This window comes from Leclercia sp., from assembly GCF_036780805.1.
GTDB lineage: Bacteria > Pseudomonadota > Gammaproteobacteria > Enterobacterales > Enterobacteriaceae > Enterobacter.
The window spans coordinates 1-93417 of sequence record NZ_DAIQCE010000011.1 but is presented as its reverse complement, the minus strand read 5'-3'; the positions used below and the strand labels follow the sequence as shown (position 1 = coordinate 93417).

The 93417-nt window shown below is 57.7% G+C and carries 85 protein-coding genes and 2 tRNA genes; 34 read left to right on the top strand and 53 right to left on the bottom strand.

The features are described from left to right. Positions 1-114: 114 nt before the first annotated feature. The 8 genes from V7Q49_RS19585 to mltB all read right to left on the bottom strand — a co-directional run bounded on the left by V7Q49_RS19585 (position 115) and on the right by mltB (position 7296). Positions 115-191: transfer RNA gene (locus V7Q49_RS19585), tRNA-Arg, on the bottom strand. A gap of 4 nt (positions 192-195) precedes the next feature. After that, positions 196-288 (bottom strand) — tRNA-Ser (locus V7Q49_RS19580). A 342-nt stretch (positions 289-630) separates the two neighbouring features. Further along, positions 631-816, bottom strand: a complete 186-nt coding sequence (csrA, locus tag V7Q49_RS19575) for a carbon storage regulator CsrA (RefSeq protein ID WP_000906486.1) — start codon at positions 814-816, stop codon at positions 631-633. A 241-nt stretch (positions 817-1057) separates the two neighbouring features. Beyond that, a complete protein-coding gene (gene alaS / locus V7Q49_RS19570) occupies positions 1058-3685 on the bottom strand; it encodes an alanine--tRNA ligase (protein WP_333854572.1) in 2628 nt (875 codons plus the stop codon). 131 nt (positions 3686-3816) lie between these two features. Next, positions 3817-4317, bottom strand: coding sequence for a recombination regulator RecX (gene recX, locus V7Q49_RS19565; RefSeq protein ID WP_333854570.1), 501 nt, complete (start codon positions 4315-4317; stop codon positions 3817-3819). Positions 4318-4393: 76 nt separating this feature from the next. Beyond that, positions 4394-5452, bottom strand: a complete 1059-nt coding sequence (recA, locus tag V7Q49_RS19560) for a recombinase RecA (protein WP_333854568.1) — start codon at positions 5450-5452, stop codon at positions 4394-4396. Positions 5453-5539: 87 nt separating this feature from the next. After that, complete coding sequence (pncC, locus tag V7Q49_RS19555; RefSeq protein WP_333854566.1) at positions 5540-6037, bottom strand: nicotinamide-nucleotide amidase; 498 nt, start codon at positions 6035-6037, stop codon at positions 5540-5542. Positions 6038-6204: 167 nt separating this feature from the next. Next, on the bottom strand, positions 6205-7296 hold the full coding sequence (mltB, locus tag V7Q49_RS19550; protein WP_333854564.1) for a lytic murein transglycosylase B: 1092 nt from the start codon (positions 7294-7296) through the stop codon (positions 6205-6207). 268 nt (positions 7297-7564) lie between these two features. Between mltB and srlA the strand changes: the two genes are divergently transcribed. The 7 genes from srlA to gutQ all read left to right on the top strand — a co-directional run bounded on the left by srlA (position 7565) and on the right by gutQ (position 12501). After that, positions 7565-8128: a PTS glucitol/sorbitol transporter subunit IIC gene (srlA, locus tag V7Q49_RS19545; RefSeq protein ID WP_333854562.1), complete on the top strand. Its 564-nt coding sequence runs from the start codon at positions 7565-7567 to the stop codon at positions 8126-8128. Continuing rightward, the gene (srlE, locus tag V7Q49_RS19540) at positions 8125-9084 is read left to right on the top strand and encodes a PTS glucitol/sorbitol transporter subunit IIB (protein WP_333854560.1); all 960 of its coding nucleotides are present in this window, start codon (positions 8125-8127) and stop codon (positions 9082-9084) included. Before srlA ends, srlE begins: the two co-directional genes overlap by 4 nt. Before the next feature lie 12 nt (positions 9085-9096). Then, positions 9097-9459: a PTS glucitol/sorbitol transporter subunit IIA gene (gene srlB / locus V7Q49_RS19535; RefSeq protein ID WP_333854558.1), complete on the top strand. Its 363-nt coding sequence runs from the start codon at positions 9097-9099 to the stop codon at positions 9457-9459. 15 nt (positions 9460-9474) lie between these two features. Continuing rightward, positions 9475-10254 (top strand): sorbitol-6-phosphate dehydrogenase, encoded by a 780-nt coding sequence (gene srlD, locus V7Q49_RS19530; RefSeq protein ID WP_333854556.1) that lies wholly within the window; start codon positions 9475-9477, stop codon positions 10252-10254. A 92-nt stretch (positions 10255-10346) separates the two neighbouring features. After that, a complete protein-coding gene (gutM, locus tag V7Q49_RS19525; RefSeq protein WP_333854554.1) occupies positions 10347-10706 on the top strand; it encodes a transcriptional regulator GutM in 360 nt (119 codons plus the stop codon). A gap of 63 nt (positions 10707-10769) precedes the next feature. Continuing rightward, entirely contained in the window at positions 10770-11543 is a 774-nt protein-coding gene (srlR, locus tag V7Q49_RS19520) for a glucitol operon DNA-binding transcriptional repressor SrlR (RefSeq protein WP_333854552.1), read from the top strand. Further along, a complete protein-coding gene (gutQ, locus tag V7Q49_RS19515) occupies positions 11536-12501 on the top strand; it encodes an arabinose-5-phosphate isomerase GutQ (RefSeq protein WP_333854550.1) in 966 nt (321 codons plus the stop codon). The genes srlR and gutQ overlap by 8 nt, the downstream gene beginning before the upstream one ends. Here gutQ and norR read toward each other — a convergent pair. After that, positions 12498-14012 (bottom strand): nitric oxide reductase transcriptional regulator NorR, encoded by a 1515-nt coding sequence (norR, locus tag V7Q49_RS19510; protein ID WP_333854548.1) that lies wholly within the window; start codon positions 14010-14012, stop codon positions 12498-12500. The two genes, gutQ and norR, sit on opposite strands and share 4 nt — an antisense overlap. A 189-nt stretch (positions 14013-14201) precedes the next feature. On the opposite strand from norR, the gene norV reads away from it, so the two are divergent. The 4 genes from norV (at position 14202) to V7Q49_RS19490 (ending at position 18892) form a co-directional block, all read left to right on the top strand. Continuing rightward, positions 14202-15644, top strand: a complete 1443-nt coding sequence (norV, locus tag V7Q49_RS19505) for an anaerobic nitric oxide reductase flavorubredoxin (RefSeq protein ID WP_333854546.1) — start codon at positions 14202-14204, stop codon at positions 15642-15644. Beyond that, positions 15641-16774 (top strand): NADH:flavorubredoxin reductase NorW, encoded by a 1134-nt coding sequence (gene norW / locus V7Q49_RS19500; protein ID WP_333854544.1) that lies wholly within the window; start codon positions 15641-15643, stop codon positions 16772-16774. The genes norV and norW overlap by 4 nt, the downstream gene beginning before the upstream one ends. 165 nt (positions 16775-16939) lie before the next feature. Then, positions 16940-17092, top strand: coding sequence for a hypothetical protein (locus V7Q49_RS19495; RefSeq protein ID WP_333854542.1), 153 nt, complete (start codon positions 16940-16942; stop codon positions 17090-17092). Between the two features lie 147 nt (positions 17093-17239). Then, positions 17240-18892, top strand: coding sequence for an SgrR family transcriptional regulator (locus V7Q49_RS19490; RefSeq protein WP_333854540.1), 1653 nt, complete (start codon positions 17240-17242; stop codon positions 18890-18892). Here V7Q49_RS19490 and V7Q49_RS19485 read toward each other — a convergent pair whose 3' ends face one another. Next, complete coding sequence (locus tag V7Q49_RS19485; RefSeq protein WP_333854538.1) at positions 18893-19906, bottom strand: LacI family DNA-binding transcriptional regulator; 1014 nt, start codon at positions 19904-19906, stop codon at positions 18893-18895. Between the two features lie 244 nt (positions 19907-20150). On the opposite strand from V7Q49_RS19485, the gene ascF reads away from it, so the two are divergent. The 6 genes from ascF (at position 20151) to V7Q49_RS19455 (ending at position 27279) form a co-directional block, all read left to right on the top strand. Next, positions 20151-21602 (top strand): PTS cellobiose/arbutin/salicin transporter subunit IIBC, encoded by a 1452-nt coding sequence (gene ascF, locus V7Q49_RS19480; protein ID WP_333854536.1) that lies wholly within the window; start codon positions 20151-20153, stop codon positions 21600-21602. An 18-nt stretch (positions 21603-21620) separates the two neighbouring features. Continuing rightward, positions 21621-23045, top strand: a complete 1425-nt coding sequence (locus tag V7Q49_RS19475; RefSeq protein ID WP_333854534.1) for a 6-phospho-beta-glucosidase — start codon at positions 21621-21623, stop codon at positions 23043-23045. Positions 23046-23239: 194 nt separating this feature from the next. Further along, entirely contained in the window at positions 23240-24238 is a 999-nt protein-coding gene (locus V7Q49_RS19470) for an ABC transporter substrate-binding protein (protein ID WP_333854532.1), read from the top strand. Then, a complete protein-coding gene (locus tag V7Q49_RS19465; protein WP_333854530.1) occupies positions 24238-25275 on the top strand; it encodes a FecCD family ABC transporter permease in 1038 nt (345 codons plus the stop codon). Before V7Q49_RS19470 ends, V7Q49_RS19465 begins: the two co-directional genes overlap by 1 nt. Continuing rightward, a complete protein-coding gene (locus tag V7Q49_RS19460; protein ID WP_333854528.1) occupies positions 25275-26036 on the top strand; it encodes an ABC transporter ATP-binding protein in 762 nt (253 codons plus the stop codon). The genes V7Q49_RS19465 and V7Q49_RS19460 overlap by 1 nt, the downstream gene beginning before the upstream one ends. 13 nt (positions 26037-26049) lie before the next feature. Beyond that, positions 26050-27279 (top strand): MFS transporter, encoded by a 1230-nt coding sequence (locus V7Q49_RS19455; RefSeq protein ID WP_333854526.1) that lies wholly within the window; start codon positions 26050-26052, stop codon positions 27277-27279. 3 nt (positions 27280-27282) lie between these two features. On the opposite strand, the gene V7Q49_RS19450 is transcribed toward V7Q49_RS19455, so the two are convergent. Next, positions 27283-27627 (bottom strand): nitrous oxide-stimulated promoter family protein, encoded by a 345-nt coding sequence (locus V7Q49_RS19450; RefSeq protein WP_333854644.1) that lies wholly within the window; start codon positions 27625-27627, stop codon positions 27283-27285. Positions 27628-27816: 189 nt separating this feature from the next. Between V7Q49_RS19450 and V7Q49_RS19445 the strand changes: the two genes are divergently transcribed. Beyond that, entirely contained in the window at positions 27817-28047 is a 231-nt protein-coding gene (locus V7Q49_RS19445) for a SymE family type I addiction module toxin (protein ID WP_333854524.1), read from the top strand. 112 nt (positions 28048-28159) lie between these two features. Then, complete coding sequence (mutS, locus tag V7Q49_RS19440) at positions 28160-30727, top strand: DNA mismatch repair protein MutS (protein WP_333854522.1); 2568 nt, start codon at positions 28160-28162, stop codon at positions 30725-30727. A 132-nt stretch (positions 30728-30859) separates the two neighbouring features. On the opposite strand, the gene V7Q49_RS19435 is transcribed toward mutS, so the two are convergent. From V7Q49_RS19435 to V7Q49_RS19425, 3 genes are read right to left on the bottom strand one after another with little or no spacing between them, the layout of a single operon-like run. Beyond that, a complete protein-coding gene (locus V7Q49_RS19435) occupies positions 30860-31096 on the bottom strand; it encodes a non-oxidative hydroxyarylic acid decarboxylases subunit D (RefSeq protein WP_262672634.1) in 237 nt (78 codons plus the stop codon). A 10-nt stretch (positions 31097-31106) separates the two neighbouring features. Continuing rightward, positions 31107-32534, bottom strand: coding sequence for a non-oxidative hydroxyarylic acid decarboxylases subunit C (locus V7Q49_RS19430; protein WP_333854520.1), 1428 nt, complete (start codon positions 32532-32534; stop codon positions 31107-31109). Then, positions 32524-33126, bottom strand: coding sequence for a non-oxidative hydroxyarylic acid decarboxylases subunit B (locus tag V7Q49_RS19425; protein WP_333854518.1), 603 nt, complete (start codon positions 33124-33126; stop codon positions 32524-32526). Before V7Q49_RS19425 ends, V7Q49_RS19430 begins: the two co-directional genes overlap by 11 nt. A gap of 172 nt (positions 33127-33298) precedes the next feature. Here V7Q49_RS19425 and V7Q49_RS19420 point away from each other — a divergent pair, with 172 nt between their 5' ends. Beyond that, positions 33299-33715: a MarR family winged helix-turn-helix transcriptional regulator gene (locus V7Q49_RS19420; protein WP_333854516.1), complete on the top strand. Its 417-nt coding sequence runs from the start codon at positions 33299-33301 to the stop codon at positions 33713-33715. Beyond that, positions 33712-34089 carry a DUF4440 domain-containing protein gene (locus V7Q49_RS19415; RefSeq protein WP_333854514.1) on the top strand — a complete coding sequence of 126 codons (378 nt, stop codon included), beginning with the start codon at positions 33712-33714 and terminating at the stop codon, positions 34087-34089. The genes V7Q49_RS19420 and V7Q49_RS19415 overlap by 4 nt, the downstream gene beginning before the upstream one ends. Before the next feature lie 52 nt (positions 34090-34141). Here the strand turns inward: V7Q49_RS19415 and rpoS are convergent, their stop codons facing one another. The 13 genes from rpoS to cysG form a co-directional block, all read right to left on the bottom strand. After that, a complete protein-coding gene (rpoS, locus tag V7Q49_RS19410; protein ID WP_032613624.1) occupies positions 34142-35134 on the bottom strand; it encodes an RNA polymerase sigma factor RpoS in 993 nt (330 codons plus the stop codon). 60 nt (positions 35135-35194) lie between these two features. Continuing rightward, entirely contained in the window at positions 35195-36322 is a 1128-nt protein-coding gene (gene nlpD / locus V7Q49_RS19405; protein WP_333854511.1) for a murein hydrolase activator NlpD, read from the bottom strand. A gap of 116 nt (positions 36323-36438) precedes the next feature. After that, positions 36439-37065: a protein-L-isoaspartate(D-aspartate) O-methyltransferase gene (locus tag V7Q49_RS19400; RefSeq protein ID WP_333854509.1), complete on the bottom strand. Its 627-nt coding sequence runs from the start codon at positions 37063-37065 to the stop codon at positions 36439-36441. Next, positions 37059-37820, bottom strand: a complete 762-nt coding sequence (gene surE / locus V7Q49_RS19395) for a 5'/3'-nucleotidase SurE (RefSeq protein WP_333854507.1) — start codon at positions 37818-37820, stop codon at positions 37059-37061. Before surE ends, V7Q49_RS19400 begins: the two co-directional genes overlap by 7 nt. Beyond that, complete coding sequence (truD, locus tag V7Q49_RS19390) at positions 37801-38850, bottom strand: tRNA pseudouridine(13) synthase TruD (protein WP_333854505.1); 1050 nt, start codon at positions 38848-38850, stop codon at positions 37801-37803. Before truD ends, surE begins: the two co-directional genes overlap by 20 nt. Continuing rightward, on the bottom strand, positions 38847-39326 hold the full coding sequence (gene ispF / locus V7Q49_RS19385) for a 2-C-methyl-D-erythritol 2,4-cyclodiphosphate synthase (RefSeq protein ID WP_333124436.1): 480 nt from the start codon (positions 39324-39326) through the stop codon (positions 38847-38849). The genes truD and ispF overlap by 4 nt, the downstream gene beginning before the upstream one ends. After that, positions 39326-40036: a 2-C-methyl-D-erythritol 4-phosphate cytidylyltransferase gene (ispD, locus tag V7Q49_RS19380; protein ID WP_333854503.1), complete on the bottom strand. Its 711-nt coding sequence runs from the start codon at positions 40034-40036 to the stop codon at positions 39326-39328. The genes ispF and ispD overlap by 1 nt, the downstream gene beginning before the upstream one ends. A gap of 21 nt (positions 40037-40057) precedes the next feature. Next, the gene (gene ftsB / locus V7Q49_RS19375; protein WP_039029953.1) at positions 40058-40369 is read right to left on the bottom strand and encodes a cell division protein FtsB; all 312 of its coding nucleotides are present in this window, start codon (positions 40367-40369) and stop codon (positions 40058-40060) included. Positions 40370-40535: 166 nt separating this feature from the next. Next, on the bottom strand, positions 40536-40859 hold the full coding sequence (locus V7Q49_RS19370) for a DUF3561 family protein (RefSeq protein ID WP_333854500.1): 324 nt from the start codon (positions 40857-40859) through the stop codon (positions 40536-40538). Positions 40860-40915: 56 nt separating this feature from the next. Continuing rightward, positions 40916-41521, bottom strand: a complete 606-nt coding sequence (cysC, locus tag V7Q49_RS19365; protein ID WP_333854498.1) for an adenylyl-sulfate kinase — start codon at positions 41519-41521, stop codon at positions 40916-40918. Then, positions 41521-42948, bottom strand: a complete 1428-nt coding sequence (cysN, locus tag V7Q49_RS19360; RefSeq protein WP_333854496.1) for a sulfate adenylyltransferase subunit CysN — start codon at positions 42946-42948, stop codon at positions 41521-41523. The genes cysC and cysN overlap by 1 nt, the downstream gene beginning before the upstream one ends. A gap of 9 nt (positions 42949-42957) precedes the next feature. Then, positions 42958-43866, bottom strand: a complete 909-nt coding sequence (gene cysD, locus V7Q49_RS19355) for a sulfate adenylyltransferase subunit CysD (protein WP_333854494.1) — start codon at positions 43864-43866, stop codon at positions 42958-42960. Between the two features lie 9 nt (positions 43867-43875). Further along, entirely contained in the window at positions 43876-45234 is a 1359-nt protein-coding gene (gene cysG, locus V7Q49_RS19350) for a siroheme synthase CysG (protein ID WP_333854492.1), read from the bottom strand. Positions 45235-45473: 239 nt separating this feature from the next. On the opposite strand from cysG, the gene V7Q49_RS19345 reads away from it, so the two are divergent. Next, entirely contained in the window at positions 45474-46517 is a 1044-nt protein-coding gene (locus V7Q49_RS19345; protein ID WP_333854490.1) for an aminopeptidase, read from the top strand. 90 nt (positions 46518-46607) lie between these two features. On the opposite strand, the gene cysH is transcribed toward V7Q49_RS19345, so the two are convergent. The 3 genes from cysH to cysJ form a co-directional block, all read right to left on the bottom strand. After that, positions 46608-47342, bottom strand: coding sequence for a phosphoadenosine phosphosulfate reductase (gene cysH / locus V7Q49_RS19340; RefSeq protein WP_333854488.1), 735 nt, complete (start codon positions 47340-47342; stop codon positions 46608-46610). Positions 47343-47432: 90 nt separating this feature from the next. Further along, complete coding sequence (gene cysI, locus V7Q49_RS19335; protein WP_333854486.1) at positions 47433-49145, bottom strand: assimilatory sulfite reductase (NADPH) hemoprotein subunit; 1713 nt, start codon at positions 49143-49145, stop codon at positions 47433-47435. Then, positions 49145-50950, bottom strand: coding sequence for an NADPH-dependent assimilatory sulfite reductase flavoprotein subunit (gene cysJ / locus V7Q49_RS19330; RefSeq protein ID WP_333854484.1), 1806 nt, complete (start codon positions 50948-50950; stop codon positions 49145-49147). Before cysJ ends, cysI begins: the two co-directional genes overlap by 1 nt. 304 nt (positions 50951-51254) lie before the next feature. Here cysJ and queD point away from each other — a divergent pair, with 304 nt between their 5' ends. After that, complete coding sequence (gene queD / locus V7Q49_RS19325; RefSeq protein WP_333854482.1) at positions 51255-51620, top strand: 6-carboxytetrahydropterin synthase QueD; 366 nt, start codon at positions 51255-51257, stop codon at positions 51618-51620. Between the two features lie 4 nt (positions 51621-51624). Here queD and V7Q49_RS19320 read toward each other — a convergent pair whose 3' ends face one another. Then, positions 51625-53952: a helix-turn-helix domain-containing protein gene (locus V7Q49_RS19320; RefSeq protein WP_333854480.1), complete on the bottom strand. Its 2328-nt coding sequence runs from the start codon at positions 53950-53952 to the stop codon at positions 51625-51627. Positions 53953-54122: 170 nt separating this feature from the next. Here V7Q49_RS19320 and V7Q49_RS19315 point away from each other — a divergent pair, with 170 nt between their 5' ends. Together V7Q49_RS19315 and V7Q49_RS19310 are read left to right on the top strand one after the other, a co-directional pair. Then, positions 54123-55292, top strand: a complete 1170-nt coding sequence (locus V7Q49_RS19315) for a M20 aminoacylase family protein (protein ID WP_333854477.1) — start codon at positions 54123-54125, stop codon at positions 55290-55292. Positions 55293-55317: 25 nt separating this feature from the next. Further along, positions 55318-56715: an MFS transporter gene (locus V7Q49_RS19310; RefSeq protein WP_333854475.1), complete on the top strand. Its 1398-nt coding sequence runs from the start codon at positions 55318-55320 to the stop codon at positions 56713-56715. A gap of 17 nt (positions 56716-56732) precedes the next feature. Here the strand turns inward: V7Q49_RS19310 and queE are convergent, their stop codons facing one another. Genes queE through V7Q49_RS19295 form a run of 3 tightly spaced genes read right to left on the bottom strand, consistent with a single transcriptional unit; the run spans position 56733 to position 59722 of the window. Beyond that, entirely contained in the window at positions 56733-57404 is a 672-nt protein-coding gene (gene queE, locus V7Q49_RS19305; protein ID WP_333854473.1) for a 7-carboxy-7-deazaguanine synthase QueE, read from the bottom strand. 54 nt (positions 57405-57458) lie between these two features. Then, positions 57459-58166 (bottom strand): N-acetylmannosamine-6-phosphate 2-epimerase, encoded by a 708-nt coding sequence (locus V7Q49_RS19300; RefSeq protein ID WP_333854471.1) that lies wholly within the window; start codon positions 58164-58166, stop codon positions 57459-57461. Then, the gene (locus V7Q49_RS19295) at positions 58166-59722 is read right to left on the bottom strand and encodes a maltose/glucose-specific PTS transporter subunit IIC (RefSeq protein WP_333854469.1); all 1557 of its coding nucleotides are present in this window, start codon (positions 59720-59722) and stop codon (positions 58166-58168) included. Before V7Q49_RS19295 ends, V7Q49_RS19300 begins: the two co-directional genes overlap by 1 nt. Positions 59723-59888: 166 nt before the next feature. Here V7Q49_RS19295 and V7Q49_RS19290 point away from each other — a divergent pair, with 166 nt between their 5' ends. Then, positions 59889-60713 (top strand): MurR/RpiR family transcriptional regulator, encoded by an 825-nt coding sequence (locus tag V7Q49_RS19290; RefSeq protein ID WP_333854467.1) that lies wholly within the window; start codon positions 59889-59891, stop codon positions 60711-60713. Positions 60714-60770: 57 nt separating this feature from the next. On the opposite strand, the gene eno is transcribed toward V7Q49_RS19290, so the two are convergent. From eno to rlmD, 5 genes are all read right to left on the bottom strand, one after another. Beyond that, the gene (eno, locus tag V7Q49_RS19285) at positions 60771-62066 is read right to left on the bottom strand and encodes a phosphopyruvate hydratase (protein WP_106994461.1); all 1296 of its coding nucleotides are present in this window, start codon (positions 62064-62066) and stop codon (positions 60771-60773) included. An 82-nt stretch (positions 62067-62148) separates the two neighbouring features. Next, a complete protein-coding gene (gene pyrG / locus V7Q49_RS19280; RefSeq protein ID WP_333854464.1) occupies positions 62149-63786 on the bottom strand; it encodes a glutamine hydrolyzing CTP synthase in 1638 nt (545 codons plus the stop codon). 224 nt (positions 63787-64010) lie between these two features. Next, the gene (gene mazG, locus V7Q49_RS19275) at positions 64011-64802 is read right to left on the bottom strand and encodes a nucleoside triphosphate pyrophosphohydrolase (protein ID WP_333854462.1); all 792 of its coding nucleotides are present in this window, start codon (positions 64800-64802) and stop codon (positions 64011-64013) included. 70 nt (positions 64803-64872) lie between these two features. After that, entirely contained in the window at positions 64873-67110 is a 2238-nt protein-coding gene (gene relA, locus V7Q49_RS19270; protein WP_333854460.1) for a GTP diphosphokinase, read from the bottom strand. 52 nt (positions 67111-67162) lie between these two features. Beyond that, complete coding sequence (gene rlmD / locus V7Q49_RS19265) at positions 67163-68461, bottom strand: 23S rRNA (uracil(1939)-C(5))-methyltransferase RlmD (RefSeq protein WP_333854458.1); 1299 nt, start codon at positions 68459-68461, stop codon at positions 67163-67165. Positions 68462-68518: 57 nt separating this feature from the next. Between rlmD and barA the strand changes: the two genes are divergently transcribed. Next, on the top strand, positions 68519-71278 hold the full coding sequence (gene barA / locus V7Q49_RS19260; RefSeq protein WP_333854456.1) for a two-component sensor histidine kinase BarA: 2760 nt from the start codon (positions 68519-68521) through the stop codon (positions 71276-71278). 59 nt (positions 71279-71337) lie between these two features. Here the strand turns inward: barA and V7Q49_RS19255 are convergent, their stop codons facing one another. From V7Q49_RS19255 to syd, 8 genes are all read right to left on the bottom strand, one after another. Further along, positions 71338-72477 (bottom strand): glycerate kinase, encoded by a 1140-nt coding sequence (locus V7Q49_RS19255; protein WP_333854453.1) that lies wholly within the window; start codon positions 72475-72477, stop codon positions 71338-71340. An 87-nt stretch (positions 72478-72564) separates the two neighbouring features. After that, on the bottom strand, positions 72565-73905 hold the full coding sequence (gene gudD, locus V7Q49_RS19250) for a glucarate dehydratase (protein ID WP_333854642.1): 1341 nt from the start codon (positions 73903-73905) through the stop codon (positions 72565-72567). A 12-nt stretch (positions 73906-73917) separates the two neighbouring features. Next, positions 73918-75258: an enolase C-terminal domain-like protein gene (locus V7Q49_RS19245; RefSeq protein WP_333854640.1), complete on the bottom strand. Its 1341-nt coding sequence runs from the start codon at positions 75256-75258 to the stop codon at positions 73918-73920. A gap of 2 nt (positions 75259-75260) precedes the next feature. Continuing rightward, positions 75261-76613, bottom strand: a complete 1353-nt coding sequence (locus V7Q49_RS19240; protein ID WP_333854451.1) for an MFS transporter — start codon at positions 76611-76613, stop codon at positions 75261-75263. A 361-nt stretch (positions 76614-76974) separates the two neighbouring features. After that, entirely contained in the window at positions 76975-77424 is a 450-nt protein-coding gene (locus V7Q49_RS19235; RefSeq protein ID WP_333854448.1) for a flavodoxin, read from the bottom strand. Positions 77425-77448: 24 nt separating this feature from the next. Then, positions 77449-78222, bottom strand: a complete 774-nt coding sequence (truC, locus tag V7Q49_RS19230) for a tRNA pseudouridine(65) synthase TruC (RefSeq protein ID WP_333854446.1) — start codon at positions 78220-78222, stop codon at positions 77449-77451. Continuing rightward, positions 78219-78545, bottom strand: a complete 327-nt coding sequence (locus tag V7Q49_RS19225; protein ID WP_333854444.1) for a YqcC family protein — start codon at positions 78543-78545, stop codon at positions 78219-78221. Before V7Q49_RS19225 ends, truC begins: the two co-directional genes overlap by 4 nt. A gap of 631 nt (positions 78546-79176) precedes the next feature. Continuing rightward, on the bottom strand, positions 79177-79722 hold the full coding sequence (gene syd / locus V7Q49_RS19220) for a SecY-interacting protein (protein WP_333854441.1): 546 nt from the start codon (positions 79720-79722) through the stop codon (positions 79177-79179). Between the two features lie 69 nt (positions 79723-79791). Here syd and queF point away from each other — a divergent pair, with 69 nt between their 5' ends. From queF to xni, 5 genes are all read left to right on the top strand, one after another. Next, a complete protein-coding gene (gene queF, locus V7Q49_RS19215) occupies positions 79792-80634 on the top strand; it encodes an NADPH-dependent 7-cyano-7-deazaguanine reductase QueF (protein WP_333854439.1) in 843 nt (280 codons plus the stop codon). A gap of 116 nt (positions 80635-80750) precedes the next feature. Continuing rightward, positions 80751-82115, top strand: coding sequence for a nucleotide 5'-monophosphate nucleosidase PpnN (ppnN, locus tag V7Q49_RS19210; protein ID WP_333854436.1), 1365 nt, complete (start codon positions 80751-80753; stop codon positions 82113-82115). A 541-nt stretch (positions 82116-82656) separates the two neighbouring features. Further along, positions 82657-83946, top strand: a complete 1290-nt coding sequence (locus V7Q49_RS19205; protein WP_333854434.1) for an HAAAP family serine/threonine permease — start codon at positions 82657-82659, stop codon at positions 83944-83946. A 62-nt stretch (positions 83947-84008) separates the two neighbouring features. After that, positions 84009-85376, top strand: a complete 1368-nt coding sequence (locus tag V7Q49_RS19200; protein ID WP_333854432.1) for an L-serine ammonia-lyase — start codon at positions 84009-84011, stop codon at positions 85374-85376. 112 nt (positions 85377-85488) lie between these two features. Further along, a complete protein-coding gene (gene xni, locus V7Q49_RS19195) occupies positions 85489-86247 on the top strand; it encodes a flap endonuclease Xni (RefSeq protein WP_333854430.1) in 759 nt (252 codons plus the stop codon). A gap of 83 nt (positions 86248-86330) precedes the next feature. Here xni and rlmM read toward each other — a convergent pair whose 3' ends face one another. The 4 genes from rlmM to V7Q49_RS19175 all read right to left on the bottom strand — a co-directional run bounded on the left by rlmM (position 86331) and on the right by V7Q49_RS19175 (position 89356). Continuing rightward, a complete protein-coding gene (rlmM, locus tag V7Q49_RS19190) occupies positions 86331-87431 on the bottom strand; it encodes a 23S rRNA (cytidine(2498)-2'-O)-methyltransferase RlmM (RefSeq protein ID WP_333854428.1) in 1101 nt (366 codons plus the stop codon). After that, entirely contained in the window at positions 87424-87819 is a 396-nt protein-coding gene (locus V7Q49_RS19185; RefSeq protein WP_039029918.1) for a DUF423 domain-containing protein, read from the bottom strand. Before V7Q49_RS19185 ends, rlmM begins: the two co-directional genes overlap by 8 nt. 45 nt (positions 87820-87864) lie before the next feature. Continuing rightward, on the bottom strand, positions 87865-88779 hold the full coding sequence (gcvA, locus tag V7Q49_RS19180; RefSeq protein ID WP_039029917.1) for a glycine cleavage system transcriptional regulator GcvA: 915 nt from the start codon (positions 88777-88779) through the stop codon (positions 87865-87867). A gap of 349 nt (positions 88780-89128) precedes the next feature. Next, positions 89129-89356 (bottom strand): YgdI/YgdR family lipoprotein, encoded by a 228-nt coding sequence (locus tag V7Q49_RS19175; RefSeq protein ID WP_333854425.1) that lies wholly within the window; start codon positions 89354-89356, stop codon positions 89129-89131. 193 nt (positions 89357-89549) lie between these two features. On the opposite strand from V7Q49_RS19175, the gene csdA reads away from it, so the two are divergent. Continuing rightward, a complete protein-coding gene (csdA, locus tag V7Q49_RS19170; RefSeq protein WP_333854423.1) occupies positions 89550-90758 on the top strand; it encodes a cysteine desulfurase CsdA in 1209 nt (402 codons plus the stop codon). Next, positions 90755-91195 carry a cysteine desulfurase sulfur acceptor subunit CsdE gene (csdE, locus tag V7Q49_RS19165; RefSeq protein WP_333854421.1) on the top strand — a complete coding sequence of 147 codons (441 nt, stop codon included), beginning with the start codon at positions 90755-90757 and terminating at the stop codon, positions 91193-91195. The genes csdA and csdE overlap by 4 nt, the downstream gene beginning before the upstream one ends. Here csdE and tcdA read toward each other — a convergent pair. Beyond that, complete coding sequence (tcdA, locus tag V7Q49_RS19160) at positions 91186-91992, bottom strand: tRNA cyclic N6-threonylcarbamoyladenosine(37) synthase TcdA (RefSeq protein ID WP_166183801.1); 807 nt, start codon at positions 91990-91992, stop codon at positions 91186-91188. The genes csdE and tcdA overlap by 10 nt on opposite strands. 70 nt (positions 91993-92062) lie before the next feature. Beyond that, complete coding sequence (gene mltA, locus V7Q49_RS19155; protein WP_333854419.1) at positions 92063-93160, bottom strand: murein transglycosylase A; 1098 nt, start codon at positions 93158-93160, stop codon at positions 92063-92065. Between the last annotated feature and the right edge of the window lie 257 nt (positions 93161-93417).

Below are 93417 nucleotides of genomic sequence, written 5' to 3'. Positions count from 1 at the left end.
GACCGCTCGGTTCGTAGCCGAGTACTCTATCCAGCTGAGCTACGGATGCATCGGGATTTACTGCTGTTACTGCTGATACTCGGTATTGCTTCGTAAGCAACACAAAGTAAAAGATGGTGCATCCGGGAGGATTCGAACCTCCGACCGCTCGGTTCGTAGCCGAGTACTCTATCCAGCTGAGCTACGGATGCAAAATGGCGGTGAGGCGGGGATTCGAACCCCGGATGCAGCTTTTGACCGCATACTCCCTTAGCAGGGGAGCGCCTTCAGCCTCTCGGCCACCTCACCACACAACGCCTCTTTCGAGTGCTTCGAGTAACTCGTTAAGAGCTTCTCGTCGCTGCGTGGCGCATATATTACTTTCTGGGACTTATAAGTCAAACAATTTTCCACAAGCTTTTATCGTTTGCACAAATCACAGGCAATTCGCATGTAAAACCCGCAAAGAGGGTGTTTTATAAACGGATTTTGCAGGCCCGCTGGCAGTTATGTGTGGGTATATAAGGGATGTTGGACAGAGAAAGGGTGTGACAGAAGGTTAAAAAGAGAGCAGTTGAAATCGAACGGTAACTTTTGACAAGGAATATATCGGGAGGGTTGCGTCTCGCCAGACAGCGAGACGCGATAATATCAGTAACTGGACTGCTGGGATTTTTCAGCCTGGATACGCTGGTAGATCTCTTCACGATGAACAGAGACTTCTTTAGGGGCGTTCACACCAATACGTACCTGGTTGCCCTTTACCCCTAAAACTGTCACGGTGACCTCATCCCCAATCATGAGGGTCTCACCAACTCGACGAGTCAGAATCAGCATTCTTTGCTCCTTGAAAGATTAAAAGAGTCGGGTCTCTTGTATCCCGGCATTATCCATCATATAACGCCAAAAAGTAAGCGATGACAAACACGTAATGTGTAGGTAGTCACGGCATCACAATCTGTTAAACGTAAGTTTAGCCGATATACACAAACTCAACCTGACTTTATCATTATCGATAGCGTAGAGCGCAGTACGCCATAACGTTGTCGTTATGGCGTCTGTGTACGCATTGTAATTATTACAGTTTAGAACTTACCCAGCTTTGAACACTGGCCAGCGCCGCTGGAAGGGCTGCTGCGTCTGTACCACCGGCTTGCGCCATGTCCGGACGACCACCGCCTTTGCCGCCCACTTGCTGAGCGACCATACCAATCAGTTCCCCTGCTTTTACACGGTCGATCACGTCCTTAGATACGCCCGCAATCAGAGAAACCTTACCTTCCGCTACCGTTGCCAGAACGATGATGGTTGAACCAAGCTGGTTCTTCAGATCGTCGACCATGGTACGAAGCATTTTCGGCTCAACGCCTGCCAGTTCGCTGACCAGCAGTTTGACACCGTTAATCTCAACCGCTTTGCTGGAGAGGTTTGCGCTCTCGGCAACCGCGGCCTGCTCTTTCAGCTGCTGCAGCTCTTTTTCCAGCTGGCGGGTACGTTCCATCACGCTGCGCACTTTCTCGCCCAGGTTCTGGCTGTCGCCCTTCAGCAGCTGCGCGATGTCGTGCAGCTGATCGCTCTGTGCATGCAGAAGCGCAATCGCGCCTTCGCCGGTAACCGCTTCGATACGACGCACACCTGCCGCCGTACCGGATTCAGAAACAATGCGGAACAGACCAATGTCGCCCGTACGGCTTGCGTGCGTACCGCCACACAGTTCGGTGGAGAAATCGCCCATGCTCAGCACGCGTACGCGTTCGTCATACTTCTCGCCGAACAGCGCCATTGCGCCTTTGTTCTTCGCCGCGTCGAGATCCATGATATTGGTTTCGATCGGCAGGTTACGACGGATCTGGGCATTCACCAGATCTTCCACCGCACGGATTTCTGCCGGTTTCATCGCTTCAAAATGCGAGAAGTCAAAGCGCAGCACTTTGTCGTTTACCAGCGAGCCTTTCTGCGCAACGTGCGTGCCCAGAACCTGGCGCAGCGCGGCGTGCATCAGGTGCGTCGCGGAGTGATTCAGACGGATACGTGCGCGGCGCGCTTCGTCAACGATAGCCTGAACGCCCTCGCCTACCTTCAGCGTGCCGGATGCCAGCGTACCCTGATGACCAATCGCCTGACCGTATTTCTGCGTGTCGTTAACCGCAAAGCTGAAATCACTGCCCTTCAGCTCGCCTTTATCGCCAACCTGGCCGCCCGATTCTGCATAGAACGGGGTTTTGTCCAGAACAACGACCGCAGCCTGGCCCGCGCTGATGCTCTCCACGGCTTTGCCGTCAACAAACAGGGCGGTGACTTTGCCGTTGGTTTCGAGATGTTCGTAACCTTCGAATTCGCTGCTGCCATCAACGCGGATCATCGCGTTGTAGTCGGCACCAAAACCGCTGGACTCACGCGCGCGACGGCGCTGTTCTTCCATGGCGGCTTCGAAGCCTGCTTCATCAACTTTAATGTTGCGCTCACGGCAAACGTCAGCCGTCAGGTCAACCGGGAAGCCATAGGTATCGTACAGACGGAAGGCGGTTTCGCCATCCAGCGTATCGCCTTTCAGCTTCGACAGTTCATCGTCCAGCAGGGCCAGACCACGTTCCAGCGTACGGGCGAACTGCTCTTCTTCGGTTTTGAGAACCTGCTCAACCTGCGCCTGCTGGCGTTTCAGTTCGTCGCCGGCTGCGCCCATCACGCTCACCAGTGGACCCACCAGCTTGTAGAAGAAGGTGTCCTTCGCGCCCAGCATGTTGCCGTGACGGATAGCGCGACGAATGATACGACGCAGCACATAGCCACGGTTTTCATTCGACGGGATCACGCCGTCAGCAATCAGGAAGGCGCAGGAGCGGATGTGGTCGGCAATTACGCGCAGGGATTTGTTGCTCAGATCGGTTGCGCCAGTCACGTCGGCAACAGACTTAATCAGGGTGCTGAACAGATCGATGTCGTAGTTGGAGTTAACGTGCTGCAGTACCGCGGCAATACGCTCCAGACCCATACCGGTATCCACGGATGGCTTCGGCAGCGGTTCCATGGTGCCGTCGACCTGACGGTTGAACTGCATGAAGACGATGTTCCAGATTTCAATGTAACGGTCGCCGTCTTCTTCTGCGCTGCCCGGAGGGCCGCCCCAGATATGATCGCCATGATCGTAGAAGATTTCGGTGCACGGACCGCATGGGCCGGTATCACCCATCTGCCAGAAGTTGTCGGACGCGTACGGTGCGCCTTTGTTATCGCCGATGCGAATAATGCGTTCGCGCGGGATACCCACTTCTTTTTCCCAGATTTCATAGGCTTCGTCATCGGTTTCGTAGACGGTCACCCACAGACGCTCTTTCGGCAGGTTGAACCAGTTTTCACCGGTCAGCAGTTCCCATGCGTACTGGATAGCGTCATGTTTGAAATAGTCGCCGAAGCTGAAGTTACCCAGCATTTCGAAGAAGGTGTGGTGACGTGCGGTGTAACCGACGTTTTCCAGATCGTTATGTTTACCGCCCGCACGCACGCAGCGCTGCGAGGTGGTTGCGCGAGAATAATTACGCTTGTCGAGACCCAGGAAAACATCCTTGAACTGGTTCATCCCGGCGTTGGTAAACAGTAAAGTTGGATCGTTGTTCGGTACCAGGGAGCTGCTGGCAACAACCTGGTGTCCCTTACTATGGAAAAAATCGAGAAACGCCTGACGGATCTCAGCGGTGCTCTTGCTCATAATTATCCTGAAATCAAGCTAACGAAATGTCACAGCCGGTCACTACACAACCTTTGTCGGACGGACCAGCTACTGAAAAAAGTGGGAATAAGATAAGTTTTCTTTAGAGGGAAGTAAAATCCCGCATGCGTTCAATCGGTAAAATTACGCCAGATATCCTGAATATCCTCCATCAGGAAGCCGCGATAAAGCAAAAAGCGCTGGATTTTAACTTTTTCTGAAAACTCACGCGGCAGAGGTTCACCGTACTTGCGCACGGCCTGATCCCGCGCCAGCTCGCACCAGTCAATTTCGCATTCGCGCATCGCCTTTTCGCTGGTTTCGCGCGGGATACCTTTTTGATTCAACTCCTGGCGGATACGCGCCGGACCGTAGCCTTTACGGCTGCGGCTGGCGATAAAGCGTGAGACAAAACGGGTATCGTCCAGATAGCTGTGCTCATAGCACCAGGCAACTACCCGATCGTAATCTTCTGCCGTGGCATCGATGGCTTCTGGCCCGTTTTTGCTCATCACCGGCGCAGCCAGTTTGCGGCGAAGCTCTTGTTCGCTGTGGTCACGCACCGCAAGGATGCGCACGGCGCGATCCAGCAGACGGTTATAAGCAGGACGACGTGCTGTGGATTCATTCATAGATAAACCTGCTGCAGTCAAAAACAAAAAGCAAAAAGGGCCGCACTAAGCGACCCTTGTTTATTACATCCGATTATCAGAAATCTTCGTTGGTTTCTTCAGCGTCTGCGCCATCAACAGCGAACTGCGGTTTAGAATCCTGGTTGCTGAGCAGAAGCTCACGCACCTTCTTCTCGATCTCTTTAGCTGCCGCCGGGTTCTCTTTCAGCCAGGAGATAGCATTCGCTTTACCTTGACCGATCTTGTCGCCGTTGTAGCTGTACCAGGCGCCCGCTTTCTCAATCAGCTTCTCTTTCACGCCCAGGTCAACCAGCTCGCCGTAGAAGTTGATGCCTTCGCCGTAGAGGATCTGGAATTCAGCCTGTTTAAACGGTGCAGCAATCTTGTTCTTCACCACCTTCACGCGGGTTTCGCTACCCACCACGTTCTCACCGTCTTTCACGGCACCGATACGGCGGATATCCAGACGCACGGAGGCGTAGAATTTCAGCGCGTTACCACCGGTGGTGGTTTCCGGGTTACCAAACATCACACCGATTTTCATACGGATCTGGTTGATGAAGATCAGCAGCGTGTTGGACTGCTTCAGGTTACCGGCCAGCTTACGCATCGCCTGGCTCATCATACGTGCCGCGAGGCCCATGTGAGAGTCACCGATCTCACCTTCGATTTCTGCTTTCGGCGTCAGGGCCGCAACGGAGTCGACGATGATGACGTCTACTGCGCCAGAGCGCGCCAGCGCGTCACAGATTTCGAGTGCCTGCTCACCGGTATCCGGCTGGGAGCAGAGCAGGTTGTCGATATCAACACCCAGTTTACGTGCGTAGACCGGATCCAGCGCGTGCTCAGCATCGATAAAGGCACAGGTTTTGCCTTCGCGCTGTGCAGCCGCCACAACCTGTAAAGTCAGGGTGGTTTTACCGGAGGATTCTGGCCCGTAGATCTCTACGATACGGCCCATAGGCAGGCCGCCAGCACCCAGTGCAATATCCAGAGAAAGCGAACCGGTGGAGATAGTTTCTACATCCATGGAACGATCTTCACCCAGGCGCATGATGGAACCTTTACCGAATTGCTTTTCGATCTGGCCCAGTGCTGCCGCCAACGCTTTCTGTTTGTTTTCGTCGATAGCCATTTTTTCCTCTCATGCCGGGTGAAACAACTGCGCTTCACCTTGGATTTCTGTTCTGTTGCAGCAATTATACTGTATGCTCATACAGTATCAAGTGTTTTGTAGAAATTGTTGCCAGAGCGTTTTTAACGCATAAACGGTGGCCTGACGACGCACGCTTTCCCGGTCGCCGCTGAAGCATTCCCGGCGGGTAATCCCCTCGCCTTGCGCCGTCGCAAAGCCAAACCACACCGTCCCGACAGGCTTTTCAGCGCTGCCGCCGTCCGGCCCGGCGATGCCACTAATAGAGACAGCATAATCTGCCCGGGCGGCACGCAGGGCGCCAATCGCCATCTCGATCACCACCGGCTCGCTGACCGCGCCATGCTCGATAAGCGTGGGTTCACGGACGCCGATCATCTGCGCTTTCGCTTCATTACTGTAGGTGACAAACCCGCGTTCAAACCAGGCGGAACTGCCGGCAATATCGGTAATGACTTTCGCCACCCAGCCGCCGGTACAGGACTCTGCCGTGGTGATCGTCGCACCGCGCTGTTTCAGCGCCTGCCCTACTCTCTCACTGAGCTGCATCAATTCATGGTCAGTCATCGTGTTTTGACTCCTTAAAAACATGCAGCACAAGATAGCACTTTAGTCGGTAGATATGAGGATGAGGTGGAGGTTTTACGAGGGGGCTTCAGAAAAATTAACCTGGCCGGGCTCATTAAAAGTGAGTGGAGCGGTTCCACTCACTTTTTTGGCGGGAAACGACAATCTTAACTGAACGGCGATGCCACGCGTGCCTGCGCCACGGCCAGCCCCAGCTGCCAGACCGCCATCGCATAGTGCGTACTGTGGTTGTAGCGGGTGATGGTGTAGAAGTTCGGCAGACCGTACCAGTACTGATAGCCGGTGCCGATATCCAGACGCAACAGGCTGACCTTTTGGTTGTCGCTCAGCGGCTGCTGCGGCGTTAATCCTACGGCCGTCAGCTGTGCCGGGGTATAGCTGGTTTTAAAGCCGTTCTCCAGCCCTGGCGCCTGGCCGTTAGCCATTACAGCCACCGGCTGGCCTGGCGTCCAGCCATGCTCTTTGAAGTAGTTGGCGACGCTGCCAATCGCATCTTCCGGATCCCACAGGTTGATGTGCCCGTCGCCATTGAAATCGACCGCATACTGCTTATAGGAGGACGGCATAAACTGGCCGTATCCCATGGCACCGGCAAAGGAGCCCTTCAGATCCAGCGGGTCGTCCTGCTCGTCGCGGGCCATCAGCAGGAAAGTTTCCAGCTCGGAGGAGAAGTACTCCGCCCGGCGCGGATAGTTAAAGGAGAGGGTCGCCAGCGCATCCAGAATGCGGGTTTTCCCCATCACGCGGCCCCAGCGGGTTTCCACCCCGATAATCCCGATGATGATCTCCGGCGGCACGCCGTAAACCTGCTGGGCGCGGGTCAGCGCATCCTGATACTGATTCCAGAACGCCACGCCGTTCTGCACGTTGTCCGGGGTAATAAACTGGTTGCGATAGCGTAGCCATGCCCCGTTCGGCCCAGCCGGTGGCTGGGTGGTCGGTGCCTGACGATCCATCAGTCGCAGTACGTAATCCAGACGCTTCGCCTGGGAGAGGATCTCCTGCAGCTGGGCTTTATTAAAGCCGTGCTTGCTCACCATTTTATCGATGAACTGTTCCGCCGCGGGGTTGTTGGCAAAGTCGCCCCCCATCTGCATCACATTATGCTGGGGTTCCAGCAGGAAGCCGCCGGACGGGGCCCCCGCCGTTTGCTGGACCTCTTCGGTCTTCGGTTTGCTGCTGCAGGCAGAGAGCAGGATAAGCGCAGGCAGTAAGGCTGCGTAACGACGCTTGAGCATGAGACATCCATTCAACGAATTCGATAAGTGGCAAGTATGGTAAAGCATCCGGGACACCTCAAGGAAGAGGTGCGAACCGGCACGGCAAAATCTTTACGCGTCTAAAGACAAATTCGTCCTCTTCTCAACCACGCCGACCTCTCCTCGCTCATTATCTTTCAAAATAATCCATTTTTCTTTCATTGTGAGATCTGTTTAACACTTTAAAACCTTTCAAAGTGATTATTATTAGCCCGTCAGAGATGAACTCACCCTACAGGAGAAAACAATGATAGAAACCATCACCCACGGCGCCGAGTGGTTTATCGGGCTGTTTCAGAAAGGTGGCGAGGTCTTTACCAGCATGGTCACCGGGATCCTGCCGCTGCTGATCAGCCTGCTGGTGATCATGAATGCATTGATCAACTTTATTGGTCAGCATCGGATCGAAAAGCTGGCCCAGCGCTGCGCCGGTAACCCCATTTCCCGCTATCTGCTGCTGCCCTGCATCGGTACCTTCGTATTCTGTAACCCGATGACCCTGAGCCTCGGGCGCTTTATGCCCGAGCGCTACAAGCCGAGCTACTACGCCGCGGCATCCTACAGTTGCCACTCGATGAACGGTCTGTTTCCGCACATTAACCCCGGCGAACTGTTCGTCTATCTGGGCATCGCCAGCGGCCTGACTACCCTCGGCCTGCCGCTCGGCCCGCTGGCGGTGAGTTACCTGCTGGTCGGCCTGGTGACCAACTTCTTCCGCGGCTGGGTGACCGATCTCACTACCGCCATTTTCGAAAAGAAAATGGGCATCCAGCTTGAACAGAAAGTCCAGCTTGCAGGAGCCACAGCATGACCCGTATCCGGATTGAAAAAGGCGTGGGCGGCTGGGGCGGCCCGCTGGAACTCGACGCCACCACAGAAAAGAAGATCGTCTATATCACCGCGGGCACCCGCCCGGCGATTGTCGACAAACTGCGCGAACTCACCGGCTGGGACGCGGTGGATGGCTTTAAGGAGGGCGAGCCGCCGGAAGCGGAGATCGGCGTGGCGGTGATCGACTGCGGCGGCACCCTGCGCTGCGGCATTTACCCGAAACGGCGCATACCCACCGTCAATATCCATTCGACGGGCAAATCCGGCCCGCTGGCGCAGTACATCCTGGAGGACATCTACGTCTCCGGGGTGAAAGTGGAGAACATCAGCCTCGCAGAGGGTGCCGCCCCGGCGAAGAAGAGCGCGCCGCGTGAATACGACACCAGCAAGAAGATCACCGAACAGAGCGACGGCCTGCTGGCGAAAGTCGGGATGGGGATGGGCTCCGCGGTGGCGGTGCTGTTCCAGTCCGGGCGCGACACCATCGACACGGTGCTGAAAACCATTCTGCCGTTTATGGCCTTCGTCTCGGCGCTGATCGGCATCATCATGGCGTCCGGTCTTGGCGACTGGATCGCCCACGGCCTCGCCCCGCTGGCCAGCCATCCGCTCGGGTTGGTGACCCTGGCGCTGATCTGCTCCTTCCCGCTGCTGTCGCCGTTCCTCGGCCCCGGGGCGGTGATCGCCCAGGTGATCGGCGTGCTGATTGGCGTGCAGATTGGGCTCGGCAATATTCCCCCGCACCTCGCCCTGCCCGCGCTGTTTGCCATTAATGCCCAGGCCGCCTGCGACTTTATCCCGGTGGGGCTATCGCTGGCCGAAGCACGCCAGGACACCGTGCGCGTCGGCGTCCCTTCCGTACTGGTGAGCCGCTTCCTGACCGGCGCGCCCACCGTACTGATTGCCTGGTTCGTCTCTGGCTTTATCTATCAATAAGAGGACTTCGTGATGACCGTGATTTACCAGACCACCATTACCCGCATCGGCCAGAGCGCCGCGGATGCCCTGAGCGACCAGATGCTGATCACCTTCCGTGAAGGGGCTCCGGCGGATATCGAAGAGTTCTGCTTTATCCACTGCCACGGCGAGCTGAGCGGCGCGCTGCGGCCCGGCAGCCAGCTCACGCTGGGCGACGCACGCTATCCGGTGACGGCAGTGGGCGATGTCGCGGAGCAGAACCTGCGCGAGCTGGGGCATATCACCCTGCGTTTTGATGGCCAGACCGCGGCGGAATACCCGGGCACCGTGCACGTTGCCGGGCCGGTTCCGCAGGCGGTGATGGCCGGTTGTGTACTGAAATTTGTGGCGTAATTAAAGGAGAGAAACATGGAACAGGTTGCAGTTGTCATTGGCGGGGGACAAACCTTAGGGGAATTTCTCTGCCGCGGGCTGGCCGCAGAAGGGTATCGCGTGGCGGTGGTGGACATTCAGAGCGAAAAAGCCGCCCGGGTCGCCAGCGAGATCAACCAGCAGTTTGGTGAAGGCAAGGCGTATGGCTTTGGTGCCGACGCCACCAGCGAGCAGAGCGTGATGGCGCTGTCGCACGGGGTGAATGAGATCTTTGGCCGCGTCGATCTGCTGGTCTACAGCGCCGGGATCGCCAAAGCGGCGTTTATCAGCGACGTGGCGCTGGGAGATTTCGACCGCTCATTGCAGGTGAACCTGGTGGGCTATTTCCTCTGCGCCCGGGAGTTCTCGCGCCTGATGATCCGCGACGGCATTGCCGGGCGCATCATTCAGATCAACTCCAAATCCGGCAAGGTGGGCAGCAAGCACAACTCCGGCTACAGCGCGGCCAAGTTCGGCGGCGTGGGGCTGACCCAGTCTCTGGCGCTGGATCTGGCCGAGTACGGCATTACCGTGCATTCACTGATGCTCGGCAACCTGCTGAAATCGCCGATGTTCCAGTCCCTGCTGCCGCAGTATGCCACCAAGCTGGGCATCGAGGCGGATCAAGTGGAGCAGTATTACATCGATAAAGTACCCCTGAAGCGCGGATGCGACTATCAGGACGTGCTGAATATGCTGCTGTTTTATGCCAGCCCGAAAGCCTCCTACTGCACCGGGCAGTCGATCAATATCACCGGCGGGCAGGTGATGTTCTGATTATGCAGGCTGAGGCCCTCTCCCGCAGGGAGAGGGAAATTATTCGTAGGCCGGGTAAGGTGCAGTCGCCACCCGGCAATTAAGGAGCTGATATGGTCACCACTCTCATCACCGTCGCCGTTATCGCCTGGCTGTGCCAGCTGGCGCTCGGCGGCTGGCAAATCCACCGCTTTAACCGCGCTTTCGACGCCCTCTGCCAGCAAGGTCGGGTGGGCGTGGGCCGCTCCGGTGGGCGCTTTAAGCCGCGGGTGATTGTCGCCATTGCGCTGGACGATAATCACCGGGTCTGCGACTCCTTGATGATGCGCGGCCTGACGGTCTTTGCCCGACCGGTGAAAATTGCAGCGATTAACGGCACCGCGTTGCAGGAATTAGAGCCTGATGTGATCTTTCCCAATGATTCGCTCTGTCAGGATGCACTATCATTAGCGCTTAAATTGAAACATGGATAATTTCGATGTGAACGTTATAAGCTTGCGAAATTATCATTTCGCAACCTGAGGAACTCAACGCCTATGAAACCCCGTCAGCGGCAGGCGGCCATACTCGACCATCTGCAAAAGCAGGGAAAATGTTCGGTGGAGGATCTGGCCCACTACTTTGACACCACCGGCACCACGATCCGTAAGGATCTGGTGATCCTGGAGAACGCCGGGGCGGTGATCCGCACCTACGGCGGCGTGGTGCTGAATAAGGACGAGGCCGATCCGCCCATCGATCACAAAACGCTGATCAATACCCACCAGAAGGCGTTAATTGCTGACGCGGCGGTAAAGTATATCCATGACGGCGACTCCATCATCCTCGACGCGGGCAGTACGGTGCTGCAGATGGTGCCGATGCTGAGCCGCTTTAATAACATCACGGTGATGACCAACAGCCTGCATATCGTCAACGCCCTGTCCGAATTCGACAACGAACAAACCATTCTGATGCCCGGCGGCACCTTCCGTAAAAAATCCGCCTCGTTTCACGGCCAGCTGGCGGAGAACGCCTTCGACCATTTCAGCTTTGACCGGCTGTTTATGGGCACCGACGGTATCGACCTCAACGCGGGCGTCACTACCTTCAACGAGGTGTTCAGCGTCAGCAAAGCGATGTGCAACGCCGCACGGGAAGTGATCCTGATGGCCGACTCGTCGAAGTTTGGCCGTAAAAGCCCGAATATTGTCTGTAGCCTTGAGAGCGTCGATAAGCTGATCACTGACGCGGGTATCGATCCGGCGTTCAAAAAAGCGCTGGAAGAGAAAGGAATCGAAGTGATCGTAACCGGAGAGAGAGATGAGTGATTTTCTGTTAAATGCGGGTCGTCAAACCCTGATGCTCGAACTACAGGAGGCCAGCCGCCTGCCGGACCGTCTGGGAGAGGATTTCGTTCGGGCGGCAAACACCATTATTCAGTGCGAAGGAAAAGTGATCGTCGCGGGCATTGGCAAATCCGGGCATATCGGCAAAAAGATTGCCGCGACCCTGGCCAGCACCGGCACCCCGGCCTTTTTTGTCCATCCGGCGGAAGCCCTGCACGGCGACCTGGGGATGATCGAAAGCCGCGACGTGCTGCTGTTTATCTCCTACTCCGGCTCGGCGAAAGAGCTGGATCTGATCCTGCCTCGCCTGCAGGAAAAATCGGTCGCGCTGCTGGCAATGACCGGTAAACCGCGTTCGCCGCTGGCGCTGGCCGCCAAAGCCACGCTGGACATTTCGGTGGAGCGCGAAGCCTGCCCGATGCACCTGGCCCCGACCTCCAGCACCGTCAATACCCTGATGATGGGCGATGCGCTGGCGATGGCGGTGATGCAGGCCCGCGGCTTTAATGAAGAAGATTTTGCCCGCTCTCACCCCGCAGGGGCGCTGGGCGCGCGCCTGCTGAATAAGGTGCATCATCTGATGCGCAGCGGTGACGCCACCCCGCAGGTGAGGCTGAACACCAGCGTGATGGACGCGATGCTGGAGCTGAGCCGCACCGGCCTGGGTCTGGTGGCGGTGTGCGATGACGACAGCCAGGTAAAAGGTGTCTTCACCGACGGCGACCTGCGTCGCTGGCTGGTGGCCGGCGGCAAACTGGAAGTGAGCGTCAGCAGCGCCATGACCTCCGGCGGCCTGACGCTGAATGCCGAAAGCCGCGCCATTGAAGCCAAAGAGCTGCTGCTGAAGCGCAAAATCACCGCCGCTCCGGTGGTGGACGACGCTGGCCGCCTGTGCGGTGCCATCAACCTGCAGGATTTCTACCAGGCAGGCATTATCTAGCTCTTGAGACCCAGACGTTTCGCCAGCCGGTGCAGGTTGGCGACGTCGGTCTCCAGCGCCCTCGCGCTCGCCGCCCAGCTGCGGCTGTTCTGCTCCAGCGCCCGGGTAATCATCTGGCGTTGAAACGCTTCCGTCGCCTCACGCAGATTCTGATTCGCCACTACCGGGGTTTCCGGCGTTACCGCAGGCGCGCTCTCATCATGCAGGGCAAAATGCCGGGCGTGGATCACCACGTCATCCCCCAGCCGTGCCGCCCGGGCCAGCACCACCGCCCGATGGATGGCATGTTCCAGCTCGCGCACGTTGCCCGGCCAGCCGTAGCTCAGCAGGTGCGCCCGCGCACCGGGGCTGAGCACCACCCGGGATAACCCCATCCGTAAACGGCACTGCTCGCAGAAATAGCCCGCCAGCAGCACCACGTCCTCACCCCGCTCGCGCAGCGGCGGCACCGAAAGCGGGAAAACGCTCAGACGATGGAACAGGTCGGCGCGGAAGTTCCCGGCCAGCACCTCTTCGCGCAGATCGCGGTTGGTGGCCGCCAGCACCCGCACGTCAACCCGCAGGCTGCGGTCGTCGCCCACCCGCTGGATATCACCGTACTGCAACACCCGCAGCAGCTTGGCCTGCAGCGCCAGCGACAGCTCGCCAATCTCATCGAGGAACAGGGTGCCGTTATCGGCCATCTCAAACTTGCCGCTGCGGTTGCTGATGGCCCCGGTAAAGGCCCCTTTCACGTGGCCGAACAGCTCGCTCTCCGCCACGCTCTCCGGCAGGGCGGCGCAGTTGAGATAGACCAGCGGATTGACCGCCCGCGGTGAGGCCTCGTGGATGGCTTTCGCCACCAGCTCTTTGCCGGTGCCGGTTTCGCCCTCGATCAGCACGTTCAGGTCGGAGGCGGCGACAATCTCAATCTCTTTTTTCAGGCTCATCATGCCCGGCGACAGGCCGATCATCTCGGTGTTTTTCACCTGCTCAAACACTGCCGGGCCCGTGGGCAGGCTGTTCTGGCTCTCGAGCTGCTCAATCAGCAGGGCATTGTTCAGCGCCCCGGCGGCGAGGGCGGCAATCAGCCTCAGCTCCTCGTCGCTGAAGGTATCGAACTGATCCGGCGACATGCCGTCGAGCGTCAGGGCGCCAATCAGGTTCTGCCCGGCAAACAGCGGCAGGCCGATACAGGCGTGCACCTTCAGGCTCTCCTGGCCGGGGATTAACCCGTCGTAAGGATCGGGCAGGTCGCTGTCGGCCGGGAAGCGCACGACATCCCCGGCGCGGGCGATGGTCTCCAGCCGCGGATGCCCCTCCAGGGTAAAACGTCGCCCCAGCACGTCCTGGGCAAGGCCGTCGATCGCCAGCGGGATAAACTGCCGTCCTTCATAGCGCAGCAGCGCCGAGGCATCGCAATCCAGCACGTGACGCAGGGTGGAGATCAGCCGCTGAAAACGATCCTGATGGCCGATACCGCTCTGCAATTCAATGGCGATTTTCGCCAGCACCTCTACAGAAAAACTCATTGTCGCCTCGCTGTCATTTTGACAATGCATATTGTCATATTGACTATATCAATAACAGTCAAATTGACTACCTCTCAGGAGGTATTATTTATAAATTCCATAAAAATCAAGCAATTAAAAAGTTGGCACGCAACCTGCAATTACCATTACATCTTTCGTTTAATTTCGCTGTATTAAGTTGAGGTTGCTATGTCTATTCTGGTTAAAAACAATATTCATTGGGTTGGTCAACGTGACTGGGAAGTGCGTGATTTTCACGGGACGGAGTACAAAACGCTGCGCGGCAGCAGCTACAACAGCTATCTCATCCGGGAAGAAAAAAACGTCCTGATCGATACCGTCGATCATAAGTTCAGCCGTGAGTTCGTGCAAAACCTGCGCAGTGAAATTGACCTCGCCGATATCGACTACATCATCATTAACCATGCTGAAGAAGATCACGCCGGGGCGCTAACCGAGCTGATGTCCTGCATCCCGGACACGCCGATTTACTGCACCAATAACGCCATCGACTCCATCAATGGTCATCACCACCATCCAGAGTGGAATTTCAACGTCGTGAAAACCGGTGACTCACTGGATATCGGCAACGGCAAACAGCTGATCTTCGTTGAAACCCCAATGCTGCACTGGCCGGACAGCATGATGACCTACATGACCGGCGACGCCGTGCTGTTCAGTAATGACGCCTTCGGCCAGCACTACTGCGACGAACGTCTGTTCAATGACGAAGTGGATCAGGCCGAGCTGTATGAGCAGTGCCAGCGCTACTACGCGAATATCCTAACCCCGTTCAGCCGTCTGGTGACGCCAAAAATTACCGAAATCCTCGGCTTCAACCTGCCGGTGGATATGATTGCGACCTCTCACGGGGTGGTATGGCGTGAGAACCCAACCCAGATCGTCGAGCAGTACCTGAAATGGGCGGCAGACTATCAGGAAGATCGCATCACCATTTTCTACGACACCATGTCCAACAACACCCGCATGATGGCCGACGCGATTGCCCAGGGCATCAACGAAGTGGATCCGAACGTGGCGGTGAAAATCTTTAACGTGGCGCGCAGCGACAAGAACGACATTCTGACCAACGTCTTCCGCTCCAAAGGCGTGCTGGTGGGGACCTCCACCATGAACAACGTGATGATGCCGAAAATTGCCGGCCTGGTGGAAGAGATGACCGGCCTGCGCTTCCGCAACAAACGCGCCAGCGCCTTCGGCTCCCACGGCTGGAGCGGCGGCGCGGTTGACCGCCTCTCCACGCGTCTGCAGGATGCGGGCTTTGAAATGTCGATGAGCCTGAAGGCGAAATGGCGTCCGGATCTGGATGCGCTGGAAATCTGCCGTCAGCACGGTCGTGACATTGCACGTCAGTGGGCGCTCGCTCCGCTGCCAGACGCGACCCCAAAAGCCGCACCTGAACAGGAAACCGCTGCCGCCGCTGCCGCAGCCGACCTCGGGCCTTGCATGCAGTGCAGCGTCTGCCAGTGGATTTACGATCCCGCCCTCGGCGAACCGCTGCAGGATGTCGCTCCAGGCACACCGTGGAGCGACGTGCCGGATAACTTCCTGTGCCCGGAATGTTCCCTCGGTAAAGACGTCTTTGACGAACTGGCATCGGAGGCAAAATGAGCCACGGCATTGTGATTATCGGCTCGGGCTTCGCCGCCCGCCAGCTGGTGAAAAATATCCGTAAACAGGATGCGAACGTCCCGCTGACGCTGATCGCCGCGGACAGCATGGATGAGTACAACAAGCCAGACTTAAGCCACGTTATCAGCCAGAGTCAGCACGCCGACGACCTCACCCGCCAGACGGCGGGGGAGTTTGCCGAACAGTTTAACCTGCGTCTGTTCCCTTACAGCTGGGTCACCGACATTGATGCCGCCGCGCACGTGGTGAAAGCGAAAGACCAGCAGTGGTCGTATGACAAACTGGTTCTGGCCACCGGGGCTTCGGCCTTTGTGCCGCCGGTTGCGGGCCGCGAACTGATGCTGACCCTGAACAGCCAGATGGAGTACCGGGCCTGCGAAACCACGCTGCGTGACGCGAAGCGGGTGATGATTGTCGGCGCGGGGCTTATCGGCAGCGAACTGGCGATGGATTTTTGCCGGGCCGGGAAAGCGGTCACCCTGGTTGACCATTCCGCCAGCATTCTGTCGGCGCTGATGCCAGCCGAAGTAAGTAGTCGCTTACAGCATCGGCTGACCGATATGGGCGTGCATTTGCAGCTGAAATCCCAGCTGCAAAGCCTGAGCAAAACCGATACCGGGATCTGCGCCCTGCTGGACAGAGACCGCTGCATTGAGGTGGATGTCGTCATTGCCGCCACCGGCCTGCGTCCGGAAATCGGGCTGGCCCAGCGTGCGGGTGCGGAAACCAACCGCGGCGTGAAGGTCGACAGCTATCTGCAAACCACCCAGCCGGACATCTATGCCCTGGGCGACTGCGCCGAAATCAACGGCCAGGTGCTGCCGTTCCTGCAGCCGATCCAGTTAAGCGCCATGTATCTGGCGAAGAACCTGCTCGGGGGCAACACCCCGTTGAAACTGCCTGCCATGCTGGTGAAGGTCAAAACGCCGGAACTGCCGCTGCATCTGGCAGGTGAAACCCAGCGCCAGGATCTGCACTGGCAGATCGCCATCGAACCTCAGGGGATGGTGGCGAAAGGGGCCGACAGCGAAGGCCATTTGCGCGCCTTCGTGGTCAGTGAAGATCGGATGAAGGAGGCCTTTGCCCTGCTGAAATCATTATCTGTTTAACCCTCAAACTCTCGCACTGACTCGTTGTATGCTTGTCCGATTTTGCCTTTCGCAGCCCCGGTGCCCCGGGGCTTTTTTAATGCGGAACAGCTGCTAAACCCCGTCCTGTTTTAATCCCTTTTTGCGGCCTACTCTGTTGCGGTATTCATCAGCCGGAGACCGCCAATGAACAACTTCGCCCAGGAACTTAACTATCTTGCTGCCTGGTTCAGACAGGCAAAGAAACATGAACGTATTTTATTCCGCTGGCTGTATCTCAGCCCGGAAGCGCGCATCGAGCGCCTGCGCGAGCTTATGATGCCTGTCAGTAAGCGCTGATTGCCCGGCGGCGCTCACGCTTGCACGGGCCTACGGTTTTTGTAGGCCGGGTAAGGCGTAGCCGCCACCCGGCAAAACAAACCGCACCGTTTATTATCGCGCAAAAACCCCTACACTCTTCACAACGCCTTTGTCAGGGATGCCGCCATGCGCCAGATCCAGAAAATCCGCCAGTACCAGCGGCTCGCCGTGCATTATGGTTTCAGCGCCAGACTCACCACCATCGCCGAAGTCGCGGAGGTAGCGCTGTGCAGCGAACGTCACGCCCGGACGCTGTTACGCCAGCTGGCGGAAAGCGGCTGGTTAAGCTGGAAGGCGCAGCCGGGGCGCGGGCATCGCGCTACCCTGCACTGCCTGGTGACCACCAGCGAACTCAGCGCCCCGCTGATGCATGCCTGCCTGGAAAAAGGCGATTATCAGAGCGCGCTGCAGCTGGCGGATGGCGATCCGGCCAGCCTGCATCACATCATCACCCCGTTTCTTGGCGGCAAATGGCTGAAGCATCAGCCGACGCTGCGCATCCCCTGGTATCGCCCGCTCACCTCCCTGCACCCAGCGCTGCATCGTCGGCGCGCCGAGCAGCATATTATCTGCGCGGTCCACGCCGGGTTAACCCGGTATGAGCCGGGCCAGGCGCAGCCGGTGGCGGATCTGGCGCACCACTGGGCCTGCTCTGGCGACGGACTGCGCTGGCATTTTTATCTGCGCAGCGGCGCACACTGGCATAACGGCCAGCCGCTGAACGATGACGATATTCTGAGTGCGATGCAGCAGCTGCTGGCCGATCCGGCGCGCAACAGCGGGCTGTTGCATATCGACGCGGTCACCCTCGTCGCCCCCTGGTGTCTGGCGGTGTATCTGCATGCCCCGGATGCGCTGCTGGCCCATCGCCTTGCGCATCCGGTCTGCCGCCTGCCGCATCCCCGACAGCCGGAGATCGGCGCCGGGCCGTTCGCCATTGCCCGTCACCATTCGCATTTTCTGCGTCTCGAGCGCCAGCCCTGGTACTTTGCCGCCCATCCGCTGCTGCACGCGATTGAGTTCTGGCGCACCGGCACGGTCGCCGATAAACCGGCATGGATCACGGTAGGGAAAGGCAGCGCCCCGCAGGAAGCGGTGACCTCAACCAGCGGCGGTTTTGCCTGGCTGATGGTCAATGCAAAATTGCCCAAAGCGCTGGCCGCGTATTTGCGCCAGACCGCCCTGACCCTCAATCAGCAGTGCTTTGGCCGCCGCGAAGATCTGCAGATCCACACCGAAATCCTTCCCGGCCTGCGGGTGCCCACCCTGCCCGCGCCGTCTGATATCGACCTGCCCCCCCGGCTGAAACTGGTGTGCTATAACACCCCTGAGCTGCGCGAGCTGGCTGAAATCTGGCGGCACCAGCTGCAGCCGCATGGCTGTGAGCTGCACACCGAGTGGAAAGATCGCGATGGCTGGTATGCCCCCGATACGCTGGCGGATGCCGATCTGCTGCTGGGGGATCATCTGGCGACCGGAATGGCCGCCTTTGCGCTGGCGGAGTGGTTTATCTATGAACCCGCCTGGGCCACGGCGCTGGGCGAGGCAGGCTGGGAAGCCGCCAAACAGCAGCTGATGCAAAACAGCAACAGCGAAGCGCATTTTCAGGCCCATCTGATGCCCTTTTTCCAGCGCCTGCTGGCGGAGGGCCGTTGCACGCCGCTGTTCCACTATCGCTACCGGATCAACGCTCTGGAAAACGTGCAGGATATGGTCCTGACCGCGGGCGGTTGGCTCGATTTTACCCGCGCCTGGCTGCCCCCGGCCGCCGAATTGTAATCAGCGGTGCGGGCCGGGGATCACCGAATCACGCAGGATCAGCTCTCCGGCAAAGGTCTGCTGGAAGGTGAATTCCCCGCCGTCGAGCATAAAGATCAGGCGGCTGATGGTCTCTTTTACCATCTCGGTCACCGGCACGCGCACGCTGGAGAGCGCGGGCACCACGTACGGGGCCATCGCAATATCATCGAAACCGACCACCGAAACCGCTCCCGGCGCGGCAATCCCGCTGTCGTGGAGCTGCTTAATGGCGCCAATCGCCATATCGTCGTTGCTCGCCACCAGCGCGGTAAAACGTTCGCCGCGCGCCAGCAGCGTCGCCACCCCTGAAGCCCCGCTGGCCGGGGTCCATTTGCCCTCGACAATCAGCGATTCGCGCAGCGGAATGCGGTGCGCAGCCAGCGCGTCCTTGTAGCCGGAAAGACGCTCAATTCCGGTGGGGGAGTCCAGCGATCCGGTGATAAACGCGATGTCGCGATGGCCCTGCTCGATAAGGGTCGACACCGCGGCCTGGCTGGAGGCTTTATGATCCGACCAGACGCAGTGACTGCTGTTTTTGCGCAGACGTCGGTTGAGCACCATCACCGGCTGCTCGTGCTTCTGGATGATCTCGTCCATCTCATCGACGCTGAGAAAACGCGGATAGATGATGATCGCATCACAGCGCATATCGAGCAGATACTGAATCGCTTCGCGCTCTTCATCGGCGCTGTGCTTGCCATCGGCGAGGATTAGCTGACGCCCTTTCTCCTCGGTCATTCTGGCGGCGTGGAACAGCAGCTCGCTGAAATAGACCCCGTGATAGAGGGTGTTGGTCACCACCAGCCCGAGGGTTTGCGTACGCTTTGTTGCCAGGTTGCGCGCCAGTAAATTGGGGCGATAGCCGCTCTCTTCAATGGCCTGAAATACCCGGTCTTTTGTCTCCTGGCTCACGTAGCCATTGCCCGAAAGCACCCGGGAAACCGTCGCCTTCGAGACCCCTGCCCGCTTCGCCACTTCCAGCATCGTGGTCATCAATCTGTTCCGTCTGAATCTGATGAGCGGCAGTGTACTGCACCGCGTAAAAATTGTCGCAGCGTGGATCGCAGGCTTTTTTACGCCTTTAGTGATCGCCTTCACGAATCTAAAAAATGAGCAAAACGCGATCTTGTTTGATCCCAGGAAACTCTTCATGATTTTGTGGAACCGGTTTCCTATATAAGTTTCATCGTTGCAGACGGTGAAGACGTACCTTACTGATAAAACAGGATACAACCCGATGGCCAAAAATTATGCTGCGCTGGCGAATGCCGTTGTCAGCGCGCTCGGCGGCAAAGATAACATCGTCGCCGTCACCCACTGCATGACCCGACTGCGCTTTGTGGCGAAAGACGAGAGCCTGATCGACAGCGCCACGCTTAAAAGCATCAGCGGCGTGCTGGGGGTAGTGCGCAACGACAACCAGTGCCAGGTGATCATCGGCAATACCGTTTCCCAGGCCTACCGCGAGGTGGTCAACCTGCTGCCTGCCGATATGCAGCCAGCCGTGCCCCAGGGGCCGCAAAAGCTGACCCTGAAGCGCATCGGCGCGGGGATCCTCGACGCGCTGATCGGCACTATGTCCCCGCTGATCCCGGCGATCATCGGCGGGTCGATGGTCAAACTGCTGGCGATGATCCTCGAGATGACCGGCGTGCTCACCAAAGGCGAGCCGACGCTGACCATTCTGACGGTGATCGGCGATGGCGCATTCTTCTTCCTGCCGCTGATGGTGGCTGCCTCCGCCGCGGTGAAATTCAAAACCAACATGTCGCTGGCGATTGCCATTGCGGGCGTGCTGGTGCACCCGAGCTTTATCGAGCTGATGGCCAAAGCGGCGCAGGGCGAGCACGTTGAGTTCGCCTTTATTCCGGTTACCGCTGTGAAATACACCTACACGGTGATCCCGGCGCTGGTGATGACCTGGTGCCTGTCGTATATCGAACGTTGGGTGGATCGCATCACGCCAGCGGTGACCAAAAACTTCCTGAAGCCGATGCTGATCGTACTGATTGCCGCCCCGCTCGCCATCGTCCTGATTGGGCCGCTGGGGATCTGGATCGGTAGCGCCATCTCCGCGCTGGTCTACACCATTCACGGCTATCTGGGCTGGCTCTCCGTCGCCATCATGGGCGCGCTGTGGCCGCTGCTGGTGATGACCGGGATGCACCGCGTCTTTACGCCAACCATCATTCAGACCATTGCTGAAACCGGCAAAGAGGGGATGGTGATGCCGTCTGAAATCGGCGCCAACCTGTCGCTCGGCGGTTCGTCGCTGGCGGTAGCGTGGAAAACCAAAAACCCGGAACTGCGCCAGACGGCGCTGGCGGCGGCGGCCTCTGCCATCATGGCGGGGATCTCTGAACCGGCGCTGTACGGCGTGGCGGTTCGCCTGAAACGTCCGTTGATTGCGAGCCTGATCAGCGGCTTTATCTGCGGCGCGGTTGCCGGGATTGCCGGACTGGCCAGCCACTCGATGGCGGCACCGGGCCTGTTTACCAGCGTCCAGTTCTTCGACCCGGCTAACCCGATGTCCATCGTCTGGGTATTCGGGGTAATGGCCCTGGCCGTGGTGCTCTCTTTCGTGCTGACCCTGATCCTGGGCTTTGAAGATATCCCGGTAGAAGAGGAAGCGGAAAAAGCGCGCGCGCTGCAAACCGCACCGGTTCAGGCCAAAGCAGCACAAGCATAAATATTTAGCGAGGTAACAATGTCAGTTTTTCCACAAGGATTTTTATGGGGCGGCGCACTGGCCGCTAACCAGAGCGAAGGCGCATACCGCGAAGGCGGCAAGGGCCTGACCACCGTCGATATGATCCCCCACGGCGCCAACCGCCTGGCGGTAAAAGTCGGTAAGGAAAAACGTTTTTCGTTGCGTGACGACGAGTTTTACCCGAGCCACGAGGCGATTGATTTTTACCATCGCTATAAAGAAGACATCGCCCTGATGGCGGAGATGGGCTTCACGGTATTTCGCACCTCGATTGCCTGGAGCCGTCTCTATCCGAATGGCGACGAGCCGCTGCCTAATAAAGAGGGGATTGCCTTTTACCGGGCGGTGTTTGAGGAGTGCAAAAAGTACAACATCGAGCCGCTGGTGACCCTGTGCCACTTCGACGTGCCGATGCATCTGGTGACCGAGTACGGCTCCTGGCGCAACCGCAAGATGGTCGACTTCTTCGCCCGCTACGCCCGCACCTGCTTTGAGGAATTTAACGGGCTGGTGAAATACTGGCTGACCTTCAACGAGATCAACATCATGCTGCACAGCCCGTTCTCCGGTGCCGGGCTGGTGTTTGAGGAAGGTGAAAACGAAGATCAGGTCAAGTACCAGGCGGCGCACCACGAGCTGGTCGCCAGCGCGCTGGCGACCAAAATCGCCCACGAGGTGAACCCGGAAAACCAGGTGGGCTGCATGCTGGCGGGCGGTAACTTCTACCCTTACTCCTGCAAACCGGAAGACGTGTGGATGGCGCTGGAGAAAGACCGCGAGAACCTGTTCTTTATCGACGTGCAGGCGCGCGGCAGCTACCCGGCCTACTCTGCCCGGGTGTTCCGTGAAAAGGGCGTGGTGATTGTCAAAGATCCCGGCGACGACGAACTGCTGAAGAACACCGTCGATTTTGTGTCGTTCAGCTATTACGCCTCGCGCTGCGCCTCGGCGGACATGAACGCGGGGAACACCAGCGCGGCCAACATCGTTAAATCCCTGCGCAACCCGCATATCGAGGTAAGCGAATGGGGATGGGGCATCGACCCGCTGGGCCTGCGCATCACCATGAACATGATGTATGACCGCTACCAGAAGCCGCTGTTCCTGGTGGAGAACGGGCTGGGGGCGAAAGATGAAATTGACGCTAACGGCGAGATCAACGACGACTACCGCATCAGCTACCTGCGGGAGCATATCCGCGCCATGGGCGATGCGATTGAAGACGGCATCCCGCTGATGGGCTACACCAGCTGGGGCTGTATCGATCTGGTGGCCGCCTCGACGGGCGAGATGAGCAAGCGCTACGGCTTTATCTATGTCGATCGCGATGACGCCGGGAACGGCACCCTCGATCGCAAACGCAAAAAATCGTTCTGGTGGTACAAGAAAGTGATCGCCAGCAACGGTGCAGATTTAGATTAATTCCCCCCTCTTCGCCGGGCGGCGCTGCGCTTGCCCGGCCTACAAACGGCCTCATAAACCCAATAGTTTCATGACGTTATTATCGTTCATTGACACTACGAATATATCATTGTATAAAACTCCGCCGTAATAATGATATTCATTCTCAGCCAGTCCCGGGCTGTCATAAATAAATTAATGAAGGATAGCGTTTCATGAAAAAGGTCATCAGCGCATTAGGATTGCTGATCGCGACAGCCGGTTCCGCTTTTGCGACCACGTATCCTCTGACGATTGAGAATTGCGGATATAAAGAAACCTTCACCAAAGCGCCGGAGCGCGTCGTGGCGCTGGGACAAAACACCGTTGAAATTCTGCTGCTGTTAGGCCTTGAAGATAAGGTGGCCGCCAGCGCCTTCTGGCCAACCAAAGTGCTGCCGCAGCTGGCTGAACAGAATAAAAAAGTGAAAACGCTGACCGTCGAGATCCCGACCCTGGAATCCATTCTGGCGCAAAACCCGGACTTCGTTCCGGCGCAGCTGCCGCTGCTGCTCGGGCCAGAGAGTAAAGTCGCCAAACGCGAAGATCTGGCCACCGTAGGCGTGAACAGCTATATGTCGCCGGGCATGTGCGCCACCAAAAAAGGCGTTGGCGATATGTACGGCAGCCGCCAGAAGCTGTGGGACATGTCCTTCCTGTATAAAGAGATCGAAGATTTCGCCAAAATCTTCAACGTAGAAGATCGTGGTCAGGCGCTGATCGCCGACTTCAAAAAGCGCGAAACCGACCTGCGCAGCGAATTCAGCAAAAACAAAAAAGACCTGTCGTTCGTCTTCTGGTTCTCCAGCTCCTCCCCCTCTTCTGACGCCTACGTCGGCGGGAAAAACAGCGCCTCCGGCTTTATCGCCAACGTGCTGGGCGGCCACAACGCCATCACCTCCGAAACCGAATGGCCGACCGTGGGCTGGGAGAGCATTATTGCCGCCAACCCGGACGTGATCGTGGTCTCCAGCCTCGACCGTAATCGCTGGGCGCTGGACGATGCCCAGGAGAAAATCAAATTCCTGAAGAGCGATCCGGCGGTCAGCCAGCTCGATGCCGTTAAAAAAGGTCACATTGTGATCATGGACGGCCAGGCGATGAACCCGACCATCCGCACTATTTACGGTGCAGAGCAGATTGCTGACCAGCTCAGAAAGATGGGGCTCAATTAATGACCGCAGTGGTACAACAGACCCGACTGAGCTGGCTGCTGCCGGCGTCGGGTTTTCTGGCGATAGTGGCGTTGCTGCTGGTTATTGCCATCGGCGTCAGCGTGGGGGAGCTGTCGATCCCCCTGCAGAGCGTGTTCTATGCCATTACCAATAAAATCGGCTTAACCGAGGTCCCGCTCAACCGCATCTACGAGAGCGTGATCTGGGACTTCCGTCTGAGCCGGGCGCTGGTGGCCGCCTGCTGCGGCGCGGGCCTGGCGATATGCGGCGCGGTGCTGCAAAGCCTGCTGAAAAACGCCCTTGCTGAACCCTATGTGCTGGGCGTCTCAGCCGGGGCCTCCACGGGCGCAGTCTCGGTGGTGGTGCTGGGCATTGGCAGCGGCACCGTCACCCTTTCCGCTGGCGCTTTTGCCGGGGCCTTTGCCGCCTTTGCGTTTGTCGCCCTGCTGACCAACGGCGCGCGCGGCGGCAGCGAACGCACTATCCTTGCCGGGGTCGCCGCCTCGCAGCTGTTTAACGCCATCACCGCCTGGACCGTCAGCACCTCGGCCAGCGCCCAACAGGCGCGCGACGTGATGTTCTGGCTGCTGGGCAGCTTTAGCGGCGTGAGATGGCCCGAGTTTCAGCTGGTGCTCGTGGTAGTGCTGATTGGCCTGGCGATCTGTCTGTATTACGCCCGCGCGCTGGACGCCTTCACCTTTGGCGACGATGCCGCCGCCTCGCTGGGGATCGCCGTGCCCTGGGTGCGCCTGATGCTGTTTATCGTCACCGCGCTCATGACCGCGACCATCGTCAGCATGGCGGGCTCGATTGGCTTTGTCGGCCTGGTCGTACCGCACGTGATGCGCTTCTTGTTTGGCCCGCTGCACCGCACGCTGCTTATCGCCAGCGCGCTGGCCGGAGCGATCCTGATGGTGCTGGCGGATATCGCCTCCCGCCTGCTGATCGCTCCGCAAAGCCTGCCGGTTGGCGTGGTCACCGCGCTGGTGGGCGTTCCGTTCTTTGCCATGATTATCTACCGTTCAAGGAATAAGTGATGAGCATCACTGCGGAAAATGTCACCTGGAAGGTGGGTAAAAAGGTCATTGTCGACAATGTCTCTCTGGCGGTTTCCCGGGGGCAGACCGTCGGCCTGCTGGGGCCAAACGGCTCCGGCAAATCGTCGCTGCTGCGGATCCTTGCCGGGTTACGTCGCCCGCATAGCGGCACCGTCGCGCTGGATGGTAAAAGCATTAATGGGATCCCGAAAAAGCAGCTCGCCCGTCGGGTGGCCTTTGTGGAACAACACGGCATGACCGATGCCAACATGCGCGTGCGGGACGTGGTGAAGCTGGGGCGCATTCCGCATCACTCTCCGTTCTCCGGCTGGAAGGCGCAGGATGACGAAACCGTCAATTCGGCGCTGAAGACGGTGGATATGCTGCACAACAGCGATCAGGGCTGGCAAAGCCTCTCCGGCGGAGAACGCCAGCGCGTACACATTGCCCGGGCGCTGGCGCAGATGCCGACCGAAATCCTGCTGGATGAACCCACCAACCACCTGGATATTCACCATCAGATGCAGCTGATGCAGTTGATCAGCCAGCTGCCGGTCACCAGCATTGTCGCCATTCACGATCTTAACCACGCCGCGATGTTCTGCGATGCGCTGATTGTGATGCAGAAAGGGCGCATCGTTGCCTCGGGTACGCCGCAGGATATCCTTACCGAAGAGCTGCTGTGGGAGGTGTTCCGGGTGAAAACCCGCATTGAGCTGTCGCCTTACCACGGCAAAAAACATATCCACTACCTCGTCTGAGGCGAGGTACGCCGTGCTCCCGATCCGTCCTGCCACGCAACTCTGGCCGCCCGTCTTACTGGGCAGCCAGTTTATTTTTAATATCGGTTTTTATGCCGTTGTCCCCTTCCTGGCGATCTTTTTACGTGACGATATGCTGCTCTCCGGCGGGCTTATCGGGCTGGTGCTCGGGCTGCGAACCTTCTCCCAGCAGGGGATGTTTATCGTCGGCGGCGCCCTCTCCGACCGCTACGGCGCGCGCGTTATTATTCTCTGCGGCTGCGTGGTGCGGGTGGTGGGCTACCTGCTGCTGGCCTTTGGCTACAGCCTGCCCGTCATCATCGCCGGGGCATGCCTGACCGGGATCGGCGGCGCGCTCTTCTCCCCCTCCATCGAAGCCTTACTGGCAAAAGCCGGAACCCGCAGCGAGGCGCAGGGCAAACGCAGCCGCGCCGAGTGGTTCGCGCTATTTGCGGTGTGCGGTGAGCTGGGGGCGGTGCTTGGCCCGGTGGCGGGCGCTCTGCTCACCGGCCTGGGTTTTCGCCAGGTGGCACTGGCGGGGGCCGCAGTCTTCGTGGTGGCGCTGATTGTGCTGTTTTTCTGCCTGCCGGCCGGGTCGGCAAAAAACCAACCACTGCAAATCACCCCCTGGTGGACCACCTTTCGCCAGCCGCGGTTCGTGGCATTCATCATCGCCTGGAGCAGCTGGCTGTTAAGCTATAACCAGCTCTATCTGGCGCTGCCGGTGGAGATCCAGCGTGTCGGGGGGAGTGAAAAAGATCTTGGCCCGCTGTTTATGCTGGCCTCGGGGCTGGTGATCCTCTTTCAGCTGCCGCTGGCGCGCTTTGCCCGTCGGGTGGGGGTGCGGATCCTGCCGGTGGGCTTTCTTCTGATTGCCGCGTCCTTCCTCAGCGTCGCGCTCTTTGCTCCCTCAGAGCCGGCAACCGGCTGGCTGCGACTGCTGCCTGCGGCCTGCTTTGTCACGCTGCTGACCACCGGGCAGATGCTGCTGGTGCCGGCGGGTAAAGACGTGGTGCCGTGGTTTGCGAGTGAATCGACCCTGGGCGCGCATTATGGCGCGCTGGCCACCGCAGGCGGCTGCGCGGTGCTGGCGGGGAATTTATTGCTGGGCGATCTGCTCGATCGGGCGCTGACGCCCTCGGTCGGGGCGAGCTATCCATGGCTGGTGCTGGCGGTATTCCCGCTGTGCAGCGCCCTGGCCATGGTGGTTATCTGCCGCCCGATGCGCGGGCCGCGCACCTGAGCGTTACTTTTTCGGGCGGTACTTTTCCGGCAGCGCCGGGACCGGGCGACGATCGTCGATCAGATGGCGAATCGTCAGAATCGGGTGGCGCCAGAGCATCCGCGGCCCCGCCCAACGCATCACCTGCTTCATCTCTTCCCTTTTAGCTGGCTGATAGCAGTGAACCGGACACTGCTTGCAGGCCGGTTTCTCCTCGCCAAATACGCATTTATCCAGCCGCTTGTCGGCGTATGCATTCAGCGCCGGATAGTGCCCCGCGGCTTTCGATGCCTCCGGGCACTGCGTTTGATACAGCGCGATCATCTTGCGGATGGTCTCTTTTTCGCGCGCGATCCGTTTTCCTGACATGATCTGATACCCACTGATAAGTTGCATTAATAATACATTTTTCAGGCGGGATGTTCAGCCCGATTTCATCTTTTACATTGCGTTTCCTGAAGGCGCTTCGCAGTTCTGCGTTTGTCTCTGACTCATTTTACTGGCATTTTATACAGGTATTTATTTCACCGGATCCTTCCCTGAGAAAAAGGAGTTTCTATGTCGGATATGTGTATTTCCAGACCCCGCCGCCATCTCACCGTCGGCTATTACAGAAAGCGTCACGAGGATCGCAAGACCAAGATCCCAACGCGCTACAGCGTGCATGCCGCGCTGAGTTTAAAAGGCGACTGGCTCGAAGAGGCCGGTTTTAAAACCCATTCCCGGGTGCGGGTGCTGGTCGAACAGGGGAAATTAGTGATTGAGCTGGAAGTGGAAGAGGCCGCGTAAATCGCGACATTTTGCTGCGCCGGGTCTTTTTTTCATGCGACAATAGCGGCAATACACGACGCTAACGTCGCCTGAACAGCACTATTTTCAAAGAAATGGACATCATCACTCCATGACCACTACTGACAATTTCGACGCGCACACCCCCATGATGCAGCAGTACCTGAAGCTGAAAGCTCAGCATCCGGAGATCCTGCTGTTTTACCGGATGGGTGACTTTTACGAGCTGTTTTATGACGATGCAAAACGCGCGTCACAGCTGCTCGACATCTCGCTGACCAAACGCGGCGCCTCGGCCGGGGAACCGATCCCGATGGCCGGGATCCCGCATCACGCGGTAGAGAACTACCTGGCGAAGTTGGTCAATCAGGGAGAGTCGGTCGCCATCTGCGAGCAAATCGGCGATCCGGCCACCTCGAAAGGCCCGGTCGAGCGCAAAGTGGTACGTATCGTCACGCCCGGCACCATCAGCGATGAAGCGCTGCTGCAGGAGCGCCAGGATAACCTGCTCGCCGCCATCTGGCAGGACAGCAAAGGTTTTGGTTTTGGCTATGCCACCCTGGATATCAGCTCCGGGCGTTTTCGCCTGAGCGAACCGGCCGACCGGGAAACCATGGCCGCCGAGCTGCAGCGCACCAATCCGGCGGAGTTACTGTACGCCGAAGATTTTGCCGAGATGGGTCTGCTCGAAGGCCGTCGCGGCCTGCGTCGCCGCCCGCTGTGGGAATTTGAGATCGACACCGCGCGCCAGCAGCTCAATCTGCAGTTTGGCACCCGGGATCTGACCGGCTTTGGCGTTGAAAATGCCCCGCGCGGCCTGTGCGCTGCCGGCTGTCTGTTACAGTACGTGAAAGATACACAGCGCACCTCTCTGCCGCACATCCGCTCCATTACCATTGAGCGCCAGCAGGACAGCATCATCATGGATGCCGCCACCCGCCGCAATCTGGAGATCACCCAGAACCTGGCCGGCGGCGTGGAAAACACCCTCGCCTCGGTGCTCGACAGCACCGTCACCCCAATGGGCAGCCGCATGTTGAAACGCTGGCTGCATATGCCGGTTCGCGACATCGCCACCCTCACCGGCCGCCAGCAGACCATTGGCGCCCTGCAGGACAGATACAGCGACCTGCAGCCGGTGTTACGCCAGGTGGGCGATCTGGAGCGTATTCTGGCACGCCTCGCCCTGCGCACCGCGCGCCCGCGCGATTTAGCCCGGATGCGTCACGCCTTCCAGCAGCTGCCTGAACTGCGCAGCCAGCTGGCAGAGATCGACAGCGCGCCGGTGCAGAAGCTGCGCGAAGCGATGGGCGAATTCAGCGAACTGCGCGAGCTGCTGGAAAAGGCCATCATTGAAGCCCCACCGGTGCTGGTACGTGACGGCGGCGTGATCGCCCCGGGCTACAACGAAGAGCTGGACGAGTGGCGCGCGCTGGCCGATGGCGCAACGGACTATCTCGATAAGCTGGAGATCCGCGAACGCGAGCGGCTCGGGCTGGACACCCTGAAGGTCGGTTACAACGCCGTACACGGCTACTTTATTCAGATTAGCCGCGGACAGAGCCACCTGGCACCGATCCACTACGTGCGCCGCCAGACGCTGAAAAACGCCGAGCGTTACATTATTCCAGAGCTGAAAGAGTACGAAGACAAGGTCCTCACCTCAAAAGGCAAAGCCCTGGCGCTGGAAAAACAGCTGTATGACGCCCTGTTCGATATGCTGATGCCGCACCTGGCGGATCTGCAGCAGAGCGCCACCGCGCTGGCCGAACTGGATGTGCTGGTCAACCTGGCAGAACGCGCCGAGACGCTGAACTACTGCTGCCCGACCTTTAGCGATAAGCCAGGCGTACGCATTACCGAAGGCCGTCATCCGGTGGTGGAGCAGGTGCTGAACGAACCGTTCATCGCTAACCCGCTGAACCTGTCGCCGCAGCGCCGGATGCTGATCATTACCGGGCCGAACATGGGCGGTAAAAGTACCTATATGCGCCAGACGGCGCTGATTGCCCTGCTGGCCTATATCGGCAGCTACGTTCCGGCGCAAAAGGTGGAGATCGGCCCTGTCGACCGTATCTTTACCCGCGTCGGCGCGGCGGACGATCTGGCGAGCGGTCGTTCGACCTTTATGGTGGAGATGACCGAAACCGCCAACATTCTTCACAACGCCACCGAGTACAGCCTGGTGCTGATGGATGAGATTGGCCGCGGGACGTCCACCTATGACGGGCTGTCGCTGGCGTGGGCCTGTGCCGAAAGCCTGGCCAATAAAATCAAAGCCATGACTCTGTTTGCCACCCACTACTTCGAGCTAACCCAGCTGCCGGAGAAGATGGAGGGCGTGGCGAACGTGCATCTGGATGCGCTGGAGCACGGAGATACTATCGCCTTTATGCACAGCGTGCAGGATGGCGCGGCGAGCAAAAGTTACGGCCTTGCCGTGGCGGCGCTGGCGGGGGTGCCGAAAGAGGTGATCAAGCGCGCGCGTCAGAAGCTGCGCGAGCTGGAAAGCCTGGCGCCTAACGCGGCGGCAACTCAGGTCGACGGGACGCAGATGTCACTGCTGGTGCCAGCCGAAGAGACCTCCCCGGCGCTGGAAGCGCTGGAGAACCTCGACCCGGACTCCCTGTCGCCACGTCAGGCGCTGGAGTGGATTTATCGGTTGAAGAATCTGGTGTAGATCGGTGCGATCTGTATCGCCCGGCGGCGCTATGCTTGCCGGGCCTACGGGATAGTGCGGTCTGTTCCCCTCACCCTGGCCCTCTCCCCAAAGGGGAGAGGGAATAGTCCGTGCGGATCCCTCAGTTTTTTATCAGCGCTTATCTTCCGCCAGCAGCGGTGGAATGGTCGGCACCTGCGGGGCATCATCGATATCCTTCTGCGTCATGCGAAACGCTTCAGGATAGTGCTCGCGGCTGGTGCGGCGCAGCGGCTCGGTATCGCGCCAGGTGTAGAGGCAGTGCTGGCACTGATACACCGTCCAGACATCTTTAACCGGCGACGTCGCCATCACCTCAATATGTTCATCGGCACAACGTGGACAAATCATTTTCCCCTCCTTATTTACGTGCGGCCAGCATGGCGGTCAGTTTTTCAGCCCAGGCTTTGGTCTCAGGCAGATCCTGCACCGGCTGGCTGTAATGCCCGCGAAGATCCGGGGCCACCGGTGTGGTCGCGTCGATAATCAGCTTGTCGGTGATCCCTGCTGGGCTTGAACCCGGATCCAGCTCCAGTACCGACATGTTCGGCAGCTGCACCAGATCCCCCGCAGCGTTCACTTTTGACGACAGTGCCCACATCACCTGCGGCAGATTGAACGGATCGACATCCTCATCCACCATGATCACCATCTTCACATAGCCCAGACCGTGCGGCGTGGTCATCGCCCGCAGGCCAACGGCACGGGCAAAGCCGCCGTAACGTTTTTTGGTGGAGATGATCGCCAGCAGGCCGTGCGTATACATCGCGTTCACCGCCTGCACTTCCGGGAATTCGGCTTTCAGCTGTTGGTAGAGCGGCACGCAGGTCGCCGGGCCCATCAGATAGTCTATTTCGGTCCACGGCATGCCGAGATAGAGCGACTCGAAAATCGGTTTGGTGCGGTAAGAGACTTTATCGATGCGCACCACGGTCATGTTACGGCCACCGGAGTAGTGCCCGGTAAACTCCCCAAACGGCCCTTCGATTTCACGTTTGCGACCCTCAATGACCCCTTCGAGGATCACTTCCGAACCCCAGGGCACGTCAAAACCGGTCAGCGGCGCGGTGGCAATCGGATACGGACTTTCGCGCAGCGCACCTGCCATCTCATATTCCGACTGATCGTATTTCAGCGGCGTGGCCCCCATCAGGGTGATGATCGGATCGTTGCCCAGAGTGATCGCTATCGGCAGATCCTGGCCGCGCTCTTCCGCTTTATGCAGGTGCAGCGCGATGTCGTGCATCGGCACCGGCTGCAGGCCGAGTTTGCGTTTACCCTTCACCTCCATCCGGTAGATGCCGACGTTCTGCTTGCCGAAGTGATCCGGATCGAGCGGATCGCGGGAGACCACGCAGGCTTTATCGAGATAGAATCCGCCGTCGCCGTCGTTAAGGCGAAACAGCGGCAGAATGTCGAACAGGTTGATATTCTCGCCGTCGACGGTGTTCTCTGCCCATGCCGGGTTGGCACGGCGCTCAGGCGTTACCGGGAAGGTATCCCAGCGGCGAATAAACTCGTCGATCTGCTTTTTGACCGGCGTATTCGGCGGCAGCCCCATTGAGATGGCATGGTTCTGCCAGGAGCCGATGGTGTTCATCGTCACGCGGGCGTCGGTAAAGCCGCGAATGTTATCAAACCACAGCGCAGGCGCGCCGTCGCCAATGCGCCCGGTAGCGTTGGCTGCCGCCGCCAGATCCGGCTCCGCATCGACCTGCTCCGTGATTTTCAGCAGTTGCCCTTGCTCATCGAGCGCCTGCAGAAAGCTTCTCAAATCATCAAATGCCATGTTCATTCTCCTGTGAAAAATTTCTGGCCGCCTGCAAACCTTTCCAGCGACGGGCTTTGCTATGCTCCAGACCAAACTGGTCGAGCACCCGGGTCACAATGTGCTGGGTAATGTCATCGGCGGTTTGCGGGTGGTTGTAATAAGCGGGCATGGGCGGCACCATCGCCACACCCATGCGGGAAAGGGCCAGCATGTTCTCCAGATGGATAGTGCTGAGCGGCGTTTCCCGCGGGACCAGCACCAGCTTGCGCCCCTCTTTCAGCACCACGTCTGCGGCGCGCCCCACCAGCCCTTCGGCGTAGCCTGCGCGAATACCCGCCAGCGTTTTCATGCTGCAGGGGATGACGATCATGCCGTCGGTACGAAAGGATCCGGATGAGATGGTGGCGGCCTGATCGGCCGGGCTGTGGACTACATCGGCCAGGGCGGCGACGTCCTGCGCGCTGTACGGCGTTTCCAGCTCAATCGTCGTTTTAGCCCACTTCGACATCACCAGATGGGTTTCCACTTCCGGCATGTCGCGAAGCGCCTGCAACAGGGCCACACCGAGCGGCGCACCGGTTGCCCCTGTCATCCCTACAATCAATCTCATTCAGTACCTCACCCTATTTGTTCGCATACGAACGTGTTGTTTAGCCTACGCCTGGATACGTACGGTGACAAGATCGTTCGCATACGATCACACGTAATGCTAAAAAGGGCCGCGTTAAATTCCCGGCTGATAACGGCTATCATAGAGAAGTGATTTATACGCCGGAGAGTTCATGGAACTGAGACAAGAAGCGTTCCACCTGTTACGTCAGCTTTTTCAGCAGCATACCGCGCACTGGCAACAGGCTTTGCCCGAGCTGACCAAGCCGCAATATGCGGTGCTGCGCTCTATCGCCGAACATCCCGGCATTGAACAGGTGGCCCTGACCGAAGCCGCGGTCAGTACCAAAGCCACTCTCGCAGAAATGCTGAGCCGCATGGAATCACGCGGGCTGGTGAAGCGCGAAGCCGATCCTGCGGATAAGCGCCGACGGTTTGTCTTCTTAACGCCGGAAGGTGAAGCGCTGCTGGGGAGCTGCAAGCCGGCAGGGAATGATGTTGATGAGGCATTTCTGGGGCGTTTAACCGCCGAGGAGCGTCGCCAGTTTACGGATTTGGTCCGCAAAATGATGGTAAAGGAGAGAGAATGACCTGCTATGAAACAGAAATTATTGATGCTCACGTCGCGTTAGAAAACTGGTTAGGCCAGGGTGAAGGCGATTATGCCGCCCTGCTCGCCCGTTTTCGCCAGGACTTCCTGATGATTGCCCCCAGCGGTGCACACCTGGATCATCCCGCGCTCGCAAATTTTCTGGAGGCTCAGCGCGGCAGCCGCCCGGGACTGAAGATTGTGATTGATGAATTAACGACGTTGCAGACCTGGGATAACGGCGCGGTGCTTCACTACCGTGAAACGCAAACCCGCCCCGATCAGCCGGTCAATGTGCGCTGGTCCAGCGCCGTACTGAATCAGGATGGCGATACGGTAACCTGGCGTCTGCTGCACGAAACCACGCAGCCTTAACGCATAAGAAAAAGGCCCGTCTCTCGACGGGCCTTTTTTGACGAAAAGTTGTTTACTCGCGGAACAGCGCTTCGATATTCAGCCCTTGACCCTGCAGAATTTCACGCAGGCGACGCAGACCTTCAACCTGAATCTGACGAACACGTTCACGGGTCAGGCCGATTTCACGACCGACGTCTTCCAGTGTCGCAGCTTCATACCCCAGCAGACCGAAACGACGTGCCAGCACTTCACGCTGTTTGGCGTTCAGTTCGAACAGCCATTTGACGATGCTCTGTTTCATATCATCGTCCTGCGTGGTGTCTTCCGGGCCGTTGTCTTTTTCATCGGCCAGAATGTCCAGCAGCGCTTTCTCGGAATCGCCACCCAGCGGGGTGTCGACGGAGGTAATACGCTCGTTGAGACGCAGCATACGGCTTACGTCATCAACCGGTTTATCCAGCTGCTCGGCAATCTCTTCCGCGCTTGGCTCGTGGTCCAGCTTATGGGACAACTCGCGTGCGGTACGCAGATAGACGTTCAGCTCTTTCACGATGTGAATAGGCAGACGGATCGTACGGGTTTGGTTCATGATTGCCCGTTCGATGGTCTGTCGGATCCACCACGTCGCGTATGTTGAGAAACGGAACCCACGTTCAGGGTCAAATTTCTCTACCGCGCGGATCAGCCCCAGGTTGCCCTCTTCAATCAGATCCAGCAGAGCCAGACCACGATTGCTGTAACGACGGGCAATCTTGACCACCAGACGCAGGTTACTTTCAATCATACGACGGCGTGAAGCCACATCACCACGCAATGCCCGGCGCGCGAAGTAAACTTCTTCTTCTGCTGTTAACAGTGGAGAGTATCCAATCTCCCCAAGGTAAAGCTGAGTCGCGTCCAGCACACGTTGAGTGGCGCCCTGCGATAACAGCTCTTCTTCAGCTAAATCGTTATCACTGGGTTCCTCTTCTACTAAGGCTTTTTCGTCAAAAACCTCAGCTCCGTTCTCATCAAATTCCGCGTCTTCATTTAAATCATGAACTTTCAGCGTATTCTGACTCATAAAGGTGGCTCCTACCCGTGATCCCTGAACGAGAAAACCAAAGTGGTTTATCCCGCCAAATTATCGCTGCGGCAAATACTGCAGCGGGTTTACGGATTTCCCCTTGTAACGAATTTCAAAATGCAAGCGTGTAGAACTGGTTCCGGTGCTACCCATGGTAGCTATTTTTTGCCCCGCCTTAACTTCTTGTTGTTCCCGGACCAGCATCGTATCGTTATGGGCGTAGGCACTCAGGTAATCATCGTTGTGTTTTATGATAATAAGATTACCGTAACCGCGCAGCGCGTTACCGGCATATACCACGCGTCCGTCTCCGGTCGCGATAATAGCCTGTCCCTTACTTCCTGCGATATCGATCCCTTTATTTCCCCCCTCGGAGGAAGAAAAGTTCTCGATAACTTTGCCTTCAGTCGGCCAGCGCCACGAAGAGATTGGCGAGCTGGACGTCATACTGCTGGCAGCGGGCACGGTAGAACTAACGACAGGTGCCGTAACGGGTGCTGTGACAACAGTCGCAGTCCCTTTATTATTCGGCAACATCTTGTTAGCACTCTGTTCACCTGAGTCCTCAGAATACGTAATTGTCGGTTGTGACGCAACCACTGTGCTCGATTTTTGCGCAGGCGTCACACTGTTATTTTGTGCCGTCACGTCAGCCACCGATACGGTGTTGCCAGGCGTGAGCGGTTTGCCCGTTGCGTTGCCGACCTGCAGCGTCTGGCCAACTTCCAGACCATACGGGGCCTGGACGTTATTTCGTTGCGCAAGGTCACGGAAATCGTTCCCGGTGATCCAGGCGATATAGAACAAGGTATCGCCACGTTTCACGGTATAGGTGCTGCCGCCGGTATAGCTCCCTTTCGGAATGTTCCCATACTTACGGTTATACACAATACGGCCATTTTCGGTCTGAACAGGCTGATCCACTGGCTGAATCTGTGTTGGCTGCGTAACCACTGGCTGAACAGGCTGAATCTGAGGTGTTTGTTGTGTTGTGGTGCCCATCTTAGGCGGAGGGGTAATCAGCATGCCGCCGGACGTATTGCCGGTGCTGGAACCGCTGTTGCCGCCAACGGAACTCACCGGCGCAGGGGCGTTATTCGAGGATGTACAACCTGCCAGCCACAGTGAAACCAGTGACAGTGCCGCAACACGGCTGATGGTGAATTTTGGGCTTCCCGCGCTCATTTATCCCCCAGGAATGTTTTTAGTTACCAGTGACTTAAAATTAACCGTAATGTCACGCGCTTTTGCGCCACACCATACGCTGAATTGGCCTGAATAACCCTGGAAAAATCCGAGTCTCAGGCCAGCTCTCCTTTTACCAGAGGCACAAAACGCACGGCTTCTACGGTATCGATGATGAACTCGTCGCCCCGTCGACGAACACGCTTTAACAGCTGATGTTCATCGCCCACCGGTAAAACGAGGATCCCGCCGTCATCCAGCTGTGCCATAAGCGCAGCCGGGATTTCCGGCGGTGCTGCCGTCACGATAATGGCGTCAAACGGGCCGCGTGCCTTCCAGCCCTGCCAGCCATCCCCGTGACGGGTCGAAACATTGTGTAAATCAAGCTGCTTCAGGCGACGACGCGCCTGCCACTGCAGGCCTTTAATGCGTTCAACCGAGCAGACATGATGCACCAGGTGCGCCAGAATGGCGGTCTGGTATCCCGATCCGGTGCCGATCTCCAGCACCCGCGACTCGGGGGTCAGCTCCAGCAGCTCGGTCATGCGCGCCACCATATAGGGCTGCGAAATGGTCTGCCCCTGCCCTATTGGCAAGGCGACGTTTTCCCACGCTTTGTGCTCAAACGCCTCATCGACGAACTTTTCACGCGGTACCAGCGAGATAGCAGTAAGCACATGCTCATCCGTAATACCCTGAGTGCGTAATTGATTCAGAAGTGCTTGTACACGTTTACTTACCATTGTGAACTCACCCCGGCACGATCCAGCCAGTCTGACACCACATCTTGCGCGTTATGCGCGGTCAAATCCACATGTAACGGCGTGACGGAAACATACCCCTCGTCCACCGCGGCGAAGTCGGTATCCGGCCCGGCATCGTGCTTTTCACCCGGCGGGCCAATCCAGTACAGGGTATTACCACGGGGATCTTCCTGCGGGATCACCTTATCCGCCGGATGTCGGCTGCCGCAGCGCGTCACGCGGATGCCTTTGATCTCTTCCAGCGGCAGGTCCGGGACGTTGATATTGAGGATCCGCCCGGTGCGCAGCGGCTCGCGGCTCAGCGCCCGCAGAATGGAGCAGGTCACCGCAGCCGCGGTATCGTAATGCTGATGGCCGTTGAGCGATACCGCCAGCGCAGGGAACCCGAGATGGCGCCCTTCCATAGCCGCTGCCACGGTGCCGGAATAGATCACGTCATCGCCCAGATTGGGCCCGGCATTAATGCCCGAGACCACCACGTCCGGACGCGGACGCATCAGGGCATTGACGCCGAGAAAGACACAGTCGGTCGGGGTGCCCATCTGAACGGCGATATCGCCGTTGTCGAAGGTAAAGGTACGAAGGGACGACTCGAGGGTTAACGAGTTAGAGGCACCGCTGCGGTTACGATCGGGAGCCACCACCTGAACCTCAGCGAACTCACGTAGCGCCTTAGCCAGCGTCTGAATGCCCGGCGCATGGATCCCGTCATCGTTACTCAGCAATATTCGCATAGTCACCCGAAGTGTTGATAAGTTCCCTGACAACACTGGTGGCAAAGCTACCTGCCGGCAGCCAGAAACGTAACTCGACGGTCACGTCATCCCACCAGTTCCAGCTCAGCTGTTGCGGATAGAGCAGCATCGCCCGGCGTGCCGCTTCGACTTTTTCCCGCACCAGCAGAGAGCATAATTCTGTTTCACCGGCGACGGCTGCCTGCTCCGCCAACAGCGCTTCGCCCTGCGGGCCCCATTCGCCGGTACCCGGCAGGGCCGCGGTGATCAGCAGCGTTTTCGCATTGACGCGCGCCTGCAAATCGGCCATTTCGTCGTCAGTGGCGACGAACCAGCTGCCGCGTCCCGCTAATTGTAGCGCATCGCCAACAACAACTTGATTCGCGTCTGTTTTTTTCAGACGTTCGCTCACGATGTGATTAAACAACGCACTGCGGGCTGCCGACAACCAAAAACTGCGTTTATTGCGGTCACGCACCGGGGCATTGCTTTGCGCCCAGCGCAGCGCACCCTGCAAGTTACTGCCGCCAATACCAAAACGCTGGGCACCGAAGTAGTTCGGCACGCCCTGCTCGTTGATGGCGGCAAGACGTTGTTCGACCTCGTCGCGGTGGCTCACTTCGCGCAGTACCAGCGTAAAGGCGTTGCCCTTTAACGCGCCGAGGCGCAATTTGCGCTTATGACGGGCGTATTCGAGCACCTTGCAGCCCTCAAGCTGGAACTGGCTTAAATCGGGCATCCCATTACCCGGTACCCTGGCACAGAGCCACTGCTCGGTGACAGCGTGTTTGTCCTTCTGCCCGGCGAAGCTCACTTCACGGGCGTGAATTTTCAGGAACTTAGCCAGCGCTTCGGCGACAAAACGGGTGTTGCAGCCGTTTTTCAGGATCCGCACCAGAATGTGCTCGCCCTCGCCGTCCGGCTCAAAGCCCAGATCTTCGATCACCACGAAATCTTCAGGATTGGCCTTCAGCAGGCCCGTGCCCTGCGGTTTACCGTGCAGGTACGTCAGGTTATCGAAATCCGTCATTTGGCCGCCTTCACCAGCAGCGCCACGGCTTCACAGGCAATGCCCTCACCGCGACCGGTAAAGCCGAGCTTTTCGGTGGTAGTGGCTTTGACGTTGACGTCGTCCATATGACAGCCGAGATCTTCGGCAATAAACACCCGCATCTGCGGGATATGCGGCAGCATTTTCGGTGCCTGCGCAATAATGGTCACGTCGACGTTACCGAGGGTGTAGCCTTTGGCCTGAATACGGCGCCAGGCTTCGCGCAGCAGTTCGCGGCTGTCGGCCCCTTTGAAGGCCGGATCGGTATCCGGGAAGAGCTTGCCGATATCGCCCAGCGCCGCCGCACCCAGCAGCGCGTCGGTTAACGCATGCAGGGCAACATCGCCATCAGAATGCGCGAGCAGTCCTTTTTCATAAGGGACGCGTACGCCGCCAATGATAATTGGGCCCTCGCCGCCAAAGGCGTGTACGTCAAAACCATGTCCAATTCGCATTATGCCTTCTCCTGATGGGTCGAACGGGTAAGATAAAATTCTGCCAGCTGTAAATCTTCGGGGCGCGTCACTTTTATATTATCTGCGCGCCCTTCAATCAGTTCCGGGTGAAAACCGCAGTACTCCAGCGCCGAGGCTTCGTCGGTGATGGTTGCGCCTTCGTTCAGCGCACGGGTTAAGCAGGCCTGCAGCAGCTCGCGGGGGAAAAACTGCGGCGTGAGCGCGTGCCAAAGGTCAACGCGCTCCACCGTATGGGCAATGGCTGGAACGCCCGGCTCGCCGCGCTTCATGGTATCGCGTACCGGCGTGGCGAGAATCCCGCCGACGCGGCTGGTTTCGCTGATAGCCAGCAGCCGCGCCAGGTCATCCTGATGCAGGCACGGACGCGCCGCATCATGCACCAGCACCCACTGGGCTTCACCGGCGGCCTGAAGACCTGCCAGCACCGAATCTGCGCGCTCTGCGCCACCGTCCACCACGGTAACCTGCGGATGGCGGGCAAGCGGCAGCGCGGCAAAGCGGGCGTCGCCCGGACTGATGGCGATAACGACCCGCGTCACGCGTGGGTTCGCCAGCAGCGCCGCCACGGTGTGCTCAAGGATCGTTTTATCACCAATTGAAAGGTACTGCTTAGGACATTCTGTCTGCATGCGCCGGCCAAACCCGGCGGCTGGCACAACGGCGCATACGTTCGAAAAAGTGACTGCCATGGCTAATAATCCTGGGCCTGATTATCGGGTGTTTTGTACTGAGCCCTGGTTGCGTTTAGACGCATCCGGTACCAGACGATAGAAGGTTTCGCCCGGCTTAGTCATGCTGAGTTCGTTGCGTGCGCGCTCTTCAATGGCTTCTTGTCCGCCATTGAGATCGTCAATTTCCGCAAACAGCTGATCGTTTCGCGCTTTAAGTTTGCCGTTGGTTGCCTGCTGCGCCGTCACGTCATCGCTGACGCGACTGTAATCGTGAAGGCCGTTCTTACCGAACCACAGTGAATACTGAAGCCAGACCAGCAGTGCCAGCAACAGCAGCGTAAGTTTACCCATCCTGCCCCCTGAAAAACGGCATCATCATCCCATAACTTTCCCCACGACTCTACATCGGGGCTACAGAGATGCCGCACCATTGCGGGCAAATGTACCACATTTTTTTTGCAGATTCGCGCAGCCTTCAACGTGACACAGTGAGTGACGGTTTGAATTATGGCTGAACTTATCCCATGAGCCATAAAAATAACAGTCCGACCATGGCCACTATCGTCATCACGGTGGTGAATGAACTGTAGAGGAGCTTGCCGTTAAGGAGAGAGTGCAGCGCAATCCCCACCACCACGGCAACGGGCATCAGCGCCAGGAAGAAAGGCCAGGTATAGAGGAAAAAGAACAGGGTATTACTGCCGTAAAACAGGAAAGGGATGCCCAGTGCCATCAGCCATGACGCGAAGCCGACAATCGCCCCGGGGAAAGACCATGTCGTCTCGTCATTTGCCGATACTGTGTCCGTCCCGGTGATAATGTAGTTCTCACTGTTTCGCATAGCTGATCCTGTGACCATGACATATCGATGGGGTTAATCACCCCATCAATACCATCTCAGGATCTGATAATATCGCCCTGTCTGAGCAGGTCTAATAATTGGCTCACTAAATTTGTTACCAATTGTTGGCCTTCCAGATGGATTTCGGGCGCATCGGGGGTTTCATAAACTGCGTCAATGCCGGTGAAGTTTTTCAGTTCACCCGCGCGGGCTTTTTTGTACAGCCCTTTCGGATCGCGCTGCTCGCAGATGTCCAGCGGGGTATCAACGAAGACTTCGATAAAGCGGTTCTGACCCACGCGCTCGCGCACAAACTGCCGCTCGGCACGGTGCGGCGAAATAAACGCCGTTAACACCACCAGCCCGGCATCGGCCATCAGGCTGGCCACTTCGCCCACCCGACGGATGTTCTCTTTGCGATCCGCATCGCTAAAGCCGAGGTCGCTGCACAGCCCGTGGCGCACGTTGTCGCCATCCAGCAGATAGGTGCTGACGCCCGATTTATGCAGCGCCTCTTCCAGCGCGCCCGCAACGGTGGACTTACCGGAGCCCGAAAGCCCGGTAAACCACAGCACAACCCCACGATGACCGTGGAGTTGTTCGCGATCGGCGACGGTGACCGGATGAGGATGCCAGACGACGTTCTCATCATGCTGCGCCATTACTTGCCTCCCAGCAGATCGCGTGCGCCCCAGTGCGGGAAATGTTTGCGTACCAGCGCGTTCAGTTCCAGTTCAAAGGCGCTGAATTCCGACGGTGCCACGCTCGCCTGCTCATGTGGCTCGCGCACCATCCCCGCCCCTACGGTCACGTTGGTCAGGCGATCGATAATGATTAAGCCCCCGGTCACCGGGTTCTGCTGATACTGATCCAGCACCAGCGGCTCGTCGAAGGTGAAATCGACCAGGCCGATGCCGTTCAGCGGCAGCTCAGCGACGCTGTGCTGCGCCAGATTGTTGATATCCACCTGGTACTGAATGCCGTCCACGCGGGCGCGGGTTTTCTTGCCGGCAATCTTGATGTCATAGCTCTGACCCGGGGTCAGCGGCTGTTCGGCCATCCACACCACATCAATGGCGGCGCTTTGCACCGCAGGCAGCGTTTCTTGCGCGTCCACCAGCAGGTCGCCGCGGCTGATGTCGATCTCGTCTTTCAGCACCAAGGTGACGGCTTCGCCTGCCCCGGCTTCCTGCAGATCGCCATCAAAGGTGACGATACGAGTAATCGCGGACTCCACGCCTGACGGCAGGACCTTCACGCGCTGCCCCACCTGCACGCTGCCGGAGGCAAGGGTGCCAGAGAAGCCGCGGAAATCGAGATTCGGGCGGTTAACGTACTGCACCGGGAAGCGCATCGGCTGCGTTTCCACGCTGCGCTGGATCTCCACGGTCTCTAGCACTTCCAGCAGCGTCGGGCCGCTGTACCACGGCATGCTGGCGCTCTGGGAGGCGACGTTGTCCCCTTCCAGCGCCGAGAGCGGCACGAAGCGGATGTCGAGGTTGCCCGGCAGCTGTTCGGCAAAGGTGAGATAGCTTTCGCGGATCTCGTTAAACTTCTCTTCGCTGAAGTTGACCAGATCCATCTTGTTGACCGCCACCACCAGGTGCTTGATCCCCAGCAACGTGGAGATAAAGCTGTGACGGCGGGTCTGATCCAGCACCCCTTTACGGGCGTCGATCAGCAGGATCGCCAGGTCACAGGTCGATGCGCCGGTCGCCATATTGCGGGTGTACTGCTCGTGCCCCGGGGTGTCGGCGATAATAAATTTGCGCTTCTCGGTGGAGAAGTAGCGATAGGCCACGTCAATGGTGATGCCCTGCTCGCGCTCCGCCTGCAGGCCGTCCACCAGCAGCGCCAGATCGAGCTTCTCACCCTGGGTGCCGTGACGTTTGCTGTCGTTATGCAGGGAAGAGAGCTGATCTTCATAGATCTGACGGGTATCGTGCAGCAGACGGCCAATCAGCGTGCTTTTGCCGTCATCAACGCTGCCGCAGGTCAGAAAACGCAGCAGGCTTTTGTGCTGTTGTGCGTGCAGGTAGGCTTCGACGCCGCCTTCATCCGCAATCTGTTGAGCAATAGTGGTATTCATGGCGGCTCCTTAGAAATAACCCTGACGTTTCTTCAGCTCCATCGAGCCTGCCTGGTCGCGGTCAATCACGCGCCCTTGTCGCTCGCTGGTGGTCGACACCAGCATCTCTTCAATGATCTCCGGCAGCGTCTGCGCGCTGGACTCCACCGCGCCGGTCAGCGGCCAGCAGCCGAGGGTACGGAAGCGCACCATCTGCTGTTTGATCTCTTCGCCAGGCTGGAGATCGATACGATCGTCATCCACCATCATCAGCATGCCGTCGCGCTCCAGTACCGGACGTTCAGCCGCCAGGTACAGTGGAACGATCTCAATATTTTCCAGATAGATGTACTGCCAGATATCCAGCTCGGTCCAGTTGGAGAGCGGGAAGACGCGAATGCTTTCGCCTTTGTTAATCTGGCCGTTGTAGTTGTGCCACAGCTCCGGGCGCTGGTTCTTCGGATCCCAGCGGTGGAAGCGATCGCGGAAGGAGTAGATACGCTCCTTGGCGCGGGATTTCTCTTCATCGCGACGGGCGCCACCGAAGGCCGCATCAAAGCCGTACTTGTTCAGCGCCTGCTTCAGCCCTTCGGTCTTCATGATGTCGGTGTGTTTGCCGCTGCCGTGCACGAACGGGTTAATACCCATCGCCACCCCTTCCGGGTTTTTATGCACCAGCAGTTCGCAGCCGTAGGCTTTCGCGGTGCGGTCACGGAACTCGTACATCTCGCGGAATTTCCAGCCGGTATCCACGTGCAGCAGCGGGAACGGCAGCGTACCCGGATAAAAGGCTTTACGCGCCAGATGCAGCATGACGCTGGAGTCTTTCCCGATGGAGTACATCATTACCGGATTAGCGAACTCGGCGGCCACTTCGCGGATGATATGAATACTCTCCGCTTCGAGTTGCCGCAGGTGAGTCAGTCGTTTTTGATCCATAACCGTTCCTTAAGCCAAATTTACAACAGAAGAGCCAAACCCTTCCGTGTCGGTAGTGTGTTGAAACCAGGCGAGCGTGCTGTGCAGCTGCACCACTTCCCCCACCACGATCAGGGCGGGCATTGGGGCGTCTTTCGCCAGGGTTGCAAGGTGTTGTAATGTGCCGGTCACCACGTGCTGATCGACGCGCGTGCCGCGGGATATCACCGCCACAGGGGTATCTGCATCGCGCCCGTGACGAATAAGTTGTTCGCTGATGTCCGCCGCCTTCATGGTGCCCATGTAGATCGCCAGCGTCTGACGGCTCTGGGCCAGGTGGGTCCAGTCGAACGGGGTGCTGTCGGCCTTGTAGTGGCCGGTGACAAAAGTGACGCTCTGGGCGTAATCCCGGTGCGTCAGCGGGATACCGGCGTAGGCCGTTACCGCAGAGGCCGCGGTGATCCCCGGTACCACCTGGAACGGCACGCCCGCTTGCGCGGCGGCCTGCAGCTCTTCGCCGCCGCGACCGAAGATAAATGGATCGCCGCCCTTGAGACGCACCACGGTTTTGCCGGCTTTCGCCGCATCAATCAGCATCTGATTGGTGTCGTGCTGCGGAACAGAGTGCTCCCCAGCCCGCTTGCCGACGCAGATTTGCTCGGCGTCGCGACGAATCAGCTCGCGTATGCCATCGGTCACCAGATGGTCATAGAACACTACGTCCGCATCCTGGAGGACCTGCAGGCCGCGCAGGGTCAGCAGTCCGGCATCGCCTGGCCCTGCGCCGACGAGGATGATCTCTCCACCCGTACTGCCGGGGTTGTCCAGTTCGTCTTCAAGGATCTTCTGCGCCGCCGTCTCATTACCGGCCTGCATCAGGCTGGCAAAGCGGCCGCGAAACACCCGCTCCCAGAAGCGACGGCGTTCCGCCACGCTGGTCAGGCGGGTTTTCAAATGGTTACGCCAGTAGCTGGCTTTCTCGGCCATGCGCCCCAGGCTGGTTGGCAGCAGCGCTTCGATTTTTTCCCGCAGGACACGCGCCAGCACCGGCGCGGTGCCGCCGGAAGAGATAGCCACCAGCAGCGGAGAGCGGTCAACAATCGACGGGAAGATAAACGAGCATAAAGGCTGATCGTCCACCACGTTCACCAGACGGTGACGGGCGCGGGCGGCATCAGAGATGCGCTGGTTGAGCGGCCGGTTTTCGGTTGCGGCAATCACCAGCATCACATTGTCGATTTGCGCTTCATCAAAGTCCGTTTCGGCAACCACCTGCACGTGCGCCCCTGCCCGATGTAAAAAGGCAATTTTGCGCTCGGCGATTTCACCGCTGCCGATCACCAGGACCGGACGGTCTTTTAAGTCAGCAAATAAAGGAAGGTAATCCACAATGCTACAACTCGCTAACAACCAGGAATAGTGGGACTATAGGGGGCGGCTACGAGCGAATGAAATTACGAATTGGAATGAGTAGTTACTCAATGGAATAACGCTCTGGAAAAGCAAATATCAAAAAGTGCTTAACATGCGTAATTACGGGCATTTAAGAGCAATTCAAATTGTGTAAGCGCGGTCACAGTTTCATACTAAGCGCGGTAAAATTTTGCTCTATTTTTTAAGGACTCACTATGTTTTCCGCAATGCGCCACCGTATCGCTCTCCTGGCGCTCGGCGTTTGCTTTATCTTACCCGTTCAGGCAAAAACGCCGCCTCTGGGTGAGATCGCCTCGACGCAGGCGCGTCATATTGCGACCTTTTTCCCGGGCCGCATGACCGGTACCCCTGCCGAAATGCTCTCCGCTGACTATGTGCGCCAGCAGTTCGCCGAAATGGGTAATCAGAGCGATATCCGCACCTTCCAGAGCCGCTACATCTATACCTCACGCAACCAGAGCAAAAACTGGCACAACGTGACCGGCAGCACCGTGATTGCTGCCCATGAAGGTAAAGCCGCACAACAAATTATTATCCTGGCGCATCTGGATACCTACGCCCCGATGAGCGACAACGATGCCGATAACAACCTCGGCGGTCTCACCTTACAGGGCATTGATGATAATGCTGCGGGCGTCGGGGTGATGCTGGAGCTGGCCGAGCAGTTGAAGAGCATTCCCACCCAGTACAGTATCCGCTTTATCGCCACCAGCGGCGAAGAAGAGGGACGCCTGGGCGCCGAGAACGTCCTCAACCGTATGAGCCCGGCCGAGAAGAAAAACACCCTGCTGGTGATCAACCTCGATAACCTGATCGTGGGCGATAAACTCTATTTTAACAGCGGAAAAACCACACCTGCCCCGGTGCGCAAATTGACCCGCGACCGCGCGCTGGCGATTGCCCGTGCCCAGGGTATTTTTGCCGCCACCAACCCGGGCGGCAACGCCAACTACCCGAAAGGAACCGGTTGCTGTAATGACGGTGAAATCTTCGATAAGGCCGGGATCCCGGTGCTGTATGTCGAGGCGACTAACTGGTCACTGGGTAATAAAGACGGTTATCAGCAGCGGGCGAAGTCGAAAGCCTTCCCGCAGGGAACGAGCTGGCATAACGTCAGGCTGGATAATCTGCAGTACATTGACGAGTCGCTGCCGCAGCGGATCGAACACCGTAGCCGGGACGTGTTGCGGGTGATGCTGCCGCTGGTGAAAGAGCTGGCGAAAGCGGGGAAAGCCTGAGGTCATGCCCGGTGGCGGCTACGCCTTACCGGGCCTACAAACTAAGTACGGCCTGATGCCCTCTCCCACAGGGAGAGGGAGGAAATGGGCTCACCCTTCGTGCAATCCGCACTCGCGCTTGAGGCCAAAGAAACGGGTCTCTTCTTCCGCCATACCCGGCTCCCATTTGCGGGTGGTGTGGGTATCCCCTACCGACAGATAGCCCTGATCCCAAAGCGGATGGTATTTCAGGCCATGCTGCTGCAGGTACTGGTATACGGTCCGGTTGTCCCAGTCGATAATCGGCAGCACCTTGAATACCCCACGCTGGATTGCCAGCACCGGTAATGATGCCCGGCTGCCGGACTGGTCCCGGCGCAAGCCGGCAAACCAGGTTTTAGCGTTGAGGTCGGACAGCGCCCGGTTCATCGGCTCGACTTTGTTGATGGCATTGTATTTCTCAATGCCCTCCACGCCCTGCTCCCACAGCTTGCCGTAGCGTGCTTCCTGCCAGGCCGCGCTTTGCTCCGCGCGGTAAACCTTCAGATTCAGCTGCAGCTTGTCCGTCAGCTCATCAATAAACTGATAGGTTTCCGGGAACAGGTAGCCGGTATCGGTGAGGATCACCGGAATGTCCGGGCGGATCTTATTCACCAGATGCAGGCTGACCGCCGCCTGAATACCAAAGCTCGACGAGAGCACGTATTCACCCGGCAGATTCTCCAGCGCCCAGGCGACGCGGCCTTCGGCGTCCAGTTTTTCCAGCTGGGCGTTGGTTTCCGCCAGGGCCAGAATACGTTCCACTTTTGGCAGGTCGTTCAAAACATTCAGATCGAGTCTGGACATATACCCCTCACTTCTGCCGGGCGGTACTGCGTTTGCCCGGCCTACGGTTTTGTAGGCCCGGTAAGCGAAGCGCCACCGGGCATTGCCACCTTACTCCCAGAAATCCCTTGCGGGATCGAGCACCGGGCGAATGATGCCCGCACGCACCGTAAAGTCGCCGAAGCCTTCACCCGCTTCGCGCTCTTTCGCCCAGCGCCCGACAAGCAGGTCTATGGAGTCAAGAATTTCAGGTTCCGTAATGTTCTCGCGATACATACGCGGAATGCGTGTCCCGCTGCGATTACCACCAAGATGGACGTTGTAACGACCCGGCGCTTTCCCCACCAGACCCAGCTCCGCCAGCATCGCGCGGCCGCAGCCGTTCGGGCAGCCAGTAACGCGCATCACAATATGTTCGTCAGGAATGCCGTGTTTTTCCAGAATCGCTTCCACTTTGTCGGTGAACGATGGCAGGAAGCGCTCGGCTTCAGCCATCGCCAGCGGACAGGTCGGGAAGGAAACGCAGGCCATCGAGTTTTCACGCTGCGGTTTGACCGCGTCCATCAGGGCATGATCCCGCGCCAGCTTCTCGATCTTCGCCTTCTGGCTTTCCGGCACGCCGGCAACGATCAGGTTCTGGTTGGCGGTGATACGGAACTCGCCCTTGTGGATCTTCGAAATTTCCAGCAGACCGGTTTTCAGCGGACGGCCCGGATAATCCAGGATACGACCGTTTTCAATAAACAGCGTCAGGTGCCATTTATTATCGATACCTTTTACCCAGCCGATGCGGTCGCCGCGGCCGGTGAATTCGTACGGGCGGATCGGCTCAAACTTGATGCCTGCGCGACGTTCCACTTCTTCTTTGAACGTCTCGACGCCCACGCGTTCCAGGGTGTATTTGGTCTTGGCGTTTTTACGATCGGTACGGTTGCCCCAGTCGCGCTGGGTGGTCACGACCGCTTCCGCCACCGCCAGGGTGTGCTCCAGCGGCAGATAGCCGAACTCGCTCGCGGTGCGGGCGTAGGTGTTCTTATTACCGTGCTCGATAGAGAGACCGCCGCCGACCAGCAGGTTAAAGCCCACCAGCTTGCCGTTCTCGGCAATCGCCACGAAGTTCATGTCGTTGGCGTGCAGATCGATATCGTTCTGCGGCGGGATCACCACCGTGGTTTTAAACTTACGCGGCAGATAGGTCTGGCCGAGGATCGGCTCTTCGTCGGTGGTCGCGACCTTCTCCTGATCCAGCCAGATCTCGGCATAGGCACGGGTACGCGGCAGCAGGTGCTCAGAAATCTTCTTCGCCCACTCGTAGGCTTCGGCGTGCAGCTCGGACTCGTACGGGTTGGAAGTACACAACACGTTACGGTTCATGTCGTTGGCGGTCGCCAGCGCGTCCAGCCCGACGGAGTGCAGCATCTGGTGTACCGGCTTCACGTTCTTCTTCAGAATACCGTGGAACTGGAAGGTCTGACGGTTGGTCAGACGGATGCTGCCGTAAATGGTGTTGTCATGGGCGAACTTGTCGATCGCCTGCCACTGTTTGGTGGTGATGATGCCACCCGGCAGGCGGCAGCGCAGCAGCATCGCGTGACGCGGCTCCAGCTTCTGTTCAGCACGCTCGGCGCGGATATCGCGATCGTCCTGCTGGTACATGCCGTGGAAACGGATCAGCAGGAAGTTGTCGCCTTTAAAACCGCCGGTCAGTCCGTCGTTTAAATCTTCGGCAATGGTGCCGCGCAGGTAGTTGCTCTCAACCTTCATGCGCTCGGCATCAGTCAGTTTGCCTTCGACCACCAGAGGGCCAGGGTGTTTTTCGCTCATTAGTAGACATCTCGCTGATAACGGCGCTCGACGCGCAGCTCACTTAAAAATTCATCCGCCGATTCAGTATCCATGCCACCGAATTCAGCAATCACTTCCAGCAGTGCCTGCTCAACGTCTTTCGCCATGCGATTGGCGTCGCCGCAGACATAAATGTGGGCACCGTCATTGATCCAGCGCCACAGCTCTGCGCCCTGTTCGCGCAGTTTGTCTTGTACGTATATTTTTTGTTTTTGATCGCGGGACCAGGCCAGATCGATGCGGCTCAGCACCCCTTCTTTAACATAGCGCTGCCACTCCACCTGGTAGAGGAAATCCTCAGTGAAGTGCGGGTTGCCGAAGAACAGCCAGTTTTTACCCGGCGCGTCGTCGGCGGCGCGCTGCTGCATAAAGGCGCGGAACGGCGCGATGCCGGTGCCCGGACCAATCATGATCACCGGGGTTTCCGGGTTTGCCGGCAGGCGGAAGTTGTCGTTGTGCTCGATAAAGACCCGCACCTCGCCCTCTTCTTCCACGCGATCGGCAAGGAAGCTCGAGGCGCCACCGGCACGGGCACGGCCTTCGATGTCGTAACGCACCACGCCCAGAGTGACGTGGACTTCGCTTTCCACCTCGGCCTGGGCTGAGGCGATGGAGTAGAGGCGCGGCGTCAGCGGACGCAGCAGGCCAGTCAGCGCGTCGGCGTCCAGCTGTGCCGGGGCAAAGCGCACCATATCCACGATTGGCGTGGTGGCGGCGTACTGTTGCAGCTTGGCTTTGTCACCCACCAGCGGCAGCAGGGATTCGCTGCGGGTCAGGGTGGCATAGTTTTCCACGATGTTGGCGGTGTTGACGGTCAGCTCGAAGTGCCACTCCAGCGCTTCAGAAAGCGGCAGGGTTTTGCCGTCGACGCTGACCGGTTCATCGCCCTTCAGCCACAGCAGCTCAACCAGCTCTTTCACCAGCGCCGGATCGTTCTGATACCAGACTCCAAGGGCATCGCCCGGCTGGTAGCGCAGGCCGGAGTCGCCTAAATCGATTTCGATATGGCGCACGTCTTTTTCAGAGTCACGACCGGTGATTTTCTGGTTAACCGAGAGGCTCGCCGTCAGCGGGGCTTCTTTGGTGTACGGGCTGGTGTGAATGTCGTTGACCACGCCAGTCGCGGTGACCGCCGCCTGCGCGGGAGTCTCTTTAGGGATGCGGGCTTTCAGGACATCGACAATACGCGCGCGCCATTCGGCCGCCGCGGCCTGGTACTCGACGTCGGTATCCACGCGATCCAGCAGGCGTTCGCCGCCCAGCTCGGCCAGCTTGCTGTCAAAATCTTTGCCCGACTGGCAGAAAAATTCATAAGAAGAGTCGCCGAGGCCAAAGACCGCAAAGGCGGTGCCCGTCAGTTTTGGCGCTTTCTTCGAGAACAGGAACTTATGCAGCGCAACCGCTTCTTCAGGCGGCTCACCTTCGCCCTGGGTAGAGGTCACAACGACAACCAGCTTCTCTGACGCGATTTGCTTAAATTTATAATCCCCGGCGTTCACCAGGTTCACGTTCAGTTTGGCCGCGAGCAGATCGTCCCGCAGGGCTTCCGCCACGCGACGGGCATTGCCGGTTTGCGACGCGGAGATAAGGGTAATGGCCGGGATCTCAACGGCCGCAACCGGTGCACTCGCCACAGCACCCGGCTGTTGATTGAGCATTCCCCAGAAATAACCGGAGACCCAGGCAAGCTGGGTTGGCGAAAAATCAGTGGTGGCTGCCTGCAGGCGTGCCAGTTGCTCCGGGTTCAGAGGAAGCAAATTTGAAGGTGGGGCCTGTGTTGTCATGCGTCGTTATGTTCCAGTAGCAAAGCTGAATTTTTATCTGAAAGACAGAACAGAGTGTAAGGTTAACGGCGAGGATCATAACAATTAAAGACGGGATGGAAATAATAAATAACCAAATGGACTAACCTGTTTTTACTATCGTTCTTAACGATAAAAACGATTAATTAACCGCATGAAAATTAACAATAAAAATGAGCTCGGCAGCCACCTAAAGCCTACCGGATGTGAATGGCCGTTTTAGGTAATGATAAAAAAGGTGCTTTCCGGTATTATGCGGCGGTTTTTTCCGCATTTTTGAGAGTTCATGATGTCCACCACACTGTTTAAAGATTTCATCTTCGAAGCCGCCCACCATCTCCCTCACGTCCCGGAAGGCCATAAATGTGGTCGCCTGCACGGACACTCCTTTATGGTGCGCCTGGAGATCACCGGTGAGGTCGATCCGCATACCGGCTGGATTATGGACTTCTCCGAACTGAAAGCAGCGTTTAAACCGACCTATAACCGCCTCGATCACTACTATCTGAACGATATTCCGGGTCTGGAAAATCCGACCAGCGAAGTGCTGGCAAAGTGGATCTGGAATGAGATGAAGCCACTGGTGCCACTGCTGAGCGCGGTAATGATCAAAGAGACCTGCACCGCCGGCTGCATCTATCGCGGCGAGTAAGCCTTCACGCCTCCCTGGTGATAATCGGCGCTAACTCATAGAGCACCAGCGCGTTGCTCTCCAGCGATTGGGTTATTTGCCAGCCGTCATGAAGCCGTTCTTCGCGTAGGGTTAGCGTGGGACGCGCTTTATGCTCCATCCAGCACCACATCTCTTCATCAGGCCCGCTTTCACTACGCACGGCTTCCGTTAATGGATAGAGCGCGCCGTTATGCTGGTCAAACAGATGGCATTTGATCCGCCAGCTGCCGCTTAATCCCCGTAGCGTCAGGTGATACTGCTGGCGAAAACGCTGTATAAACGCCTCTTCGCTCGAAAGCAGCGGGTTGAACACCACAGTATTGCGCAGCAGCAGCTGATAGCTGTTCTGGTGGCGTAACAGCAGCACGTTCTTATCATTGACCAATACTTCTCCCCGCAGGCGTTTCCATAGCCACAGTACCCAGTAAATTGGCCGCGGAAGGCCGTGGTTGTACTGCAGCGCCAGGCTTGAGGTGTCAATGGTGTTGTTGGCGCGGGCTTCTCCCTGCAAACCCGAATTCAGCCAGAACCCGGCCAGCCATACCTGCTCAGAAAGTCCGAGCAGGTTTTGCATCAGCAGCGCCCCACGGAAAAACCAGCCGTTGGTTGCCCGCGTATTGCCGGTGAGGGTATTCCACGACAGCAGCCATACCGGAAGAGAGAGCTGGCGCTGGCGAAGCGCCGCGACAATCTGGCGGATCTTCTGTACCGGGTAATTTTCCGACGAGGAGAGGCGGGCCGGATCCAGCTGTGCCAGATCGAGTAGCTCGTTGGCGTCTGCCGGGCAGGCCAGGAAATCGGCCTGCATCAGGATCGTTGAGCCGAGAAGCGCCGCGTCGTTGCCCGCCGGGCTGGTGGGCGAGAAACGATGCCACACCCCAAATTTTGCCTGCGGTAAAAACTGCCCGAGCACAGCCCGCTGGGCCTGCCAGACCTGCTGGCGCGACGCGTCGCTCGCCTGCGTCGACCAGTGCATAACAAACTGCCAGCCTGCGGTGACATCGGGTGAAAAATGGTTAACCGCCTGGTGCAGAAAACGCGCCAGAAGATCGCAGCGGGTCGTTAATCCCGTATGCAGTAATACCGTCCAACGCTTTTGCGCCAGCCAGGTAAACAGCTGATGCAGGTTATACCAGCAGGCATAGCCCGCCATCAGCGGATCGTCCCAGCCGCTGGCGAACAGGCGACTGCTGAGGAAAGGCTCCGCAATATCAATGCCGTGAATGGAGAACTGTTGATCAAGCCTCTCCAGCTGGCGGCGAACGTCCTCCCGCAGCAAATCATCCAGTTCACGCAGGGTGATCACCAGCCGCGTGTGGCGTAGCGCGGTGGCCGCCGGCTGGATTTGATGCAGATCCAGCACCCGCTCCTGAAGCGGATGGGTAGGTAACGGCGAGGGTTCCCAGCCGCGTGTTTCCGGTTTATTGAGCAGGCTAAAGAGCGTGTCTACCGCGACCGGGTGACACTGCTGGCGAGGGGTGACACGGGATAGCGGCACATCCGGATTCTGACGTCGGGCTTTGCGGAACTCGCTCGGCGTCATGCCGTGGTGACGGCGAAACAGATCGCTCATCATCCGGGTGCTGGCAAAACCCTGCTCAAGGGCGATCTGGTGCAAGGGACGCCGGGTCAAATGCAGCGCCTCCGCCGCCTTTTCCAGCCGCAGGGTGGTGATGTACTGCATAAAACTGATGCCTACCTCTTTGCGAAACAGCCGGGAGAGCCAGGCTTCAGAGACAAATTCACTCCCGGCAATTTCAGCGAGCGTAATACGCCGGGTGTAGCTGGCATTGATACGTTCGACAACCCGGACGATGCGTTTGCTCCAGCCCGGATTGCTCTCCCGGGAGCGCTGGCGGGCCGGCTGCTGGAACCGGCTGGTCAGCAGCAACAGGATCTCGCTGAGCCAGCGGTTCGCCTCCAGCCGGTAGCGATGCCGATCGTTAATCAGCGTCACCACCAGCAGCTGACGAAGCAGATGGCGTAGCTCATCGCACTGCGGCCACATCCCCCCGGCGGCTGGCGGGATGCCATAGTCGTGGGCAAAAAAATCAGGGTACATCTGCAGCACCCAGCGCCCGGAAAGCACCACGCGCAGGGTGATATTTGCGGTATCGCCGACGATCTGCCAGCGCTGGTTACGATTGAGGATCGTCAGGCTATCGGCCAGCAGAATTTCATGCCGCTCCTCAGTGTGCAGTTCAGCCTGCCCTTCCAGCATCCAGACCAGCGTCAGCGAGTCGTCATCTTCCTGATAAAACTGACGCATGTCCTCGACCGTCACCCAAAAATCGCCACCCCGTTGCGCCATGTGCTCTCCCGCGAAGACAAAAAATAACAGGCTATTTTTTGTCATAACTGAATTGTATGAAAAACAATCAAAAGGAATGCGTCGCTTCACAACAAAAAAGTGCATTTTTGGGCGCTGCTAACGGCATAAACTCGAAATTAGCATTGTTTGCCCAAAAAAGGATAACAAAAATGACACATCCCCTTGTTGAAGCCCTGCAGACCACCGAGGCGCAGTTTATTGCGCTGCGCCGTCATTTTCATCAGCATCCGGAAATCGGTTTTGAAGAGCATAAGACCAGCGAGCACGTGGCGGAACTGCTCCAGCAATGGGGTTATGACGTGCATCGCGGGATGGCGAAAACCGGGGTGGTGGGCACCCTTAAAGTGGGCAACGGCAGCAAGCGTCTGGGGCTGCGCGCCGATATGGATGCATTACCGATGCAGGAGAACAGCGGCAAGGCATGGAGCAGCACCGTTGACGGACGCTTTCACGGCTGCGGCCACGACGGTCACACCACCACCCTGCTCTATGCCGCAGAATACCTGGCACGCACCCGGAATTTTAACGGCACGCTGCACCTGATTTTCCAGCCAGCCGAGGAGCTGCTGTATGGCGGACGGGTGATGGTTGAAGATGGTCTGTTCGACGCCTTTCCCTGCGACCATATTTTTGGTCTGCACAATATGCCAGGACAAAAGCTCGGAAAAATCGGCCTTCGCGATGGCGCCATGATGGCCTCCTCCGACACCCTGCATATTGAAGTTAACGGCGTAGGGGGCCACGGCGCCGTGCCGGAACATACCGTTGATGCCACGCTGGTGGCCTGCCATATCACCCTTGCCCTGCAGTCGATCGTCTCACGCAATATCACCCCGTTTGAGCCTGCCGTAGTGACCGTGGGCAGCATCCAGGCGGGGCATGCGCCCAATATCATCAACGACAAGGTCCTGATGAAGCTCACCGTACGCACGCTGAATGAAAAAGTACGCCAGACGGTGCTGCAGCGGATCCACGACATCGCCGTCGCCCAGGCCGAAAGCTTTAACGCCACCGCCACCATCAGCCACATCAACGGCAGTCCGGTTCTGAATAACAATCCGACGGCTAACGAGATGGTGCGCAGTGTGGCGGTGGATCTTTTTGGCCAGGATGCCGTGACAACCGTCCCTCCCTTTATGGGCAGTGAAGATTTTGCCTTCATGCTCGAGAAAAACCCCGACGGCTGCTATTTCACCCTCGGTGCAGGAGATGAGGCGGACCGCTGCATGGTGCATAACCCGGGCTATGACTTTAACGACAGGATCCTGATCACCGGTGCCGCGCTCTGGAGTGCCCTGACCGAACACTATCTGCGCTAATCCGCATCCTCTGGAGGACTGCACTATGAGTACCGTTCCCCTGACAGACAGCCCGGCTTTCGCAGGTAACGATCGACTGCTGGCGGGTATTGTTCTGAGCGTTCTGACGTTCTGGTTATTCGCCCAGGCGGTGATCAACGTGGTGCCGGCGATGAAAAATAGCCTCGACATTTCACTGGAGACGCTCACCCTGGCGGTCAGCCTCAGCGCGTTATTCAGCGGCTGTTTTGTCGTCGCCAGCGGTGGATTTGCCGATAAGTTTGGCCGCGTGCGCCTGACGGTCATCGGCCTGATCCTGAGCATTACCGGCAGCGGCCTGTTATTCCTGGCGCAGGAACCGGTGCTGTTTCTGGCAGGCAGAGCCATTCAGGGGCTGTCGGCAGCCTGCATTATGCCCGCCACGCTGGCACTGATTAAAACCTGGTACCAAGGCAAGGCGCGCCAGCGGGCCATCAGTTTTTGGGTGATTGGATCCTGGGGCGGCAGCGGCCTGAGTTCATTTGTCGGCGGAGCCATCGCCACCACGCTGGGCTGGCGCTGGATATTTGTTTTTTCAATGCTGGTGGCGCTGGTCGCACTGCTGTTGATCCGCAAAACGCCCGAAAGCCGAAGCGCGAGCGCCGGTCAGCATAAGCTGGATATTGGCGGGCTGGTGAGTTTTGTCCTGATGCTGGTGTTGCTGAACCTGTTTATCAGCAAAGGCCATGCCTGGGGATGGAGCAGCGGTTTATCGCTGTCCGTGCTGGGGGCGGCGGTGCTGGCGGCGCTGGGCTTTATCTTTACCGGGCTACGCAAGGGCGATGCGGCGCTGATTGATTTTGCGCTGTTTAAAAACCGTGCCTACAGCGCGGCGGTGTTTTCCAACTTCATGCTCAACGGCTGTATTGGCACCATGATGATCACCAGTATCTGGCTGCAGCAGGGCCATCACCTGACGCCGCTACAAACCGGCATGATGACGCTGGGGTATCTGGTGACGGTGCTGGCCATGATCCGCGTGGGGGAGAAACTGCTTCAACGCTATGGCGCGCGCCTGCCGATGATGACCGGGCCGCTACTGACGGCGACCGGCATTGCCTTTATCTCCTGTACCTTCCTGAGCAAAGAGGTCTATATCATCACCGTCTTTTTCAGCAACGTGCTGTTTGGTCTGGGGCTGGGCTGTTACGCCACGCCCTCGACGGACACTGCGGTGATGAATGCCCCCGAGAGCAAAGTGGGCGTGGCATCCGGGATATACAAAATGGGCAGTTCGTTGGGCGGAGCGATGGGGATCGCGGTGACGGCTTCACTTTATGCCCTGCTGCTGCCGCTGGGCACGGCCAGCGCGGCGCAATATGCCCTGCTGTTTAATAGCGTAATTTGTCTCGGTTCGGCGGTGGTGACCTGGGCGCTGCTGCCTAAAATAAAGGCCCCTTGTTAAGAGGGGCCCCGGGAGCATCAGGCGATATTCAGGTACTTGTGCGTCTGCATCGACAGACGCCAGTTACGCGCGATACAGGTTTCAATGCACAGACGAGTGGCGTCCTCTTTCTGACTGATCGGTTGCAGCGCAATCACCCGCTGTTTGTCGTCGGTCAGCGTTACGAGCAGTTCATCCAGCGCTTCGATATCACGAACGCGCCCGACCGGGTGTTTGATCTCATCCGCCCGCTCCAGCGCCTGAGATAACACATCGTAACCGCCGCGCATATTCACTTTTGGCGACACGGTGACCCAGGTGGTGTGGGAGCAGCGCACTTCATGGGTGCCGCTGGTCTCAATCTGGCAGCTAAAGCCGTTTTTTTCGAGCAGCGAGGTCAGCGGGATCAGATCATGGATGCAGGGCTCGCCGCCGGTGATCACCACGTGACGCGCGGTCCAGCCCTGACGGCCAATAATCGCCAGCAGATCTTCCGGGTTCGCCGCGCCCCATTTGTCGCTCTCTTTGGTTTTGGCAAGGATGCTAAACAGCGACACTTCCCGATCCGCAAGCTTATCCCAGGTATGTTTGGTGTCGCACCAGGCACAGCCAACCGGGCATCCCTGCAAACGGATAAAAATAGCGGGAACGCCGGTGAAGTAACCCTCGCCTTGCAGGGTCTGGAACATCTCGTTAATCGGGTACTGCATAGTCATCTCAAAGAAGGGGATAAACGTTAAGTATCGCAGATCCCCGGCTCAGGATCATGCCCGATCGGTGCTCTGTGCCTCGATTGCCCCAACAAATCGCGCCGTAATCTGCTGCGGCCGCGTGATCGCACCGCCCACCACCACCGTATGCGCCCCCAAATCAAGGCAGCGGGCAGCCAGTTCCGGCGTTTCAACGTTGCCTTCGGCCACCACCGGAATGCTCACGGCCGCAACAACCTCACGCAAAAATTCACACTCCCGCTCTTTCAGCTTATGGCCTGCGGTATCGGCCGTGTAGCCGTAAAGCGTGGTACCCACGCAGTCAAACCCCAGCGCCTGGGCGGTTTTCGCCTCCTCCACCGTGGCGATATCCGCCATCAGCAGCTGTGACGGGTAGCGCGCCCGGATCTCTGCCATCAGCCCGGCGAGCGTCTGGCCGCCGGGACGCGGACGCGCGGTGGCATCAAGGGCGATAATGTCCGGTTTTACGGCCATCAGCTCGTCCACCTCCCGCAGCGTGGCGGTAATAAACACCTCGCTGTCCGGATAGTCACGCTTAATAATGCCAATCACCGGCAGCGAAACCTGCTGTTGGATGGCCTTAATGTCCACGACGCTGTTGGCGCGGATGGCCGCTGCCCCGCCCTGCGCGGCCGCCAGGGCCATGCGCGACATAATAAACGGGCTGTGTAAGGGTTCGTTATCCAGCGCCTGACATGAGACGATCAGCTTACCCTTCAGAATATCCAGTACATTTTTCATTACGATAAGATCTCTTCAACTTCATTTTTGATGATGGTGACGTGCGGGCCGTAGATAACCTGTACCCCATTGCCCCGCAGGATCACGCCGCGGGCGCCGGTCGCTTTCAGTCGTGCTTCGTCCACTTTGCTACCGTCTTTTACCGTCACGCGTAAACGTGTGGCGCAGCAGTCCACCTCGTCCAGGTTATCCCTGCCGCCCAGCCCCTCAACGATCGCCTGCGCCCGCTCGCTTTGAGGAAGCGCGGTTTCCACCACGGCCTCTTTCTCCCGGCCTGGGGTAGCAAAATCGAAACGGTTAATCAGGAAGCGGAAGGTGAAGTAGTACAGGAAGAACCACGGGATCCCGACCAGCGGCACGTACAGCCAGTGGGTTTTGGCTTCGCCCTGCAGAATGCCGAACAGAACGAAATCGATAAAACCACCCGAGAAGGTCTGCCCTATGGTGATCTGCAGAATATGGGCGAGCATAAAGGCCAACCCGTCGAACAGCGCGTGGATGACGTACAGCACCGGGGCGATGAACAGGAAGGAGAACTCGATAGGCTCGGTGATACCGGTCAGGAAAGAGGTCAGCGCCGCCGAAAGCAGCAGGCCCGCCACCCGCTTTTTATTTTCGGGCTTTGCGGTGTGATACATCGCCAGACAGGCACCGAGCAGGCCAAACATCATTGTGATAAAGCGCCCGGACATAAAGCGCGAGGTGCCGGCATAAAACTGCTGGGTATTGGGGTCGGCGAGCTGAGCAAAAAAGATGCGCTGCGTGCCTTCAATCAGCTGGCCGTTAACGATCTCGCTTCCGCCGAGCGCGGTAGTCCAGAAGGGCAAATAAAAGATGTGATGCAGGCCGAAGGGGCCGAGCATACGCAGGATAAAGCCGTACAGGAAGGTGCCCAGATATCCGGTGGCATCGACCAGACCACCGAGGCCGAAGATCAGCTTCTGAAAGTGCGGCCAGACGACGGTCATGATGGCCCCTACCAGTATTGCCGCCAGCGAGCTGATAATGGGTACAAAGCGTGACCCACCAAAGAAACCGAGGAATTGCGGCAGTGCGATCTTGTTAAACCGATGATGCAAGGTACAGGTCACCAGCCCGATGACCACCCCGCCAAAGACGCCGGTTTCCAGGGTCTGAATGCCCAGCGTCATCCCCTGGCCCACCGCGCCGGGATTCTCCTGCGCCAGGGTACCGTTAAGGATCAGCAGCGCATTAATGGTGGCATTCATCACCAGGAACGCCAGCAGCGCCGCCAGGCCCGCGGTGCCCTTATCGGTTTTCGCCAGCCCAACGGCAACGCCCACGGCAAAGAGCACCGAGAGATTGGCAAACACAATCGAGCCGGCGCTGCTCATGATAGTGAATATCGCCTGTAGCCAGCCCACATCCAGAAAAGGGTAGGCGGCGAGCGTATTGGGGTTCGACAGTGCGCCGCCAATGCCCAACAGCAGACCCGCGGCAGGCAGCACGGCAATGGGTAACATAAAGGATTTGCCGAAGCGCTGGGCTTTTTCAAACCAGGCGCCCGACGAGGCGCCGCTGAACAGTTGCATCATTTTTTCACTCCCCGGTTGTTTGATGAAAATTTTTACCATAAATAAAATACAAAGCGAAAATTATCACCAATAACCTGGAGAGCGATCATACTTTTTTAAAATGTCTGGCGTCTCGCCCCCGCTTTCCGCCACACTAGCCCACAGAGAAACGCATTAAGGATTTTGCATGTCAGAAAATGAAAATCTGCTGCTGAGGCTGCGACAGGGTGTCTCTGGCTATAGTCCAACCCAGCAGAAACTGGGCGAGTTCGTCTTAAGCGATCCGGCAAAAGTGCTCTATTTCACCATTACCGAACTGGCGCGTGAGAGCGAAACCAGCGAGGCGAGCGTGACCAGGCTGTGCCGCACCCTGGGCTGTAAGGGCTATACGGAGTTTAAGATGGCCCTGGCGCTGGACGTTCAGCGTGACCAGGCCCCGGTTGCGCAGGGCGACCGGGTGGATGACGTCGTGGAAGAGTCCGTTCTGGCGCTGCGGGATACCGCCCGGCTGCTTGACAGGGATATGCTGCTGCAGGCCGCCCAGGCGCTGCACCAGGCGCGTTCGGTTTATATCTACGGCGTGGCGGCAAGTGCCATTTTGGGCGACTATCTGCACTACAAACTGCTGCGTCTGGGTAAACCTGCCCAGCTGCTAAGCGACATGCACCGCGCCTCGATGAGCGCAACCACGCTGGGTGAAGAGGATCTGGTGGTGGCAATTTCGAGTTCAGGCTCAACCCGCGATCTGCTGCACGTGGTGAAACTTGCCCGTAAACGTGGCGCGCGCGTGCTGGCGCTCAGCAATACGCCGCGCAGCCCGCTGGCTTCAATCAGCGATATGCAGCTGGTTGCGGCAAAACCTGAAGGCCCGCTCAGCGCCGGTGCGCTGAATGCAAAAGTGGGGGTGATGCTTTTGGTGGAGCTGCTCGCCACCACGCTCATCTCGCTGGACGACCGCTACGGCGACGCCAGCCAGCAAACCGCCAGCGCTACTCTTCCCCTGCTGCTGTAACGCAGGCATAAAAAAACCCGCCGAAGCGGGTTTTTTCTTAAGGATTAAAGCTCAGTATTACTGACCTTTGATCTCTTTACGACCGTTGTATGGTGCTTTTTCGCCCAGCGCTTCTTCGATACGAATCAGCTGGTTGTATTTAGCAACACGGTCAGAACGGCTCATAGAACCGGTTTTGATCTGGCCAGCAGCGGTACCAACAGCCAGGTCAGCGATGGTCGCGTCTTCAGTTTCGCCTGAACGGTGAGAGATAACGGCAGTGTAGCCAGCGTCTTTCGCCATTTTGATCGCAGCCAGAGTTTCGGTCAGAGAACCGATCTGGTTGAATTTGATCAGGATGGAGTTAACGATGCCTTTCTCGATACCTTCTTTCAGGATCTTGGTGTTGGTTACGAACAGATCGTCACCAACCAGCTGGATTTTGTCGCCCAGTACTTTAGTCTGGTATGCGAAGCCATCCCAGTCAGATTCGTCCAGACCGTCTTCGATAGAAACGATTGGGTACTGTTTGGTCAGGTCTTCCAGGAAGTGAGTGAACTCTTCGGAGGTGAACGCTTTGTTGCCTTCGCCAGCCAGAACGTATTTACCGTCTTTGTAGAATTCAGATGCTGCACAGTCCATCGCCAGAGTGATGTCGGTGCCCAGCTCGTAGCCAGCTGCTTTAACCGCTTCAGCGATAACAGCCAGTGCTTCGGCGTTGGAGCCCAGGTTAGGTGCATAACCACCTTCGTCACCAACTGCAGTGTTCATACCTTTAGCTTTCAGAACTTTAGCCAGGTTGTGGAACACTTCAGAACCCATACGAACCGCTTCTTTCAGGGATTTCGCGCCAACTGGCTGAATCATGAATTCCTGAATATCAACGTTGTTGTCTGCGTGCTCACCGCCGTTGATGATGTTCATCATCGGAACTGGCATAGAGTATTTGCCTGGAGTGCCGTTCAGTTCAGCGATGTGTTCGAACAGTGGCTGACCTTTAGAAGCCGCTGCTGCTTTGGCGTTAGCCAGAGAAACAGCCAGGATTGCGTTCGCACCGAAGTTAGATTTGTTTTCAGTACCGTCCAGATCGATCATGATTTTATCGATGCCAGCCTGGTCTTTGGCGTCTTTGCCAAGGATTGCCTGTGCAATTGGGCCGTTAACCGCGCCAACAGCTTTGGTTACGCCTTTGCCCAGGAAACGGGATTTGTCGCCATCGCGCAGTTCCAGCGCTTCGCGGGAACCAGTAGAAGCACCTGACGGCGCAGCTGCCATACCGACGAAACCACCTTCCAGGTGTACTTCGGCTTCAACAGTCGGGTTACCACGGGAGTCGATGATTTCACGACCGATGACTTTAACGATTTTGGACATTAGATTTTCCTCAGTACAAGTTAAACTAAAACTCCAGACAAACAACGCGTACCCTTGGTACGCGCTGCCGTTCTAACTTTTCTTACTTCGCCTGACGCTTCTGGAACTCATTGGCGGCTTTCACAAAGCCAGCAAACAGCGGATGTCCATCACGCGGCGTAGAAGTAAATTCCGGGTGGAACTGACAGGCGACGAACCATGGGTGGTTCGGCACTTCGATGATCTCGACCAACTGATCATCCCCGGAGCGTCCCGCAATACGCAGGCCCGCAGCTTCAATTTGTTTCAACAGCAGGTTGTTGACTTCGTAACGGTGACGATGGCGTTCAGTGATTGTCGGCGCACCGTACATCTGGCGTACCAGGCTGTCTTCGGAAAGCTGACAGGCCTGTGCGCCCAGACGCATCGTGCCACCCAGATCGCTCTTCTCGGTACGGACTTCGACGTTACCTTCTTCGTCGCGCCATTCGGTGATAAGCGCCACAACAGGGTACTTACAGTCTGGCACAAATTCCGTAGAGTTCGCGTTTTCCATCCCGACAACGTTGCGGGCAAATTCAATCAGCGCAACCTGCATACCCAGGCAAATGCCGAGGTAAGGAATATTGTTTTCACGCGCATAGCGTGCGGTAGCGATCTTGCCTTCAACGCCACGGTAGCCGAAGCCGCCAGGGATCAGAATAGCATCCAGATCTTTCAGAATTTCTACACCGCGGGTTTCAACATCCTGCGAATCAATCAGCTTGATGTTGACGGTTACGCGGTTTTTCAGGCCACCGTGTTTCAGCGCTTCGATAACGGACTTATAGGCGTCCGGCAGTTCAATATACTTGCCGACCATACCGATAGTCACTTCGCCTGCCGGATTCGCTTCTTCATAAATAACCTGTTCCCATTCAGACAGGTTAGCTTCCGGACAGTTCAAGCTGAATCGTTTACAAATATAATCGTCCAGGCCCTGTGATTTCAACAGGCCCGGGATTTTATAAATGGAATCGACATCTTTCATTGAAATAACGGCTTTTTCTGGCACGTTACAGAACAATGCAATTTTCGCTCGTTCGTTGGCCGGAACGGCACGATCGGAACGGCAAACCAGGATGTCAGGCTGAATACCAATGGAGAGCAGCTCTTTAACGGAGTGCTGGGTCGGCTTGGTTTTCACTTCACCTGCGGCAGCCATGTAAGGCACCAGGGTCAGGTGCATGAACAGCGCGTGTTCACGACCGATATCTACCGCCAGCTGGCGAATCGCTTCAAGGAACGGCAGGGATTCGATATCACCTACGGTACCGCCGATTTCGACCAGCACGACGTCGTGGCCTTCGCCACCTGCCAGAACACGCTCTTTAATGGCGTTGGTGATGTGCGGGATAACCTGAACGGTCGCGCCCAGATAGTCGCCACGGCGCTCTTTACGCAGTACGTCGGAGTAGATACGGCCAGTCGTGAAGTTGTTACGACGGGTCATTTTGGTGCGAATGAAGCGCTCGTAGTGACCCAGGTCCAGGTCGGTTTCAGCGCCGTCTTCAGTAACGAACACTTCCCCGTGTTGGATCGGGCTCATGGTACCTGGATCGACGTTGATGTACGGATCCAGCTTCATCATGGTCACATTGAGGCCACGGGCTTCAAGAATGGCTGCGAGGGAGGCTGCGGCAATGCCTTTACCCAGAGAGGATACAACCCCGCCGGTCACAAAAATATAGTTCGTTGTCATGCTGAACCTGAGAAGTTAGGGTGAAACGATGGAATAACCAGGACGGGAAAGTAGTATACCCGAACACGGCGAGCGCCACAAACTTTCATTCTCCGTCTCCTGTCTCAGGCTTTGACTCATATTGGGAGTGAGAAAATAGCCCCTTTTGGGTAAATGTTTTTGACGCAAATCAAGCGCTTGTCATTTAAAAAATCACACAAATTGCGCTTGATCGCAAAAACCCGTTAGAGATCAGATTCCTGGCGTTTTACTTCCTGCCATACTTCTTCCATCGCATCGAGGTCCACGCCGGTCATTTCCAGGCCGCGGGCAGCGATAATCCGCTCCACTTCCCGGAAGCGGCGTTCGAACTTGAGGTTGGCTTTTTGCAGCGCCACTTCGGCTTTAACCCCTAAATGACGTGAGAGGTTGACGGTGGCAAACAGCAGATCGCCCATCTCCTCTTCCACCTTCTCCTGGTCCACTACCGCCTGTTGCGCCTCGTGCATCACCTCGTCGATCTCTTCATGCACTTTGTCGAGCACCGGGCCTAAAGAGGTCCAGTCAAACCCGACCGTCGAGCAGCGTTTCTGGATCTTGTGCGCACGCATCAGCGCCGGCAGGCTTAACGGGATATCGTCCAGGGCTGAATGTTGCGATTTTTCAGCGCGTTCGGCGCTTTTGATCTGCTCCCAGCGGGCCAGCACTTCGGTACTGTTTTCAGCGGTGGCATCGCCAAAGATGTGCGGATGACGGCGCTCCAGCTTATCGCTGATGGCGGCGCAGATATCGTTGAAATCAAAGCGCCCCTCTTCCTGGGCCATCTGCGCGTAGAAAACGACCTGAAACAGCAGGTCGCCAAGCTCACCGCGCAGATCGTCAAAATCTTCCCGGGAGATGGCGTCCAGCACCTCGTAGGTCTCTTCCAGAGTGTAGGGGGCGATGGTGGCGAAAGTCTGCTCTTTATCCCACGGACAGCCGGTTTCCGGGTCGCGCAGACGTTGCATAATGCCGAGCAGGCGGTCGATTTGAGTCATAAGTTTGTCCTGATAAAAAAAATGCCGGGCGGCGGCTTGCGCCTTACCCGGCCTGGAAAAGAAGGTGCGATTACCCGCCGTGCAGACGGCGGGCGTCGATCACATCCGGCACCTGGTTCAGCTTGCCGAGCACCCGGCCCAGCACCTGCAGGTTATAGATTTCGATGGTCATATCGATAGTGGCGAGCTGCTGACGGGTGTCGCTGCGGCTGGCAACGCCCAGCACGTTCACCTTTTCGTTCGCCAGAATGGTGGTGATATCGCGCAGCAGGCCGCTGCGATCGTTGGCCGAGACCCGCACCACCAGCGAATAACCGGCGGAGTAGCTCTCGCCCCATACCGCATCGACGATACGTTCCGGCGCGTGGGACTGTAAATCATCCAGCTGATCGCAGTCCGCGCGGTGGATAGAGATCCCGCGCCCCTGGGTGATAAAGCCGACAATCTCGTCCCCCGGGATCGGCTGGCAGCAGCGGGCAATGTGGTGCATCAGATTGCCGACGCCTTCCACCACTACCCTGCCGTTGTCTTTTTCTTTGCTGCGGTGCTGTGGAGTGTAGGTCTTCTGCTGCAGCTGTTTCAGCGCCGCCGCATCCTGCTCTGCCGCGCTCGGTTTGTTGAACTGCGCCTGCAGGAAATTCACCATCTGGTTAAGGCGAATATCCCCGCCGCCGATGGCGGCCAGCAGTTCATCCAGCTCGTTGAAGTTGTAGCGCGGCAGCAGCTGCTTTTCCGCCTCTTTCAGGTGGATGCCCAGATGCTCCAGCTCGTCATCAAGGATCTGACGGCCGGCAAGGATGTTCTTGTCACGATCCTGCTTGCGGAACCAGGCGTGGATCTTGGAGCGTCCGCGGCTGGTGGTAATGTAGCCCAGGTTCGGGTTCAGCCAGTCGCGGCTCGGGTTCGGCTGCTTCTGGGTGATGATATCCACCTGATCGCCCATCTGCAGCTGATAGGTGAACGGCACGATACGGCCACCGATTTTGGCGCCGATGCAGCGGTGTCCCACGTCGCTGTGGATATGGTAGGCGAAATCGAGCGGCGTTGAGCCTGCCGGCAAGTCAACCACGTCGCCTTTCGGCGTAAAGACGTAGACCCGGTCGTCAAAGACCTGGCTGCGCACTTCATCGAGCATCTCGCCGGAGTCGGCCATCTCTTCCTGCCACGCAATCAGCTTACGCAGCCAGGCGATGCGATCTTCGTGGCCGGAGCGCGCCCCGCCGGAGGTACCTTCTTTGTATTTCCAGTGCGCAGCAACGCCGAGCTCGGACTCTTCGTGCATCTGTTTGGTGCGGATCTGGATTTCCACCGGTTTACCCCCCGGCCCCAGCACCACGGTATGGATCGACTGATAGCCGTTCGGTTTCGGGTTGGCGACGTAGTCGTCAAACTCATCCGGCATGTGGCGGAAGTGGGTGTGAACAATCCCCAGCGCGGCGTAGCAGTCCTGCAAACGCTCGGCAACGATGCGCACGGCGCGCACATCAAACAGCTCATCAAAGGCAAGATGCTTTTTCTGCATTTTGCGCCAGATGCTGTAGATATGCTTCGGCCGGCCATAGACTTCGGCCTTCACGCCCTCTTCTTTCATCGACTGACGTAAGCCGCCGACGAACTCCTCGATGTAGTGCTCGCGATCGATACGCCGTTCGTGCAGCAGCTTAGCAATACGTTTGTATTCCGCCGGGTGCAGGTAACGGAAGCAGTAATCTTCCAGCTCCCATTTCAGCTGCCCGATGCCCAGACGGTTTGCCAGCGGGGCATAGATATTGGTGCACTCTTTCGCCGCCAGCACGCGCTCATCTTCCGGCGCATCCTTCACTTCGCGCAGATGGGCGACGCGTTCGGCAAGCTTAATCACCACGCAGCGGAAGTCATCCACCATCGCCAGCAGCATACGGCGAACGTTATCGACCTGTTCGGAAGAGACGGAGTCGGTGTGGGTGGCTTTCAGCTGGCGGATGGCCGCCATGTCGCGCACGCCGTGGATCAGCGAGACAATCGATGTCCCGACGCTTTCGCGCAGCACCTCTTCGGAGACCACCTCGGCGTCGGCCAGCGGGAACAGCATGGCAGCGAGCAAAGTGTCGATATCCATGCTCAGCATGGAGAGGATTTCGACCATTTCCACGCCGCGCCACAGCAGCAGCTCGGCGTCGGGATGCCCCGTAGTGGTGCGCAGACAATAAGCCCAGGTTTCGGTTAAGCGTTCACACGACTGCTGGCTGGCAATCCCCAGACTTGCGATCCATTTTTGTGGGTCAAACTCACCAGCTTTATTGAGATGTGCACTTCTTACCGCAACCATTGTCCTCTCCTTTAGGGACCCTTGCCTGTCGAATTCGACAAGCCGAAACTCATCAGTTGTGTTCAAACAACGCCATTGATTCCAGATGTCCAGTGTGCGGGAACATATCAAGCATTGCCAGACGCTGAATCTGGTAACCCGCCGCTAATAATGCTTCGCTGTCCCGGGCAAGCGTCGCCGGGTTACAGGAAACATAGACCACGCGTTTAGGGGCGAGTTTAATAATATGCTGCATCACGCCTGGCGCGCCTGCACGAGCCGGATCCAGCAGGATCTTGTCGAAGCCGTGCGCTGCCCAGGGCTGCTGGGTGACATCCTCTTCCAGATTCTCGTGAAAAAATGTCACGTTTTGCAGCGCATTGTGAATCGCGTTATCGCGTCCTTTCTCCACCAGCGCCGCAACGCCCTCCACGCCGACCACGCTGTGCGCCCGTTTTGCCAGCGGCAGGGTAAAGTTACCCATTCCACAAAACAGATCGAGCACCCGATCCTGTGGCTGAATATCCAGCCAGTCGAGCGCGGTCGCGACCATCTTTTGGTTAACGCCGTCGTTGACCTGAATGAAATCGCGCGGGCTGAACGTTAAGCGTAGCCCGTCTGAATCATACCAGGGCGTTTCACCGCTCAGTTGCTCAAGTATCTCGCTTTGCGGGGCGAGATAAAGGTCAAGCTCATGGGAATGCGAAAAGCGTTCCAGTTTTTCGCGATCTTTAGCCGAAAGCGGTGCAGTATGACGCAGTACCATCAGCGGACCGCTGTTCGCCAGCACCAGTTCGACGTGGCCCAGGTGGCGAACGCCCTGTAGCTCAGAGAGGCATTTGCGCACTTCTGGCAGCAATGCCTCAAGACGGGGCACCAGAATGGGGCACTGTTTCACATCGACGATATCGCTGGAGTTGGCCTTGCGAAAACCCATCTCCAGACGCGCGGTTTTCGGCTGATAATTCAGGCTCAGGCGAGCCCGGCGGCGGTAACCCCAGGGTTTATCGGCGATCACCTCGTTGACGTCGTGCTTCAGCAGGCGTGCCAGGGCGTTGCTTTTGCTGCGCTCCTGTAACGCGACGCTGGCATGCTGCTGCTGGCAGCCGCCGCAAACGCCAAAGTGCGGGCAGCGCGGGGTTTCGCGTTGTGGGCTGTCGTTAAGACGGCGTTTTACCTGCCCGCGCGCGTACTGACGTTTCTCTTCCGTCAGGGTGATCTCTGCCCGCTCGTCGGGCAGCAGACCGGGAATAAACAGGGCCTTACCATCATGGCGCGCCACCCCCTGACCGAAGGGGTCGAGGTCTGTCACATCAACAGTTATGATCTGACGCGTCGTCACGCGCCGCTTTGCAGAGTAGAATTGCGCCATTGCCGGGTATTTTCTCAAATGAACATATTGACTCTAATTGTCCCATAACGGAACTCCATGACCAACTACAGCCTGCGTGCGCGCATGATGATTTTGATCCTCGCCCCTACCGTACTCATTGGTTTGCTGCTGAGTACCTTCTTTGTGGTGCACCGTTATAACGACCTGCAGCGCCAGCTCGAAGATGCCGGGGCCAGTATTATTGAACCGCTGGCGGTCTCCAGCGAGTACGGCATGGCCCTGCAAAATCGCGAGTCTATCGGCCAGCTCATCAGCATCCTGCACCGCCGTCACTCGGATATTGTGCGGGCGATCTCGGTGTATGACCAACATAATCGCCTGTTTGTGACCTCCAATATCCAGCAGGACCCCGGCGTGCTCAAACTCCCGAACGACACGGCGTTCCCGACACGGCTGAGCGTGATCCGCCAGGGCGAGAGGATGATCCTGCGTACGCCGATCCTCTCGGAAAGCTATTCGCCGGATGAATCTGCCGAATCGGATGCCAAGCCCAATAACAACATGCTGGGATATGTGGCGCTGGAGCTGGATCTCAAGTCCGTGCGGCTACAGCAGTACCAGGAAATTTTTATCTCCACGGTGATGATGCTGTTTTGTATCGGCATTGCGCTGATCTTCGGCTGGCGTCTGATGCGTGACGTGACCAGCCCGATCCGCAACATGGTGAATACCGTCGACCGTATTCGCCGGGGCCAGCTCGACAGCCGCGTCGAAGGCTTTATGCTCGGCGAGCTGGATATGTTAAAAAACGGCATCAACTCAATGGCCATGTCGCTGGCGGCCTACCATGAGGAGATGCAACATAACGTGGATCAGGCCACCTCCGATCTGCGTGAAACCCTTGAGCAGATGGAGATCCAGAACGTCGAGCTGGATCTGGCCAAAAAGCGCGCCCAGGAGGCGGCCCGCATTAAATCGGAGTTCCTGGCGAATATGTCCCATGAGCTACGCACCCCGCTCAACGGCGTGATTGGCTTTACTCGCCTGACCCTGAAGACCGAACTCAACCCAACCCAGCGCGATCATCTGCATACCATTGAACGGTCGGCTAACAACCTGCTGGCCATCATCAATGACGTGCTGGACTTCTCCAAGCTCGAGGCGGGCAAGCTGATTCTGGAGAGCATTCCATTCCCGCTGCGCAACGCTCTGGATGAGGTGGTCACTCTGCTGGCGCACTCCTCCCACGATAAAGGGCTGGAGCTGACGCTGAACATTAAAAATGATGTGCCGGATAACGTGATTGGCGATCCGCTGCGCCTGCAGCAGGTGATCACCAACCTGGTGGGCAACGCCATCAAGTTCACCGAGAGCGGCAACATTGACGTGCTGGTCGAAAAACGTGCCATCAGCAATACCAAGGTGCAGCTTGAGGTGCAGATCCGCGATACCGGAATTGGCATACCTGAGCGCGATCAGTCGCGGCTGTTCCAGGCCTTCCGTCAGGCCGACGCCAGCATCTCCCGGCGTCATGGCGGTACCGGCCTGGGGCTGGTGATCACTCAGAAACTGGTTAACGAGATGGGGGGCGATATCTCCTTCCACAGCCAGCCTAACCGCGGCTCGACCTTCTGGTTCCATATCAACCTCGACCTGAATCCGAATGTCCTGACCGATCGCCCGGTGATGGATTGTCTGCAGGGTAAACGGCTGGCCTATGTGGAGGCCAATGCCGCCGCGGCGCAAAGCACTCTGGAGGTGTTAAGTACCACTCCGCTGGAGGTGATTTACAGCGCAGGGTTCTCCACGCTGCCGGTTGAACATTACGACATTCTGCTGATGGGGATCCCGGTAACCTTTACCGGCGAGCTGACCATGCAGCAGGAGCAGCTGGCGAAAGCGGCCTCGATGACCGATTACCTGCTGCTGGCCCTGCCATGCCATGCGCAGATCAACGCCGAAGAGCTGAAACACGACGGGGCGGCCGCCTGTCTGCTGAAACCGCTCACCGCCACGCGCCTGCTACCGACCCTGACCGAGTATTGCCGCCTGAACCATTATGCCGCGCCGGGAATTACCGATGAGAGCAAGCTGCCGATGACCGTGATGGCGGTAGATGACAACCCCGCCAACCTGAAGCTGATCGGCGCTCTGCTGGAGGATCAGGTTCAGCACGTTGAACTTTGCGAGAGCGGTCTGCAGGCCGTTGAGCGGGCGAAGCAGATGCAGTTTGATCTGATCATGATGGATATTCAGATGCCCGGCATGGATGGGATCCGCGCCTGCGAGCTGATCCGCCAGCTGCCTCATCAGCTGCAAACCCCGGTGATCGCCGTGACCGCCCACGCGATGGCGGGTCAGAAAGAGAAGCTTTTAAGCGCCGGGATGAACGACTATCTGGCAAAACCGATTGAAGAAGAGAAGCTGCACAATCTGCTGCAGCGCTATAAGCCCGGCCCTGCGGGAGGCAACTGGGTTGCCCCTGTGGAGGCGGCAGATATCCCGATCAACGTCAGTGCCACCCTCGACTGGCAGCTGGCGCTGCGTCAGGCGGCGGGCAAAAACGCCCTTGCGCGGGAGATGCTGCAGATGCTGGTGGCTTTCCTGCCGGAGATCCGCAATAAGGTAGAGGAACAGCTGGTAGGAGAAAATCCGGAAGACCTCGTCGGGGCGATCCATAAGCTGCACGGCAGCTGCGGGTACAGTGGCGTACCGCGCCTGAAAAATCTCTGTCATTTACTGGAGCAGCAGCTGCGTTCCGGGACGCCGGAAAGCGAGCTGGAACCGGAGTTTCTGGAGCTGCTGGATGAGATGGATAACGTGACGCGGGAAGCGATGAAGGTGCTGGGCTCATAGCAAAAGTATGCGCACGGACGATCCCCTCTCCCCTTTAAGGAGAGGGTTAGGATGAGGGGCTATACATTCATCCCCACCTTCAGCACCGCCGCTATATTCCTCGCAGCCATCCGGACATTTTCTTCAGCGTCTTCCAGCGCCTCCTCCAGCGTGCAAATGGTGTAGATCACGCTGAACACCGCGTCGATGCCATGATCGTGCACCACGCCGACATCCGCCGTCAGGCTGCCCGCCAGGCCAATTACCGGTTTGTTGTGGCGCTTGGCGATCTTCGCCACCCCCACCGGGACTTTGCCATGAATGGTCTGGCTATCGATCCGCCCTTCCCCGGTGATCACCAGATCGGCATCGGCTACCAGGCTGTCGAGGTTGAGCGCGTCTGTCACAATCTCAATGCCCTGACGCAGCTGCGCGCCGCAAAAAGCGTATAATGCCGCCCCCATGCCGCCTGCGGCACCGCCGCCGGCCAGGTCGAGCACGTCCACGTCGAGGTCGCGGGCAATGATCCGGGCATACTGCGTCAGGGCGCCATCGAGCCGCGTAATCATCTCCGGCGTTGCCCCTTTCTGCGGGCCAAACACGGCGGTCGCGCCGTTTTCACCGGTCAACGGGTTGGTGACGTCGCAGGCCACTTCAATCCGGCACGCCGCCAGCCGTTTATCCAGACCGCTGATATCAATACGCGCCAGCTTTTCCAGCTCGCCGCCGCCAGCGCCAATGGCGTTCCCCTGCTCGTCCAGCAGCTTCGCGCCCAGCGCCTGCACCATCCCTGCCCCACCATCGTTGGTGGCGCTGCCGCCAATGCCAATGATGATATGTTTCACGCCCGCATCCAGCGCATGACGGATCAGCTCCCCGGTTCCCCAGGAGGTGGTTTTCAGCGGATTACGCTGGGCCGGAGCGACAAGCTCCAGTCCGCTGGCCGCCGCCATCTCGATAAACGCGCTTTTGCCATCACCGGAGCGGCCATAAAAACCGTCAACATGCTCGCCGAGCGGCCCCGTTACCCGCACCTGAATAATGTCTCCCTGGGTAGCGGCAACCATCGCTTCTACGGTGCCTTCACCGCCATCGGCGACCGGCAGTTTGACGTACTCTGCCGTCGGGAAAATCTCGCAAAATCCCTGCTCTATCGCCGTCGCCACAGCCAGGGCACTCAGGCTCTCTTTATACGAGTCCGGTGCGATAACTATTTTCATAAGCCGTCCTTACGCATGTTGACTACCATAAGCATACACCCGTCACGCAAGAGAAAATGCCGACTCCCGCAGGAACCGGCACCGGACTTAACGCACCATGCAAGGGCGTTTGTTGTTGAAGGTCCACTCCGGTATCAGGTATTGCATCGCCATCGCGTCGTCGCGCGCGCCCAAACCGTGCTGCAGATACAGCTCATGCGCCTTCATCACCTGATCCATATCCAGCTCAACGCCCAGACCCGGGGTGGTCGGCACCTGCACCATCCCGCCCTTGATTTCGAACGGCTGTTTGGTCAGGCGCTGGTTGCCCTCCTGCCAGATCCAGTGGGTGTCGATGGCGGTGATAGTGCCCGGCGCGGCCGCGGCGACATGGGTGAACATTGCCAGCGAAATATCGAAGTGGTTGTTGGAATGCGAACCCCAGGTCAGGCCGAACTCGTGGCACATCTGCGCCACGCGCACCGAGCCCTGCATGGTCCAGAAGTGCGGATCCGCCAGCGGAATATCGACCGACTGCAGGGAGAGGGTATGACCCATCTGACGCCAGTCGGTAGCGATCATATTGGTGGCGGTCGGCAGACCCGTGCCGCGGCGGAACTCGGCCATTACTTCACGGCCGGAGAAGCCCTGCTCGGCCCCGCACGGATCTTCCGCATAGGCCAGCACGCCCTTCAGCCGCTTACCGATGCGGATCGCCTCTTCCAGCGACCAGGCCCCGTTGGGATCGAGGGTGACGCGTGCCTGTGGGAAGCGTTTCGCCAGAGCGATAATGGATTCCGCTTCCTCTTCCCCGGCCAGCACGCCGCCCTTCAGTTTGAAATCGTTAAAGCCGTACTTCTCATATGCCGCTTCCGCCAGACGCACAACCGCATCCGGGGTCATCGCCTCTTCATGGCGCAGACGATACCAGTCGCATTTTTCATCCGGCTGGCTCTGGTACGGCAGCGGGGTCAGCTTGCGGTTGCCGACGAAGAACAGGTAGCCCAGCATCTCGACTTCGCTGCGCTGCTGCCCGTCGCCCAGCAGCGACGCGACGTTGACGCCCAGGTGCTGGCCCAGCAGGTCGAGCATCGCCGCTTCAATCCCGGTGACCACGTGAATGGTGGTGCGCAGGTCAAAGGTTTGCAGGCCGCGACCGGCCGCATCGCGGTCGGCAAATGCGTTACGTACGGCATTAAGAATGTTTTTGTACGCGCCCAGAGTCTGGCCCACTACCAGCGGAATCGCATCTTCCAGCGTTTTGCGGATCTTCTCGCCGCCCGGGATTTCACCCACCCCGGTATGGCCTGAGTTGTCCTTGATAATCACAATATTACGGGTGAAGAACGGGGCGTGGGCTCCACTCAGGTTCATCAACATGCTGTCGTGACCGGCAACCGGAATGATCTGCATGGAAGTGACAACAGGCGTAGTAAATGTGCTCATAATTCAATCCTTTAATCAGTGGCGACCAAACGCCGGGCGTTTGCGGTCAAATGTCCAGCCGGGGATAAGATACTGCATCGGGCCTGCGTCATTACGCGCGCCGCCGGGCAGTTTCTTATAGGCTTCATGGGCTTTGTGGATCTGATCCCAGTCCAGCTCCACGCCAAGCCCTGGTGCATCCGGTACGGCAATCTTGCCGTGTTTAATTTCCAGTGGATTTTTGGTCAGGCGCGCTTCGCCCTCCTGCCAGATCCAGTGGGTGTCGATAGCCGTTGGCGTACCCGGTGCAGCGGCACCGACATGGGTGAACATCGCCAGCGAGATATCGAAGTGGTTATTGGAGTGGCAACCCCAGGTTAAGCCCCAGTCATCGCACAGCTGGGCCACGCGTACCGCGCCGGAAAGGGTCCAGAAGTGCGGGTCCGCCAGCGGGATGTCAACGGAGTTCAGCATCACGGCGTGGCCCATTTCGCGCCAGTTAGTGGCAATCATGTTGGTCGCCACCGGCAGACCGGTAGCGCGGCGGAACTCCGCCATCACCTCACGGCCGGAGAAGCCCTGCTCGGCGCCACACGGATCTTCGGCGTAGGTCAGCACATCGCCCAGGCCTTTGCACAGAGAGATGGCCTCATCCAGCAGCCATGCCCCGTTGGGGTCGACGGTAATGCGCGCATCCGGGAAGCGTTTTTTCAGGGCGCGGGCGCTCTCAATTTCCTGCTCGCCCGGCAGCACGCCGCCTTTCAGTTTGAAATCTTTAAAGCCGTAGCGATCCTGGGCCGCTTCCGCCAGGCGGACCACCGCCTCGCTGGAGAGCGCCTCCTGATGGCGCAGGTGATACCAGTCGTGACTGCCGGGCGAACGTTCCAGATAGGGCAGATCGGTTTTGCTGCGATCGCCCAGGTAGAAGAGATAGCCCAGCACGGTAACCGCATCGCGCTGCTTGCCCGGGCCGAGCAGTTCGCACACCGGCACGTTCAGCGCTTTGCCGAGCAGATCCAGCAGCGCCGCTTCCAGCGCCGCCACGGCATTAACCCGCAGTTCAAATGTCCAGGCCCCTTTGCCGAAAGTATCGAAATCGGCAGACTGATTGCCCTTGTGCACGCGCTGGACCACTTTGTTCAGCCGCGCCACCTCCTGACCCACTACCTGCGGAATGGCATCCACCAGGGTCTGGTAGATCACCTCCCCGCCGGGAGCCTCCCCGACGCCGGTATTCCCGGCGTTATCGGTCAGCACCACGATGTTGCGGGTAAACCAGGCGTTGTGCGCGCCGCCGATATTCAGCAGCATGCTGTCCTGGCCGGCGACCGGGATAACCTTCATTTCGGTGACAACAGGGCTCGATTGCATACTCATCATCAACGCTCCGCGACAGGTTTCAGTTCGATACGTTTGATATCACCCACCAGCACCAGGTAGCTCAGTACCGCCACCAGGGCGTGCACACCTACGTAGATCAGCGCCCCGTTGAATGACCCGGTGGTACCGACGATATAACCGATGGCAATCGGGGTGACGATCCCGGAGATGTTACCGAACATATTGAACAGACCGCCGCTCAGGCCGCTGATCTCTTTCGGCGCGGTATCCGCCATCACCGCCCAGCCCAGCGCCCCGATACCTTTACCGAAGAAGGCCATCGCCATGAAGCCGATAATCATCCACTCGGCGTCAACATAGTTACACACCACCATCGACATGGAGAGCAGCATACCCAGCACGATTGGCGTTTTACGGGCGATATTCAGTGAACCGGTACGACGCATCAGCCAGTCGGAGATCACCCCACCCAGCACGCCGCCGACAAAGCCGCAGATCGCCGGAACCGAGGCCACAAACCCGGCTTTCAGGATCGACATGCCGCGTGCCTGCACCAGATAGACCGGGAACCAGGTGATAAAGAAGTAGGTTAAGGCGTTGATGCAGTACTGACCGAGGTAGATCCCCACCATCATACGGGAACCCACCAGCTGTTTAATCTGGCCCCACTTGTGGCTGAACGGCACTTTCTCTTTGCTTTTCGCCTGATCCATGTTGATCAGCGCGCCGCCCGCGGCGATGTAATCCAGTTCTTTCTGGTTCACGCCCGGATGCTGGTTCGGCTCATGGATCACTTTCAGCCAGACAAAGCTGATCACGATGCCCAGACCGCCCATAAAGAAGAACACGTGCGACCAGCCCACCTCGTGGGTCAGCCAGCCCATGATCGGCGCGAAGATCACGGTCGCGAAGTATTGCGCGGAGTTAAAAATGGACACCGCCGTTCCCCTCTCCTGCGCCGGGAACCAGGCTGCCACTATGCGGCTGTTACCCGGGAAGGAGGGCGCCTCTGCCAGCCCGACGAGGAAGCGCAGGGTGAAGAGCGCGATAATAATGCCAAAGCCGTTAAAGACATCAACAAAACCCTGTAACAGGGTAAACATGGACCAGATAAAGATGGACCAGAAATAAACGCGTTTTGAGCCGAAACGGTCGAGCAGCCAACCGCCAGGGATTTGGCCGATAACATAGGCCCATGAAAATGCGGAGAAAACGTAACCCATACCGACCGGATCCAGACCGATATCTTTTGCCATTTCCGAACCGGCAATCGACAGCGTGGCGCGGTCGCCATAGTTAAAGGATGTGACGATAAACAGCATCACCACTATCCAATAGCGAGCGTTGGTGCGCTTTTCAGCGCTGCTCGCCGCCTGGCTTAATGTACTCATTCTTGCACTCCTGAATCATAGCTTTTATCGCTACGTTCATTCTGAACAGCACAACCGGTAGGGTAATCAGAATGACGTGTATGTGTTTTTTGCAGTTCAAACGTTGAGGTCTTTTGCCTTACTGACTGCATTTTTATTAACTGGCGGAAAAAGTATAAGAAAGGATCCAGGCCGCTCTCACCGTGCAACAACACAACATTGGCGGGAGGGTTTGAGGTTGTTTATGGCATAAGCCTAACTCAATGGAAGGTAGTTCACGGAAACGTGGCTGAGTGAGAAAACTGCAGAAGAGAAAGAGAAGAGTGTGAATCAGGTCGCTTGACGCGATGAAATGCCCTCCCGCAGCCGGGAGGGGCAATATTTAGCTGAGAAGCGTGCCCCAGTGTTCAACCCAGGGATTGGATTCGCTTTCCGGCTCGGGGTGTTCAGAGGCATCGATCATCAGCATCTCACCCACGCGTTGCGCGCTTTGCTCCTGCAACAGGGCGTCGAACTGCTTGCCGCCACCGCAGAAATTGGCGTAGGTGCTGTCCCCCAGCGCGATGATGCCGTAGCGCATCTCCGGCTGATAACCCAGCTTGTCTTTAATGCCCCGGAACAGCGGTACGATGCTGTCCGGCAGATCGCCCTGCCCGGTTGTCGAGGTCACCACCAGCGCATACTGGCCCTGATATTTTTCCCAGTCGGCCAGCTCGGGATCTTCATAGACCGTGGCTTTATGGCCCTGCCCCGCAAGAATTGCTTCGGCTTCTTCGGCCACCAGCAGCGAATTGCCGTACATCGTACCGACAAAAATTCCGACTACAGCCATGGTTTACTCCCTCAGTGAATGCAATTAACGTTCATCCTGAACGTTGGCGGGATCAAACTCAACCCTTTCATTTTCGGGGAGTTGCCCGCACCAGCCAAAGTGTGACAGCGCCTGCATCCACACCGGATCGAGGCCTGCGCGGAGGGTCAGCGGCTCACCGGTAAAGGGATGGACAAGATTCAGCTGGCTGGCGTGCAGCATCAGACGGTTGCAGCCAAAGTGTTCGGCGGCGCTGCGGTTCTGTTTCAGATCGCCGTGCTTGCTGTCGCCGATAATCGGATGGCGCAGATGCGAAAGATGACGACGCAGCTGATGTTTGCGTCCGGTTTTCGGTTCCAGCTCGACCAGGCTGTAGCGCGTGGTCGGGAACTTACCAGTGGCGACGGGCATTTCGGTGGTCGCCATGCCGCGATAGTCCGTCACCGCAGGCTGCGGCTCTTTGTCGTCCCGGGCAAATTTATCGGCGATTTTATCCAGCTCTTCGACCAGCGGATAATCGAGCGTCGCGGCCTCGGTCAGCCAGCCCCGGACAATCGCGTGGTAGCGTTTCTGGATCTGATGCTGCTCGAACTGCTGCGACAGGCGGCGTCCGGCCTCGCTGGAGAGCCCCATCAGCAGCACGCCGGAGGTGGGACGGTCGAGACGGTGGACAGTAAAAACGTGCTGACCAATCTGGTCGCGCACCGTCTGCATCACCACCACTTTTTCATCGCGATCGAGCCAGCTCCGGTGCACCAGCCAGCCGGAGGGTTTATTGACCGCCACCAGCCACTCATCCTGATAAAGGATCTCAATCATGCGTCGTCGCCAAACAGCGCGTCCAGCGCCAGCAATGCCGCCAGCACCGCCTCGCGTGACGGATGGGCCGCATCCAGGGCCATTTCATAATAGGGGGCAACGGCAAAGTTTTGCGGCAGCGGATGTCCGCCCTCAACCAGGGCATGCATGCGGGGAATGAGTACCCATTGCAGCCACTCAAACGGCTCCAGGGTATCCATGCAGAAAGGTTGCGTGCTCTCAAACGCGTCAGGCTGCGGCGCCGTCTCCTGCCACAGTTGATGATCGCGCAATAAAGCTTCGATGGCGTGCAGCTGCGCGCGCACGTGGTCGTGATGCGTCATGAAAACCTCAACTGAAAATCTGAACGGCGGGCAGCATAGCAAAGACCACGCAGAAATAAAAAAAGGGAGCACTGTAAAAACAGTGCTCCCGGTTCGTTTCGCAGCAATCCAGCTACTTTTGGTGCTCCCTGCTCATCCGTGACAACTTTTCCTCTGACCCGAAAGTCTGGTCATCCCTCGACCGCTGCATCCTGCGCACATCATCCTGATGTGGCTGTTTCATCCTGAAACGTCCTGGCCTTCCTGACCCACCGGACATCCGTACCGGCTCTCGTTCTCCTTCCTGGAGGTGTCCTTCACGCATCCTGCGTCATCCTTTTGCTTCGTCCTGAAGCCTTCCCTGTAACGCCTTCCTGACGTGTCCTGAGTAAGAAACGCCATCATCCTGATGTTCGTTTCTCGTGTCGGCTTCCTGTCGACAGACATAGGATCCTCTATTCCGCTTCGTCTTACAAGGCACCCTGTAAGCCAAATTAAACAGATGTTACATCATATTACTAACGGTTATGCCTTCAATACACTGATTAGCAATGAATTATTGGTAAGCATAATATGTTGAGCGTACAGATTATTACGGCGATCTCTTACAATCTTTGTAAGAGATCTCTCACAGGCGCAGTAGTATTCAGGATTACACGACAGGATGTAGATGCTTGAGGAAATCCGTAAGGGAAACGGAGAGGAACTGGCGTTTCTGGGTACCTAACGTCTCTTTTACCACGTTCCCCGTGAGGTTGCAGACAGAAATAATATCCATTTCACTGTCGAGCGTGGCGATAAACAGCGTTGGCGATAACTTCAGGCGCTTCTGGGTGACCAGGTGCCCAATCAGGTTCTCCTGCACGCGCAGCAGATCGTCTTCACTCCAGGTCTGCAGCAGAGTCAGCATCTCGTTATCAAAGCGAGCGCACATATCCCCGGCAAACTGTGTGGTATAGAACGCGTGGACCGCAGGTTGTACCACAATGTCCATTGCGCGTTCAATGGCCTTTACATTCTGATCGGCGGTAAACGGCTGGGGCTGCCAGGTCACGGTATCCCCGGAAGAGGTGATAATACAGGGCGACGGGACGCCATACAGCGCCTCACTTTGAGGCCATGACCCTTTCTGTTCATGCCAGGCGTCACAGTAACGCGCCGTAAACGCGGTTAAGGCAGCAGCAGTCTCTTTATCCACCGGTTTCTCTCTTCATATAAGCCAGGATACACTCAGCCGCATAGTTTACCTTTAAAGTGACAACGAAACATGTCTTACGAAAATCATGATGCCTTATCGGGCTTAACGCTGGGCAAAAGCACCGCCTACCGCGATATCTACGACGCCAGCCTGTTACAGGGCGTGCCGCGCAGTCTCAACCGCGATCCGCTGGGGCTGAAAGCTGATAACCTGCCCTTCCACGGTGGCGATATCTGGACGCTGTATGAGCTGTCGTGGCTGAATGCCCGCGGTTTACCCCAGGTGGCGGTGGGTCACGTTGAGCTGGATTACACCAGCGTCAACCTGGTGGAGTCCAAAAGCTTTAAGCTCTACCTCAACAGCTTCAACCAGACCCGCTTTGACAGCTGGGAAGCGGTGCAGCGCACGCTGGAACGCGACTTAAGCGCCTGCGCGCAGGGGAAAGTGACCGTGGCTCTCTACCGCATTGACGAGCTGGAAGGTCAGCCGATCGCCCACTTCCACGGCACCTGCATTGACGAACAGGACATTGAGATCGACAACTACCAGTTTGATACCGCCTGGCTGGAAAATGCCGCCAGCGGCAACGTGGTAGAGGAGACGCTGGTCAGCCACCTGCTGAAATCCAACTGCCTGATCACCCATCAGCCTGACTGGGGTTCGGTCCAGATCCAGTATCGCGGCGCAAAAATCGATCGCGAGAAGCTGCTGCGCTACCTGGTCTCCTTCCGTAACCACAATGAGTTCCATGAGCAGTGCGTGGAGCGTATCTTTAACGACATTCTGCACTTCTGCCAGCCAGAGACGCTGAGCGTCTACGCCCGCTATACCCGCCGCGGCGGACTGGATATCAATCCGTGGCGCAGCAATAGCGATTTCGTTCCGGCAATCGGTCGTTTAGTCCGCCAGTAAGATAAATAAATTCACAATATGCGTGCCAGGTTCCGCGCTTAAGGTTGTGAAAGGTCATAAGCCAGGGCTATTGTAATCAACAGGGAAAGACGATAAACGTCCCGTAAGGAGCTCACTTGATTACACATATTAGCCCGCTTGGCTCAATGGACATGTTGTCGCAGCTGGAAGTGGACATGCTCAAGAGCACGGCCAGCAGCGATCTTTATCAACTGTTTCGCAACTGTTCACTTGCCGTTCTGAACTCCGGTAGCCTCACCGACAACAGCAAAGAGCTGCTGTCCCGCTTTGAAAGCTTTGATATTAACGTTCTGCGCCGCGAGCGTGGCGTGAAGCTGGAGCTGATTAACCCGCCGGAAGATGCCTTTGTTGACGGGCGTATCATTCGCGCGCTGCAGGCCAACCTGTTTGCCGTGCTGCGCGACATCCTGTTTGTGAACGGTCAGATCAGTAACGCCGGGCGTTTTCAGCATCTGAACCTGGAAAGCTCGGCCCATATTACCAACCTGGTGTTCTCTATTCTGCGTAACGCCCGCGCCCTGCACGTGGGCGAAGCCCCAAGCATGGTGGTGTGCTGGGGCGGTCACTCCATTAACGAAACCGAATACCTCTATGCCCGTCGCGTGGGCACCCAGCTGGGGCTGCGCGAGCTGAACATCTGCACCGGCTGTGGCCCGGGCGCGATGGAAGCGCCAATGAAGGGCGCTGCGGTGGGTCATGCCCAGCAGCGCTACAAAGAGGGCCGTTTCATTGGTATGACCGAGCCATCGATCATTGCCGCTGAGCCGCCGAATCCGCTGGTCAACGAACTGATCATCATGCCGGATATTGAGAAACGTCTTGAGGCGTTTGTCCGTATCGCGCACGGCATTATCATCTTCCCGGGCGGCGTGGGGACGGCAGAAGAGCTGCTCTATCTGCTGGGTATTCTGATGCATCCAGCCAACCAGGATCAGGTCCTGCCGTTGATCCTGACCGGCCCGAAAGAGAGCGCAGACTACTTCCGCGTGCTGGATGAGTTCATCGTGCATACCCTGGGCGAGGCGGCGCGCCGTCACTATCGCATCATCATCGACGATGCCGCAGAGGTCGCGCGCCTGATGAAAAAGGCCATGCCGCTGGTGAAAGAGAACCGCCGCGATACCGGAGATGCCTACAGCTTTAACTGGTCGATCCGCATTACACCGGATCTGCAGATCCCGTTTGAACCGTCGCACGAAAACATGGCCAATCTGAAACTCTATCCCGATCAGCCGGTTGAAGTGCTGGCCGCCGATCTGCGTCGCGCCTTCTCGGGTATCGTTGCCGGTAACGTGAAAGAGGTGGGTATCCAGGCCATTGAAGAGTTTGGTCCGTATAAAATTCATGGCGACCGCGAAATGATGCGCCGCATGGACGATCTGCTGCAGGGCTTCGTCGCCCAGCACCGTATGAAGCTTCCCGGCTCTGCCTATATCCCCTGTTACGAGATTTCAGCGTAACGCTCTGCCCGGCATGCATGCCGGGCGCTCTCTCCTGCCGGGAATGGCCCTTCGCCTCCCGGCTTTTTTATTGCCTTCAGCGACATGGCCTCGATTGCAATATCACTATTCCTTATCTTTTTGCTATTTCATAACACAACGCAAACGATTACGTTGTTTATCAGAGCGTGGTTTATTAGCCACAAACCCCATAAAGCACGAAAAAATCCTCTAAACCGACGCTTTTACAGCGTATGCCTCCTATCTTACGGGGGGAGCTATCTCGCCCCATATCGTTAATGGTAGCCTTCGCGCCCAGAAATTCGTCGTGACGTTTTCTTAGCAGACAAATGGTCTAAATATACCCACATCATGAGTGGATTATCGCATTTGAGATCGAGATCACTGATAGATCCATTACTAAAATGTATCTTTCCGCCCGCCGATAGTTACGGAGAAAAATTATATAAAAACCGTCGCTGAGCGAATTTCATATTACAGTTAGCCCTTTTTGCATCGAATTTGACCAGAAACCTGACATTAGCTACTTCCTGGAGACACAATGGAAACCACTCAAACCAGCACCGTTGCTTCGCTTGAAACCCGAAGTGGATGGCGTAAAACAGATACCATGTGGATGCTTGGCCTTTACGGCACAGCAATCGGCGCTGGTGTTCTTTTCCTTCCTATTAACGCAGGTGTGGGCGGCTTAATTCCGCTGATCATCATGGCGATCATCGCCTTCCCGATGACCTACTTTGCTCACCGCGGCCTGACCCGTTTTGTGCTCTCTGGTAAAAACCCAGGCGAAGACATCACCGAAGTGGTTGAAGAGCATTTCGGTATTGGCGCAGGTAAACTGATTACCCTGCTCTACTTCTTTGCCATCTACCCAATCCTGTTGGTTTATAGCGTGGCTATCACCAACACCGTGGAAAGCTTCATGAGCCACCAGCTGGGCATGACTCCGCCGCCACGCGCCATTCTGTCGCTGATCCTGATCGTCGGCATGATGACCATCGTGCGCTTCGGTGAGCAGATGATTGTGAAGGCGATGAGCGTGCTGGTGTTCCCGTTCGTTATCGCTCTGATGGTGCTGGCCTGCTACCTGATCCCACAGTGGAACGGCGCCGCGCTGGAAACCCTGTCCCTGAGCAGCGCCTCCGCGACCGGTAATGGCCTGTGGATGACCCTGTGGCTGGCCATTCCGGTGATGGTCTTCTCCTTCAACCACTCTCCGATCATCTCCTCCTTCGCGGTAGCGAAGCGTGAAGAGTACGGTCAGGGTGCCGAGAAGAAGTGTTCCAGCATCCTGGCTCGCGCTCACGTGATGATGGTTATCACCGTGATGTTCTTCGTCTTCAGCTGCGTACTGAGCCTCGCTCCGGCGGATCTGGCAGCAGCAAAAGCACAGAACATCTCGATTCTCTCTTACCTGGCGAACCACTTTAACGCACCGGTTATTGCCTGGATGGCACCTATCATCGCCATTATCGCGATTACCAAGTCCTTCCTCGGCCACTACCTGGGTGCACGTGAAGGCTTTAACGGCATGGTGATTAAATCTCTGCGCGGTAAAGGCAAGAGCATTGAAATCAACAAGCTGAACAAAATCACTGCGCTGTTCATGCTGCTGACCACCTGGGCGGTTGCCACCCTGAACCCAAGCATCCTCGGGATGATTGAAACCCTGGGCGGCCCGATTATCGCGATGATCCTGTTCCTGATGCCGATGTACGCGATTCAGAAAGTGCCAGCGATGCGTAAATACAGCGGCCATATCAGCAACGTCTTCGTTGTGATTATGGGTCTGATTGCTATCTCCGCTATCTTCTTCTCGCTGTTCGCTTAATTCCTCCCGCGCCGTCTTCGGACGGCGCACTCTTCTCCCAGACGTAAAGCAACGGACGCATCATGATTAGCGTTTTCGATATTTTCAAAATTGGTATTGGTCCTTCCAGCTCGCACACCGTCGGGCCGATGAAAGCCGGTAAACAGTTCACGGACGATCTTATTGCACGCGGAATGCTGCGCGACACGACCTGCGTGGTGGTGGATGTTTACGGCTCCCTGTCGCTGACCGGCAAAGGTCACCATACCGATATCGCCATTATTATGGGCCTGGCGGGTAACCTGCCGGATAGCGTTGATATTGACGCCATCCCGGGGTTTATCCAGGACGTTAACACCCACAGCCGCTTACTGCTGGCGAAGGGTGAACATGAAGTTGAATTCCCGGTTGATCGCTGCATGAATTTCCATGCCGACAACCTGTCGCTGCACGAAAACGGCATGCGCATCACCGCGCTGGCAGGCGACAAGGTGATTTACAGCCAAACTTATTACTCCATCGGCGGCGGTTTTATCGTCGACGAAGACCATTTCGGCCAGAGCGACAGCGCCCCTGTGGCGGTGCCTTATCCGTACAAATCGGCGGCCGATCTGCAACGCCATTGCCAGGAAAGTGGTCTGTCACTCTCCGGCCTGATGATGCAAAACGAGCTGGCATTGCACAGCAAAGCTGAGCTGGAACAGCACTTTACTAACGTCTGGGAAGTGATGCGCGGCGGTATTGAACGCGGGATCACCACCGAGGGCGTACTGCCGGGTAAACTGCGCGTCCCGCGTCGGGCTGCCGCCCTGCGCCGCATGCTGGTTAGCAGCGACAAAACCACCAGCGACCCGATGGCGGTGGTGGACTGGATCAACATGTTCGCGCTGGCGGTAAACGAAGAGAACGCCGCGGGTGGCCGCGTGGTCACCGCGCCAACCAACGGTGCCTGCGGTATCGTTCCGGCGGTGCTGGCCTATTACGACAAGTTCATTCGCGAAGTGAATGCTAACTCGCTGGCCCGCTACCTGCTGGTGACCAGCGCCATTGGCTCGCTGTACAAGATGAACGCCTCTATTTCCGGCGCGGAAGTAGGCTGCCAGGGCGAAGTGGGCGTAGCCTGCTCGATGGCGGCGGCGGGTCTGGCGGAGCTGCTGGGCGGTAGCCCGACGCAGGTCTGCATTGCCGCAGAGATCGGCATGGAGCATAACCTCGGACTGACCTGCGATCCGGTGGCCGGTCAGGTTCAGGTACCGTGCATCGAGCGTAACGCGATTGCCTCGGTGAAGGCGGTCAACGCCGCGCGTATGGCGCTGCGTCGTACCAGCGAACCGCGCGTCTGCCTCGATAAAGTGATCGAAACCATGTACGAGACCGGGAAAGACATGAACGCTAAATACCGCGAAACCTCCCGCGGTGGTCTGGCGATGAAGATTGTCACCTGCGACTAAGTCTAAAAAGGAGCCTTGTTTTGCGAGGCTCCTTCCCGAACGCCTCGCCACTCGTAGTTTCCCCCCGCCGACAGTGTTACCCTTATCTGACTGAACAGAAGGGAGAAAATCTGTGGCCGTTCATTTGCTTATTGTCGACGCGCTGAACCTTATCCGGCGCATCCACGCGGTTCAGGGCACGCCCTGCAAGGATACCTGCCTGCATGCGCTGGAGCAGCTTATTCGCCACAGCCAGCCCAGCCACGTGGTCGCGGTGTTTGACGATGAAGCGCGTAACAGCGGCTGGCGACATCAGCGCCTCCCGGATTATAAAGCCGGGCGCGCCCCCATGCCGGACGACCTGCACGCCGAAATGCCCGCGATCCGCGCCGCCTTTGAACAGCGCGGGGTTCCCTGCTGGGGCGCCCAGGGCAACGAAGCCGACGATCTGGCCGCCACGCTGGCGGTAAAAGTCGCCAGCGCCGGGCACCAGGCCACCATTGTCTCGACCGACAAGGGCTACTGTCAGCTGCTCTCCCCCACCATCCGCATTCGCGACTATTTCCAGAAACGCTGGCTCGACGCCCCCTTTATCGCCAGCGAGTTTGGCGTCTCACCTCAGCAGCTGCCGGATTACTGGGGGCTGGCGGGGATCAGCAGCTCAAAAGTGCCGGGCGTAGCCGGGATTGGCCCGAAAAGCGCGGCCCAGCTGCTAACCGATTTTCAGGATCTGGAGGGGATTTACGCCCGGCTGGATGAGGTGCCGGAGAAGTGGCGCAAAAAGCTGGAGGCGCATAAAGAGATGGCGTTTATCTGCCGGGACGTGGCGCGGTTGCAGACCGATTTACAGTTAGACGGGAATTTGCAGCAGCTACGGTTAGATCGCGTGTGAGTTCATGCCCGGTGGCGCTGTGCTTACCGGGCCTACGGTCTGGATCCCCTCTCCCTTTGGGAGAGGGTTAGGGTGAGGGATAATTATCTTTCGTCGCGACGACCACCGACCGCAGCCCACCAGCGGCGGATATGCACGGTAACTTCTTCGCGATCGTGGTACAGCTGGCGCGCCTGGATAACCACGTTAATACCATGCTCGTCCATCTGCGCCTGGATATAGGCCAGGTTCTGCGAGACCTCCTCATAGCGCTTTTTCATTGGCAGCTTGAGGTTGAAAATGGTCTCACGACACCAGCCGTTTACCAGCCAGGACGCCATCAACGCCGCCACTTTCGCTGGTTTTTCTACCATGTCGCACACCATCCACGAGATGTTGTTGCGGGTCGGGCGATAGCGGAAACCATCTTCACGCAGCCAGGTCACCTGCCCGGTGTCCATCAGGCTTTGCGCCATCGGGCCGTTGTCGACGGATGAAACCCACATGTTGCGTTTCACCAGCTGATAGGTCCAGCCGCCCGGACAGGCACCGAGATCGACCGCGTACATGCCGTTTGCCAGGCGTTCGTCCCACTCATCAGCGGGAATAAAGACGTGAAACGCCTCTTCAAGCTTCAGCGTTGAACGGCTTGGAGCATCAGCCGGGAACTTCAGGCGCGGGATACCCATAAAGAACGGTGAGTTATTGGTCGTGTAAGAATAACCGGCATAACAGCAGCCTGGAGCGATAAAGAAGATATGCACCACGGGACGTTTTGGGGTCTCGTAGTTGGTCAACACACCCGCCTCACGCAGTGCCGCGCGCAGCGGCACGGTGAACTTACGGCAGAACTTCATCAGCTCTTTGCTTTCGTTGGTGTCGGCGACTTCAACGCGCAGCTCGCCACCCTTCTCCACCACGCCCTGCAACATACCCACAATCGGCGTAATGCGATCTTCAGGCGGAAGATCTTTCAGCAGTTCACCCGCGACAAACATCTGGCGGGCAAAAATCAGCGAACTGAACGGCAGGTCACGAACCAGTTTTTCCGCGTCATCAGCCTGATAGCACTCAAAAATGACATAGCCCGCATTCTCTTTCACGCGGGCAAAACCAAACACTTCGCGCTTCGCGGCTTTATCAGTGATCTCCGCGGCACACTCTTTTTCAAAGCCCGGGCGACAATATAAGACAACTTTATTCATGAACAACGCCCTTGCGTTTCAGACGGAACGAACCGATTAACATTAATACCCACCCGACCAGGAAGCTGACGCCGCCGACCGGGGTAACAAACGCCCACAGGCGTAGATGCGAGAGCGCAAGGCAGTACAGGCTACCGCTGAAAAGCACGGTACCCAGCGCCATAAATACGCTGCTCCAGTAAAACCAGATACTGATACGGCGCTGCATTGCCACGGCTAATCCGAAGATCGCCAGGGTATGAAACGCCTGATATTCCAGACCGGTGTGGATCCAGCCCATCTCCACCACACCCAATGATTTGCGTAAGACATGTGCGCCAAAGGCGCCCAGGGCAACAAAAATAAAGCCACTCACCGCGGCAAAAATCAGCATAAAACGGCTGGTCATGTTTCTGTCCTGAAGTTATGCGCGTCCTGCGCGCAAAAGAAAGTGTTACTCGTACCGAAAGCGGAATTTTTCTTGCTCGTTGGCCGCCTTTGCCAGGATCCACTGGCGAAACGCGGCTATTTTACCCAGTTCTGCCTGACTGTCATGACAAACCAGATAAAAAGCGTTCTTGCTGACCAGAACATCATTAAAGGGGCAGACCAGGCGGCCGGCCTCAATTTCGGACTGTGCCATGACGTTGTTAGCCAACGCCACGCCCTGTCCGTGAATGGCAGCCTGTAACACCATCGCACTGTGGCTAAAGATGGGGCCCTGCTGCACGTTTATATGGTTAAGACCAAGCTGGCGGGTATAAGTTTGCCAGTCGCGGCGAGAAGCATCATGTAAAAGCGTATGCTGCGCCAGATTTTCCGGCGCTTTAAGCGCCTTTTCGCCTGTTAAGAGTAACGGCGAGCAGACCGGCAGCAAATACTCTGCGTATAATTTTTCGACACGCAGGCCCGGCCAGTTGCCGCGGCCATAGAAAATTGCCACGTCAACGTCGTCTGCCAGCTTGTCTTCCTGACGGTCGACGGCCTGGATTCGGACATCAATTCCCGGATAAGCTGAGTTAAAGCTTGAGAGTCGCGGCACCAGCCACTGAATGGCAAAACTGGGCAATAAACTGACCGTCAGCGCCCCTTTGGCACTGCGCGCCTGTAACTTACGCGTCGCCTCGGTCAGCTGAGAAAATATCTCTTTAATATCCTGAAAATAGCTCTGTCCCTCTTCCGTCAGAAGCAGGGATCGGTTGCGGCGGCGGAACAGCTTGAGGCCCAGAAAATCCTCAAGGGACTTGATTTGATGACTTACTGCGGCCTGGGTCACAAAAAGCTCATCGGCCGCGCGCGTGAAACTCAAATGGCGGGCGGCGGCATCAAATACACGTAATGCATTAAGGGGTGGTAATCGCTTGGACATGGTTATCTGGCTTAGATGTTAACGGCTTTTAACAAACAGGAAACAACGTTTAACCTATTAGTTTTTTTTATCTGAGCCATTATAAATTGTCCGTTGAGGAACTACCAGCAAATACCTATAGTGGCGGCACTTCCTGAGCCGGAACGAAAAGCTTTTTTTGGAATGCGTGTTCTGAAGGGCTTTTGGCTTACGGTTGTGATGTTGTGTTGTTGTGTTTGCAATTGGTCTGCGATTCAGACCTCGGTAGCGACGCTACCAATTTTTCACTTCCTGTACATTTACCCTGTCTGTCCATAGTGATTAATGTAGCACCGCCCAATTGCGGTGCTTTTTTTTGTCTGCAATTCCGTTATTTATTCAGCTCAACCATCTCTTTCACATCACTGCGGTTGATCTGCTGTTTGTTCCCGTTCGCATCCTTATACGAGATCATGCCGGTGTCATTATCAGTTTGCGGCTTACCTTCCGAGACGATAGAGCGGCCATCGTTGGTATGCATAACGTAGTTATTACCGGAACAGGCGCTCAGTGCGAAAGTCAGCATACAGGCAGAAACAATTGCGACAGTCTTTTTCATCTTTTATCTCCTTTAGCAATTAATGCTATCTAAACCATGTTTCAGAACAGGCTAAAACATCTTCCTGACACTATTTCAGCATAACCTGCTTCGTCTGTTACGCCAGAATAAACAGACAAATCCGATAGAGATCAACCTCCTTGCCCTGCCGCTGAAATTGCGCGACGATCTATTCATGATAAAGAGGAATTCCATGAACGCATTCAGCCCTGTCCATTTTCGCGCACAGTTTCCGGCGCTGGCCGATGCCGGTGTCTATCTTGATAGCGCCGCGACGGCCCTCAAGCCTCAGGCGGTGATCGAAGCCACGCACCAGTTTTACAGCCTGAGCGCAGGCAATGTGCATCGCAGCCAGTATGCCGAGGCGCAACGTTTAACCGCGCGCTACGAAGCGGCCCGCGATCAGGTCGCCAAGCTGCTCAATGCCGAAAGCGGTAAAAACATTGTCTGGACGCGGGGCACCACCGAAGCCATCAATATGGTGGCGCAGTGCTACGCCCGCCCGCGCCTGCAGCCCGGCGACGAGATCATCGTCAGCGAGGCGGAGCATCACGCCAATCTGGTGCCGTGGCTGATGGTAGCGGAACAGACCGGTGCGCGGGTGGTGAAGTTACCCCTGGGTGCCGATCGGTTAGCAGATGTCGCCCGCCTGCCCGAATTTATCACCCCGCGCAGCCGCATTCTCGCGCTGGGGCAGATGTCCAACGTCACCGGCGGCTGTCCGGATCTTGCCCGCGCCATTCAGCTCGCCCACGCCAGCGGCATGGTGGTAGTGGTCGATGGCGCGCAGGGGGTGGTGCACTTCCCGGCGGACGTGCAGCAGCTGGATATCGACTTCTATGCCTTCTCCGGACATAAGCTATATGGCCCGACCGGCATCGGTGCGCTGTACGGCAAAGCGGCGCTGCTGGAACAGATGACCCCGTGGCTTGGCGGCGGCAAGATGATCACCGAAGTGAGCTTCGACGGCTTCAAAACCCAGGCGGTGCCTTATCGACTGGAGGCCGGGACGCCCAACGTCGCCGGGGTGATTGGCCTGAGCGCGGCGCTGGAGTGGCTGGCGGATATCGATCTGGTGAAGGCAGAGAGCTGGAGCCGTGGGCTGGCAACGCTGGCCGAAGAAGCGCTGAAAAAACGCCCCGGATTTCGCTCCTTCCGCGTTCAGGATTCAAGCCTGCTGGCGTTCGATTTTGCCGGGGTGCATCACAGCGATATGGTGACGCTGCTGGCGGGATACGGCATTGCCCTGCGCGCGGGCCAGCACTGTGCCCAGCCGCTGCTGGCGGCGCTTGGCGTCAACGGCACGCTGCGCGTCTCGTTTGCCCCCTATAACACCCAAAGCGATGTCGACGCGCTGGTTGCCGCCGTCGATCGCGCCCTTGCCTTACTGGTGGATGAATGACAAGCCCAATCCTCGCCGGACATCCGTTCGGCACCGTCATCACTGAAGAGACGTTAAAACAGACCTTCGCCCCGCTGAGCCAGTGGGAAGACAAATATCGCCAGCTGATCCTGCTGGGCAAACAGCTGCCCGCCTTGTCGGACGAACTGAAAGCACAGGCGAAGGAGATCCCTGGCTGTGAGAACCGCGTCTGGCTTGGGGTCACGCCCGTCGGAGATAAGCTGCACTTTTATGGCGATAGCGAAGGCCGGATCGTGCGCGGATTGCTGGCCGTGCTGCTGACAACCATAGAGGGGAAAAGCGCCGCGCAGATCCTCGGCACGAGCCCGCTGGCGTTGTTTGATGAGCTGGGGTTACGCGGCCAGCTGAGCGCCTCGCGCAGCCAGGGGCTGGCTGCGCTGAGTGAGGCGGTGCTGGAGGCGGCGCGTCAGGCCTGACGTTCCGCCTTCGCCATCATCTTTTTCAGGGCATGAGACACGGCGATAAAACCAAAGGTAGCGGTCACCATGGTGGCCGCGCCAAACCCGGAGGCACAGTCCATCCGTTTTGGCCCTTCCGCCGTGCTCTTCATGGCGCAGACTGAACCATCCGCCTGAGGGTAGACCAGCGCTTCCGTGGAAAATACGCAGTCGATGCCCAGCTTGCCTTTACTGTTTTTCACCACCCCAAAATCGCTTTTCAGACGCTCGCGCAGCTTGGCTGCCAGCGGATCCTGAATGGTTTTCGCCAGGTCGGTCACCTGGATCTGCGTCGGATCGATCTGCCCGCCCGCTCCGCCGGTGGTCACCAGCGGCACTTTATTGCGACGACACCAGGCGATCAGCGCCGCTTTCGGGCGCACGCTATCGATGGCGTCAATCACGTAGCTGTAACCGGCCCCCATGTACTGGGCGACGTTGTCGGCCGTCACGAAATCATCGATCACCGTAACGCGACATTCCGGGTTGATCTGGCGAATTCGTTCCGCCATTACCTCGGATTTTGCCAGCCCGACGCTGTCGCGCAGGGCGTGAATCTGCCGGTTAGTGTTGGTAACGCAGACATCATCCATGTCGATAAGCGTAATGGCGCCGATCCCGGTTCGTGCCAGCGCTTCCGCCGCCCATGAGCCGACGCCGCCAATCCCGACCACACAGACGTGCGCATCGGCAAACAGTTGCAGGGCTTTTTCACCATATAAACGCGCGGTGCCACCAAAACGCTGGCGCCAGGCTTCGCTCATTACCACAGACATAGGACCTCAGATGTAAAAAGGGTGAGAGTTGCCCCTCACCCCGGAAAACATGGCGTCAATATTACCACACTCAGCCGCTAAACACGTTGCCTGCGCCTGCTGCGCTCTTCAGCACCCACACGCGTCCGTAATGGTTATACCAGCCTGCGCGGTGCCCGGCATCGGGGCCAATCCCCTGATAGATGTCGAAGTGCTGGCCTTTGATGGCCCCGCCCACGTCCAGCGCCACCATCAGACGTAGTTCATACTGCCCGGAGAATTTTCCGTTGTGATCCAGCGTTGGCACTTCTGCCAGCAGCGTGGTACCCGGCGGGATCACCGTCCTGTCTGAGGCCACCGACGCGCGGCCAATCAGCGGTACCGCGCTCGCGCCTTTCACCGGGGCAAAGTTTTGCGGCTTAAAGAAGACAAATGATGGGTTCTGCTCCAGCAGCTCACGCACTTCATATTCGCTGTGCTTTTCGCCCCACTCGCGGATCGCCTGCATCGACATATCTTCGCGTTTCACTTCTCCGCGATCGATCAGCACCTTACCGATACTGCGGTAAGCATGGCCGTTTTTACCGGAATAGCTGAAGAAGTTAAGCGGGCTGCCGTCGCCAAAGTCGATATAACCGCTGCCCTGCACGTCCATGATGAAGTTATCCATCAGCGAGTTGCTGTAGGCGAGGATGTAGCTGTCACTCAGCGCACCGGAATAGATCTCGGCGCGGGAAGGCAGGCGGCCACGTTTTGGCGGCATGCGGTAAATAGGGTATTTGAACTCACCCTGCGGGGTATGGCGTGCCTGCACCACCGGGGTGTAGTAGCCGGTAAACTGGACGTTACCGTAGTTATCGGTGCCTTCCATCTGCCAGGCATCGATGCCGAACTGGCGCATGGTGCGGGTATCGCCCCCGGCGCGTAACCAGTCCTGCACGGCGTTATAGACGCTGTTCTGTGAGCCATACAGCCGCGGCGAGGCGGTACGGATCTGGCTCACCTGCTCTGCGAAGTCGCCACCGTTAATGGGCGCGCCCACGGCGTCAGGTTGATTGACTAAAGAGAAAGGCTGGGTCAGTTTCCCGTCTTTATATTGCTGACCGCGATCGGTCGGTTTGGAGGAACAGGCAGCCAGAATAGCTACCATCGCGCCCGTCATCAGATACTTCGCCCAACGTCCTTTCATTATATCTCGTCTTTAAGTTGCCCGATTCTGCGCAATGAAGATAACAAACCGGCAAGGGTATTGAAATGCGATTACCTCCCCTTACGCAAATTTTGCGCAAAAAACAGCCGAACTGTCGGAGTAGCGTACAATCAACACCTAATTTGGTGATTTTTACGAAAAAGGGTTGCAACAAAAAGTCAGCAGAGTATAGTGCGCTTCCACGGACGCGGGGTGGAGCAGCCTGGTAGCTCGTCGGGCTCATAACCCGAAGGTCG

Excerpts from the sequence above, each read along its gene's own strand:
- csrA (WP_000906486.1), bottom strand. The coding sequence starts at position 816 with ATGCTGATTCTGACTCGTCGAGTTGGTGAGACCCTCATGATTGGGGAT.
- alaS (WP_333854572.1), bottom strand. The coding sequence starts at position 3,685 with ATGAGCAAGAGCACCGCTGAGATCCGTCAGGCGTTTCTCGATTTTTTC.
- recX (WP_333854570.1), bottom strand. The coding sequence starts at position 4,317 with ATGAATGAATCCACAGCACGTCGTCCTGCTTATAACCGTCTGCTGGAT.
- recA (WP_333854568.1), bottom strand. The coding sequence starts at position 5,452 with ATGGCTATCGACGAAAACAAACAGAAAGCGTTGGCGGCAGCACTGGGC.
- pncC (WP_333854566.1), bottom strand. The coding sequence starts at position 6,037 with ATGACTGACCATGAATTGATGCAGCTCAGTGAGAGAGTAGGGCAGGCG.
- mltB (WP_333854564.1), bottom strand. The coding sequence starts at position 7,296 with ATGCTCAAGCGTCGTTACGCAGCCTTACTGCCTGCGCTTATCCTGCTC.
- srlA (WP_333854562.1), top strand. The coding sequence starts at position 7,565 with ATGATAGAAACCATCACCCACGGCGCCGAGTGGTTTATCGGGCTGTTT.
- srlE (WP_333854560.1), top strand. The coding sequence starts at position 8,125 with ATGACCCGTATCCGGATTGAAAAAGGCGTGGGCGGCTGGGGCGGCCCG.
- srlB (WP_333854558.1), top strand. The coding sequence starts at position 9,097 with ATGACCGTGATTTACCAGACCACCATTACCCGCATCGGCCAGAGCGCC.
- srlD (WP_333854556.1), top strand. The coding sequence starts at position 9,475 with ATGGAACAGGTTGCAGTTGTCATTGGCGGGGGACAAACCTTAGGGGAA.
- gutM (WP_333854554.1), top strand. The coding sequence starts at position 10,347 with ATGGTCACCACTCTCATCACCGTCGCCGTTATCGCCTGGCTGTGCCAG.
- srlR (WP_333854552.1), top strand. The coding sequence starts at position 10,770 with ATGAAACCCCGTCAGCGGCAGGCGGCCATACTCGACCATCTGCAAAAG.
- gutQ (WP_333854550.1), top strand. The coding sequence starts at position 11,536 with ATGAGTGATTTTCTGTTAAATGCGGGTCGTCAAACCCTGATGCTCGAA.
- norR (WP_333854548.1), bottom strand. The coding sequence starts at position 14,012 with ATGAGTTTTTCTGTAGAGGTGCTGGCGAAAATCGCCATTGAATTGCAG.
- norV (WP_333854546.1), top strand. The coding sequence starts at position 14,202 with ATGTCTATTCTGGTTAAAAACAATATTCATTGGGTTGGTCAACGTGAC.
- norW (WP_333854544.1), top strand. The coding sequence starts at position 15,641 with ATGAGCCACGGCATTGTGATTATCGGCTCGGGCTTCGCCGCCCGCCAG.
- V7Q49_RS19495 (WP_333854542.1), top strand. The coding sequence starts at position 16,940 with ATGAACAACTTCGCCCAGGAACTTAACTATCTTGCTGCCTGGTTCAGA.
- V7Q49_RS19490 (WP_333854540.1), top strand. The coding sequence starts at position 17,240 with ATGCGCCAGATCCAGAAAATCCGCCAGTACCAGCGGCTCGCCGTGCAT.
- V7Q49_RS19485 (WP_333854538.1), bottom strand. The coding sequence starts at position 19,906 with ATGACCACGATGCTGGAAGTGGCGAAGCGGGCAGGGGTCTCGAAGGCG.
- ascF (WP_333854536.1), top strand. The coding sequence starts at position 20,151 with ATGGCCAAAAATTATGCTGCGCTGGCGAATGCCGTTGTCAGCGCGCTC.
- V7Q49_RS19475 (WP_333854534.1), top strand. The coding sequence starts at position 21,621 with ATGTCAGTTTTTCCACAAGGATTTTTATGGGGCGGCGCACTGGCCGCT.
- V7Q49_RS19470 (WP_333854532.1), top strand. The coding sequence starts at position 23,240 with ATGAAAAAGGTCATCAGCGCATTAGGATTGCTGATCGCGACAGCCGGT.
- V7Q49_RS19465 (WP_333854530.1), top strand. The coding sequence starts at position 24,238 with ATGACCGCAGTGGTACAACAGACCCGACTGAGCTGGCTGCTGCCGGCG.
- V7Q49_RS19460 (WP_333854528.1), top strand. The coding sequence starts at position 25,275 with ATGAGCATCACTGCGGAAAATGTCACCTGGAAGGTGGGTAAAAAGGTC.
- V7Q49_RS19450 (WP_333854644.1), bottom strand. The coding sequence starts at position 27,627 with ATGTCAGGAAAACGGATCGCGCGCGAAAAAGAGACCATCCGCAAGATG.
- V7Q49_RS19445 (WP_333854524.1), top strand. The coding sequence starts at position 27,817 with ATGTCGGATATGTGTATTTCCAGACCCCGCCGCCATCTCACCGTCGGC.
- mutS (WP_333854522.1), top strand. The coding sequence starts at position 28,160 with ATGACCACTACTGACAATTTCGACGCGCACACCCCCATGATGCAGCAG.
- V7Q49_RS19435 (WP_262672634.1), bottom strand. The coding sequence starts at position 31,096 with ATGATTTGTCCACGTTGTGCCGATGAACATATTGAGGTGATGGCGACG.
- V7Q49_RS19430 (WP_333854520.1), bottom strand. The coding sequence starts at position 32,534 with ATGGCATTTGATGATTTGAGAAGCTTTCTGCAGGCGCTCGATGAGCAA.
- V7Q49_RS19425 (WP_333854518.1), bottom strand. The coding sequence starts at position 33,126 with ATGAGATTGATTGTAGGGATGACAGGGGCAACCGGTGCGCCGCTCGGT.
- V7Q49_RS19420 (WP_333854516.1), top strand. The coding sequence starts at position 33,299 with ATGGAACTGAGACAAGAAGCGTTCCACCTGTTACGTCAGCTTTTTCAG.
- V7Q49_RS19415 (WP_333854514.1), top strand. The coding sequence starts at position 33,712 with ATGACCTGCTATGAAACAGAAATTATTGATGCTCACGTCGCGTTAGAA.
- rpoS (WP_032613624.1), bottom strand. The coding sequence starts at position 35,134 with ATGAGTCAGAATACGCTGAAAGTTCATGATTTAAATGAAGACGCGGAA.
- nlpD (WP_333854511.1), bottom strand. The coding sequence starts at position 36,322 with ATGAGCGCGGGAAGCCCAAAATTCACCATCAGCCGTGTTGCGGCACTG.
- V7Q49_RS19400 (WP_333854509.1), bottom strand. The coding sequence starts at position 37,065 with ATGGTAAGTAAACGTGTACAAGCACTTCTGAATCAATTACGCACTCAG.
- surE (WP_333854507.1), bottom strand. The coding sequence starts at position 37,820 with ATGCGAATATTGCTGAGTAACGATGACGGGATCCATGCGCCGGGCATT.
- truD (WP_333854505.1), bottom strand. The coding sequence starts at position 38,850 with ATGACGGATTTCGATAACCTGACGTACCTGCACGGTAAACCGCAGGGC.
- ispF (WP_333124436.1), bottom strand. The coding sequence starts at position 39,326 with ATGCGAATTGGACATGGTTTTGACGTACACGCCTTTGGCGGCGAGGGC.
- ispD (WP_333854503.1), bottom strand. The coding sequence starts at position 40,036 with ATGGCAGTCACTTTTTCGAACGTATGCGCCGTTGTGCCAGCCGCCGGG.
- ftsB (WP_039029953.1), bottom strand. The coding sequence starts at position 40,369 with ATGGGTAAACTTACGCTGCTGTTGCTGGCACTGCTGGTCTGGCTTCAG.
- V7Q49_RS19370 (WP_333854500.1), bottom strand. The coding sequence starts at position 40,859 with ATGCGAAACAGTGAGAACTACATTATCACCGGGACGGACACAGTATCG.
- cysC (WP_333854498.1), bottom strand. The coding sequence starts at position 41,521 with ATGGCGCAGCATGATGAGAACGTCGTCTGGCATCCTCATCCGGTCACC.
- cysN (WP_333854496.1), bottom strand. The coding sequence starts at position 42,948 with ATGAATACCACTATTGCTCAACAGATTGCGGATGAAGGCGGCGTCGAA.
- cysD (WP_333854494.1), bottom strand. The coding sequence starts at position 43,866 with ATGGATCAAAAACGACTGACTCACCTGCGGCAACTCGAAGCGGAGAGT.
- V7Q49_RS19345 (WP_333854490.1), top strand. The coding sequence starts at position 45,474 with ATGTTTTCCGCAATGCGCCACCGTATCGCTCTCCTGGCGCTCGGCGTT.
- cysH (WP_333854488.1), bottom strand. The coding sequence starts at position 47,342 with ATGTCCAGACTCGATCTGAATGTTTTGAACGACCTGCCAAAAGTGGAA.
- cysI (WP_333854486.1), bottom strand. The coding sequence starts at position 49,145 with ATGAGCGAAAAACACCCTGGCCCTCTGGTGGTCGAAGGCAAACTGACT.
- cysJ (WP_333854484.1), bottom strand. The coding sequence starts at position 50,950 with ATGACAACACAGGCCCCACCTTCAAATTTGCTTCCTCTGAACCCGGAG.
- queD (WP_333854482.1), top strand. The coding sequence starts at position 51,255 with ATGATGTCCACCACACTGTTTAAAGATTTCATCTTCGAAGCCGCCCAC.
- V7Q49_RS19320 (WP_333854480.1), bottom strand. The coding sequence starts at position 53,952 with ATGGCGCAACGGGGTGGCGATTTTTGGGTGACGGTCGAGGACATGCGT.
- V7Q49_RS19315 (WP_333854477.1), top strand. The coding sequence starts at position 54,123 with ATGACACATCCCCTTGTTGAAGCCCTGCAGACCACCGAGGCGCAGTTT.
- V7Q49_RS19310 (WP_333854475.1), top strand. The coding sequence starts at position 55,318 with ATGAGTACCGTTCCCCTGACAGACAGCCCGGCTTTCGCAGGTAACGAT.
- queE (WP_333854473.1), bottom strand. The coding sequence starts at position 57,404 with ATGCAGTACCCGATTAACGAGATGTTCCAGACCCTGCAAGGCGAGGGT.
- V7Q49_RS19300 (WP_333854471.1), bottom strand. The coding sequence starts at position 58,166 with ATGAAAAATGTACTGGATATTCTGAAGGGTAAGCTGATCGTCTCATGT.
- V7Q49_RS19295 (WP_333854469.1), bottom strand. The coding sequence starts at position 59,722 with ATGATGCAACTGTTCAGCGGCGCCTCGTCGGGCGCCTGGTTTGAAAAA.
- V7Q49_RS19290 (WP_333854467.1), top strand. The coding sequence starts at position 59,889 with ATGTCAGAAAATGAAAATCTGCTGCTGAGGCTGCGACAGGGTGTCTCT.
- eno (WP_106994461.1), bottom strand. The coding sequence starts at position 62,066 with ATGTCCAAAATCGTTAAAGTCATCGGTCGTGAAATCATCGACTCCCGT.
- pyrG (WP_333854464.1), bottom strand. The coding sequence starts at position 63,786 with ATGACAACGAACTATATTTTTGTGACCGGCGGGGTTGTATCCTCTCTG.
- mazG (WP_333854462.1), bottom strand. The coding sequence starts at position 64,802 with ATGACTCAAATCGACCGCCTGCTCGGCATTATGCAACGTCTGCGCGAC.
- relA (WP_333854460.1), bottom strand. The coding sequence starts at position 67,110 with ATGGTTGCGGTAAGAAGTGCACATCTCAATAAAGCTGGTGAGTTTGAC.
- rlmD (WP_333854458.1), bottom strand. The coding sequence starts at position 68,461 with ATGGCGCAATTCTACTCTGCAAAGCGGCGCGTGACGACGCGTCAGATC.
- barA (WP_333854456.1), top strand. The coding sequence starts at position 68,519 with ATGACCAACTACAGCCTGCGTGCGCGCATGATGATTTTGATCCTCGCC.
- V7Q49_RS19255 (WP_333854453.1), bottom strand. The coding sequence starts at position 72,477 with ATGAAAATAGTTATCGCACCGGACTCGTATAAAGAGAGCCTGAGTGCC.
- V7Q49_RS19245 (WP_333854640.1), bottom strand. The coding sequence starts at position 75,258 with ATGAGTATGCAATCGAGCCCTGTTGTCACCGAAATGAAGGTTATCCCG.
- V7Q49_RS19240 (WP_333854451.1), bottom strand. The coding sequence starts at position 76,613 with ATGAGTACATTAAGCCAGGCGGCGAGCAGCGCTGAAAAGCGCACCAAC.
- V7Q49_RS19235 (WP_333854448.1), bottom strand. The coding sequence starts at position 77,424 with ATGGCTGTAGTCGGAATTTTTGTCGGTACGATGTACGGCAATTCGCTG.
- truC (WP_333854446.1), bottom strand. The coding sequence starts at position 78,222 with ATGATTGAGATCCTTTATCAGGATGAGTGGCTGGTGGCGGTCAATAAA.
- V7Q49_RS19225 (WP_333854444.1), bottom strand. The coding sequence starts at position 78,545 with ATGACGCATCACGACCACGTGCGCGCGCAGCTGCACGCCATCGAAGCT.
- queF (WP_333854439.1), top strand. The coding sequence starts at position 79,792 with ATGTCTTACGAAAATCATGATGCCTTATCGGGCTTAACGCTGGGCAAA.
- V7Q49_RS19205 (WP_333854434.1), top strand. The coding sequence starts at position 82,657 with ATGGAAACCACTCAAACCAGCACCGTTGCTTCGCTTGAAACCCGAAGT.
- V7Q49_RS19200 (WP_333854432.1), top strand. The coding sequence starts at position 84,009 with ATGATTAGCGTTTTCGATATTTTCAAAATTGGTATTGGTCCTTCCAGC.
- rlmM (WP_333854428.1), bottom strand. The coding sequence starts at position 87,431 with ATGAATAAAGTTGTCTTATATTGTCGCCCGGGCTTTGAAAAAGAGTGT.
- V7Q49_RS19185 (WP_039029918.1), bottom strand. The coding sequence starts at position 87,819 with ATGACCAGCCGTTTTATGCTGATTTTTGCCGCGGTGAGTGGCTTTATT.
- gcvA (WP_039029917.1), bottom strand. The coding sequence starts at position 88,779 with ATGTCCAAGCGATTACCACCCCTTAATGCATTACGTGTATTTGATGCC.
- V7Q49_RS19175 (WP_333854425.1), bottom strand. The coding sequence starts at position 89,356 with ATGAAAAAGACTGTCGCAATTGTTTCTGCCTGTATGCTGACTTTCGCA.
- csdA (WP_333854423.1), top strand. The coding sequence starts at position 89,550 with ATGAACGCATTCAGCCCTGTCCATTTTCGCGCACAGTTTCCGGCGCTG.
- csdE (WP_333854421.1), top strand. The coding sequence starts at position 90,755 with ATGACAAGCCCAATCCTCGCCGGACATCCGTTCGGCACCGTCATCACT.
- tcdA (WP_166183801.1), bottom strand. The coding sequence starts at position 91,992 with ATGTCTGTGGTAATGAGCGAAGCCTGGCGCCAGCGTTTTGGTGGCACC.
- mltA (WP_333854419.1), bottom strand. The coding sequence starts at position 93,160 with ATGAAAGGACGTTGGGCGAAGTATCTGATGACGGGCGCGATGGTAGCT.